General features: G+C 32.1%; 92 protein-coding genes, 8 tRNA genes and 1 pseudogene (1 of these 101 running past the window's edge). 42 read left to right on the top strand and 59 right to left on the bottom strand.

Annotated features, from left to right (window positions below):
* The 3 genes in view from ACJ6WR_RS18065 to ACJ6WR_RS18055 are tightly spaced (at most 18 nt apart) and all read left to right on the top strand, a layout consistent with a single transcriptional unit that may run on beyond the window.
* Positions 1–54, top strand: the 3' portion of a protein-coding gene (locus ACJ6WR_RS18065; protein WP_409416032.1) for a reverse transcriptase family protein. It extends 1,461 nt beyond the left edge of the window; only the last 54 of its 1,515 coding nucleotides appear in the window; its start codon lies beyond the left edge, outside the window; the stop codon is at positions 52–54.
* Between the two features lie 18 nt (positions 55–72).
* A complete protein-coding gene (locus ACJ6WR_RS18060; RefSeq protein WP_409416031.1) occupies positions 73–3,411 on the top strand; it encodes a WGR domain-containing protein in 3,339 nt (1,112 codons plus the stop codon).
* Between the two features lie 3 nt (positions 3,412–3,414).
* On the top strand, positions 3,415–5,061 hold the full coding sequence (locus tag ACJ6WR_RS18055; protein WP_409416030.1) for an SWIM zinc finger family protein: 1,647 nt from the start codon (positions 3,415–3,417) through the stop codon (positions 5,059–5,061).
* Between the two features lie 38 nt (positions 5,062–5,099).
* On the opposite strand, the gene ACJ6WR_RS18050 is transcribed toward ACJ6WR_RS18055, so the two are convergent.
* The gene (locus ACJ6WR_RS18050) at positions 5,100–7,340 is read right to left on the bottom strand and encodes a hypothetical protein (protein ID WP_409416029.1); all 2,241 of its coding nucleotides are present in this window, start codon (positions 7,338–7,340) and stop codon (positions 5,100–5,102) included.
* A gap of 246 nt (positions 7,341–7,586) precedes the next feature.
* Positions 7,587–7,703, bottom strand: a tRNA-OTHER gene (locus ACJ6WR_RS18045).
* A 613-nt stretch (positions 7,704–8,316) separates the two neighbouring features.
* Here ACJ6WR_RS18045 and ACJ6WR_RS18040 point away from each other — a divergent pair.
* On the top strand, positions 8,317–11,229 hold the full coding sequence (locus ACJ6WR_RS18040) for a S8 family serine peptidase (RefSeq protein WP_409416028.1): 2,913 nt from the start codon (positions 8,317–8,319) through the stop codon (positions 11,227–11,229).
* Between the two features lie 101 nt (positions 11,230–11,330).
* Here ACJ6WR_RS18040 and ACJ6WR_RS18035 read toward each other — a convergent pair whose 3' ends face one another.
* The 12 genes from ACJ6WR_RS18035 to ACJ6WR_RS17980 form a co-directional block, all read right to left on the bottom strand.
* A complete protein-coding gene (locus tag ACJ6WR_RS18035; RefSeq protein WP_409416027.1) occupies positions 11,331–11,876 on the bottom strand; it encodes an exonuclease domain-containing protein in 546 nt (181 codons plus the stop codon).
* Positions 11,877–12,106: 230 nt separating this feature from the next.
* A complete protein-coding gene (locus tag ACJ6WR_RS18030; protein WP_409416026.1) occupies positions 12,107–13,204 on the bottom strand; it encodes a slipin family protein in 1,098 nt (365 codons plus the stop codon).
* A gap of 835 nt (positions 13,205–14,039) precedes the next feature.
* The gene (locus ACJ6WR_RS18025) at positions 14,040–14,825 is read right to left on the bottom strand and encodes a hypothetical protein (protein ID WP_409416025.1); all 786 of its coding nucleotides are present in this window, start codon (positions 14,823–14,825) and stop codon (positions 14,040–14,042) included.
* A 219-nt stretch (positions 14,826–15,044) separates the two neighbouring features.
* Positions 15,045–15,116 (bottom strand) — tRNA-Pro (locus tag ACJ6WR_RS18020).
* An 8-nt stretch (positions 15,117–15,124) separates the two neighbouring features.
* Positions 15,125–15,195, bottom strand: a tRNA-His gene (locus tag ACJ6WR_RS18015).
* 188 nt (positions 15,196–15,383) lie between these two features.
* Positions 15,384–15,953, bottom strand: coding sequence for a DUF5565 family protein (locus tag ACJ6WR_RS18010; RefSeq protein ID WP_409416024.1), 570 nt, complete (start codon positions 15,951–15,953; stop codon positions 15,384–15,386).
* Positions 15,954–16,015: 62 nt separating this feature from the next.
* Positions 16,016–16,088 (bottom strand) — tRNA-Leu (locus ACJ6WR_RS18005).
* A 203-nt stretch (positions 16,089–16,291) separates the two neighbouring features.
* Positions 16,292–16,363 (bottom strand) — tRNA-Pro (locus tag ACJ6WR_RS18000).
* Positions 16,364–16,371: 8 nt separating this feature from the next.
* Positions 16,372–16,442, bottom strand: a tRNA-His gene (locus ACJ6WR_RS17995).
* A gap of 203 nt (positions 16,443–16,645) precedes the next feature.
* Positions 16,646–16,718: transfer RNA gene (locus ACJ6WR_RS17990), tRNA-Asp, on the bottom strand.
* A 22-nt stretch (positions 16,719–16,740) separates the two neighbouring features.
* Positions 16,741–16,811, bottom strand: a tRNA-OTHER gene (locus tag ACJ6WR_RS17985).
* 71 nt (positions 16,812–16,882) lie between these two features.
* A complete protein-coding gene (locus tag ACJ6WR_RS17980; protein ID WP_409416023.1) occupies positions 16,883–17,083 on the bottom strand; it encodes a hypothetical protein in 201 nt (66 codons plus the stop codon).
* Between the two features lie 839 nt (positions 17,084–17,922).
* Here ACJ6WR_RS17980 and ACJ6WR_RS17975 point away from each other — a divergent pair.
* Positions 17,923–21,027, top strand: coding sequence for a DUF6493 family protein (locus ACJ6WR_RS17975; protein ID WP_409416022.1), 3,105 nt, complete (start codon positions 17,923–17,925; stop codon positions 21,025–21,027).
* 6 nt (positions 21,028–21,033) lie between these two features.
* Positions 21,034–22,362 (top strand): SWIM zinc finger family protein, encoded by a 1,329-nt coding sequence (locus ACJ6WR_RS17970; RefSeq protein WP_409416021.1) that lies wholly within the window; start codon positions 21,034–21,036, stop codon positions 22,360–22,362.
* Positions 22,363–22,566: 204 nt separating this feature from the next.
* Here ACJ6WR_RS17970 and ACJ6WR_RS17965 read toward each other — a convergent pair whose 3' ends face one another.
* From ACJ6WR_RS17965 to ACJ6WR_RS17945, 5 genes are all read right to left on the bottom strand, one after another.
* Positions 22,567–24,036: a tyrosinase family protein gene (locus ACJ6WR_RS17965; protein WP_409416020.1), complete on the bottom strand. Its 1,470-nt coding sequence runs from the start codon at positions 24,034–24,036 to the stop codon at positions 22,567–22,569.
* 41 nt (positions 24,037–24,077) lie between these two features.
* Complete coding sequence (locus tag ACJ6WR_RS17960) at positions 24,078–24,503, bottom strand: hypothetical protein (RefSeq protein ID WP_039113998.1); 426 nt, start codon at positions 24,501–24,503, stop codon at positions 24,078–24,080.
* A gap of 17 nt (positions 24,504–24,520) precedes the next feature.
* Positions 24,521–25,462, bottom strand: coding sequence for a multicopper oxidase domain-containing protein (locus ACJ6WR_RS17955; protein WP_409416019.1), 942 nt, complete (start codon positions 25,460–25,462; stop codon positions 24,521–24,523).
* A gap of 256 nt (positions 25,463–25,718) precedes the next feature.
* Complete coding sequence (locus ACJ6WR_RS17950) at positions 25,719–26,114, bottom strand: hypothetical protein (protein WP_409416018.1); 396 nt, start codon at positions 26,112–26,114, stop codon at positions 25,719–25,721.
* Between the two features lie 66 nt (positions 26,115–26,180).
* Positions 26,181–28,154 carry a hypothetical protein gene (locus tag ACJ6WR_RS17945; protein WP_409416017.1) on the bottom strand — a complete coding sequence of 658 codons (1,974 nt, stop codon included), beginning with the start codon at positions 28,152–28,154 and terminating at the stop codon, positions 26,181–26,183.
* A 227-nt stretch (positions 28,155–28,381) separates the two neighbouring features.
* On the opposite strand from ACJ6WR_RS17945, the gene ACJ6WR_RS17940 reads away from it, so the two are divergent.
* From ACJ6WR_RS17940 to ACJ6WR_RS17925, 4 genes are all read left to right on the top strand, one after another.
* Positions 28,382–29,011 (top strand): response regulator, encoded by a 630-nt coding sequence (locus tag ACJ6WR_RS17940; RefSeq protein ID WP_409416016.1) that lies wholly within the window; start codon positions 28,382–28,384, stop codon positions 29,009–29,011.
* A gap of 5 nt (positions 29,012–29,016) precedes the next feature.
* Positions 29,017–29,691 (top strand): hypothetical protein, encoded by a 675-nt coding sequence (locus tag ACJ6WR_RS17935; RefSeq protein WP_409416015.1) that lies wholly within the window; start codon positions 29,017–29,019, stop codon positions 29,689–29,691.
* Positions 29,692–29,853: 162 nt separating this feature from the next.
* Positions 29,854–30,342 carry a hypothetical protein gene (locus ACJ6WR_RS17930; RefSeq protein ID WP_409416014.1) on the top strand — a complete coding sequence of 163 codons (489 nt, stop codon included), beginning with the start codon at positions 29,854–29,856 and terminating at the stop codon, positions 30,340–30,342.
* Positions 30,339–31,127, top strand: coding sequence for a sensor histidine kinase (locus ACJ6WR_RS17925; protein ID WP_409416013.1), 789 nt, complete (start codon positions 30,339–30,341; stop codon positions 31,125–31,127). Before ACJ6WR_RS17930 ends, ACJ6WR_RS17925 begins: the two co-directional genes overlap by 4 nt.
* A gap of 57 nt (positions 31,128–31,184) precedes the next feature.
* Here ACJ6WR_RS17925 and ACJ6WR_RS17920 read toward each other — a convergent pair whose 3' ends face one another.
* The 12 genes from ACJ6WR_RS17920 to ACJ6WR_RS17865 form a co-directional block, all read right to left on the bottom strand.
* Positions 31,185–32,243: a DNA polymerase beta superfamily protein gene (locus ACJ6WR_RS17920; protein ID WP_409416012.1), complete on the bottom strand. Its 1,059-nt coding sequence runs from the start codon at positions 32,241–32,243 to the stop codon at positions 31,185–31,187.
* Positions 32,243–34,267: a UvrD-helicase domain-containing protein gene (locus ACJ6WR_RS17915; RefSeq protein WP_409416011.1), complete on the bottom strand. Its 2,025-nt coding sequence runs from the start codon at positions 34,265–34,267 to the stop codon at positions 32,243–32,245. The genes ACJ6WR_RS17920 and ACJ6WR_RS17915 overlap by 1 nt, the downstream gene beginning before the upstream one ends.
* On the bottom strand, positions 34,264–36,264 hold the full coding sequence (locus ACJ6WR_RS17910) for an ATP-dependent nuclease (RefSeq protein ID WP_409416010.1): 2,001 nt from the start codon (positions 36,262–36,264) through the stop codon (positions 34,264–34,266). The genes ACJ6WR_RS17915 and ACJ6WR_RS17910 overlap by 4 nt, the downstream gene beginning before the upstream one ends.
* Before the next feature lie 6 nt (positions 36,265–36,270).
* The gene (locus ACJ6WR_RS17905; protein WP_409416009.1) at positions 36,271–37,017 is read right to left on the bottom strand and encodes a DNA polymerase beta superfamily protein; all 747 of its coding nucleotides are present in this window, start codon (positions 37,015–37,017) and stop codon (positions 36,271–36,273) included.
* Positions 37,018–37,196: 179 nt separating this feature from the next.
* A complete protein-coding gene (locus ACJ6WR_RS17900; RefSeq protein ID WP_409416008.1) occupies positions 37,197–38,348 on the bottom strand; it encodes a hypothetical protein in 1,152 nt (383 codons plus the stop codon).
* Positions 38,349–38,502: 154 nt separating this feature from the next.
* A complete protein-coding gene (locus tag ACJ6WR_RS17895) occupies positions 38,503–39,303 on the bottom strand; it encodes a TatD family hydrolase (RefSeq protein ID WP_409416007.1) in 801 nt (266 codons plus the stop codon).
* A 408-nt stretch (positions 39,304–39,711) separates the two neighbouring features.
* Entirely contained in the window at positions 39,712–40,584 is an 873-nt protein-coding gene (locus ACJ6WR_RS17890) for an AAA family ATPase (protein ID WP_409416006.1), read from the bottom strand.
* Between the two features lies 1 nt (position 40,585).
* Positions 40,586–41,602, bottom strand: coding sequence for a T4 RnlA family RNA ligase (locus tag ACJ6WR_RS17885; protein WP_409416005.1), 1,017 nt, complete (start codon positions 41,600–41,602; stop codon positions 40,586–40,588).
* Positions 41,603–41,965: 363 nt separating this feature from the next.
* The gene (locus ACJ6WR_RS17880; RefSeq protein WP_323490673.1) at positions 41,966–42,487 is read right to left on the bottom strand and encodes a hypothetical protein; all 522 of its coding nucleotides are present in this window, start codon (positions 42,485–42,487) and stop codon (positions 41,966–41,968) included.
* 218 nt (positions 42,488–42,705) lie between these two features.
* Positions 42,706–43,209 carry a hypothetical protein gene (locus tag ACJ6WR_RS17875; protein WP_323490671.1) on the bottom strand — a complete coding sequence of 168 codons (504 nt, stop codon included), beginning with the start codon at positions 43,207–43,209 and terminating at the stop codon, positions 42,706–42,708.
* Positions 43,210–43,763: 554 nt separating this feature from the next.
* Positions 43,764–44,249 (bottom strand): hypothetical protein, encoded by a 486-nt coding sequence (locus tag ACJ6WR_RS17870; protein ID WP_131474478.1) that lies wholly within the window; start codon positions 44,247–44,249, stop codon positions 43,764–43,766.
* A gap of 7 nt (positions 44,250–44,256) precedes the next feature.
* Positions 44,257–45,531: an RHS repeat domain-containing protein gene (locus tag ACJ6WR_RS17865; RefSeq protein WP_409416004.1), complete on the bottom strand. Its 1,275-nt coding sequence runs from the start codon at positions 45,529–45,531 to the stop codon at positions 44,257–44,259.
* 439 nt (positions 45,532–45,970) lie between these two features.
* Between ACJ6WR_RS17865 and ACJ6WR_RS17860 the strand changes: the two genes are divergently transcribed.
* Positions 45,971–46,585, top strand: a complete 615-nt coding sequence (locus ACJ6WR_RS17860; RefSeq protein WP_409416003.1) for a hypothetical protein — start codon at positions 45,971–45,973, stop codon at positions 46,583–46,585.
* A gap of 134 nt (positions 46,586–46,719) precedes the next feature.
* On the opposite strand, the gene ACJ6WR_RS17855 is transcribed toward ACJ6WR_RS17860, so the two are convergent.
* Complete coding sequence (locus ACJ6WR_RS17855; protein ID WP_409416002.1) at positions 46,720–47,724, bottom strand: PorP/SprF family type IX secretion system membrane protein; 1,005 nt, start codon at positions 47,722–47,724, stop codon at positions 46,720–46,722.
* A 15-nt stretch (positions 47,725–47,739) separates the two neighbouring features.
* Positions 47,740–52,134: a PKD domain-containing protein gene (locus ACJ6WR_RS17850; protein ID WP_409416001.1), complete on the bottom strand. Its 4,395-nt coding sequence runs from the start codon at positions 52,132–52,134 to the stop codon at positions 47,740–47,742.
* 524 nt (positions 52,135–52,658) lie between these two features.
* Between ACJ6WR_RS17850 and ACJ6WR_RS17845 the strand changes: the two genes are divergently transcribed.
* The 5 genes from ACJ6WR_RS17845 to ACJ6WR_RS17825 all read left to right on the top strand — a co-directional run bounded on the left by ACJ6WR_RS17845 (position 52,659) and on the right by ACJ6WR_RS17825 (position 60,067).
* On the top strand, positions 52,659–53,672 hold the full coding sequence (locus tag ACJ6WR_RS17845; RefSeq protein ID WP_409416000.1) for a helix-turn-helix transcriptional regulator: 1,014 nt from the start codon (positions 52,659–52,661) through the stop codon (positions 53,670–53,672).
* Between the two features lie 334 nt (positions 53,673–54,006).
* Positions 54,007–54,474, top strand: a complete 468-nt coding sequence (locus ACJ6WR_RS17840; RefSeq protein ID WP_039113946.1) for a MarR family winged helix-turn-helix transcriptional regulator — start codon at positions 54,007–54,009, stop codon at positions 54,472–54,474.
* Positions 54,458–56,848, top strand: coding sequence for a 3-hydroxyacyl-CoA dehydrogenase NAD-binding domain-containing protein (locus tag ACJ6WR_RS17835; protein ID WP_409415999.1), 2,391 nt, complete (start codon positions 54,458–54,460; stop codon positions 56,846–56,848). Before ACJ6WR_RS17840 ends, ACJ6WR_RS17835 begins: the two co-directional genes overlap by 17 nt.
* A 128-nt stretch (positions 56,849–56,976) precedes the next feature.
* A complete protein-coding gene (locus tag ACJ6WR_RS17830; RefSeq protein ID WP_039118976.1) occupies positions 56,977–58,158 on the top strand; it encodes an acetyl-CoA C-acyltransferase in 1,182 nt (393 codons plus the stop codon).
* Positions 58,159–58,276: 118 nt separating this feature from the next.
* A complete protein-coding gene (locus ACJ6WR_RS17825) occupies positions 58,277–60,067 on the top strand; it encodes an acyl-CoA dehydrogenase family protein (RefSeq protein ID WP_409415998.1) in 1,791 nt (596 codons plus the stop codon).
* A 262-nt stretch (positions 60,068–60,329) separates the two neighbouring features.
* Here the strand turns inward: ACJ6WR_RS17825 and ACJ6WR_RS17820 are convergent.
* Positions 60,330–62,340, bottom strand: a pseudogene (locus ACJ6WR_RS17820) (BCCT family transporter).
* A gap of 281 nt (positions 62,341–62,621) precedes the next feature.
* Here ACJ6WR_RS17820 and ACJ6WR_RS17815 point away from each other — a divergent pair.
* On the top strand, positions 62,622–63,716 hold the full coding sequence (locus ACJ6WR_RS17815; protein WP_039113938.1) for a glycoside hydrolase family 18 protein: 1,095 nt from the start codon (positions 62,622–62,624) through the stop codon (positions 63,714–63,716).
* Between the two features lie 76 nt (positions 63,717–63,792).
* Here the strand turns inward: ACJ6WR_RS17815 and ACJ6WR_RS17810 are convergent, their stop codons facing one another.
* A complete protein-coding gene (locus tag ACJ6WR_RS17810; protein WP_039113937.1) occupies positions 63,793–64,275 on the bottom strand; it encodes a hypothetical protein in 483 nt (160 codons plus the stop codon).
* 115 nt (positions 64,276–64,390) lie between these two features.
* Positions 64,391–64,831: an META domain-containing protein gene (locus tag ACJ6WR_RS17805; RefSeq protein WP_039113936.1), complete on the bottom strand. Its 441-nt coding sequence runs from the start codon at positions 64,829–64,831 to the stop codon at positions 64,391–64,393.
* A 218-nt stretch (positions 64,832–65,049) separates the two neighbouring features.
* Here ACJ6WR_RS17805 and ACJ6WR_RS17800 point away from each other — a divergent pair, with 218 nt between their 5' ends.
* Entirely contained in the window at positions 65,050–65,577 is a 528-nt protein-coding gene (locus ACJ6WR_RS17800; protein WP_086894821.1) for a superoxide dismutase family protein, read from the top strand.
* A 110-nt stretch (positions 65,578–65,687) separates the two neighbouring features.
* On the top strand, positions 65,688–66,890 hold the full coding sequence (locus ACJ6WR_RS17795) for an LETM1-related biofilm-associated protein (protein WP_409415997.1): 1,203 nt from the start codon (positions 65,688–65,690) through the stop codon (positions 66,888–66,890).
* Positions 66,891–66,923: 33 nt separating this feature from the next.
* On the opposite strand, the gene can is transcribed toward ACJ6WR_RS17795, so the two are convergent.
* The 4 genes from can to ACJ6WR_RS17775 all read right to left on the bottom strand — a co-directional run bounded on the left by can (position 66,924) and on the right by ACJ6WR_RS17775 (position 70,306).
* Positions 66,924–67,562 carry a carbonate dehydratase gene (can, locus tag ACJ6WR_RS17790; protein WP_039113994.1) on the bottom strand — a complete coding sequence of 213 codons (639 nt, stop codon included), beginning with the start codon at positions 67,560–67,562 and terminating at the stop codon, positions 66,924–66,926.
* A 121-nt stretch (positions 67,563–67,683) separates the two neighbouring features.
* A complete protein-coding gene (locus ACJ6WR_RS17785) occupies positions 67,684–69,330 on the bottom strand; it encodes a SulP family inorganic anion transporter (protein WP_039113932.1) in 1,647 nt (548 codons plus the stop codon).
* 80 nt (positions 69,331–69,410) lie between these two features.
* Positions 69,411–69,695, bottom strand: a complete 285-nt coding sequence (locus tag ACJ6WR_RS17780) for a hypothetical protein (RefSeq protein WP_039113931.1) — start codon at positions 69,693–69,695, stop codon at positions 69,411–69,413.
* 125 nt (positions 69,696–69,820) lie between these two features.
* Complete coding sequence (locus ACJ6WR_RS17775) at positions 69,821–70,306, bottom strand: Dps family protein (RefSeq protein WP_039113930.1); 486 nt, start codon at positions 70,304–70,306, stop codon at positions 69,821–69,823.
* A gap of 111 nt (positions 70,307–70,417) precedes the next feature.
* Here ACJ6WR_RS17775 and ACJ6WR_RS17770 point away from each other — a divergent pair, with 111 nt between their 5' ends.
* Positions 70,418–71,359, top strand: coding sequence for a LysR substrate-binding domain-containing protein (locus ACJ6WR_RS17770; RefSeq protein WP_039113929.1), 942 nt, complete (start codon positions 70,418–70,420; stop codon positions 71,357–71,359).
* Between the two features lie 33 nt (positions 71,360–71,392).
* On the opposite strand, the gene ACJ6WR_RS17765 is transcribed toward ACJ6WR_RS17770, so the two are convergent.
* Complete coding sequence (locus ACJ6WR_RS17765) at positions 71,393–71,590, bottom strand: hypothetical protein (protein ID WP_039113928.1); 198 nt, start codon at positions 71,588–71,590, stop codon at positions 71,393–71,395.
* Between the two features lie 167 nt (positions 71,591–71,757).
* Entirely contained in the window at positions 71,758–72,423 is a 666-nt protein-coding gene (gene mnmD, locus ACJ6WR_RS17760) for a tRNA (5-methylaminomethyl-2-thiouridine)(34)-methyltransferase MnmD (protein ID WP_039118971.1), read from the bottom strand.
* 305 nt (positions 72,424–72,728) lie between these two features.
* On the opposite strand from mnmD, the gene ACJ6WR_RS17755 reads away from it, so the two are divergent.
* The gene (locus tag ACJ6WR_RS17755; protein WP_039113926.1) at positions 72,729–73,799 is read left to right on the top strand and encodes a branched-chain amino acid aminotransferase; all 1,071 of its coding nucleotides are present in this window, start codon (positions 72,729–72,731) and stop codon (positions 73,797–73,799) included.
* A gap of 100 nt (positions 73,800–73,899) precedes the next feature.
* On the opposite strand, the gene ACJ6WR_RS17750 is transcribed toward ACJ6WR_RS17755, so the two are convergent.
* Complete coding sequence (locus tag ACJ6WR_RS17750) at positions 73,900–74,283, bottom strand: nucleoside triphosphate pyrophosphohydrolase family protein (RefSeq protein WP_323490658.1); 384 nt, start codon at positions 74,281–74,283, stop codon at positions 73,900–73,902.
* Positions 74,284–74,365: 82 nt separating this feature from the next.
* Here ACJ6WR_RS17750 and ACJ6WR_RS17745 point away from each other — a divergent pair, with 82 nt between their 5' ends.
* On the top strand, positions 74,366–74,554 hold the full coding sequence (locus tag ACJ6WR_RS17745; RefSeq protein WP_229987789.1) for a hypothetical protein: 189 nt from the start codon (positions 74,366–74,368) through the stop codon (positions 74,552–74,554).
* 63 nt (positions 74,555–74,617) lie between these two features.
* Here the strand turns inward: ACJ6WR_RS17745 and ACJ6WR_RS17740 are convergent, their stop codons facing one another.
* Complete coding sequence (locus ACJ6WR_RS17740; protein WP_409415996.1) at positions 74,618–76,654, bottom strand: dipeptidyl-peptidase 3 family protein; 2,037 nt, start codon at positions 76,652–76,654, stop codon at positions 74,618–74,620.
* A gap of 276 nt (positions 76,655–76,930) precedes the next feature.
* On the opposite strand from ACJ6WR_RS17740, the gene ACJ6WR_RS17735 reads away from it, so the two are divergent.
* The 4 genes from ACJ6WR_RS17735 to ACJ6WR_RS17720 all read left to right on the top strand — a co-directional run bounded on the left by ACJ6WR_RS17735 (position 76,931) and on the right by ACJ6WR_RS17720 (position 79,598).
* Complete coding sequence (locus tag ACJ6WR_RS17735; RefSeq protein WP_409415995.1) at positions 76,931–78,058, top strand: SRPBCC family protein; 1,128 nt, start codon at positions 76,931–76,933, stop codon at positions 78,056–78,058.
* Between the two features lie 64 nt (positions 78,059–78,122).
* A complete protein-coding gene (locus ACJ6WR_RS17730) occupies positions 78,123–78,665 on the top strand; it encodes an RNA polymerase sigma factor (RefSeq protein WP_039118962.1) in 543 nt (180 codons plus the stop codon).
* 33 nt (positions 78,666–78,698) lie between these two features.
* Positions 78,699–79,112: a hypothetical protein gene (locus ACJ6WR_RS17725; protein ID WP_039113920.1), complete on the top strand. Its 414-nt coding sequence runs from the start codon at positions 78,699–78,701 to the stop codon at positions 79,110–79,112.
* A 27-nt stretch (positions 79,113–79,139) separates the two neighbouring features.
* The gene (locus ACJ6WR_RS17720) at positions 79,140–79,598 is read left to right on the top strand and encodes a hypothetical protein (protein WP_039113993.1); all 459 of its coding nucleotides are present in this window, start codon (positions 79,140–79,142) and stop codon (positions 79,596–79,598) included.
* Between the two features lie 65 nt (positions 79,599–79,663).
* Here the strand turns inward: ACJ6WR_RS17720 and ACJ6WR_RS17715 are convergent, their stop codons facing one another.
* Positions 79,664–80,719, bottom strand: a complete 1,056-nt coding sequence (locus ACJ6WR_RS17715) for an oxidoreductase (protein ID WP_409415994.1) — start codon at positions 80,717–80,719, stop codon at positions 79,664–79,666.
* Positions 80,720–80,836: 117 nt separating this feature from the next.
* On the opposite strand from ACJ6WR_RS17715, the gene ACJ6WR_RS17710 reads away from it, so the two are divergent.
* The 3 genes from ACJ6WR_RS17710 (at position 80,837) to ACJ6WR_RS17700 (ending at position 85,644) form a co-directional block, all read left to right on the top strand.
* Positions 80,837–82,174 carry a hypothetical protein gene (locus tag ACJ6WR_RS17710; RefSeq protein ID WP_409415993.1) on the top strand — a complete coding sequence of 446 codons (1,338 nt, stop codon included), beginning with the start codon at positions 80,837–80,839 and terminating at the stop codon, positions 82,172–82,174.
* Positions 82,175–82,311: 137 nt separating this feature from the next.
* Positions 82,312–84,270 carry a KUP/HAK/KT family potassium transporter gene (locus ACJ6WR_RS17705; RefSeq protein ID WP_086894828.1) on the top strand — a complete coding sequence of 653 codons (1,959 nt, stop codon included), beginning with the start codon at positions 82,312–82,314 and terminating at the stop codon, positions 84,268–84,270.
* A gap of 141 nt (positions 84,271–84,411) precedes the next feature.
* On the top strand, positions 84,412–85,644 hold the full coding sequence (locus ACJ6WR_RS17700) for an RsmB/NOP family class I SAM-dependent RNA methyltransferase (RefSeq protein WP_409415992.1): 1,233 nt from the start codon (positions 84,412–84,414) through the stop codon (positions 85,642–85,644).
* A 218-nt stretch (positions 85,645–85,862) separates the two neighbouring features.
* On the opposite strand, the gene ACJ6WR_RS17695 is transcribed toward ACJ6WR_RS17700, so the two are convergent.
* Both ACJ6WR_RS17695 and ACJ6WR_RS17690 read right to left on the bottom strand, forming a co-directional pair.
* Entirely contained in the window at positions 85,863–87,398 is a 1,536-nt protein-coding gene (locus ACJ6WR_RS17695; RefSeq protein ID WP_039118941.1) for a YifB family Mg chelatase-like AAA ATPase, read from the bottom strand.
* A gap of 168 nt (positions 87,399–87,566) precedes the next feature.
* Entirely contained in the window at positions 87,567–87,770 is a 204-nt protein-coding gene (locus ACJ6WR_RS17690) for a hypothetical protein (protein ID WP_323490650.1), read from the bottom strand.
* Between the two features lie 194 nt (positions 87,771–87,964).
* Here ACJ6WR_RS17690 and ACJ6WR_RS17685 point away from each other — a divergent pair, with 194 nt between their 5' ends.
* From ACJ6WR_RS17685 to ACJ6WR_RS17660, 6 genes are all read left to right on the top strand, one after another.
* Positions 87,965–89,413 carry a S41 family peptidase gene (locus ACJ6WR_RS17685; protein WP_409415991.1) on the top strand — a complete coding sequence of 483 codons (1,449 nt, stop codon included), beginning with the start codon at positions 87,965–87,967 and terminating at the stop codon, positions 89,411–89,413.
* 27 nt (positions 89,414–89,440) lie between these two features.
* On the top strand, positions 89,441–89,953 hold the full coding sequence (locus tag ACJ6WR_RS17680; RefSeq protein ID WP_409415990.1) for a nuclear transport factor 2 family protein: 513 nt from the start codon (positions 89,441–89,443) through the stop codon (positions 89,951–89,953).
* Positions 89,954–90,029: 76 nt separating this feature from the next.
* Positions 90,030–90,629: an HD domain-containing protein gene (locus ACJ6WR_RS17675; RefSeq protein ID WP_409415989.1), complete on the top strand. Its 600-nt coding sequence runs from the start codon at positions 90,030–90,032 to the stop codon at positions 90,627–90,629.
* An 851-nt stretch (positions 90,630–91,480) separates the two neighbouring features.
* Complete coding sequence (locus tag ACJ6WR_RS17670) at positions 91,481–91,915, top strand: GNAT family N-acetyltransferase (RefSeq protein ID WP_039113909.1); 435 nt, start codon at positions 91,481–91,483, stop codon at positions 91,913–91,915.
* Positions 91,916–91,956: 41 nt separating this feature from the next.
* Positions 91,957–93,030: an alanine/ornithine racemase family PLP-dependent enzyme gene (locus tag ACJ6WR_RS17665; protein WP_409415988.1), complete on the top strand. Its 1,074-nt coding sequence runs from the start codon at positions 91,957–91,959 to the stop codon at positions 93,028–93,030.
* Between the two features lie 169 nt (positions 93,031–93,199).
* Positions 93,200–93,574 carry a DUF2255 family protein gene (locus tag ACJ6WR_RS17660; protein WP_409415987.1) on the top strand — a complete coding sequence of 125 codons (375 nt, stop codon included), beginning with the start codon at positions 93,200–93,202 and terminating at the stop codon, positions 93,572–93,574.
* 98 nt (positions 93,575–93,672) lie between these two features.
* On the opposite strand, the gene ACJ6WR_RS17655 is transcribed toward ACJ6WR_RS17660, so the two are convergent.
* Positions 93,673–94,080, bottom strand: coding sequence for a RidA family protein (locus ACJ6WR_RS17655; protein WP_409415986.1), 408 nt, complete (start codon positions 94,078–94,080; stop codon positions 93,673–93,675).
* A gap of 327 nt (positions 94,081–94,407) precedes the next feature.
* Here ACJ6WR_RS17655 and ACJ6WR_RS17650 point away from each other — a divergent pair, with 327 nt between their 5' ends.
* Positions 94,408–95,844 (top strand): S41 family peptidase, encoded by a 1,437-nt coding sequence (locus ACJ6WR_RS17650; RefSeq protein WP_409415985.1) that lies wholly within the window; start codon positions 94,408–94,410, stop codon positions 95,842–95,844.
* Between the two features lie 336 nt (positions 95,845–96,180).
* Positions 96,181–97,497, top strand: coding sequence for an ammonium transporter (locus tag ACJ6WR_RS17645; protein WP_039118927.1), 1,317 nt, complete (start codon positions 96,181–96,183; stop codon positions 97,495–97,497).
* 92 nt (positions 97,498–97,589) lie between these two features.
* On the opposite strand, the gene ACJ6WR_RS17640 is transcribed toward ACJ6WR_RS17645, so the two are convergent.
* The 3 genes from ACJ6WR_RS17640 to ACJ6WR_RS17630 form a co-directional block, all read right to left on the bottom strand.
* The gene (locus ACJ6WR_RS17640; protein WP_409415984.1) at positions 97,590–99,695 is read right to left on the bottom strand and encodes a cytochrome c biogenesis protein CcdA; all 2,106 of its coding nucleotides are present in this window, start codon (positions 99,693–99,695) and stop codon (positions 97,590–97,592) included.
* Complete coding sequence (gene tilS / locus ACJ6WR_RS17635; RefSeq protein ID WP_409415983.1) at positions 99,695–101,002, bottom strand: tRNA lysidine(34) synthetase TilS; 1,308 nt, start codon at positions 101,000–101,002, stop codon at positions 99,695–99,697. The genes ACJ6WR_RS17640 and tilS overlap by 1 nt, the downstream gene beginning before the upstream one ends.
* Before the next feature lie 76 nt (positions 101,003–101,078).
* Positions 101,079–102,365 carry an anthranilate synthase component I family protein gene (locus ACJ6WR_RS17630; protein ID WP_409415982.1) on the bottom strand — a complete coding sequence of 429 codons (1,287 nt, stop codon included), beginning with the start codon at positions 102,363–102,365 and terminating at the stop codon, positions 101,079–101,081.
* Positions 102,366–102,575: 210 nt separating this feature from the next.
* On the opposite strand from ACJ6WR_RS17630, the gene ACJ6WR_RS17625 reads away from it, so the two are divergent.
* Positions 102,576–103,481: a DUF4349 domain-containing protein gene (locus ACJ6WR_RS17625; protein WP_409415981.1), complete on the top strand. Its 906-nt coding sequence runs from the start codon at positions 102,576–102,578 to the stop codon at positions 103,479–103,481.
* Positions 103,482–103,670: 189 nt separating this feature from the next.
* The gene (locus ACJ6WR_RS17620; RefSeq protein ID WP_039113901.1) at positions 103,671–104,048 is read left to right on the top strand and encodes a DoxX family membrane protein; all 378 of its coding nucleotides are present in this window, start codon (positions 103,671–103,673) and stop codon (positions 104,046–104,048) included.
* 176 nt (positions 104,049–104,224) lie between these two features.
* Here ACJ6WR_RS17620 and lpdA read toward each other — a convergent pair whose 3' ends face one another.
* Together lpdA and ACJ6WR_RS17610 are read right to left on the bottom strand one after the other, a co-directional pair.
* Entirely contained in the window at positions 104,225–105,628 is a 1,404-nt protein-coding gene (gene lpdA, locus ACJ6WR_RS17615) for a dihydrolipoyl dehydrogenase (protein WP_039113900.1), read from the bottom strand.
* A 649-nt stretch (positions 105,629–106,277) separates the two neighbouring features.
* Positions 106,278–106,736 (bottom strand): Lrp/AsnC family transcriptional regulator, encoded by a 459-nt coding sequence (locus tag ACJ6WR_RS17610; RefSeq protein WP_039113898.1) that lies wholly within the window; start codon positions 106,734–106,736, stop codon positions 106,278–106,280.
* 482 nt (positions 106,737–107,218) lie between these two features.
* Between ACJ6WR_RS17610 and ACJ6WR_RS17605 the strand changes: the two genes are divergently transcribed.
* Entirely contained in the window at positions 107,219–108,442 is a 1,224-nt protein-coding gene (locus ACJ6WR_RS17605) for an aminotransferase class I/II-fold pyridoxal phosphate-dependent enzyme (protein ID WP_039118922.1), read from the top strand.
* A 315-nt stretch (positions 108,443–108,757) separates the two neighbouring features.
* Here ACJ6WR_RS17605 and ACJ6WR_RS17600 read toward each other — a convergent pair whose 3' ends face one another.
* The 5 genes from ACJ6WR_RS17600 to ACJ6WR_RS17580 all read right to left on the bottom strand — a co-directional run bounded on the left by ACJ6WR_RS17600 (position 108,758) and on the right by ACJ6WR_RS17580 (position 113,462).
* Entirely contained in the window at positions 108,758–110,692 is a 1,935-nt protein-coding gene (locus ACJ6WR_RS17600; protein WP_409415980.1) for an amino acid permease, read from the bottom strand.
* Positions 110,693–110,899: 207 nt separating this feature from the next.
* Positions 110,900–111,853, bottom strand: coding sequence for a YARHG domain-containing protein (locus ACJ6WR_RS17595; protein WP_409415979.1), 954 nt, complete (start codon positions 111,851–111,853; stop codon positions 110,900–110,902).
* Between the two features lie 205 nt (positions 111,854–112,058).
* On the bottom strand, positions 112,059–112,385 hold the full coding sequence (locus ACJ6WR_RS17590) for a hypothetical protein (protein WP_409415978.1): 327 nt from the start codon (positions 112,383–112,385) through the stop codon (positions 112,059–112,061).
* Between the two features lie 333 nt (positions 112,386–112,718).
* Positions 112,719–113,132: a DUF6896 domain-containing protein gene (locus ACJ6WR_RS17585; protein ID WP_409415977.1), complete on the bottom strand. Its 414-nt coding sequence runs from the start codon at positions 113,130–113,132 to the stop codon at positions 112,719–112,721.
* Positions 113,133–113,213: 81 nt separating this feature from the next.
* Complete coding sequence (locus ACJ6WR_RS17580) at positions 113,214–113,462, bottom strand: hypothetical protein (RefSeq protein ID WP_409415976.1); 249 nt, start codon at positions 113,460–113,462, stop codon at positions 113,214–113,216.
* Between the two features lie 381 nt (positions 113,463–113,843).
* Between ACJ6WR_RS17580 and ACJ6WR_RS17575 the strand changes: the two genes are divergently transcribed.
* On the top strand, positions 113,844–114,731 hold the full coding sequence (locus tag ACJ6WR_RS17575) for a hypothetical protein (protein ID WP_409415975.1): 888 nt from the start codon (positions 113,844–113,846) through the stop codon (positions 114,729–114,731).
* A gap of 80 nt (positions 114,732–114,811) precedes the next feature.
* On the opposite strand, the gene ACJ6WR_RS17570 is transcribed toward ACJ6WR_RS17575, so the two are convergent.
* Positions 114,812–115,114 (bottom strand): hypothetical protein, encoded by a 303-nt coding sequence (locus ACJ6WR_RS17570; protein ID WP_409417946.1) that lies wholly within the window; start codon positions 115,112–115,114, stop codon positions 114,812–114,814.
* Between ACJ6WR_RS17570 and ACJ6WR_RS17565 the strand changes: the two genes are divergently transcribed.
* Entirely contained in the window at positions 115,026–115,340 is a 315-nt protein-coding gene (locus ACJ6WR_RS17565; protein ID WP_409417936.1) for a T9SS type A sorting domain-containing protein, read from the top strand. The genes ACJ6WR_RS17570 and ACJ6WR_RS17565 overlap by 89 nt on opposite strands.
* Positions 115,341–115,343 lie beyond the last annotated feature (3 nt).

Here is a 115,343-nt window from a genome sequence, read left to right as displayed (position 1 = left end):
GTGGAAGAAATAGTAACGGATCAAAAGCCAGAAAACTGGTGGAATATTTTTTAATTAATACCCTTTTCAATTATGAAATTAATTAAACAGATTAAACTTTTCTATAAAGAAGGGAATTCAGACAAAGTATACGAAATAGACTTGTGTAGTATTGATGATGCTAATTATGTAGTCAATTTTAGATATGGAAAAAGAGGAAGCGTTTTAAAAGATGGAACCAAAACCCCTGAATACGTTTCGGCCGATAAAGCACAAATCATTTTTGACAAGCTTGAAAATGAGAAAAAAGCTAAAGGTTATGCTTCAGAAATAGAAACATTAATAGATCTTCCTTCGTTAGAAAGTGTAGAACCTGATTCTATAAGCGGTGTTATTCTTCAGCGTTTAGAAGATGCTGTAATGGGAAAACAAACTTTTAGTACAACTTGGAAAACCAGTCGCGTAATTTGGAAAGCGGGTTTATTAGATACTAAAGAAGCGATTCCTTATATCATTAAATTAGCCTCAAAAGGGGATGATTTACAAACCTATTCGGCTATTTGGGCTTTAATAAAGCTTAAATCAGATACTGCAGAAGAAGTTTTTAAATCGTATGCTTTACAAAACAAACAAAAAGAATATATAAGAAATCTGGCTCATGAGGGATTACTAGGAATCTTAAAAGAGGAGGAATTACAAAAACATATCTCAACAATTCTAGAGGCAATACCTCAAGAAGCTCGATATCATATTGATAAAAAAGATTTCGATTCGTTAATAATTTTTCTAAAAGAGGAACTAGAGAATAATTCTATCAATTATCTAACAGCTTTATACTTAGTTGCAAAATTTGATAGCAAATTACATGAAATTGTTATTTTCTTACTAGAAGCAGTTCCATTTAGACCTCCTTATTTTAAGCACATTAGAGCTATTTATAAACTAGCTCATATAAGAAACGATGCAGATGCAATTGCAGTTCTTGCTTATCGTTTTGAGAATGAAAATCCTATGTTCACAAGAACCGTTTCGCTAGAAAGTGAATATGACAACTCCCAATTTATTACTGCTATAAATGAAAGGGTTAACATTGGGAAAGAACTCCGCGGAAAAGATAGTAAAATTGCATTCTCTAATTTTACCAAATTCTATTTCCAGAAAAATAGTCTTCGATTTTTAACCGAAATGGATTCTGAAATGGATTCTAAAAAATACCTGAAGTTTGCGGTATCGATTTTATTGAAGTATTCAGAAGAAGATTATAGCAAAGCCGAAAGAGCGCCTATAAACATTTACGGACAATACAATTACAACGATAAAAAATATTATTACACAGTAGTAGATTACCCTGAGTGTTCTAATTTACTTTTGTTATCAACCATTTTATTTGGAAATGACAAAAAGCGAATTTTAACTCCAAAGATGAAATTCATTTTAAATCAGGAAGTATTCTCAAGCAAAAACTATTATTACGATTCAAATCAAGTAACTAAAGTAAGTAGTAAAATAACTACTGAAAATAAAAATACTGCTGCAGACCAAAGTTCTAGCTCAGTATTAGATGTTGCCAAAAAAGCATTTTCAACTTTTTTTGGTAAAAAAGAAACAGAGAAAAAAACTCAAAGTCTTATCGTTCCTGAAGAACAAAAAACTATTGTAGAAAGTTCTACAAGCCGTTTAGAATTATTTCCGGAACATTGGGATGCTTTTCCCGAAGCTTACATTCAGCTAATCATGGAAGCGCAAATGAATATCATTCATGAGTTTGCTTATCAAAATTTAAAGACTAGAAATGACTTTAATATAATCATCGATCGTTTTGATGAAAAAAGCATATTGGTTTTACTAAATAGTGATTTTAAAATTCCAAATAATTTAGGTTTTGAAACTATAGTACTGAAAAACAATACACTTTCTAATCAGATTGGTTTTATTGGCGATGTCTTGAATTCTAAAACTGAAGTTGCCAGAAATTGGGCCAAAAATCATATTTTATCAAACAAAAATCTTTTTCTAAATGACATTGAATGTGTTGTAAAGCTAATTTTTAATGAAGTTCCTGATTTAAGAAATTGGATAACAAGCACATTAGAAAGTTTTATATTTAGTGAAGATAAAGCCAAAGCAATAACAGGAAAAGTAATCGTTGAACTTCTTACGTTTGAAGAGTCTGATGTAAACAATGCATTAGCAACTCTTGCAATCGACAGACTTAAAAAAATAGCCACGCCACAACTTGAGCAACTAAGCTGGGATATTGTGGCACGTTTAATTTCTTCTGATTTAAAAACGAATAATCTGTTAGCGAGTTCTATTTTAATTCTAAAATCTAAAACGGTAGATTCAAAAGAAATTCCGTTTTCGTTAATCAGTCTCTTTTTAGAGGATGAAAATACTGAAATTAGAAAAAATGGTATTAAGTTATTAAATAACTATCAGGAAGATTATTTATTAGCAAATAGTGAATCCTTATTAGATTTATTAAACAATGAATATTCAGATGTTATTGAATCTGTTCTGGAGCGCATTACACAATTAGGCAAATCCCATTCTGATATAATCGAGATTGCTCTTCCTAATACAGTTTATGCAATGATTCGAAAAGAAAAATTTGAAGGAGCACATTTTATCTTCAAAAAATTCATTCTTGAAGAAACAACCAATCATTGGGATACTGCATTACAACCAAGAGATGTTATAAAATTGATTCACGCTAATTATAGAGAAAGTCAATTAACAGGTTACGAGATTTTGAAAAAATATACTCGTAAAGACGATTTTACAATTCGCCAGATTATCTCTTTAGGAAACCATGAAATCCTTGCCATAAGACAATGGTGTTGGAATTATTTTGTGGATAGAAAAGAACGAATTAGAGCCGAAAGAAATAATGCTTTGGCAATATTAGATACAACTTGGGATGATACCAGAGCATTTGCATTTAATTTTTTCAAAACCGAATTTGATGAAACCGATTGGGATTTAGAATGCCTCATAAGTATTGTCGATTCAGTATTACCAGCTGTTGAACAATTTGGAAAAGAAATCATTACCCGATATTTTAATCCTGATGATGGTGTAACCTATTTGACTAAGTTAAGCCAGCATCCTAGTGTAAACATTCAGATTTTTGTCACTAATTATCTAAATACCTACGCAACAGATAATCTAGCGAAACTAAAAGAACTTGATTTTTATTTCCGTTCCGTATTAACCCGAGTGCATAAAGCCAGAATTGCTAAACAGCGTATTTATCAATTCTTACATCAGGAAGGAAAGAAAAACGAAGAAGCAGCAATTTTTGTAACCCAAATTATCGACGAAGTTTCGGCTACTGTAGCAATACAAGATAAAGCAAATTGTATCTCTATTTTGACCGATTTAAAAACGCTTTACCCGCAATTGCATACCCATTTAATCCTTAAAAACTAAGTTATGTTATTTGATTATAAATACAGCGGAAGCACCATTGTAAATAACACCTCTAATAGTACTGGCATGAGTTTTTCGCCAGATACTTTACGAGAACCTACTTTTTTTGTTGGAAAACTAAACCAAAAAATCGCTTTTAGAGAAGCAATTTCTGCGTTGCATGATGTAGTAATTTCTGATTTACGTTTTTTTCCAAAGGATAAAGAAGAATACAAATTATGGGCAGCAGAACAAGAAAAGTTATGGCTTAGCGAATATATGGCCGAATTTCAGATTGAAAATGTTCGTGCCCGCATTCAGGAATTAAAAGAGGAACTAAGTGTTGTTCAAAAAGAAAAAAGAACAATTCTAGGGCCTTTTAACAAAGCTAAAACTGCCTATTTTGATTATTTATATAAAAATGATAAAGATGCTTGGTTTGTCTTAGATCCAGTAATTACTGTACATCCTGATGAAGTGTTTTTTGAATGTTTTAGTAAAGATGAATCATCTTATGGAAAATTAAGCTGTAATTATAATATATTCACAGAGATTAGTGACTTTAAATGTGGTACAACAAATATTGATTATTCAGAAGGATTATATAATGAATTCCAAAAAATAAGAAATTATAAAGAAACCGAATTTAAGATTGATCCTTCAGGTTTTGAAGCTAAAACCACAAATGAACAAGTCTATAAAGAGGTAAAAATAGATTTGCCAGATTCTTGGGTTAGAGGATTTCTGCAAGTAAGTTCTGCAATGACTTTACCTGCAACTGTACTCGATTTACATCCTATGGACATTTTTAGCTTGTGTCAATATTTACGACGCTTCAAAGAAAAGAAAGGACCTAGAGCTTTACGATTTGTACTAGAACCAGACAAACCTATTAAAGCCATATTTGAACCTTTGCATGACGAAATTATATTTCATCGCTCTATTTATCAAGGAAACGAATCTAAAACAATCCGTATATGGGGAAGACGTCGATTATTAATTTTAGAAAGACTAATTCCTGTAGCACGTAATTTTAAAGTAGTTTTATTAGGTTCAGGTTTACCGTCCTTTTTTATTGCCGACTTAGGTGATATGTCCTATACTTTAGGCTTATCTGGATGGACTAAAAATGATTGGAGCACTGCAGGTAATTTTGATTTAATGGCTCCAAGAAGCAATGTAGATTTATTTACACAAGAAAAAGTCTTCAATGCATTAAAAGAAAACTGGCTTGATACGTCTGATAATTTAGCTAAAAAACTAAATCTTGATCCTTCTGTAGTTTCGGCATCATTAACTGCATATACTCAAGCTGGACGAGTAATTTATGACTTAAATTTAGGTGTATATCGCGTGAGGGAATTAACTCAAGAACCTCTAAACATGAAGTCATTACGTTTTGCGAGTCCACAAGAAGAGATTGCTAATAATTACATAACCGAAAATAGAGTAAAAATAACTTTGACTGCAAATGCTGATCAATTGCAAATTAAAGGAAAAGTAAATGATAAAAACCTCACTTACAGCACTCTTGCAGTATTAGACAAGGACAACCGTCTTATTGAAGGTTATTGCGAATGTTCTTTTTACAAATCAAATCAATTACGAAAAGGACCTTGTGAGCATATTCTAGCAACCCGAATGGCATTACAAACTAAAAAAGCTATATAATGTAAAAACCACGAATGTAATGTTCGTGGTTTTCTGTTTTAATCTATTAATAATTGGGTAACTGCAGCCGAATTAATTGCCCAATTTGCATCGTAAACCTCATCGGCAGCTGTTGTTTCTACAATTTCCAAACCTTGTGCTTCGGCTTTAAGAACTAACAAACTTCCTATGTTTAATTTACTGTTCAGCTTAGATAATAATGCTTTTACACCTTTATAATCTAATCTTTGTACAACCTGACCTGCAAAAGTCATTTCTAACCAAATGATTTCTCTTTTGGCTACATCCAAAACTCCAAAAACAAGTCCTTTAGCAACATTTTGTGTTACTCTAACCTGATGATCTACACATGATGGATCATAAGCAACTCCTGTTTTCTCGGATATTTTCATCGGATGTTTACTATTCATCCAACCAACAATTAAATTCGGAGTAATGCTTCCGTTACTATACGCATTACAAGTAAAAGTTACAAACTTGGCTCTTGCTTTAGCTAATTCGTCGATATTAATGTTGATATATTCAGCCGTACCTATTTTATTCGGAATCCTTTGTATATCTCCACTATGCTTACAACCTGTAGTTTCTAATCGGCTAAAAGAACAAATATCTGCACTATCCTCATAAGCAATATGGCAGCTTAAATCCATATCCAGATGTTGCGCTGGTAAATCATTACCCCATTGCATAAACAATCTCACTTCGTTACCTTCAATCGGGAAACGTGTCCCCATTAAAGCAACTGGTAAATCCTGAACATTTTCACTTCTATCTCCTATTGAAACAGGAATATTAAACAATTGTGGATCTATATAAATTGTCTTATTTTCATTTGCAACAGCAGCAAATCTCTTCTTCATCGCCAAGATACATACATCCTCGATTTGATTTTTCATCGCATCCAATTGTTCATCGGTATACAATGTCAACAAACGATTTGGCTCAATTCTTTTAGTAGTTCCTCCCAATGGTTTCACACTTCTTTGAATTGTTTTATCAAAATAATTTTGAGCGTACATATTCAGAGTAAAAACCAAACGTGCTGGTACTTTATCTATAATTTCATTAAAATGCGCTATCGTTTCATCGGCTCCAAACCAAAGCATATTCGAAAATAACGAACGAGCAAATAATCCTGGTCGTTGTTTTAGCAAAGCAAAAGTTTTATCTGCATCTAATTTCAAACGAAAGTGATTCAGATTCCCTTGCCAAACTTCGTAAGTCTGGTTATAGAACGTATCTAACAAAACAGCTAATTTTTCAAAGCCTTTTCTTTTGCTATATTCTGGTAAACGTAATGCTCGTATAAAACGAACCCACATTCCTCTTTTTGGATGCATGATTTCGCAAGCAGCATCGGCACTCATTTCTAGATTATTTAACCAATTGGCAACCATCAAACATTCTTTTCTAGAGTATTTAAGTTTTAAATTCTCTTTGGCAGTTAGCTTAGACTGGGCACTATTATCCAAAAAATGAACCAAATGTTGGTTGTTTTTCTCCACTCTTTGTACAATAGTTTTTGGATCAATAATTTGCAATAAATTAGTTTTCTTGTACCATAAATATCTCAAAATATCTGTCGGCGTTTTAAAATATTGTGTTGCTTTTTCGGCTTGGCCTTGTTCAATTAATGCGTCTATAACAAGCATCAAAGTTTCTTTCATTGCAATAGCAACTTCTGGCAATGGCAAATACGTAATCGAAGTTTTTAAGCTTTCAACCTGAGTAGCGTCCAAAGCTGTTTTTGATGTTAATAACGAAGTAAAGAAATCATTCAGTTCTTTTTCCGACCATAATTCTAAAACTTTTAGTTTACTCCCTTGTCCGTAATTTTCAATTTTTCCAAATTCAAAAGGAGTTCCACAAAATGGACAACCATTATATCTCTCTAAAGGAAAAGTACCATTAGGAATAATATGTCCGCATTGCAAAGTGATTCCGTTACTAGATTTAAAAAGATTAGCAAACAAAGTCGCAACATGATCCATAACTGATTCTCCGGTAGGAACATTCCATTCTTTAACCAAAGGAGTCCAGTTTTTATTGGTTCCTAAAACTTCTTTTAAAATATCTAAAACATCAATTTTATAATTTGGATTTACATTATTTAAAGCATGTAATAACGATTCAGAAAAAGTGAATCCGAGTTTTGAAACATTAGCTACTAAAGCCAATGTAGTTCCTGATATTTTTTTAACATCATTCGCAATTAATTCTGTTGGAATAAAAATTGCGTTTTGACGTAAACTGATTTTTAATAATTCTTGTGTTTTCATTTTTTTCATTTTTAAAAATTTAGATAATTGTGTTTCTGGTTCTACCTAAAAGATTTTTGAAGTAAGAAACACTTGACCTTAAATTCGAGGATAATGGATTAACTAGTTCAAAGTGACAATTTGGTGGGTTTCCCCAGAAGTAAGTTAATCTTGACCCTCAGTTTTATTAATGATAATTTTAAAACTTGTTCGGATTCGAGCCGAAATCGGCTGTCTTCTGAAGTAAGTTTTTATTAACCATAATTGTGGAGCAGGTGGGATTCGAACCCACGACACGGGCGTTAACAATGCGAGAAGTAAGTTATGATTGACCTTTTAAGGATAATTTCAAAACTACCTGCTCTACCGCTGAGCTACTGCCCCATATTTTTATAAATGTATTAATCGATAATTGTCAAAGTATATCTTAAATGGTTATTGAAGTAACTTTAGACTTGACCTGATTAATGTATTTGTTTTATTTAAAAGAACGTGTTTTTTATTTCTTGAGCAAATATTCAAATTATAGTGCGCAGTTATTCTGCGTAGCTAAAATATTTTTTTTCAAATATGTATTAATTTCTTATTCCTGATAAGATATTTTATCTCATAAATCTGATTTTTATTTGCGGAAGCATCTTTTTATTTATTGAAAAACTAGTAAAATTCCCCATTTAATTACTTTATTATATTTCTTATTAAAAATTCATACTCAGTTAAAAATCAAGTATTTATACCTGATTATTTTTTAATTAAATTAACTATTTTTATTCGCTTTAAAAAAAAACTTCTGTAAATAAATGGTATACTCAAAAAAACAGAAAGCTGAATTATTAAAGTAAGTCTATTTAATAACCTTTTAAAACTAGAAAATTATGAAAATGAAACCAACGTTATTTTACGAGTTTACAGGAGTAATTAATGACAAAAGTCCGCCCTATTCTGTTCATGAATACAATAGAATATAAAAAAGTGATTAACCCCCAAATCAAACTATATGAAAAATTTATACAAAATTGCTCTATTTTGTGTATGCGGAATTACCTACTCGCAAACTCAAAAAGACATAGAAGTAATTCGAGCGAACTCGAATGTAACTGAATTAGAATCGTTAAGTCAAAAATTTAGATCTGAAGCTGAGCAAAAAAAACAAAGAATCTTAAGCACAGCAAGAACCAATGGTTGGAGCACATCTTTTACCAACAAAGACGGAACTACCAGCGAATTGATGGATATTAGTCCGGATGGAAAATCTCCAATTTATTATACTCCCGACAACGTAAATGCTGCCAAATCTACCCGAGCCAACTTTTTGAACACGGGAGGTGGTTTAGGACTCAATCTTAACGGACAAACCATGACTGTTTATGTTTGGGATGGTGGAGCTACGCTTCCTACACACAATGAGTTTGGAGGAAGAGTTACTATTGCCGATGGCGTTACAGTGATTGGCGCAGGCAACAATAGCCAACATGCAAATCATGTTACAGGTACTATTGTCGCTGCTGGATCTGTCGCTGCTGCAAAAGGGATGGCAAATCAGGCAAATGCAAGAACCAATGAATGGAATAGTGATTTACCCGAAGCAACTACAGCTTCAACAAACGGAATGTTATTATCCAATCATTCTTATGGATGGGGCACAAGAAATCCATCAACAGGAGCCGTTTTAATAGCTCCATGGCAATTTGGATCTTACCAAACTGTTGCAAGAGATTGGGATAATGTTATGTTTAATGCTCCATATTACTTACAGGTAAAATCTGCCGGTAATGACGGGACAGATAATACTGCAAATCCAAGCCCTTTGGGAGGTGCAGGTTATGATAAACTTACTGGGTTCTCGACCGCTAAAAATAATCTGGTTATTGCCAATGCAAATGATGCCGTTATAAGCACAACAGGAGTATTAACGAGTGTAACTATTAATACTTCGAGTAGTCAAGGTCCTACAGATGATTTAAGAATAAAGCCTGACATAACAGGAAACGGAACTTCCGTATATTCTACAGCTACACTTACTTCGACACCTACACCATTAACAAACAGTAGTTATGGTAATGCTACAGGAACTTCTATGGCGGCTCCAAACGTTACAGGAACTTTACTCTTGTTACAGCAACATTATAAAAACATTACAAATAATTTTATGCGTGCAGCAACGTTAAAAGGTTTGGCTTTACATACAGCAGACGATGCTGGAACTACAGGTCCTGATGCCATTTTTGGCTGGGGTTTACTAAACGCAAAGTTTGCTGCCGAGACAATTACCAAAAACGGAACTAACTCTATTATTCAAGAGCATACTTTACCTTCTGGATCTAGTTATAGTTTTAAAGTAGTTTCTGATGGTATAAATCCTCTTGTAGCTTCTATATCATGGACAGATCCTGCAGGTATAGCCTACTCTGGTAGCACGCCAAATATTGCTACAGCAAGATTAGTTAATGACTTAGATATACGAGTTACTAATGGATCTGGTACTTTTTTTCCTTACAGACTTACATCGGCTACAACAAATGGATTAGGTGATAATACCAAAGATCCTTTTGAGCGCATTAGTATTAATGGAGCGGCTGGTATTTATACTGTTACTATTACGCATAAAGGAACATTGGTAAACGCGCTGCAAAAATATTCGGTAATCGTAACCGGAATTGCATTGCCTACTACCGATTTATACATAAAAGACAGACCTTACGATACTGGTGTACAACCTAACCCTGATTTAGGTCCTATGTGGATAAGCGATGATATCTGGGTAAGACAAAACATCGATGCCGGACTTGTACATCAAAATCCGGAATTTAAATTATCTTCTCCAAACGGAGTTTATATAAGAGTCTATAATAGAAGTACAAATACAAGTGCATCTGCAAAAGTAAGATTGTATTTTGCGAAAGCTTCTTCAGGATTAACCTGGCCTACTAATTTCGTAAACTTTAATATTGGCCCTATTAAATATGGAGATGAAATAGGAGAAGTAAGTATTCCGTCTATTCCTGCCGGAGGTAATACTATTGTAATGATTCCTTGGTATCCGCCAAATCCAGCAATATATCCTACAGACCAACATCATTTTTGTCTGGCTGCAAGAATAGAATCTCCTAATGATCCTATGGTTGGTGAATTAACTGGTGTAGGTATAGGTGTAAATACTAAAAGTAACAATAATATTGCCTGGAAAAACTTAAGTGTTTACAACTTAAATACAACCGATATTGTTCCTCCAACAACCGTATTTGTTAGAGGTATAAGATCTAAAACTGTAAATCTGAGATTTGTAGATAAAGGCTATAATGAGCAATTAAAAAATAACTTCTTTGATTTAGGCGGAGTAATAGAAGCTACTCTAGATGATAAGCTATTTGAAAGAGCTCAGGCAAATAATTCTTTTAAAGGTGTTGAGATTATTGGCAAAAATAAAATTCTGATAAAATCCAGAGAAGGAGCAATTGCAAATTTACCTATCGATTTAGAAGAAACGTTTGCAATATCATTCGATTTTAGAGTTGCAACAGTTTTACCTGCCGAGGAACAAATCACAGTCGATTTTATTCAGGAAGATGCAATAAAAAGAGAACTTGAAGGTGGAGAACGTTTTGCACTTGTAAGAGAAGGCAAACCGAACACTAAAGCAAATACCGCTCTAGCAACTGAAACTGCCGAATCCCGACTAATTACAATTTATCCTAATCCTACTAACGGAATATTTAAAATAAGTATTACTAGTGAAGAACAAGGAACTTTAAGAATAACTAACATTCATAACGTTACTGTTTTTCAAGAAAAAACTAGCAAGAAAAAAGAATTTAGTGTGAATATAGCCAATCAGATTCCTGGAATATATGTTGTTCAGTTTATATCGAATAACGGAACAGTTACTACCAAGAAAATAATTAAAAACTAATTTCATATTAATTCATAAACCTAGATTAACTCAATTAAACGGGAAAACCACGAATGTACTATTCGTGGTTTTTCTTATTTAATGCATAGCATAGTGTCTTTTTAATTACGTAAACACCAATGTAGAATTTTGGCGATATTCTTTGCATCATCAACACCTCGGTGATGTGTTCCTTCTAACGGAATATTCAATAACTGCAAAGCACCATTCATTCCGGTTGGCTTTTGTAAACCAAATTTCTCCGCAAAGTGAACTTTTACATTAATATGCTCCTCTCCCATAGGATATGAAATACCAAAGGATTTACATTGTTTCATAAGCATATTAAGATCGTACTGACCGTAACTTGCCCAAGTATATAAATCGGGTTGATATTCGTCTGCTAATTTTTCAATAGCTTCTTCAAAACTTACTCCATTTTTATCTAGTAAATCCTGAGTAATAGTGGTTAATTCTGTACAAAACGGACTCACGCTGGAGCGTTGTGGTTTTATTAAAATACCCTGATTTTTAGTAATAGTTCCCGTTTGAGAATCCAAGACTGCTAATCCAATTTCAATAATCTCATTTTGCTGCCCTTTCGGGACATCGCCTTGCCAACATGTGGCTTCTAAATCTATGATAATAATTTTATCTGTAGTTTTCATTTTTTCTTTTTTTAATTGTTGCGTGCAATTTTTCTAACACATAGAAACATAGCTTTGGTTTGCCCACAAAATAGACGTTTCACTTATTTTAAACACACATAGTTACTATGCCAAAGAAATGTATTTATCTTAGACTCTCTTCTTTTAGAATAAAAATCCATGTTTCTATGTGATAGAAAAATTATCTGCTTTTTATCTTAATTAAATTTCTCTTTCATTTAAAAGAGTCTTTATTTCACGAAGATTTCCTTCAATTGACCAATGACGTTTCCGCTACCAGAAATGGTAATTTCTCCAATCTTATCAGCGATTTTTTCAACATATTCCATTTCTTTCAATTTCCACAACATCTCGTTTTCCTCCATCAACTTTGCTGTGTTTAACAAACTTCTTGTTGCGGCAGTTTCTTCTCTTCGCATAATACTATTAGCTTGCGCTTTTTTCTCGGCAACCAAAACCTGATTCATGATTTCTTTCATATCTCCTGGTAAGATTACATCTCGGATTCCAGCATCAGAAATTACCAATCCCAACTCATTGATTTTAGTTGTTACTTCATCCAAAATTGCATCGGCAATCGTATCTTTTTTGGCTAACAATTCGTCTAAGGTTAAACCTCCTACGAATGCTCTCAAAGCAAGTTGCATGGCAACATACAATTGTTTTTCAAAGTCTTTATTATCTACCAAAGCTTTCATGATATCAACAACCTGGTATCTCACAAAGAAATTAATCCTCAATCCTGCTTTGTCTTTTGTCAATAATTCCTGCCCAGAAATCTCAACATGTTGTTGTCTTGCGTCAACCGTTTTTACTTCGATAGTAATTGCATTATTCCAAAAATAATGAGTTCCTGCTCTTAATTCAGTTGTAAAAGTTCCGTTTACAAACAACAATGCTTTATCATTGCTGGCAACAATAAATTTTCTTGCATACAACCTCAATTTAGCATTCTCCAATAAATTCATTGGAATATTTTCGGTGATATAAATTTTAGATAAATCTACTTTAGTAAATTCATTTTTTACAACACCTTTCCAGAAAGCATATCTACCAGCGGTTAAAACTTCTTTAAAGTTACCGTTTACAAATTGCAATACAATTTCATTATCGGCAACCTCAACTATTTCTAACATTGAAGCTAATGCTTCATTTTGCAACAATATATTCAACTCGTATGGCGCTTGAAATGACAAGCCCATATCAAAAATCATAACATTTTTATTACCCAAAATCCAGTGAGAACCATCTTCTAATACTGCTCTCAATTTTCTATTTTCGAATACCAAACCTACTTGGTACGCATTAATTTTAATTCTATTTATCATTTTTATTTTTATTTAAAGTTTTTTTGGTTTCATGTTTTCTAACCGGTAAAAAACTTAGTTATATTTTCTATTTTCTTGCTTCTAAAATCTTGCTTCTATATTCTAATCTCAGCTATCTTACTTCTATTCTCTTGCATCTATTTTCTCTAATCTTTAAATAAAAAAACTTCATTGTCTCTCTCCTCCGAGAAAAACGGACGAATAGTTTGTTATTTGCTAACTCCAATTGTTTTGCGATTCTATTTTGTGAAAGCGATTCTAAATTCTAAAAAAATCACTCAAACAATCAAATCGAAAAGAATATGAGTCTTTCAAAACACATTACTATTCGCGCTGGTTTTATCATGAGTGTGAAATTTTGGACTTTACAATCCTAGTTTCACAGACAAAGACAAATCAGTTTTCTTTGGCTATGCATCTTTTTAAGAGTGATGCCCTCTAAATACAGATTTAAAGTCTGTTGACTACCAATTGTCTATCCGAGTCAGAATTCGGAGCAGGATTCGAACCTGCAACTTTCTATTGTTCTAACCAACTGAACTATCACATTGCTGTGAGTGGGAATCGAACCCACGACCGATAGAGTGAGATAGTTTTTTGGAAAACCATCAAAACCTCCAAATCAAGTTGCATAGAAAAACATAATACGCTTTCGCGAAAAGTTCCCTACAATGGTGCTATACAGAAACACGCAACAAGACCCGTTTGATATTTTTAAAACCATAAACAATCTAGTCTATGGTTTTCTATATTTATTTTATTTAAAAGAACGTGTTTTATTTCCTGAGCAAATATTCAAATTGTACTACGCAATTATTCTGCGTAATACAAAATCTTATTTTATCCATTCAATTATAGTCGATAAATAGACTTGTCTTACTTCCTCAAATCGTGTTATATTAGGAATATGATTTACTTCTAATAAATATTTAGAACCATCTTTTGCAACGATATAATCATTCCCAATCATATCCATTTGCAAAGTGTTTTTAATATGCAAAGTATCTGCAAGCAAATCTGGATCTACAGTCATAAAACCAGCATGATCAGGATGAATAGATTTTAACCAAGTATCACCTTCTAATTTAATTTGCCAATACCTATCACCTATCATCATTATACGAACAGCTTCTCCATCATAATAAGGTTCAGTAGTTGCTGTAAACTCACTTTCCCATTCTCCAGTAAAACGATGTTTGTTTTCGCCACAATGCCAATTTCCCCATTTAGCAACAGTATCTTCTGTAACATTTATAGAAGTTCCTGCACTTATAAATCCTCGAGGTGCGCTAAATCTTGAAAGAGATAAAGCTTTAACCAAACAAGGAATTTTAAATCGACAGTCGAGCATGGCAGCAGCATTAGGATAACAAGCACCTTTCCAGATGGCTAAACCGGAAATAAAATCAAAATCATTATCATAAATACCATAATAGACTACTTTATCTACTGGCAACATACCTATACCATTTGCCTTTTCCATATAAAGGACTTCCTCTTTTACTATAATTTTTGGTATAGACTGATGCCAGATAATGTGTCCTGAGTAACTTGCTTTTATAGTATCATATTCTTCTTGTTCAATACCTACTAAAGCAATTCTATTGTAATCTTGTTTCATGATTTTAATAATTTAATGTTGTTTATAATTTAAGCTTTTAATCTGTCACGAGCCCACTAAGCCACTAAGCTTTGATTCATTTTCTTTGCGACTTCGCGTCTTTGCGTGAAAATAATTTTGCGCATTATACTTTGTCAATCTCTCGCAAAGTCGCAGAGCCGCAAAGCTTTAAACTCTTTGAACCTTTGAACCTCTGCGTCTTTGAACCTTAACAAATTGTCTGAGAAGTAGGATTCGAACCTACGACCTCCCACGTCCAAGGCGGGTAAACAACCACCGTTATCTTCTCAGTTATTTTGGGTGTTTTCGGGAATCGAACCCTGTTCTTCGGATTCACAGTCCGATATTTTACCAAATAAACTAAAAACACCATTTTTATATTCTGCCTCTAAGCCACTAAGCTTTGATTCCTTTTCTTTGCGACTTCGCGTCTTTGCGTGAAAATAATTTTGCGCATTATACTTTGTCAATCTCTCGCAAAGGCGCAAAGTTTTAAAACCTCTGCCCCTTTGTACCTCTGCTCCTTTGAGAACCTTTGTGCCTTCGTGACAAAACTCTTTAAGCTTCTTCTAATTTTAATCGTTTAATTCCAAAATCAGATTTTCTTAATTTGCACATTCTACCATCTGAAATATGGTGAAAAACAATACCTTCAATATCATTCTCTGATAAGAACTCTCTTAAATCATCAAATGCTAAACTTGAAAAGTCAATCACTTCACTACCATGTTTAATTAAAGTATGTCTCTCTAAATTTTCAGGGTTACCTTGAACTTTGGGACCACATAATTCGTAAGTACCATCAGTTTTAGTTTCCAAATTATCAAAACCTTCAAAGAAAAATTTATCTTCAGATTTTGAGCGGTTACATTTTAACCAATGCGGATGATGTCCCGAAATTAAATCTGCATTTTGACAAGGAATAGCATCTACAGGAATTGCTCTACCTTTTTTCGCATCAAATCTTTTAAACAATTCTCCATTTATAATGGCGACTGCTGTACCATCAAATTTTCTGGTTGCAATGGCATCACCGTTTATAACCCATTTATTTTCTGCATTAATTTTATCAATTACCCGTCCTAAATCATTTGGGTCTTTCGTAAATAGTGTACTTATCTTTTTCATCTTATATTATTTTAATTTGCCCTAAAGGCATTTAGTTTAAACAGTATCAATTCTTTTATTTGTACAGGAAGAGAGATTCGAACTCTCAGAATACTGATTCTAAGTCAGCCGCGTATACCATTCCGCCATTCCTGCATAATTGTTTTTATCTTAATGTAACCAAGGTTAAAAACTTAATTTTATTCTTTTCACTTTGCGTCTCTGCGTCTTTTCGAGAAAATAATTTTATACTTTGTCAATCTCTCTCAAAGACGCCAAGTAGCTAAGTTTTAAAATCTTTGAAGCTCAATTCCTTTGAACCTCTGCTCCTTTGTTCCTTTGAACCTTAAAAAAAACTGTCTGAGAAGTAGGGTTCGAACCTACGACCTCCCGCGTCCAAGGCGGGTAAACAACCACCGTTATCTTCTCAGTTATTTTGGGTGTTTTCGGGAATCGAACCCTGTTCTTCGGATTCACAGTCCGATATTTTACCAAATAAACTAAAAACACCATTTTTATATTCTGCCTCGAAGCCACTAAGCTTTGGTTCTTTTCTTTGCGACTTCGCGTCTTTGCGTGAAAATAATTTTGCGCATTATACTTTGTCAATCTCTCGCAAAGTCGCAAAGCCGCAAAGTTTTAAAACCTCTGCCCCTTTGAACCTCTGCTCCTTTGAGCCTTCGAGAACCTTCGAAAACCTTTAAAAAAAATAGCGGCTCATACGGGAGTCGAACCCGTTTCTCCCGAGAGACAGTCGGGAAGGTTAGCCAGTAACCCCAATGAGCCAGTTCCTTCTAGAGAACACTTGTGATTTTGGAAGGGCTCGAACCTTCATTCAAGGTTAATTAACCTCCCTTCTACCAATTGAAATACAAAATCATTTAATTTTTGAGCATAAAAAAAGCACCCGATTAAAGGTGCTTCATAAGATTCAATAAGATATACCTATCCTAATGCCAGTATCTATGCACCTGTATTGAAATAAAACCAAGATCGAAACTCGGGTTTAGCAGTTGTACGTTATATGTGTGATGTTTGAAATCCATTTTATGTATTGTATTATATATTGAAATCATTGTTCTGGTTTGAAATTCGTTTTCCAGATTTTCTTCGGCAAAGATAAAGTCTAAAAAATCAATTATCCAAATCATTTTTTAATTTATTTTACTGACAATCAAATAATTAAGCTTAAATAAAATCCATAAAAATCCCTGTCCGCATACTTAGGCAGATTCTTAATTGTATCAAATGACTGTCTCTCATTAGATTACTTTTCAAGATTATATTTCGCTATTAGGTTTAATCATTAAACATTTGATCCTTTATTTTTTTAATTATTTTATTTAAAAGTCTATTTTCAATCCAATTATTAGCAAATTGAGCTGCATTTTTATCACATTAAGCGACCCTAATTGTCACATTGAGCGAAGTCGAAATGCTTTAAAACAAAAAAAGCGTCCCGATATCAGGACGCTTTTATATTTTTATGTTGAATTTGAAACTACAATTTACACTTCAATTCTATAAAATACATACCACATCCATAGCCTTTAGTAGGGTAAAATCCCTCTAAACGGTCGCTATTTTGTCTTAAAGACAGATTAATATGTAGATTTTTTATTTTCATTTCGAGGGCAAATGTAGGTCTTTTATTAATATAATTATATTTTAACACATAGAAACATAGTTTTCAAAGTGTAAAAAAGACCTTTCACTCAAAATAAAGCGCAAAGAACTATGCGGAAAAACCATGATTTTCTAAAAAATATCTTAAGTTTTAAATTTAAATCTATGTTTCTATGTGTTAAATATTACGCTAGGAATTACATTAAACGAATCATATCTATATAATTAGTCCTGAAATAATTATCATTCAGCTAACAATTTTAACCAAAATTTTCATTTAAAAACACCCTTTATGCTTTATTAATTTTATATTTTTGAGAGTATACAAATACAAGAATCTATAAATACAAGTCAATAAAATAGCATGAAAAAACACCTAAAATACATAGATGGAAATTCCGATAAGTTTTGGCAAATAGAAGTTACAGGATTTGAATTTGCAGTAACTTATGGTAAAAACGGAACTTCTGGAACATCCCAAACAAAGAGCTTCGCTACTGATGAAGAATGCCTGAGAGTTGCAAAAAAATTATTGGAAGAAAAAATAAAAAAAGGATATTCAGAAAATGGTGACGTTACTGTAGCTCCAAAACCAAAAACGGCTAAAAGTTCCAATTCTGATGAAGTTTTACAGGAATACGACAATATTATAAAATCTAAAAATATTGATTTAGTATTGCCTTTTTTAAAGGAAAAATCAAAAGGTTATATTGAAGCTCTAAAAAAACATATCAAGAAAAATAGAAGGTTTTGGACACAATATGTAGATTTATCTAAAGAACCAGAATATCTCAAGAAAAACAAAACCAATAACAGTTGGGGATCTTCTTGGGGAACTCGCGGAGATCAAAACCAAAAAGAAATCATTACACTTAGTGCCATCGCAATATTCGATAAAACAGATATTAATTCCTGGGATGAAGCTTTAAATTTACTTGATCAAATAGACGAAAAGAAACAAGTTTTGGATGTTTTGTTGTGGGCAAAACCAAATTGGTTGGGAGCTTTTATTTTGGATAAAATAAAAAAACAAGACTGGGTTGGTTTCAATTATCATACGCTACGTAAACTTGAGGAACACGATTTATTATCATTTAATCCTGAATTATACGCTTTAACTCTGGCGGCGACTAATGAATGGCGCGCAAAGATGAAGTCTCGAAAATTCATCGAAAATTCATTAAATGACAAATTAACCTATCAAAGGGATATTCCAGAGTTGTTTAATTATGAAACAACTCTTCATAATAATTTCTTTAGAGATAATGATACTCAAAAACATGATGAATTCCAGACATGGGCAGTTATTTATAAATCTTTATTAGACGATAAAAAGATGGACCGCGCGTTTTTTATCGAAAATGCTATCCTGATTCAAACCAAAGAATGGAACAATAACCTAAAATCTTTTTTCAGAAAAAGAATAGAAGAATTTGATGTAACCGCAGATGAACTTATTATCCATCAGGAGAATATATTCTCTTATTTGCATAATGCCTATCCACCTATAACAAGTTACGGAATTGAGCTTGTTAAGAAAATATATGAGCATCCGAAATTTAAAACAAAATCTTTTTTTGAATGGCTTGAACCTTTAATGATGCGTAGTGATTGCAAAGCTGCCATAAAAAGCGTGTTGCCTATTTTGGAAAAATTAAATAAATCGAATCCTAAATTAAACAAAAACATAACTTCGATTATTGCCGATGTTTTTGTAATCTCAGATTTGGCTTTACAAGAACGAGCGAGCAAGATAATTGTAAAAATTGCAACCGAAAAAGATGCAGTTCTTAAAGAAAAATTATCTTCTTACACTACCTTGATGCAAGGCAATATTAAATCGGGATTGAGTAAATTTATTGATGATAATGCTTTAGTTATTGATGATTCAGCACTTGAAGAATACACATTTAATCCTAAAAAAGAAGATGTCCTTATCGACGAAGTTCAGCTTCCTAATGATTGGAATGATATCGTATTTCAGTTTGGGAACTTCATCGGATCTGAAGAAGTTCTGGACACCGAAATTCTATTGAACGTATATATCACGCAAAGGGATTTATTCCCATCTGATTATTCGACACAATTGCAACCATATTTTAAACAACTACAAAAAAGCTATTTTGAAAGTGTAAACAAAGATTTTGTGAAAACCTTTTTGATGGAAAAAATTTTAAACATCGAAAGCAAATTCAATGGTAAGCATAAACATTATTCCAAAATAAATACGCTGTTATTAATGCAATCCTTGCTGATTAAAGTACAGCAAAAAATAAACGAGAACTCTGCTTTACCTCTAATTTCTTTTCCTAGTCATAAACCGTATTGGGTTGCACCAAAGGTTTTATTAGAAAGAGTTATTGCATACCAAAATACAAACGAAGAAATTGATTTATTGGATTTAAGTATTGCAATCTCTAGAATGCCAAGAGAAAATGTCGAAAGCGCCATTCCTTTATTAGATAAAGTAGAAGGAGAACTGAAACAGTTATTATCCTTTTGTTTGGGAGTAAGCGAAAAATTAAACTTAGGTTCTGAATCTCTTTTTTCAAAAGTATTGGCAACAATGGGAAAAACGACCAAAGAAACGGGATTTTTATCTCTTTGGGCTGTAGCAGCAAGAACTTTTTATCCTAATGAATCTTTTACCGAATTTGAAAATACCTATCTAAAAGATGTTCCGTTTGTAGCTGCTCCATTTGTACCTGAAGTTAGATTTAAAGAAAAATGGAACGAATGGACTAATTATCAAACCAAAGAAAAAGAAAGAACGCCATCTTGGTACGAACTACGTTTCGATTTACCTAATTACTCAAAAATTCCGAATTATTTACTGTACAGTCTAGATATATATCAGCGACCAAATAGTTGGGATTATTTACTCAATTCGGCTGGGAATACTTATTATTGGCATAGCCTAATGCCACAAAATGGGGATGCTCTCGCTATAACATTATTGCATAATTGTGGAACAGGAGATGGTGCAAAACCAGATTTAAAAGGTTTTCTGGATATTATAAATCGTCCTGAGTTTCAATTTTCCGATACTACATTGCTTTTATATGCTTGTAGTTTCTTTCAGGAAAAGAAAGATATCCGATTAATGGCTTCTGAAGTTTTGATTAATTTGGTCGAAAAACAAGCTATAGATATGGAATTATTTGCTCAGAAACTGGCGTTCCTCGCATCTGGAAAATATGGTGTATTCTTGCGATTGGTAGATGGATTAATTGCTATAAAAGATGTTTCGCCATTGCATAACGATGCTTTATTGAAGTTGTTTAATTCCTTTTTTGAGAATCTCGATCTAAAAGATAAGTTACCTACAAACTTCAAGAAAATAATTGAGAATTATCTTGATGTTTTAACCAAAACAAACCAAAAGCCATCATCTAAAGCAATTGTTTTCTTTGAGCAATGGAAAGATAATGCTTCGCTTAAATCATTGATTAAGCAAATTTTAAAATAAAGAAAAATGACAGATTTAGAATATAATTATAAAGGAATTTCGACTTACAGTAAAACCAAAGGAATCAATAATTTGATTTTGGCACATCAAACCGAAATTGAAGAAGTTAATAATATACCGTGTTTCTTTTGGGGAAGTTTGACTGATCCTTATGTTACCGCAAAATGCTGGAGTACAATTGCCAAAGTAGTTCGTTCTAGTTTTGGTCCAGTTCCGCCAAGTCTTCGTGATCCTATTGTATCGGCAGGAGCTGAACGATTGCGTTTTGAAGGTTTCTCGTCCTGCAATGGTGTTTATGTAAGACTGGATATGAAACCCGAAGCTATAGATGGAGAGTTTATTGCCAACGGAACTACCAATGTCGACTTTAATGATCCGATGCTGAATGCGCTGAACGCCATCCAAAAAAATGAAAAAGTGGCCCTTGCCGTTGGTCAGCAAGAAGTACAGGTTATTACTACCAAAGCAAAAGTTACCGAAAAGAAAGTAACCTTACCTATGCGATGGATAAAAGGCTTAACAAGTGTACAGCTTTATCTTGCCGATATGGATGTAAAATATGAATTGAATAAAATCCAGACGATTCAGTTATTCCAAAGTTTACCAAAAGGAAGTGTAAAAGGAGATTTTTTTATTACCAAAAGAGCAGGGAAATTTATGTTCTCGACTCTGGCTACAAATGATAGTGTACGAATTGGCGGAGTGCAACGACTACGATTATTAGAAGGTATTCTGGCTATTGTAGATAAAATATACATCTATGAATCCTCAGATAAACAAACTTGTGCGATAGTTTCAGAATTTGGAAAAATGCAGTTATTAATGGCATTCTCTCCTGATTCTTACCGCGGATTTTCGGGTGAAGGAAATGTATTAGAAACCATGACCGAAAACTTACCTATAGAATGGGTTTATGGTTTAAATAGTTTGCTAAAATCGAATGAAACTTTTGACCCAACTATGCTTTCTATCGAAAATGATATCGATTTTGGTACTATGGACAATCTTACTTCAAATTTATCGTCGATGGGATTATTGGGTTATGATTTAAGCGAAAAAGCGCATTTTTACCGACGTCTTCCTTTTAAAACCGAGCGTATTTTATCTTTAAATCCAAGGCTAAAAAATGCCAAAAAATTAATTGATAATGAGGATATCGAAATTGTAGAACGCAGAGCCGATTATATCGAAGCCAAAGTAAAAGGTTCGGGCGTAATACACAAAGTAATTATCGAAGGAGCTAACCAAAGATGTACCTGCGATTGGTTTACTGCCTACCAAGGAAAAAGAGGAATTTGCAAACACATTTTGGGTGTAAAAATGACTATTTCTTAAGAAATTAGATTTTACTTTTATAAAAAAATCGCCCTTATAAAACTACTGTTTGGACACAAATATTAGTAAACAATTTTGAACACGAATTTCACGAATTTGCACAAATCTTAATAGATTGATTTAGTTTTTGAAATTCCTGTTTGTTTTGTACTTGTGTCCATACGATAGCTGATGCGGGCGATTTTTTATTTTTTAGCTTCTGTCTTAGTTTGCTTTTACTACACTAATTTTTTCTAGTGTTACTTTAGCATCTCCGCCTCCACTCTTTTTTATAATAACTTCAAAATCTTTATCAGAATCTAATAAATTGTCTGAAATATAATAGGCGAAATTAAGTTTTATCCCGCTTTCTGCTGTCGCATGATTCTTATTCATTCCGTGATCATGAGCAACTCCAAAGAAAGTCATTGTCCCAACATATATATCCGGCTTTCCGGCATAACGAAGATAAACGGTGTAATAATCTTTAGGTTCTTTGTAAACTACTACATCCAGATTTAATAGTATCTTAGAATTAATACTTTTAAAAGCTTTATTTGTGCTTTTTGCTAATGTACTGGTTACTTTCTGAGTAAAACCAGTTGCTCCAAGTACCTTCCCTACTTTCTGTTCCCAAATAACTTCTTCTTTAGCATCCTGAAATGCAATTTTATTTTTTCCTTTTGTCTCATTTGCTGCTACAACCGGAGTTTTAGATCCGTAAAGTAAATTATCATATTTATAATCCAGATTAAAAACGATATCGTAAACTTCCTTCATCGTATAGGTAATACGATCTCCATTGGGAGCTATAAACTCATAAGGCCAAGAATTAGCTTCTAACTGTTCTAATGTCGGGCGCTGACCATATTCTGAAACATCCCAAGATTCCCAAACGCGATCGACCATACTATGATGTAGCCAAAAAACTGGATCAAACCCTGCTGATTCTACATTTGCCATTAAACCTGAAGTATTTGTCTGGAATATTTCATTATAATAGGTTTCACTATTAGGTATTGCATATACCCCTCCTATAAGATTGTGCATATAACCATGCGGAGCACGTTCCATATTTTTACTAAATCCGCCCGTTCCGCTAAAAGAAGGATTTTTTTGTAATTCCGCAAGTGCCAATTGAATATCCTTAAGCTGATTAGGAAGTATTGGTTTACCATTGTTAAGAATAGTATACCTTGCTTTTGCATACAAAGAAGTTGATGGATCTCTTACTTCTTCCGCCAGAATGTTATCTACCGTTTGTGTACTTCCGTAATTCCAATATGGGAGCGCAAAATCAGCTTTTCCGGATAATTCGCGAACAATTTTTTCTAAATACCAAATGTACATTCTATGCCATAACAGAAAATTTAAAGCAGCACTTTCAGATCCATTATGTGTGCAATCGGCCCATGCCCATAATTTATTTTCAATAGTTTGATACTCTGGGCAAAGTTTATTTTTTCCATTAATTGTATCTGGAACATTATGTATCGCTCCCTGATAATACCAGGAAATACCTTTCTCACAACCCATTTCCCTCATTTTTTTGAAGGCTACATTCATTGCTTCAAGATTTGCTTTTCCATTGGGCGTATTAACATTCCAACGCGTATATTTCGCATTGGCTTTGCTCTGACCATAGGATAAACCTGTAATCAGGATAATTAAAAATAAGTTAGTAATTTTTTTCATTTTATTAGATTTAGGGTTAATTATTCAATTGTTTATTTACATTAAAGTACTTCGACTTCAAAAGTTAAAATCTTAGAATAAGCAGGATTTGCTTTGTCATAAATTTTAAATTTCACAGTCCCATTACCTATTTTGTTCACTGGAATTACATGAATAGCAATAAATCCTTGCTGATCTGGATTTAGCTTACTAAAAACCGATCCTTTTGGAATTCCTATCTGGCAAGCTCCATGCTGACACATCGAGCAATCCCATTCTTTAGGAAATGTATTAGAGACAGTTTCCCAAACAAGGAAAATGGGTTTATTAGAAATATTTTCGACTTTAATTTTTGAAACATCAAGTCGCTTATTTTTCAATAAACTTTCCTTATTTATTGCATTACCAACCACAGAAAAAGTGGGTTTGTTTTGCGCAAACGTGAAGGAAAAAGAAAGAAGAATAAGATAGCAGCATATTTTTTTCATAACTAGCTTTTTAAATTTTAATAGAAAACTGGAACAGTAGCCTTGTAATATTCCTTATTAGAAATCGGATCTATAAAATGATACATAATAGATTCCTTCTCCCCTACGTTTTCCAATGAAATGAGCAATTCAAGACATTCACCCGGCTGAAGCTGTACTTTATATCCATCAGAAAACACCTTTACATTAGTCTCATTTCCATATACTAACTGAAGTTTTGTATTGGCTGGAAACACTATTTCATGAAGGTATAATCCAGCATTAACCAAACGAAGGAGTACTAGTTCTTTTTTATTTATAACCAATTGTAATCCTTTATTTTTAAGAACTGTTTCACCATTAATAAAAAAGTAATTGGGCTTATAAATGGGAAGAATTATTGGCTTATTTGTATAATCGTATTCTGTTCCCATAATAGCATCAGTATGCCATTTTGTATCTATTTCGTAACTGCACCAGAGTACTTCGCTCGATGGTTTAACCGCTGCGACATCATTCTCATTTGGGCGTATAACTACAACTCCAAACATTCCTGCCTGAAGATTAAAAGGGTAATTCTCGGGACTATAATAAAGATAGGTTCCTGCTTTTTGGGCCTGAAAAGAATAAAAACCATGTTCCATATGATGAACAGGTTCTTTCTTCATCATTATTTCCTTTTCCTTATTCCGTTGCAAGAATTCGATTTCCTTACAATACAAAGAGACAGGATTACCTTGAGAAATATTCCAAAAATCGATATTTACACTATCACCTACCTTTACATCAATATAAGATCCTGGTAAAGTAACTTGCCCCGAAAGCGAGTTTGCAAAGCCAAAGGTTCTTATTTTTAAATTGCTGTTAATAGTCAATTTCCCCGTTGTTCTCCCAATAATTAATCTTTCATCTTGAGAAAACAAAAATGTACTAACGAACAAAAAAGAAAATACTAATATGATTTTATTCCGTCTTTCCATTTCTAAACTCAAATTAGTACCTAACATCAATTATTTGATATTATAATCAAATTTAGAGCTATTTGAAAGTAAAAAACAGCGTATAAACACCTGATTTTGTAGTTAAAATAAAGTTAATTCAAACTACATTTAGGAAAGAAAAAGAGGGATTTAGATTCTTTATTATAAAACAAAATCGCCCTGATATTGGGCGATTTTTGTTTTTATTTATACAATTGTTGTCGAATCATAATTAAAAATATTATTTCAATTTTAATTATGTTATTGCGCAAACTAGAATACAACACATCGGGTTTTGATTCCTTGGAAAACTAAAAACCTCTCTTGTTTCTCCTGGATATAATCTACACTGTACAGTTTCACGTTGCCAAGAACCTTGATATATCCATCTTCTTTCAATGGTAACAGTAGTGTCCCTATTCGAAACATTGTCTAAATAGTACCATGCGTATTCTGCATTTCCTCGATCTGTAATTTTAACTTGATTATTGCATCCAGTATTATTACAAATAAATGAACTTAAATCATCATCAGCTTTTTCAATTCCCAGCTCTAAAAAATCTCGTGGAGGTATAGAGAATTCAGTTTCTTCAATGTTAGTTTCATAATATTTTCCTCTTAGTCTAGGGTCATTTAAATCAATTTTTTTCATAGTAGTTTTTTATTAGTTATATATTCGTCGAGTTTGTATAAAAGAATTGTTAAGTTTATTTATTCTTCAAGGTTTAAAATATGCAAACTGGAATGATTTGTTATTCCAAAATATTAAAGATTTTTTCTTCTCTCCATTTATTTTGAAAGTAATTGGTTTAAATGGTATTTCAATAGCATCAATACCATAACTGCCACTTACTTTTCCAAGTAGTAATAGCTCATGCTCGGGTGCCAATTTAACCATGTCTAAAAAATTGCCAGCACCAACACCTACTGTAACCAAGTTTAATAAATTACTTATAGGGCATTTTAATTGGAATTCTGGGTCTAAAAGCAAACTATGTAATGGACTAGGATTTATTGATGCATTATATCGAACTTTGTCTACTTTAATATTTAAAAACAAATCTTCTCCTTCTTGTCTTGGAGTAATCGATATTTTTGAGGTAACTTCTGGAATATCTACATTTATATTACTGGACGTCTTTTTATCGTAGTTGGTAAAACAAAAAAAGATATTCCCTAAATCAATTGGTTTTAATTCCAAATTAGCTCTTAATTTTGCATCAACTCCTCCGGAATATTTTAGCATGATTTCTGAAAGGTCAGAATTAAAATTAAAAGATGTAAAATTAATAGTTGCTTTTCCACTTCCTGATACATCCCCTTTAAATCTCCCTAAAGCTAAAATACCTGTCGTTTCTCTCCAAATATTACATGCACCTACTTTTGCTTCATTTTCTACCTGATGAGCAATGCGGGCAGTTTCACGAGCGATTTGCCATGCGACTCTTTCCGCTTCTACTCTAATTCTACAAGCTTTCCTTGTTGCAGCGCAAATGGGGTCTTCAACTCTTACTCTTTTGCAAACTGGACAAATTCCAATTTTTATCGTATGCATACAATTCCAATCACAGTTATCTCCATTAAAATTAGGATAATTAAAATCTGTTCTTACTTTTTGACAATCAATATCTGCTTTTTTTACTTCTAATTTTTCATTAAATGTCGCCTCAGGAATAATGAAATTTTGTTTCAAGACTATTTGCTTAGACAAAGTCTCATTTAAAATATTTGAAATTTCTAATTTGCTAATATTTGTAACTGCTAAATGTTTTATATTAATCGGTTCAAAAATACTTATCCACGTACTATCATACTTTTCATTGAATGTATTAAATATCTTTGTCAATTCTGGGTCAGTTTTATGAGTAATTGCTGGAGTAGTTAATCTATCCATTATTGGTTTATCTTTCATCAATTCAATCATTACTGAAATGCCATCAGATTTTATACGAATGCAAGATTTTTTAATAAATCGAGTTGCTGTTAATGAGTCTGCTGTAACTTCTGTGTTTGGGTCTTTAAATATTTTTTTGAGACTCACTTTGTAAGTCTCCCCCCAACCAGTATAGATTACTGTTGGTTTTTTAAAAAAAGCCCCATTTAAATTTTCTATGTAGTTTTTAAGAATTGGAGAAATTAATTTTGCTAAAGTTTCTTTTGGTAATTTTGTTTTTTTTGTAAACTTTATACTCTTTACTTTTAATGAATTTACTGCGCTTCTTAAATATAAGGAATCTGATTTAGTTGAAACTGCAGTCAAACCGTTTAAATATCCTTTGATTTCTATGCTCTCTTTCGGAATTTTTATTTTTGCACTTTCATTTAAAATTTTAATTTCTACATCATTTTTTGGAACAAGAATTGAAAAATCAGCTTCAATAAGAATACCTTGCCTGTCCAAAGATACTTTTGGTTCAATATTTTGAATTATAATGTTTTCATCATCGATTGATTCTGCTTCATTTTTGATTTCTGTAGGTAAATATTTTAAGACAATGTCTTTATCAATATTTATTCCTACGTGTGGTTCAAAGTCCGATATTTCTACAAGATTTCTTTCAATAGATGCATATTGTTGATCAATTGTAGAAAGTGGAGGAAATTGATTGTTTATTGCTGTTTTTAGAGGTTTACAACTGCAAAAAAACATTACAACTATAAGTATTGGATAGGGGGCAAATAATTTTCTCATGATTTCTATGTTTTAAAATTAATACTCCAAATATATTTAGACAGCAGTATACCAATCAATTACCCTTTCGGGTGATATTTTATTTTATTAATTTCTTATATTTTTTTTGTAAGTTTATTAATTGTTAAAATTTCACATTTGGTTTAGTTTAATTTCAAATATCACCCAAAAGGGTAATTGCGCTCAATGGGCTTATATCCCAACTTTGTAAAAGAAAATGTAACGCCATGAAAATAAGAGTAGCCATAGTAGAAGATGATAAAAATTACAATCAGGCATTGAAAAACATCATCGATTTTCAAGAAGACATGGAATGTGTCGCTCAATTTTTTAATGGTAAAAATGCTTTGCAAAAATTAGAAGCCTCAGAGCCAGACGTGGTTTTAATGGACATTCAACTGCAGGATTTATCAGGTATCGATATTGTTTTTAAACTAACAGAATTAATGCCAGGTACCACTTTCGTAATGTGTACAAGTTTTGAAAATGACGAAAAAATATTTTCAGCCTTGCGTGCAGGTGCAAGTGGTTATCTTGTAAAAGGAGACCCGTTGGATAAAATTATCCAAGCAATTCTCGAAGCCCATAAAGGAGGTGCCCCAATGAGTTTTACCATTGCAAAGCGTGTTTTACAACATTTTCAGGAATCGAAAGTACAAGTACAAAGTTTATCATTACTTACCCTAACCGAAAAAGAAGTTCTTGAATTACTAGCACAAGGACTACTCTATAAAGAAATTGCTGACAAGAAAAATGTCACAATTGATACCATCAAAAAACACATTGGTAATATCTATAGAAAATTACAGGTAAGTAATAAAATTGAAGCAATTAATAAATTTAACCACAAAAACTAGAAATTATGGACAAAGAAGAATTACAAAAATTATTTGAATTTTTAGAGCTTGAACCTTTTATAGTACAAATTGATCTAGATACGCAAATAAAATATGATTTAGCATTTAAAGACCTTCAAAAAAAAATAAAAATTCAAAATAGAGTTTTTATAGATAATAATAGTTTTATAGATGTAATCAATCAAGCTTTTGATAAGGGCGCTAAGTATTTAAAAATTCATTTAATAAAAGAAGGTAAAGATTTAGATGTAAATATTGGTTTTTCATTTTCAAATTCAGAAATTACTGAAGACCTCACAGTTGATAATGATTTTGATTTCTTTTGGACTTTAAATGATAAAGGTTTACTTATAGAAAGTAAAAAAAAACCATTTCAACACTATAAAAAAAATTTCCAAGAGACAACTTCAAAATTAATAAGCGACTCTACAAACAAGAAATGTACTGAATTTATAAAATATGAAATTGAATATGTAATCAGATATATGATCAGAAATTTACTTTCTAACACTTTTGACAGCAAAAAATTTATGCTTAATTTTTTCGTTTTTAAAGACCATACCGCTGATACTAATGATCGTATCGGTATAAGTGTTCATAACACATTAACACTTATGGAAGGTATAAATAAAAAAGAATTAAATAGCATTGGCTACGACTTCGGAACGGTTTATCCTTAAAATATGGAGATACTTCTACTCTTGTACATAAGTTGTTTAATTATCACAACAACCAAAGCTATAGTTTTGGGTTCTAAGCATTCACTTAGAACTCAAAACTATTTAGCATTTTATTTAATTGTTACTCTTAGTTTAGAAATTTTTGGAATAATCAAAACACATTTGAAACAATTTGACTTTGCTGTTTATTTCAATATATATGCAATATTTTGTATTCTCTTTTTTGGAATCTACTTTTCAAGAATTTATGTCGGAAATTTTAAACGAATTGGATTATTCGTTTCATTTCTTCTTTTATCTTACTGTTTAATTTTTATTGATATTTTAAGTAAGAAGTTTTTACCTCAATTAGGAATCTTGGTAGCTCTATTCTATATTTTCAGTGCTATTTTATGGTTTTTTCAAAAATTAAAACTTCCTGTCCAAGGTAAAATTACAAATGATCCTAATTTCTGGATTGCAACCGCTTTACTTTTTTGGAGTACTTATATCATTTTTAGATTTACGCCAATGTATCTATTCGAAAAAGAAGACCAGTTTTTCTTAAGCATTTTAAGAAAAATAGGCTCTGTAGTAAATTTAATTATGTACGCTTTATTTTATTATGCGCTTTTGAAATATGAAGCAATAGCAAAAGATCTAAATAAATGAACGAACTACCACACGAAATAAAACTTACCTACATTATTGCCATTATCATAATGCTGTTATTTGTGTGCTTTATAATTATGATGGTGTTCATTTACAATAAAAAACAATTGATTCAGCAGCAAGAAGATCAAATAAAAGAAAGTGAATTCAAAAATCAATTATTGCAGAAAGAATTAGAACGCCAAAAAGCTATTCAATTAGAAAGAGAACGCATTTCACAAGATATGCATGATGATTTAGGTGCCGGAATTTCGGCTATAAAACTTCAAGCTGAGTTTTTAAAATATAAAATGCCTAAGGAAAGTTATTCAGAAGATTTAGAAGCAATTATAACTACTTCCGAAGATATGAATTTAGCCATGCGAGAAATCCTTTGGAGTTTGAATTCTCAAAATGATACTATCGACAATTTTATAGAATACACCAGTATATATGTCAAACGCTTTTTGGATAAAACCTCAATTTCTTTACAATTGGATTTGAAGATTCTTGAAAAAGAAACAGATTTATCTGTAAAAGCAAGACGAAACCTCTTTTTAGTAGTTAAAGAAGCAGTTCATAATGTATACAAACATAGTCAGGCAAAGAACATCCATATACAATTTGAGCAAACCGATTCTTCTTTTAAAATTACCGTCATTGATGATGGTATTGGATTATCAGACACTATCCAAAAAGGAAATGGTTTGACCAATATGTCTTTGCGAATGGAAGCTATAAATGGAACTTTTCAGATCGTTCCTGTACAAAAAGGTTCCCATTTATTGTTTGTGTATTTTTTTTAGGATTATTATTTTTCGCAAAATAAAAATGCGCAAAGTGATTTGCGCATTTTTTTGTACTTATTTATACAGTTCTTCTCGAATCTTGATTAAAGTTTTTATTACTTTTTCTTCATTTGGTTTTTCAGGAAAAGTTGAGGTTTTATAATGATTTTCGATAGAAACAATTAAATTATCTGCCATTTCTAGTAAAGCATCATATTCTTTATTTCCTGCTTTTATATCGAGTAATTCTTCCCGATTGGGAACTCTGATATTTAATTTTCCTGTTGCCAGAATTTGTTCGGCAGTTTGCAAAAGTCGGATGGTATGCATCATATTCTTGCTATCGTAATTTTTCCCATGTTGTTGGTTAGTATTGTAACGGTCTTCGTTTCGTTTATCAATCCAACTCCAATATTCGGTGTATTCTTTACAATATTTAGAATATCCGTCTTGATTGCAAGATAAATACCCTATTAGCTTTTCACCTTTAGGAATAGAAGAAAGTGAAACTTCATTCGACATTTCTTTCTGAATAATTCCTTTATAACCTAAAGTTTTATCCTGATCATAAAACAACGCAAACATACCTCTCGAATTAGGCAAATTAACCAAACCGCATTGTTCTTGCTTTAAATTATTCTCTGATAAAAAACTAGACAAAGTAACCGTTTCATATCCTTTTAGGACATAACAAAAATCCAAAAGACTTTTCTTTTCCTTTGGCATTGGGTTTACAATTTTCTTGTTTAAACCTCTTGCCTTCTTGATTTGCGTAACGGCATAACCCGCAAAAGAATCTTTGCATAATTTAGATAGAAAATCTTCAATCTTCAAATTATCCATAAGCGGATGTTTGTACAAAATACAATCTTCCGGCGAAGCCAGAATTTCTAATATATTAGGATTATTTTTCAGCAACAACTCTACAAAACGCCCAATTTCATAATAAACCTCATCATTGGTTTCATTACTTATTTGCGGAATATAATCTAGTCCAAAGAACTTTTCTTTTGGCAGATAATAAACACCTTTTATATCGGTATCAGATGTTGGTGTATTTAACCCAAAAGATTTACTTCCCGAGATAACTTCGAAAAGGATTAGATTTTGGGATTTTAGTGTTTGGATGGTCATTATAAATTTACTTTTTCAATTTCAAATCCTTTAAAAAAAGCTAATAATTGATTTTCCTCTTCTTCATCAGAAACTAATCTAACACAAATCAAATTCTTAATTGTTCTGGAACAAGCAACGTAAAAAAGTTTTTGGTTTCTTGATTTTTTAATTAAATCTTGCTCATTAACATCATAAATTGATTTGAAATTATACTTATTCCAAAAATATTCATCCATTACAACCATAACATTTTCAATTCCAGAGCCTTTGGTTTTATGCATCGTAATGTAATTCGACACACTATTTTCATCTATATAATTATAATAATTTAAGACTTCGGAAAATTTTAATCGCTCTGAAAACAATTCAGTGTAAAACGTTTTCTTTTTTCGATTCTTATCAAACTCTACAAACTCTTCATCTGAAACTGACGTATCTTTGGCAATCATTCTTACCGCTGTATTTCCACCATCAATATGTAAAGATTCTAAGTGTTGAAATCTTTCATCTTGTTTCAAATTTTCAAGGAAAGAATCCTTATTAGCAATATACCGTTTGTATGAATCGGATTTATTAATCAAGTTCTTTTCAAATGCAATATTTAAAACATTATTTACAGATTCTTTGGAATTTAACAATTCATTAAAAATATTATTAATCTTAATCTTATCCTCTAAAGTCTTCAGCTTAAAACCACCTTTTTTTAATTTGGTAAGAACAAAATTATAGTCTTTATTTTTATAAGCTGAACAGAGTTCATATAAATCAATTAATTGAATTCTTCCTAATGTTTTTTCAATTTCCTCTTTAACTTCTTGATATCTGTCATTAAAAATTTGATAAAGTACACTAAAACCTAATTCGTTTGAAATTGATTTATTAGTTAGCATTAATTTTTTAATTTCAGGATTGTCGACTGAGCTCTCCGCAATTAATTTATTAAGAGTATCAAAATATCTATTTTTATTATCAATACTACTAAAAACATTTGGTTTATTTTCATAAATAGAATAATACAACTTAACCTTTCCTTGTCTATTGTCCGCTGTTTCTTCATTTTTTAGAGCTAATTCTTGTTCTAAACCATCATTTCTAATTGTGTTGATAAAATCAATTACTCGATCAGAGCATCTAAAATTGTCTTCTTTTTCAATTTTAATTAATTTCTCCTCTGCTATTTCTTCTTCAATATCTCCAATTCCATCATCATAAATCCCTTGCATAGAATCACCAAAAAATCCAATTGTTGTTTTGTTACCTATGGATAATGTGTTTAAAAAAACATCAACTACTTTTTTATTTGTATCTTGATATTCATCAATCAATATAAAATCAAATTTATCACTAACAATTTTTCCTAATAATTCATGTTTTTTAAACAATAAAGAAGCTATATGTAATAATTCATCATGTCCAAAAGACAATTCTTTAAAATTATTATAACGAGTTTCATTATATCGAACTTTCTTGTAATCAATTAAATTAATTTGTTTTAATATTTCTAGATTTAGTTCTTCTATTTTTTGATTTAAATCTTCATTATTTTTAATTGGATCTTCTTCATATTTCTTTTTAATATCAACTTTAGATGTTTTCTCTCCCGTTATAGTAAATAACATTCCTGAATATTTTCCATATAATTTCTTAAATTTTTCATGTTCATTTATATTATACTCTTTTTCATCATCACCTTCAATCAATACTTCTCTGGTCATTTCTTCAACTTTAAAAATTTCAAAAATTACCTCATGAATATTTTTTTTGTAGTCTTTTATTAAATCATTTAAAAATGAATGTATTGTAGATACGATAAAGTTCTTTTTTTCTCCAACTCTAGCCTTTATTTCTTCAACCGCTGCGTTAGTAAGCGTGATACAAACCCCTTTTTTATCAGGATAATTTTCAGTAATGTATTCAAGAATTTGTTTTAATGATTCTGTTTTCCCACTACCTGCACCACCTTGCAAAACAAAATTCTCAAATTTTAGTTTAGGATTTTGATTATTATCAATAACCTCTTTTATTTTTTCAATTGGTTTCATTTAGCTATCCATTTTAATCCTTCGACAATATATGATGGAGTTTTCCATTCCACTTTACCCGTTAATGCCAAAAATAAAATTGATGACGCAAAATCTGATTTTCCATTCGCCTTTAAAATCCTTTGAGTTGAAGCATAAAAATCTGTTATTGAATCAATAAGTTCAGTTTTATTCTCTATTCCACGAATACCATCATCTTTATACTTTACTATATCTTTCAAATTTAAGCTAATGAATGAATCTTCAAAACTCCTAGCATGATATCCTAATTCTTCAATTTGATAAGCAATTTTAATGTAATGAGAGTCGTCTTGTAGTGAATTAGATTTAAGTTTCTTAAACCATTCGGCAATATCAGCTGTTTTAGTTTTATCAGGTATATTTAAAAATTCTTTAATGGAATAGTTACTACTATTGTCCCCCTCTATTACTGGACAAGCATTATTACTTGAACTTGATTTAGTTGTTGGCGTAGCAGGAATAGTTTGTAATTTAGTTGTGTCTATATCAGTAATAATTAAAGTTTTAATTTCTAAAAATTCTAAAAAATGTTTAAATACTTTTGAATTAGCCCCGACTTCAATTATAGAAATATTCTGTGATGATATTTTGTTTTCTGGATGTACGACCAATTTATCATATTGACTAATGAAGTAAGGTAATAACATTTTTTCTGTAGTTCCTTCAATAAAAATAATTTTTTCAGCAAAGAAAAGCTCAGAAGAATATAGAGTTAAATATTGTTTCAAAAATTTAAAATATTCTTCTTCACCTTTATATTTAATTTCTAAATCTGTATAAAAATTTTTAATGTTAATATTTGAGTCCTTGAGTTTAAAATAACGTAAATCTGAAAAATTACATTGAGAAACTATATGTGAAGAATGTGTAGAAATAAAAGTTTGTAAATTAACTTTTTGATTAATCTCTCTTATTATATCTTGAATTTTTTGACTGAAGACATATTGCATTTGTGGATGAGTATGCGCTTCTGGCTCTTCAATAAATAATAAATTAATATCTTTTTTGTCATCTAAAAAGTACTTTCTTTTGACTTCAATTTGAAGCAATAAATAAAGAATATTTAAATATCCTAAACCGTTTAGATTTTCAGGGAGATTATTAGAGCCGTCACCATAAACAATTTTAGAATGATTAGTAAAAAGTTGTTTAGACTCTAAATCTGAAACAACTTTTAAATCCTTTATATCAAGAAATTTTTTAGCATTTTCTAAAAATGGCTCAAAATGTGTCTTATACTTTTCATCTAAAGTAGAATCCATCGTAGATATTGCTTCATTAATTTCAAAAAAGTCAAGAGATGATTCCTTATGTTCTTTATTAAAATACTGGGTAGTCATTTCTGATAAAGCTCTTTTACCATTCCCAGTTGTTTCAGAACTTGAAACATTTCTTTTTGCATGAATAACTTGAAAATTAATTAAGTTTCTAATTGACGAAATATCTTTCTTAACTAAATTTCCTCTATTTGCTGGTTCTAAATCTGCTTCATTTTCAAAAACATATATATTCTTATTAATTAGATAATCTGACAAATTCTTTTCAATAAACTTATTCTTATCACCTTTAACTTGCGATAAATCTTTAACTAATTTATCTTTATCAATTGAGCATTCAAATAGAATTTTAACAACATTTAAAGTAGGGTCTAAATCTAAAATGAAATCAGATATGTTTTCTAAAGAATCTTTAGCATCATATTTTATTTCAAGAATCATCTGAATAGATAAATCTTCAATAACTGTAGTGTCATCTATCTTAAAAATTTGATCTCGCAATGATGTTGAAAAATCATAGAAATTAAATTTAAAACTATCATTTCTATAAAACTTATCAAAAAGCATTATGAATGAAGTTTTCCCACTATTATTTCTTCCAATCAAAAGAGATAATTCTTGTTTTTTATCTTCATTTAGTAAAAGAGTAGTATCATTTAATAATCTGAAATTTTTAATTTTTATTTTACTTATATACATATATTTTTATTTAATCATTTTCCTAAAAAACAAATCTAACTCCTCATTCATCTTATTTCCACTTCCCAAGGCACTTGCATTTTCCTGATTAAATTGTACTGTTTCCAACAAAAAATTAGTTATTAAAACTTCTTTTGGGTGTAAATACTTTTCGTCTTGGTTGGCTTTTATATGTTGCAATTCTATTATTTTATCTTGTATGTTTTGTGGTGCAATTGGCAATAAATCGGCAAAAGCAACTGGCGGAAAAGTATTGTTTTCTATAATCCATTTCCCAGCTAAAGCAGTTCGTAAAGCATAGAAGTAACTTTTTAGTTTTACTTCTTCCATTACGCAAACATCCATGAAATTTTTAGTTGTTCCTAAATAATGATGTAAAGTCGCTATTGGCGAAAAACATTCTCTGGCAAACATTTGCATTTCTTGTAAAAAAGCATCGTTTTTATAATACACCACAGGCGAAAACAACCATTCTATCAAAGGTGCGTTAGATTTAGATAATAACTTTACGGCTTTCCGCAAATCCCAACCTGAACCGTCAAGATCATCTTCGGTCATAAACTCAATAACATCTGGTTTTTCCCAAAGCGATAAATAATATTCTGGTTTGTGTTTGTATATAAAACGGATATCGTAATCGCTATCAGGAGAAGCAAATCCCCAAGCGCGACTACCCGATTCGCAAGCAAAAAGTATTTCGACTTGTTTATCGTTTTCTATTTCTTTTAATTTTTTAAGTATTTTTTCTTTCATGGTTGGTTTTCAAATGTAATTAAAACAAATAGCCTATAACCCCAGTACAAATACCTGATTTTTTTGTCACTAAGGCGCAAAGTTTTTTTTTTGCTTTTGGGTTCGTTTGTAATCTCGCAAAGGCGCTAAGTTTTATCCTCTGGCCCTTTGCAACTCTGCCTCTTTGTTCCTAACAAAAACTAATATTCATCATCAACTTTTATTGGTTTTTTATTGCGTGTTGCAATTTCCCAATTCTCTTTTTGATAGGGGTTATCAATTTTATCAATTTGAACTAAAAACCTTAATTCTCCTTTGCGGTCGTCGTCTTTATCAATTAAAACTCTAAATCCGTATCCTTTTATTTTTTCGATATATTCGTTGTCTAAAGGATTGTTTTGATAATAGTTTATTGCAACATTAATTTCTTTTGAAAACTGCGTATTCTTAGCTAAAAATTCTAATAATTGTAAGGCAGCTTCTTTTTTAAATTCAGTATTATCTATTTTATCTGGTTCTACTTTATAAAACGTATTAAACTCTAATATTAAATTATCACAACCTCCTACACTTGCATTAATAAGAGTATCATTCTTTTTATATATTTCTTCAATAGTTTCGGTATAATTATGCATTTCGATACTTCTGGTACGTTTTTCTACTCCCGTAATATCATTAAAAATAGTTTTCGATTTTAATTTTGCCAATTTGCAACTTGACAAATACGATTCTTCATATAGATTACCATTCTTGTATATAAATGATAATGAAGTAGATTTTAAATCTTCTACCGCACTAGAATACGTTCTGAAATTTTGTGTAACCTTAATTTTAAATTTATTTCCAACAAAATTTGCTTCGTCAATTATATTATAAGAAAAAGGTGCGTATCCCAGAATACTATGCGATTCTTTCTCCTTAATTTCATCTTTCATAATATAGAAAACAAAATCTCGATTTGTGTTTGCATTTCCTCCCAACATTCCTTCAGATGATCTGTTAACTACATAATCAATGATTCCGTCATTATTAAAATCACGTTTTTCAAAAATTGAAAATGAAACCGTATACGGATCGCCATCATTTGCAAAGTCAACATAATAAGGCGATTCGGATATTTGCATTTCCTTATATTTTTGGGTGCCAATCTCTTCCTTAATAAGTCTTTTTAGAAAATTACTTTCTATTTCGGTCGGAATTACTTTTTCTTCCTCAGGTTCTACAGCAGAAACTGTGTCTTTAATACTCTTTTTATGTACTGCTTTTACTTCTTTTTTACATGAAAATGCTAGGACAATAAATACTAGAAGAATTATTTTATTACTTTGAAAGTATACTGATTTACAAGTCATTAATGAATCTGTTTTTTATCTGTTAAAATTTTTAAATTTAATTGATTTTTTGGCAATTATTATTCGCAACACAGTTTCAAATTAACAAATAAAAAACCACAAACTCACATCATAAATTTGCAAATTTGTGGTTAAAACAAATTAAATTTCAATTCTAAATTCCAAAAAAACTTTTTGCATTCCTAGTAGTTTCTTCTGCAACTATAATCCCCGAAATTCTTTTAAACTGTGCAACTGTTACTGCAACAAAAGGCAGAAAAGCAGGTTCGCAACGGCGTTCGTGGTATTTTTTCAAGAGAGAAACAGGCGTCTTTTTTGGCAGCATAAATGGCGCATCGGTTTCTATCATCATTCTATCCAGCGGAACGTATTGTATCACTTCTTTTAAATGATTAAAACGTTTACTGTCTGATATTGCTCCTGTAAAACCAAGATACAATCCGTTATCGAGATAGGTTTTGGCTTCTTGCAAACTTCCTGTAAAACAATGTACCACTGCTTTTGGCAATTGTGGTAAATACTCATTTGTAATGCTCATAAATCGAGCAAAAGCAGCTCTCTCATGTAAAAACAATGGTTTCTGAACTTCGATTGCCAATTCTAATTGGGCTTTATAGCATAATTCCTGTACATTTCTTGGCGAAAAATCACGGTCAAAATCGAGTCCGCACTCGCCTACCGAAACTACATGTTTCTGCTTTAATAAATTTCTTAGCCTTGAAATGCTTTGTGCATCAAAACTCTTCGCATCATGCGGGTGAATTCCTGCTGTTGCGTATAATATTCCTGGATATTCTTTTGCTATTTCAGCCGAAGCTTCACTATTTTTTACGCTTGTACCCGTAAGTATCATTTGCGATACATCGGCATCTAATGCATTTTGTACGACATCGTCTATGTCGTTATGGAATTGTTTATTGGTTAAATTAATTCCGATATCTATATATGTATTCATTTTTATTTAAGTTGTAAAGACTCAAAGGTTCAGAGGTACAAAGGTTTTCTCTCTTTGAGTCTTTATATTTTTTTATTCTTTTTTATTTTTTGCCACGAAGGCGCAAAATTTTTAACCTTTGAACCCTGGTAACTCTGAACCTTTGACCCTTAAAAAAACCAACTATTTTCCCATACTAAACTACCGCGACTTATTAGCTGCGCAGGAAGGATTTGAACCTCCGTCTGTTGATTGTTTTTTATTTATTTTGCTACAAAATTTATTTGTTTCGCTTTGTATCTCATGTTGCGTTAGACACACTGCTGTGCGTCTCTACACAGCTACACAGGAAGAACTTGAACCTTTTGGATTATCATTTATCGACAAAACTAAACCTCTGAACCTTTGCATCTTTGAACCTTTGCACCTTTAGAAGTCCCCATAATATACCTGGAAGCATGGTAATTTCAGGTCGTTTCTCCAGGTATCTACTACTTGGTTTCTATCATCGAGAGCAAACTCTACAAAGTATTTATCTTTGATAAAATCATTATAGATTTCGGTTTTTATGATAGAATCTTTTCGGCTATCCAGACTTTTTCGCATGATTAAATCATCGAATTCTATTGTGTGTTTTTCAAGGAAACGCAACGTCGGTTCTTTGTATCTATCTTCTCTTCCTGAAACCAAAAGTATTTTATAACCCAGTTTCTTATAATTCCTTAAAACGTTTGCAACTGGTTCATTTAATAAATCCTGATCACACTTACTTGCATCAAAAGGATTTCTCCCGTTCATCAATGCCAATGTTCCATCTAGATCACAAATAATTGCTTTTGGTAATTCTGGATTTTGGATTGCGTATTCGGGTGAGTCTTTAAAAAATTGTCGATGCATTTTTTTAATTACTTTTTCACCAACTGGTTTTTCTCTTAAAGCATCTCTCTCAATACAAACCGCAACATCTGTATTTACTTCGAGAACCTCAACAACTACCTTTTCGCTAAATTTTGCATTGTATTCCTGAACCAATTGTGTAACTCGTCTCAAATTGGTCTCTGATAAATTAGTATCATCTACCACAACACTTTTTCCTTCTTCCAAGCATTTTACGATTAATAAATCACGAACTTTTTTTACAAACTTTTCGTTATTTTGGCTCGTTGTTCCGTTATCGAACATTGCTCGTAAATCGTCTCTATTAATTCTTTTATATGTTTCTGGATTTTCTGAGATTATCTTTTTTGCCAAAGTCGATTTTCCACTTCCTGGCAATCCTTTCATTAAAATTACTTTTCTCATTTTATTTTTCTCCTTTATTAAATGGTTTTTCGAATGTTGGCTTAATCATTCTCCAAATTATTTCTGAATAATCTCTGTTTTTAAGCATTGCAAATAATACTCCCTGATGTTTACATGTCTGGAAATACAAGGCTGTTTCCTTTACCGTTTCGAATACTTTAAAATCTTTCTTACATTGATTTTCGATTACTGCATATTGATTCTCTAAATCGGCTTTAGTTTCTTTCACCCAATCAAAGAATTCATCAGGAACTCGTTCTAAAACTTCTTCTATAGATTGGTTAGTTTTTAAATATTCCCAAATGTTCAAATTAGAAACCTGCGTAAGGATTCGGTGCAAACGAAGGTATTCTTCAAATTTAATTTTTAATCTAAAGTTATTCGAATATTTAATAATAAAACCTTCTTTATTCACAATATCCATTTCTTTTAAAGTCTGAATATCTTTGATTCCGTTATATCTTTCAACTATAGGAAATCCAATATCTTCCAGCGGAAATTCGTCTCCCGATTGTGTATCAATAATTGCCAGTAAAACCAATTCTTCCGCAGCGCCATAATCTAAAACAATTCGGTTTTCGGGATAAATAATCTCGAATAAATAGGTTTTGCTTTTATCCAGAAGCGACCACGAATCTTTATATTTCCCATGCAACATTTCGTTCGCCTTATCGGATTGATCGCTTGCAAATGAACCTCTGCTTGCTATAAAAGGCACCTCATCAATCCAATATAAAATCCCCATCGAACCATCCGCTTTATCATACACTTCAAAAGTTGTATTAGGGATTATTTGATTTTCCATTTCTCCTAAATTAAAAAACTTTGGAAATGGTCTTGCAACAACTTCAAAGTTTTCATCTAGAATTAATCCTCTACAACTTAATGTAATCTCATTCCATATTCTTTCAAATTGAGCACTTTGTGTATAATTATAAATATATAAATCATAATCAGGGTGTTTATTCACTCTAATATATTTTTTGGATATCATCTCTTTTAAAAGTACTGTATTCATTTCTTCTTTTATTTAAACAAAGATTCAAAAGTTAGTGCGCAGTTATTTTGCGCAATAAAAAAATCTTATTTTGAGTAATATAAATTGTTCCTAAACATTGATTTATATTTTAAGTTGATGAGTGCAATTTATGAAAGCATTAATTAACATCTAAAAACATAAAGTTTTTCTAAGATGAGTTGTCTTTTTTATTATTTGTTTTTTCACTTACCTTTCTGTAACAACAAAAGCAACCTATTTACAGGTTGCTTTTGTTGTTAAACTATGTTTGTAGCTAATTGTAATAAGTACTAAATCAGGGGAAGTTTGCTAGTGCGTAACAAGATGGATCAATTTATTTATAAGAACTCTCTAAAAGTGTGTTCAAAAATCAAGATTCAAATTTATTACAAAATGATTATTACTTTTTTTTAAATAATTAGCATTTACTAGTTTAAGAAATTCAACTAAAAAACTTGCATCATCATCGCTTTTTACTTCTATATCATAAATTTCAGGCGGCTTTTTACTATAAATATCAAAAGTATCAATAGATAAATTATTATGTTCTAATAATAAAATAAAGTCATCAACATTTATATGTTTTCGATTTTTAATATTAGATAACACTTTATCCCAATCAACAACTGTTTTGTTTTCTTTTGGACAAATTAGTTCATTATCTCCATATTCAGAATAAAATTCATACACATTTGTGAATTCATATTCTTTTGTTTTTTTATTAATTTTTAATGGTCCTCGACCTGAAATTAAATTTAATCTTTCATCATTATAAGGATTTGAATATCCTCTTTCCTGAAAAAAAATAAATATTAAATCATTAAAATCAACTCTTCTTAATATCTCAAAGTCTTCACCTAAAATTTTTTCTATTAAATCGTCCATAGTTATTTTACTTCGATATTTTTATATGTTGAAAATATTTTACTCGTTCCAGCTTTAGTATGTTCAACACCATTTTGAATGTCTACAAACTTACAATTACTATCATAGTGAGAAGTTAAGAGATATTCGTCAGTGCGTACATACGACAATATTTTCATTCATAAGAACAAATTGAAGAGCTCCTTTACTAAAACTAAACTTCGAACTGTAACTATAAATTACCATACAACATTTGTATTAGTACTTATCCCTAATGGAAAATAAAGGTCAAGAAATTTTTCATTTAAAAAAATTCCGAGTTTATTGCTATAAGTCATAGATTTTTCAAAATTAATTTTACTAAGTAAAGAACCTCCTTTTTCTAAATTATTTATATTAACACATTCGATAATTTGTTTTTTATAAGAATCTTCAATATCAAATATAAAATCATCCAAAAATTGCTTTTTCTCTTGATCGCTGATTGCTTTTAATTTAAAAATTGATGAATCATTTTGAGTGAATCTAGAATAAACATGGTCAAAATTTTCAACTACATTATTTCTATAAACACTGTTAATTTGTTTAAGTTCCTCATTTTTATAATATGGAATTGCGTTATTATTTTTAAATAAATAACTTAGTATCAAATCATTTGGCCTATCATATAGATAAATCATATCTTCATTCTTGTTGAGTATTGCTTTCGTTAAAATATACCAAAATTCGTCTATTTTATTCATAATTATTAAAATTGAAATTAAGGATTAACCAATGTTAGATGCAGAATTAGTTTAATTTTCTTACTATATAACTGTTTCACTCCTACTTGCCTATCTAAATCTACTGTAGAATGTAGTGCTTTATTTTTTTTAGTTAATGTAAATTCTTCAAATTGTCAATCTGATGCTCTTGGAAATAAAGAACTTTGAAGACCTGCTTCAGATTAAAATAATATTAAACTGCTTTTTAATGTTTATGCCATCCTAAATGGAAAGATTTAAAAATAGAGCTATCTTAGAATTGCTTATTGTAGTGGCTACGAAGTCAGCAGACATTCGCTATCAACCATACGGCAATTTTTTTATTCATTAGAACTCTTCTAAGAGCAGAGAAAAAAAACCTCACCATTTTACTGATGAGGTTTGATTTTCTATTCTTTATCGATTCTCTTTGCGTTCACGAGCGAGAGAAAAACCTCGTCAGTAATGACGAGGCTTAATTTTCTATTTTATATTCATTCCTTTGCGTTCACGAGCGAGACGCTCGCGCCAACAGGGGGACAAATTAGTAAATTTTATTCTAAATAATAAACTGCATCATAACTTCCATATTTTTTTTTATTTAACATATATGATTTAGTAACAAAATAAATTGTTTTGCCATTTCGAATTGAATCGTAATCAATATTCTCGAAAAAATAAGTGTTTTTTTTATCTTTAATATTAATAATTAGTTTATAATCGTGTTTTTGTACAAAATTTTTTTTAAGTTGAAAATAATACTTTGCTTCCTTATATAAAGTATATGCTGTATCTACTTTATTTTTATATCGAAAACTAACCCATTTTGATGATATTTTTTTATTCTTATAAAAATCTTCCAATATAATACTGTCAGTATTAATCAAATCCAATTTAGTAATTAAATGGGGATTAAATTCTAATAATATTTTATCTTTTTTTACGTCATTATAGTTTTTTTTTTCTAAGTTTCCATCTCTTTTTCTGCAACTTATCAAAATAAAAAAAATTGCTAATAATATAACACTATGTATTTTCATATATTTCTTATTTTGTAGATTTACCTTGTACATAATTCATAATTGCACCATTTTCTATTTGACCTTCTGTTACCGTGATTGTGTATTCACTTCTTCCCCATGTTTGAACATTAAATCTATATAATTGTTGATCAAATATATTTTTTCCCGCTTGTTCTAGACCTCCTAAATAATTTACAGCATGACGGCCATCTTGAATGCCTGGGATACCAGAAGCTACTGCTGGATCGTACATAATTGCTGCTCTAACATTTAAAATTATAGAATAACCTGCACGAAATTTTGTGTCAATATTTTTCAAAGTTTGCGAACCTGAATTTTTTTCATTAGGACTAATAGCTTTTACATCCTTAAAATTTAATAATTTTTTCATTAAAAACATTTCTTCGGTTGCTGAATTTTCAGTTGGTCCAATATCCGCACCTTTGCTATTAACTTTACCTGAGTAGTCAGGTTTATTCCTTTGAGTATTCAAAGTTTGTTGAAGACTAGCTAATATAAGCCAATCAGCACTGTAATTTTTTTCGTGAGTAATTTTTGTGCTTTTAGGGTCAATGTTTTGAAGATCCTCTCCTGGATGAAAAACAAACTGATTATACCTAGCTTCACCAGTATCATTTAATTTCATTATCGTTTGACTGAAACCTTGACAATCTTCTTTAATCCACAAATAAGTAATAGCAGCTAGGACGCATGTATCAGAATCTTGTTGATTAATAGCCATTGGTTTATCCTCTAAATAGTTTAATCGGGCAGCAACTAATGACTTGTTGAGTTTTGTAAATTCAAGTCCTTCAAGTTCAACCCCATCGATGACTCTATTTTCGGAGAAAGCATATGGGCTATTCCATGAGTACTTTTGTGCCAGCGGGTCAACAGCAAAGAATCTACCAATCCTCGGATCATGCATTCTAAAAGTATAGTTAATAGAATTTCCTTCGCCTTTTAACTCATCATCCATTTCCTGCCCTTGGAAACCATAACGATACTCTCCACGATCTGCGTTAGATTTAGGCACAAGCATCCCAAATGGGTAATAATCAGAATAACTAAGAACGTCTGGACTGAATGTTCCGTTTGTGTCAAAAATAGAACGGTCGGTAATTACCGAAAGTACGTTACCTAAATGGTTGGATAACGCATATTCTTTATCTCCAACAAAGCGATATGCCTTTTTGGGAGCGCCTGCAGTAACCTCTTTTCCTATTCCTTGGTCCTCACCTTCACAAACATCACCAATTCCATTTTTATTTACATCTTCTTGCAGTGGGTTAGGAGTCATTCTGCAATTGTCGCAAACATCTCCAATACCATCTCCATCACTGTCTATCTGGTCAAAGTTAGGTGTTTCTATACAATTATCACAACCTAAATCTCCTGGTTTATCTCCATCGCCTCTGCCATCCTCGTTTTGGGTTAAAATGTATCTGATTCAAATTTTGTGACCTTGATGAGATTCGAACTCATATTCCCTCTCGGGCATTGCGGCTCTAAATACGCTTCCCTACTTTCCCTAACGATTTCGGTGCTTCTGTAAATTCTACCCATTAGTCCGCGCGGGTCTAACCGGAATATCCGCAAACTCTACAGCTAGTAATTTTTCTGTAGGCTTTTCCTTTTAAGCTACAAGGCCTTTCATTTTGACATTACAAAGATTTGTAGTTGGTGCGCAGTTATTTTGCGTACTAACAAAGATTTCTATTTTTATGTAAATTAGCCCTATGAATCTAAAAGAAAAATATACTGAACTGCTTACAACTATTGGTTTTGAAGAAAAACAGATTCAGCGTAATTGGTTGGATTTAGAAAAGGCATATTCCAATAAATCAAGACATTACCATAATCTTACTCATATTGCTGATATGGTTAAATGTTATGATACTTACTTGCAAAAACTAGAATTCCCTAATGAAGTTTTGTACGCTATCTTTTATCATGATTATATCTATAAAAGCTCTAAAAAAGATAATGAACTCAAAAGTGCCGAATACGCGTTGTCTATTTTACCTGAAAATATCGTTTTTGATAGTCAATTAGTTTTTGATGCTATTTGTGCAACTCAACAACATAAGCACCATATAATTGAGGATATTAATTGGCTAATAGATTTTGATTTAAAAATTCTCTCCCGAGATTGGGATGAATATCAAATATACTTTGAGCAAATAAGAAAGGAATATAGTATTTATCCTGATTTTCTATATAAACCCGGACGTGCAAAAGCGTTGAAACATTTTCTGGAGAATGAATTTATCTACCAGACAGAGGAATTCAGAAATTTATATGAGGAGAAAGCGAGAATTAATATTGAAAAAGAAATTGCATTATTATTGTAATGCGTAAGGGATGGGAGCGGCATCCTTTTTTGGGCTTTTCGCCCAAAAAAGATACAGCGTACAGCCCGACCCGCCTTTTTCGGCGGGACACGCCCATATTAGGCTAAAACTGTTGATTAGATAATAACTTCTGTTTATCTTCCTGTATAATTAGGACAACCGAAACATTTTACGCTTAGGTTAAATTGGTAGGTTAGCAAGATTTCGTAAACGCCTCCTGTTCTCCCCATGTTTGATGTATTTACATCGTAAGAAAGCCCTAATTTTAGGTTCTGATATTGTAATCCTGTAAAAAGGTTTATTGAGGTAAGTAATTCTCTGTTTATTCCGTTTTTTGATGGATTGGTAACTGCTGTTGCTCCAAAAAATATTTTTTCGAACTGGATTGATGTTCCTAAATCAAATCGATTGTAGTGTCCTTGTTGCATATAATTTGAGGTTATAAGCAATTTGGTTTCATACGGTAGGAATAACACATCGACATAATCTGCCAGAAGGAATTCGTAACCTGAACTTAGTGAGAAAAAGGTATCCAAAGGTACATTTCCGTTTGCTGCAAAGGAAATATTAGGTCTGTTAAGGTGTTTCATCGATAAACCAATCCAAAGGCTTTCGGTATTAAAAACCATTCCTGCCGAGAAATCAAAAAAACTGACTTTGTCATTTTTTAACATCGGATCTATCGAACTTGAATTTATAACTCCTGTTCTTATATTAATTTGATCCTCGAGCAATAAGTTTTGAAATGCAAATGACTTTAATCCGAAACCAGCTTCGATGGCTGGTCTAAAATACCAAGTATCATTTAGCTTTACTCTATAAGCATAATTGGCATTTATTTGCGTGTAATTATACTTGGTTAGATTCTCTCTTTGGTTTAAAACACTTATACCATAACCGCTATTAATATTTTCATTCCAAGTATTTACAAACGCATAATCGGTATCTATTTTTAAATCCAGATCTGGCCATTGTTCGCGGTGAACGATTCCTGCATATGTTGTTTCCATAAATCCAGAAAAACCTGGATTTAATGTTTCTGGAATTAAAAAGTATTGTGTAAAAATTGGGTCTTGTGCTCTCGTTTCAGAAAAAAAGCAACAGGTAATAATTATTGTAATATATAGTTTTAATCTCATTGTAATCTGTTGCTTTTATTTAAGTAATGTGAATGCTCCTTTTTCGGTTACGGTATGATTGTAAAAGGTTTTTGCCGTGATTTTAAAATAATAGTTCCCGTTTTCGGCTGGATGATTTTTAATTTGTCCGTTCCATCCACTAATATTTTTTCCTGTTTCGGAATATACAATTCCTCCCCAGGTATCATAAACATCGAGTGTGATGTTTTCAAGACCTAAAAATACGGGTGCAAACGTGTCGTTATAACCGTCATTATTTGGTGTAAAAGCATTTGGCATTACTAAACTATATCCTTTTTCGACTACTATTGTAGATGTGTAACTATATTGGCAACCAAACGGATATGTTACAGTTTGTTTTATGGTATAAGTTCCTTCTCTGGTATAGATATGTTTAGGATTTTCTTCGTTTGAAAAATTTCCATCACCAAAATCCCAAGATATGTTTGTAAAATCGCCTGTTGCTAAGTTTGTAAATAAAATTGGGTCGTAAATAGAATATAAATCATAAACATCTTTAGCATATGAACCTGTAGAATAATTGGCTATTCCTAAAACTGGTTTATTAACATTATATGGGAAATTTGCTGTACAACCAAAACTATCGGTGACACTAAATATAATTAAACCATTGTTTTCGGTATTCATAATCTCGTTATTAGGACCTGAAACAACTCCATCGGACCAGCTTAAAGTATAAGGCGGAATCCCTCCTTTTACGTGTCCTACATAAGTTTGATGTACATATTTAGTATTACAATCAAAATCCGTTAGGACTTCTATTGTTGGCGTAAGTTGGTCGAATCGCGTAATTTTCCATTCTTCTGATTTTTTACAACCATTAGCATCTGTAACAGTAACTGCATAAGTACCTGGTGGAAGTTTTGTCAAATCTTCGGTTTTTGCTCCATTAGACCAAGTGTAGGTAAATGGTGGTAGTCCTCCGGTAACAACTAAGTTGATTTCTCCCGTGTTTGCATCAACACAATCTAATGGATTTAAAACATCAGCTCTTATTTCTAACAACAAAGGTTCTATTATAATAAAGGTTTCTTTTATTACACAGGCTTTACCATCGGTAATTGTTACGCTATATTTTCCTGGGCCTATATTATTACGTTCAATTCCTGCTGTAGAGTTATCATCCCAAACTAAAGAAACTGGCGCTTTTCCTCCTACAAGGTTTAGTCGGATATGACCATCATTTGCTCCAAAACAAGAAACGTTCTTTACATCTGGGTTTATAGTAAATACTGGTGCATTATCTATAACTATTGGAAACACTTTTGGACAACCTAATGCATCTGTAATTGTAATGATATAGGTTCCTGCAGATAAGTTATTTTGTACTAAACCTGTTCCTAAATTGCTCCATTTTATGATATATGGATCTCCTGTTGTAAACGGAACTCCTCCTGTAATACTATTAATGGTAATAGATGCATTGGCATAATTATAACATGCTATTTCTGTTTTACTGTAATTTAAACGTATTTCGTCGTTCTGAAGTAATACAACTTGCAATTTATCGGTACAATTAGAATTATCTGTAACGGTCAAATCATAAGTACCTGCTGCAAGATTTTTTAAATTTTGAAGATTACTTCTAAATCCGTTTGGTCCTGTCCAGCTATATCGGTAATTAAAAACTCCTGGAGATGTTTCGGTAAATCGACCTCCTGTTGTACTTACATTAATTTCACCTGTATAATATCCGTAACATAAAATATCAACTTGACTCTCCAATTTTACCTTTAATAATGGCGGTTCGATGATTTCATAACTCCCTGTAAGTATATTACAATTATTAACTTCAGTTATTGTAACTCCATAAACTCCAGGTCCTAGATTATTAGGGCTTCCTGTAGTTGCTGTGTAAGGATTTCCGTCTTTTGTCCATACATATGTATATGGCTGTGTTCCTCCTGATGTTGATAAATAAATACTTCCGTTATTAGATCCGAAACAAGTTATGTCGTTTTTACTTCCTGAAAATTGAAATAATCCTGGCTCACTAACATAATACGTCTTTGTAAATGGGCAATTACCATTATCAATAACTCTTAAAGTATACCCTCCGGGTTTTAAATTAGCAATATCTTTATCGGTACTTGTAAATCCGTTAGGACCTGTCCATGAAAAAGTATAAGGTGTTGCTGTTGCAAAAGGAATTCCTCCTGTTACATTTATTGTAATAGAAGCATCGTTTACTCCAAAACAAGTACTGTTTTTTGTTGTTTCGATTACCTTTATTAATGGATCTACTGTTACTGTAATCGTAAAATTAGGTCCAGGACACACCTTGGATATTGGCGATACAGTGTAGGTTACTGTAGCAGGATTGGCAGTATTATTTATTAAATACTGACTAATATTTGTTCTTGGAGAAAATTCTGCACTTGCTCCTGTTACTGCTCCTGCAGGAGAAACTACTGGCGTTGACCATACATAAGTTGTTCCTGCTGGCACATTATCTATTCCGTTAGTAACTGGCGTAACCTGAAAATTATTACCGCTACATATTTTTACTGTTTTATCTTTTATAACTGGTGAAAGAACCAGATCTACAGAAAAAGGGGCTGTTTTTGTTGTAGTTCCACAACTATTACTAACACTAAAGATAGCTTCATACTTACCACTAACAGTATAATTTATCGGTCCTGGATTAAGTAATGTAGATGATGAAGGTGTTCCTCCTACAAAAGTCCACAGATAAGTAATTTCAGAACTTGGCGAACAAGTTTCTTCTACTGTTCCAACAGGGTTAATTGTTGCTGAATTACAAAAATCTGAAATTGGTTTTAGGGTCGTAACTGGCGGCTTTTTTACTGGAATTGCTTTTATAATCTCTCGCACTATTCCGCAAGAATTTCTAGTTGTTAACCTTACGTAATAAGTTCCAGGCATTGTAAAGTTAAAAACAGGATCCTTTGATGAGGAATAAGTTCCATTCGCAAAATTCCATTGTCCTCTTCCTAATCCTGGTACTGATTCTTTACCACAATATCCTTCGTAATAATTAGTAACATCCCAATAATAACTTTCGGTTCCACAGCTAAAACTTGTGTCTGTGGTATTCGTTATCTGAATATTGGTTGAAGCACACGCATTACCAAAAGTAAAGTCTGGCTGCAATACAGGCTCAACACATATTGTTCTTGTTGTCTCCATGCCAACTCCGCAAGGCGTTGTTGCATTCAGCTTGATTGTGTAGGTTCCTGGTGCTGAATATACATGATAAGGATTAACATCCCTAGAAGTACTTCCATCTCCAAAATCCCATGTGTAAACATTAACTGTGCTACAATTATTGGTATATCCCGCATAAGTATAATTGCTAAAACTAACAGCTGAATTAACACATGCTATGCTTTGTACGCTAAAATTTGGTTGGGGTACGTCTAATATTTTTATTGGCCCTGCCTTAAGATCTGTGGTTCCACAAGATGTCATTATTGTTAAGCTAACTGTGCTTCCGTTAGTATCACAATTTGCTCTTGTATATTTATGTGGTATTGGAAAATTACGCGAAGCCTCTGGATTTGCTGCATTATAATATGGAGAACTTTCTAATTGTCCTTGCGAATAAGTATCGTTTGTTCCGTCGCCATAGTTAACATAATATTGAGTATCTGAAGGATTGAGTCCCCATGAACCAATAGCAAATGGCATTGGATCAACAGGAATACATAAATTGATTGTATTACCCGGAGCTATAAGTGCTCCGATTGGGTTATTGGAATTTTTAACTACGTAGGTAATAGAATTGCTACAACTATTATTACCTATTGCAGTTATTACCATATTAAAAGAACCTAATTTCTGGTACTCATGTGTTTTAGGAAAAACAACGTTAGTTTCGGAGTTACCATCACCCCAATCTACGTTATAAGATGTAATACATCCTATAGAAGCTGAATTATTTGCAACGCTAATACTATATTTAGGATTTGAGTTATTGTCTCCACATCGTTCAAAAGGTTTTAGTGAACCTGGTGCATTTGCATTCCCAAATTTTAAATCTGGTTTTTGCTTTACCGAAATAACTTTTGTTACTGTATTAGAGTCTCCATTAGCATCTGTAACGGTTAAGCTTACGCTAAAGTTCTGAAATCCGCAACCAACTGCATTAAATAAGTGACTTGGATTACTATTGGTAGAAGTGCTTCCGTCTCCAAAATCCCATTTATAGGTATAAGGAGCATTACCGCTTACAACTGGATTAAATGTTACTGGAGTTCCAGAACAAGTTCCGTCATTGGTAAAATTAAAATCGACATTGGGTGGTAAAACTAGACTTTTGTAATCTTTATTGGTGGAAAAATTACTTTTATCGGTTGTACTAAAACCATAAACTGAACTTGTGATTATAAAAAAAAAATGTAGGTGTAATAAGTAAAGTTTCCCCATATGGTGTAAATCAATTTTTTAAGGTCGCAAAAGTAGGTGCGTTTTTCTTGGAATCAAAATTAACACTAGTAATAATCTCTTCTTTTTTTAATTTTTAAAATGAAAAATATTCAAAATATTAGCATTATTTCTTATAATTCTGAACATCAATAGGATTTCTTTTTTTAAAGTATAATTTCATTTTATTATAAAAACTATCTTTTTTGTACGCAAACTACTTGCGCAGTAAAATCATTAAGCTTATTTTTATCACAAAAGTTGATTTGCGTGAGGGATAGAGGCGATATCCTTTTGTGAAGTGGAACGGAACAAAAGATAAAGCCGAAAGCCCGACCCGCTTTTTCAGCGGGACACGCCCAAATAAATATTGACCAAATTAATCGCGCAATATCAGGAACGAAGTCGCAAAGTTTTTTAAGCTACAGATTAAAGGATTAAAATGATTCAAAAAAAATCTGCTTTATCTGCAAAATCTGCGAGAAAAAAACTTAGTGCTTTCGGGTCTTTGCAGCAAAACACATAGTATGTCACAAAACAAAAATGCATTAATTCGCTATAAAACAATCGATAAGTGTCTGCAGAATCAATACAGAACTTGGACTCTTGATGATTTAATCGAGGCTTGTTCGGATGCTTTATTTGAATATGAAGGCCGCGAAAACCGTATAAGTAAGCGTACGATACAAATGGATATTCAGCTTATGCGAAGTGAGAAATTGGGATACAATGCTCCTATTGTCGTTTATGATAAGAAGTTTTATAAGTATGATGAGGAAGATTTCTCGATTACTGATATTCCGCTAACGGAAACGGATATGAATGTTTTGACTGAAACGGTATCGATGCTAAAACAGTTTAAAGATTTTTCTTTGTTTAGCGATGTCTCGGATATTTTGCAGCGTTTGGAAGATAAAATCTATTCGGAGAAATCGCATACTAATTCGGTTATTTATCTGGATAAAAACGAGAACTTAAAAGGTTTGCATTATCTGGACGAAATTTATCAGGCTATTGTCAAGAAGATTGTTCTGGTTATTACTTATAAATCTTTTAAATCGAGAGAGGAACAAAAATTCAATTTCCATCCTTTTATTTTAAAGGAGTTTAATAATCGTTGGTTTTTGATTGGGAAGAAAAAAGGTTCTCAGCCTATTACCAATTTGGCTCTTGACAGAATCACCAATATCGATTTTGATTTTAACCTACCTTATATAGAGGAAAATTTTGATGCCGAAGAATTTTATAAAGATGTTGTTGGTGTTACTGTAAACCAAGGCATGAATGCAAGAAAAATAGAACTGTGGATCGATAAAGAAAATGCTCCTTATGTTTTGACAAAGCCTTTTCATGCTTCACAAAAACTAGAAAAAGAAAATGAGGACGGAAGTATAATTATTACGCTAAAACTTAAAACTAATTATGAATTTGAGCGTTTGCTTTTGGGTTTTGGTGACGGATTGGAAGTTATTAGCCCCAATGGATTGCGATTGAGAATAAAAGATAAACTTAGGAAGGCTTTACTTAAATATGAGGATTGATTATTCTTGTTTTTAAATCGAAGAATTATCTTTCAATAACAATAATCTAAATTCCTAATTTACTGGCCTGATGTTGTTTTTAGAATATTGGAATAATAAAAATTTCAAAAAAAACATTATATTTCATTCAAAAAAGAACTTAACAGACTCTATTTCAGAGCAAATTTTTAATTAACAAAAAAATATTTTTAGAAATACTATGCATGCATAATATTTTTTTATTATATTTGAAATCGATATAGTTGCCAACAAGACGAATTCGATTTTAATTAATGTATAAGATATTATCTAAGTATTTCACATTAAAATTAAATAATCAAATACAATCTACCAAATGAAAGAAAAAACTATAGATTATATTTTACGAGCAACATGGCAAGCTGTATCAAGGATGTACAATGAGGAGGCTGCAAAATATGATGCGACAATGGCAACTGGTTTTGCGTTATTGAGTATCGATAAAGAGGAAGGTACTCCATCGACGGCATTGGGTCCCAGAATGGGAATGGAAGCTACTAGCTTAACCAGAACGCTTAAATCTATGGAAGACAAAGGATTGATTGTTCGCAAGAAAAATCCAACCGATGGACGAGGGGTTTTGATTTATCTAACTGATTTTGGAAAAGAAAAAAGAGACTTATCTAAAAATACTGTCTTGAAGTTTAATGAAACAGTTAGAAATCACGTTTCTGAAGAAAAATTAAAACATTTTATTGAGGTGGCAGAAATCATAAATGAATTAATACAAGATAAAAATATATTTAATCAAACAGAAAAAATAGAAAATGAAACGCACAATTAAAAAAGTTGCCGTAATTGGATCCGGAATTATGGGTTCAGGAATAGCTTGTCATTTTGCTAACATTGGTGTGGAAGTTTTACTCCTAGACATCATTCCCCGTGAGTTAACAGAGGCCGAAACTAAAAAAGGCTTAACTCTGGAAAGCAAAGTAGTAAGAAACAGAGTTGTAAACGAACATCTTGCTAACTCATTAAAATCTAAACCCTCTCCTATTTACAGTCAGAAATTCGCAAACAGAATTACGACTGGAAATACGACTGATGATATGGCAAAAATTGCCAATGTTGATTGGATTATAGAAGTTGTTGTAGAACGTCTTGATATTAAAAAACTAGTTTTTGAACAAATCGAGAAATTCCGTAAACCAGGAACTTTAGTAACATCTAACACTTCTGGTATTCCGATTCATTTTATGAGCGAAGGAAGAAGCGAAGATTTCCAACAACACTTCTGCGGAACTCACTTTTTTAACCCTGCGCGTTACTTAAAATTATTTGAAATTATTCCTGGTCCAAAAACTTCTACTGAAGTATTGGATTTCTTAAACGAATACGGATCTAAATTTTTAGGAAAAACTTCGGTTGTTGCTAAAGATACTCCGGCGTTTATAGGAAACAGAATTGGTATTTACGGTATCCAAAGTTTATTCCACTTGGTTAAAGAAATGGGATTAACTATCGAAGAAGTTGATAAATTGACTGGTCCAGTAATTGGTCGTCCAAAATCGGCTACTTTCCGTACTGTTGATGTAGTTGGTTTGGATACTTTGGTGCACGTTGCCAACGGTATTTATGAAAACTGCCCAACAGATGAGCAACACGAATTGTTTAAACTTCCTGATTTCATCACAAAAATGATGGAGAATAATTGGTTAGGAAGCAAAACAGGACAAGGTTTCTACAAAAAAGAAGGTAGAGATATCCTTACTCTTGACTTAGATACTCTGGAATATCGTGCTGCTAAAAAAGCAAATTTTGCTACGCTTGAGCTAACTAAAACTATCGATAAACCTATCAATCGTTTTAAAGTTCTTGTAAAAGGAAAAGATAAAGCTGGAGAATTTTACCGTAAGAGTTTCGCAGGAATGTTTGCTTATGTATCAAACAGAATTCCTGAAATCTCAGACGAATTATATAAAATTGACGATGCAATGAAAGCTGGTTTCGGATGGGAAAATGGTCCTTTCGAAATTTGGGATGCTATTGGTGTCGAAAACGGAATCGAAATCATGAAAGCAGAAGGTTTAGCTCCTGCTGCATGGGTAAACGATATGTTGGCATCTGGAAGCAAAAGCTTCTACTCTGTAAAAGAAGGTGCTACTTATTTTTACAACATTCCAACAAAATCACAAACTAAAGTTCCTGGTCAAGATTCATTTATTATCCTGAACAACATTCGCGAAAGCAAAAAAGTTTGGAGCAATAGTGGAGCAATTATCCAAGACCTTGGAGATGGAATTTTGAACTTAGAATTCCAATCTAAAATGAATACTATTGGTGGCGATGTACTTCAGGCTATCAATAAAGCAATCGACTTATCTGAAAAAGAATATCAAGGTTTAGTTATTGGTAACCAAGCAGCAAATTTCTCTGTTGGAGCTAATATCGGAATGATTTTCATGATGGCTGTTGAGCAAGAATATGATGAGTTAAACATGGCTATCAAAATGTTCCAGGACACTATGATGCGCGTACGTTACTCAGGAATTCCTGTTGTTGTTGCTCCTCACGGAATGACTTTTGGTGGTGGATGCGAAATGAGCTTACATGCTGATAAAGTTGTAGCTGCTGCAGAAACGTATATGGGATTGGTTGAATTTGGTGTTGGTGTACTTCCTGGTGGTGGTGGATCTAAAGAAATGGCTTTAAGAGCTTCTGATTTATTCCGCAAAAATGATGTGGAATTAAACGTTCTTCAAGAGTATTTCTTAACTATTGCTATGGCAAAAGTGTCTACTTCTGGTTACGAAGCTTTTGACACTGGTCTTTTACAACATGGTAAAGATATTATTGTAGTAAACAAAGACCGTCAGATTGCAGAAGCTAAAAAACATACATTGTTAATGGCGGAAGCTGGTTATACACAACCTATCAGAAGAACTGATGTTAAGGTTCTTGGTAAACAAGCATTAGGAATGTTCTTAGTAGGAACAGATCAAATGGAAGCTGGAAAATACATCTCTGAGCATGATAAGAAAATTGCTAACAAACTTGCTTACGTTATGGCTGGTGGTGATTTATCTGAAGCTACTTTAGTATCTGAGCAATATTTATTAGATATCGAACGTGAAGCTTTCTTATCTCTTTGTACTGAGAGAAAAACATTAGAAAGAATTCAATATATGTTAACTAAAGGAAAACCACTTCGTAATTAGAAAATAGAATAAAGAAGCTAGAAAAAGAATAAAGAACCAAGAAGCAAGATTTCAAAATTAAAATTTTGTCTTGTTTCTTGCCTCTTGCCTCTCCTTGATCTTCTATACTCTTAAAAAAACAAAAACAAATGAAAACAGCATATATAGTAAAAGCATACCGTACTGCGGTAGGAAAAGCACCAAAAGGGGTTTTTAGATTTAAAAGACCTGATGAATTAGCAGCAGAAACCATTCAGTATATGATGGCTGAACTACCTGATTTTGACAAAAAACGTATTGATGATGTTATGGTAGGTAATGCCATGCCAGAAGCTGAACAAGGTTTGAACGTTGGTCGTTTAATCTCTCTTATGGGATTAAAAGTAGAAGATGTTCCTGGTGTAACCGTAAACCGTTACTGTGCATCTGGACTTGAAACTATCGGAATGGCAACTGCTAAAATCCAATCGGGAATGGCAGATTGTATCATCGCTGGTGGTGCCGAAAGTATGAGTTTTATTCCGATGGGAGGTTACAAACCAACTCCGGATTATAAACTTGCTGCCGAAGGTCATGAAGATTATTACTGGGGAATGGGTTTAACTGCTGAAGCGGTTGCTAACCAATACAAAATCTCTAGAGAAGATCAAGATGAGTTTGCTTATAACTCTCACATTAAAGCATTGAAAGCGCAAGCTGAAGGTAAATTTGACAAACAAATCGTTCCGATTACTGTTGAGCAAACTTTTATCAATGAAAATGGTAAAAAAGAAACTAAATCATACGTTGTAAATAAAGATGAAGGTCCACGTGCTGGAACGTCTAAAGAAGCTTTAGCTGGTTTAAGACCTGTTTTTGCTGCTGACGGAAGTGTAACTGCAGGTAACTCATCTCAAATGAGTGATGGTGCTGCTTTTGTTTTAATCATGAGCGAGGATATGGTTAAAGAATTAAACCTTGAGCCTATCGCAAGATTAGTAAACTTTGCTTCATCTGGTGTTGAGCCAAGAATCATGGGTATCGGACCTGTAAAAGCAATTCCGAAAGCCTTAAAGCAAGCAGGATTACAATTAAAAGATATTGATTTAGTAGAGTTAAACGAGGCTTTTGCTTCTCAATCATTAGCAGTTGTTCGTGAATTAGGTTTAAACCCTGATATCGTAAACGTAAACGGTGGTGCAATTGCTTTAGGTCACCCTCTGGGTTGTACCGGTGCAAAACTTTCTGTTCAATTATTCGACGAAATGAAACGCAGAGGTAGTAAATACGGAATCGTTTCTATGTGTGTAGGAACTGGACAAGGTAGCGCTGGGATTTACGAGGTATTGTAAGCCCCCTACCCCCCGAAGGGGGAATTAATAAATACATAAAAAAGATAAAAAATAGTTTAACAATTTACACCCTACTCACCCCTAGTAGGATTCCCCCTTCGGGGGTTAGGGGGCTGATATGAGCGACAAAACAAGAGGAGGTCAATTCCTAGTAAAAGAAACAAAGTGCGAAGATATCTTTACACCAGAAGATTTTTCGGAAGAGCAATTAATGATGCGTGACTCTGTAAAAGAGTTTGTAGACAAAGAAATTTGGCCTAACAAAAATCGTTTCGAGAAAAAAGATTACGCATTTACAGAAGAAAGTATGCGTAAAGCTGGAGAACTTGGACTTTTAGGAGTTGCAGTTCCAGAAGAATACGGTGGATTAGGAATGGGATTTGTATCGACTATGTTAGTTTGTGATTACATCTCGGGAGCTACAGGTTCGTTCTCGACTGCTTTTGGTGCTCATACAGGTATCGGAACTATGCCAATTACTTTATATGGTACTGAAGAACAAAAGAAAAAATACGTTCCTAAATTAGCGTCAGGCGAATGGTTTGGAGCTTATTGCTTAACTGAGCCAGGAGCTGGTTCTGATGCAAACTCAGGAAAAACTAAAGCCGTTTTATCTGAAGACGGAACGCATTACAAAATTACAGGACAAAAAATGTGGATTTCGAATGCAGGTTTCTGTAGCGTTTTCATCGTTTTTGCTCGTATTGGTGATGATAAAAATATTACAGGTTTCATCGTAGAAAATGATCCATCTAATGGAATTTCTATGAATGAAGAAGAGCATAAATTAGGAATCCGTGCTTCATCTACTCGTCAGGTTTTCTTTAATGATACTAAAGTTCCTGTTGAAAACATGCTATCTGAAAGAGGAAATGGTTTCAAGATTGCAATGAATGCATTAAACGTTGGTCGTATTAAACTTGCTGCTGCTTGTCTTGATGCTCAAAGAAGAGTAACTACTGGAGCTGTAAAATATGCTAACGAAAGAATCCAATTTAACACAGCGATTTCAAGTTTTGGTGCTATTCGTTATAAATTAGCTGAAATGGCAACTAGCGCTTACGCTGGTGAAAGTGCTTCTTACCGTGCAGCAAAAGATATCGAAGATAGAATTATTGCTCGTGAAGCAGAAGGTTCTACACATCAAGAAGCTGAATTAAAAGGTGTTGAAGAATACGCTATTGAGTGTTCTATCCTTAAAGTTGCAGTTTCTGAGGATGTTCAGAATTGTGCTGACGAGGGAATTCAGATTTTTGGTGGAATGGGATTCTCTGAAGATACACCAATGGAAAGTGCTTGGAGAGATGCTCGTATCGCTCGTATTTACGAAGGAACAAACGAAATCAACAGAATGCTTTCTGTAGGTATGTTAATCAAAAAAGCGATGAAAGGTCATGTTGATTTATTAGGACCTGCAATGAAGGTATCTGAAGAATTAATGGGTATTCCATCTTTTGACACTCCTGATTTCTCTGAATTATTTGCTGAAGAAAAAGGAATCGTTGCAAACCTGAAAAAAGTTTTCTTAATGGTTGCTGGAAGTGCTGTACAAAAGTATGGTCCAGACTTAGATGCTCACCAACAATTATTAATGGCTGCATCTGATATCTTAATCGAAATCTATATGGCAGAAAGTACTATTCTTAGAACTGAGAAATTAGCCAAAAAAGAAGGTGAAGCTAAAGTACAAGAGCAAATTGCTATGGCAAAATTATACTTGTATAAAGCTGTAGATATTGTAACTCAAAAAGGAAAAGAAGGAATTATTTCTTTTGCTGAAGGAGATGAACAACGTATGATGTTAATGGGATTACGTCGTTTTACAAAATACACTAATATGCCAAATGTAGTGGCACTTAGAGAAACGATTACTTCAAAATTAGTTGCAGAAAACGAATACTGCTTCTAAAATCAAAATAGTTTTTAGTCAATTTTAATTTGTTTAAACCGCACCTGTCCCGAAAACAGTGCGGTTTTTTTTATTATCACAAACAGTAGAAGCTCACAGTAGTGTCTACGCAAAAAAAGAGACGCACTGCTGTACGTCTCTACATTATCAACCTAATTCCTTAATTATTTTTTGCTACACATTACAGGATTAAAATGATTAAAAAATCAAGTACAGATTTTTCACAATCAGCAATCAATCATTCACAATTTACAATCAATAATTAACTATTTGGTTTCATAATCAAATCATGGTCTCCTTCTGAACTTAGATTTAAAAAACGTTCATATTCCCTCAAAACATCGGAGATAATTCCATCTTTACTCAAATATTGAATATCATATCCTTTACGATGATCTCCAAAATAAGTAATTGGTTGAAAAATAATTTCCAAATCCATATCCGGAGTATTTTTTTCTTTTAATAAAGTTTCAGAAACAGTTTGTCCCTGAGCCATAACACCATATTTAAAGTTTCGCAACTCATCATATTCTATTTCTAACTCGATGGCTTGTTGGGGCGAAGAAAAATAATTTATATGTGCTTCAATATTGTTTTTAGCCAATTCAACCACTAATTCTTCAAAAGCTTTTTTTACAGTTTCATTCAAAAACTTATGAATATCCTTCTTTTTAGAGACTGTCACAATCTTTTCTAGATGTTCCTTCCAATTAGTATTGTTCCAATTTAAACTTCCATGTGAGTATTTTTTGGCACTGTATTCACTATCTACAACTAATGCTTTCCACAAATTATAACATAATAGCAACATAATAATTCCGAAGGGTAAAGCGGTAATTAATGTCATTGTCTGAAGAGAAGCCAAACCACCAGAATGTAATAAACTCAAGGACAGTAGTGATAATAAAACACCCCAAAAGATACTTTGCCATTTTGGTGAACTTACAGCTCCTTTTGATGCTATACCATTCATTATAAAAATCCCCGAATCTGCAGACGTGATAAAAAACACGCAAATAATCAGAATTGATAAAATATTCAAAAAGGTAGTGAACGGGAAATAAGTAAAGAAACTAAACAAAAGCGTGTCTGGATTTTTAGCAAATTCACTTAAAGCGCCATGTGCAATATGCTCATCGATCCATACGGCACTGCTCCCGAAAACAGTCATCCACAAAAAATTAAAAAAGGCAGGAATAAATAATACCGCCAAAATAAATTCTCGTATAGTTCTTCCTTTAGAGATTTTGGCAATAAACAATCCTACATAAGGCGCCCAGGAAATCCACCATGCCCAATACAAAATTGTCCACTTTGAAAACCATTCCTGACTTCCTTTCTCGTAAGCATAAGTATTAAAAGTTAGCGATATAAAATGACTGATATAATGTCCTAAACCTTCAGTAAACGTACTTAGAATATAAATAGTTGGCCCGAAAACAAGTATAAACAACATTAATAAAACAGCCATAAGAATATTTAGCTCACTAAGTTTTTTAACCCCTTTTCCTAAACCTGAAATAGCCGAAGAAACAGCAATTATCATCACAACCAAAACAATAATAATCTGATAATTAAAACTAGATTCTGGAATTATATGAAGACTTACTAATCCAGCACTTAACTGCACTACACCGAAACCTAGAGTTGTCGCAATTCCGAAAAAAGTACTGCACAGACCAAAAACATCTACAATGTTTCCAAACTTTCCGTGAATTCTACTTTTTAAAATCGGATAAAATCCACTTCGGATTGCAAGTGGTAAATTGTGTCTATAAGCAAAATAGGCTAATGAGAGTCCTACAACTCCATATATAGACCATGCGTGAAAACCCCAATGGAAAAAAGTATATAATTGTGCTTCTTTCGCTCGTAAATTTTCCGCCAAATTAGCATTGGCTGGTGTTGCGTAATGCGCCATAGTTTCACCTACTCCAAAATATTAACCCAATTCCCATTCCAGCGGCAAAAAGCATTGCTATCCAGGAAAAGAAAGAATATTCAGGCTCAGAATCATCTGCTCCTAATTTGATTTTACCAAATTTACTAATTGCTAATGTCACTAAAAACAAAACAAAAATGGTTACCAACAATACATAAAGCCAACTTAGATTTTTAAATATTATGTCTTTTGCAAAATTAAGTGCCTGCTCCGCATCTTTTGAAAAGAAAATGCAAAACAATGAAATTGCAATAATTATGGTTAAACTTGGTAATGCAACTGATTTTGTAAAATTGGTTTTAAAGACACTTGAGCTTGTAGATTTATTCATGGTAATTTTTTTTTCACTGTTATTATCTAAAGTAAATCCAAATTTTAAATTCGGATTGAGGAAGTTTTTATAAGTATAACTTTGATAATTTGTATACAGAAGAATTGTAAATTTAAGGAAAAAGAAATAATTTCTCCCTTAAAACACTATAAAACTTCCTTTGCAAAGCAAAAACTGTAACAAATAAGCCTAATACTGTGTATCTATTTGATTAATATTTTGTTTGAAATGTTCTATATTTAGCATTCAAAAACCTATTAAAAACTAAAAATTCTTAAAAAATGAAAAGATTAAAACCGATTATTTTCTTTTTCTTGTGCTGTTTTACCACAAACTCTTTTGCACAATCAGGAAAAAAAATTGACGTTATTGCTTATTATACTGGTGATGACAAACTTATTGATCAATATGATGTAAGCAAACTAACTCACATTATCTTTAGCTTCTGTCACCTAAAAGATGGAAAACTAAGCGTAGATACTCCCAAAGATTCTCTTTCAATAAAACACTTAGTTGGATTAAAAAAAACTCATCCTAAGCTTAAAATAATGCTTTCATTAGGAGGTTGGGCAGGATGCGAGCCTTGTTCTGAAGTTTTCTCGACTGCACAAGGAAGAAATGTTTTTGCTAAATCGGTAAAAGAAATAAATGATTATTTTAAAACTGATGGTTTAGATTTAGATTGGGAATACCCAGCGATTGAAGGTCTTCCTGGACATTTGTATCAAGCTGCAGACAAACCAAACTTTACTGAACTTGTAAAAGCATTACGTACAAGTTTAGGCAAAAAACATGAACTTAGTTTTGCTGCCGGAGGTTTTCAAAAATTCTTAGACGAGTCTATAGAATGGAAAATTGTTATGCCATTAGTAGATCGCGTAAACATAATGAGTTATGATTTAGTAAACGGATATGCAACTGTAACTGGTCATCATGCTCCTTTATATGGTGGAACTCCAGACGCTCAATCTACAGACAGAGCCGTGTCTTATTTATTAAAACTAGGAATTCCAGCTAATAAATTAGTAATTGGGGGTGCTTTTTATACTAGAATATGGAAAGATGTTGCTAATGTAAATAATGGTTTATACCAACCAGGAGTACATATCGAAGGCGTACCTTTTAGAAACTATGCAACTACTTTTACAGAAGCTAATGGATGGAAATATTTCTGGGACAATAAAGCAAAAGCAGGTTATTGGTATAATGAAAAAGAACAAAAATTTGCAACTGGAGATGATATTCCTTCAATAAAAGAAAAAACAGAATATGCTGTATCTAAGAAATTAGGCGGGATCATGTTTTGGGAATTACCTTTAGATACTTTCAAAGACGGAATGGTTGATGCCATTTATGAAGTAAAAACTAAAAAGTAAGAATACTATAAAATAAAAATACGTTAACAGTTTCTTCAATTGTTAACGCATTTTTTTTGGACTAAAATTACCCTTTTTAGTTCACTTTAGATTTTTCAATTTCTCCAATGAAAGGAATAGAATCCAAAATTTGGCTACGAATCGCAGTTTGTAAATAAACCTCTAATTGTATAAATTTAGCTGCATTAATAGCTCCTATTGCCTTTTTGGCCTTAGTATATGTTTTATCATATAATTTTTCATACCCAAGATTACTTTTTAATGTTCCTTTTGCTAATTCATCCGCTTTTGCATCAGTAAGAGTAGCATAATTTGTAGCATAATCATCAACTACCTTAATTATATTTTGCCCCAAAACTTTACGTTCTACTTCATAATCATCATATATTTTTTGAAAGGCTGCAGTTTGTTCATCCGACAAATTCATATATTGCTTTACAAGATCTGATTTTGATTTTCCGTAAATACTCTGAATAACATCTACATCTTCTTTTGCCAAAGACTGAGCAAAAGAATTTGCTGAAACTACCAATAACAATGCGATAAGGAACTTTTTCATAATTTAAGATTTAAAATTTATAATAATTATTTGATTTATTGCAAATTAGCTTTCTTACATCACAAGGTTTTAGGTCCAATAAAATATTGAATGCAAAAATAAAAGCATGATTAATTTATTTTTTCACGAAACGCATCATTGCAATATCACCTGAAATAAAATTCAACGTTTTACCATCATCGGTAACATCGTAAGAAGTTATTTTTTGCAAAGTGGTCATAAAAACCTGCTCTCCTTGATTATCCTGACACATCATTTTGGTAGTAGCTAATCCATCTCTAAAATTAATGCTATAACCATCTACATTTAATTTTCCTGTAAAAGAGTTGCAGCTATTATTTCCAGATACTCTATTTTCTTTCGTATCAAAAGTTATCGTTGGTTTTTTATTAGGGTATAAACCATCAAAGGCAATTCTAGGTCCTGTTACGTAATTTAACTCCCAAGTACCATTAAGTTTTGATGTAGAATCTGTTGTTGTAGTTTTATTTTGAGCAGAATTACATGAAAATAAAACAATCCCAAATGCAGCGAACATTGCTATTTTTTTTATCATAATTTAAAGTTTTAAGTTTTATAAACAATTATCAATGAATAAGTTTAGCATTATTTACTATTAAATACACATACACGAATTTAAGCAATATTTCATCTCCTTTTGTAAATTTAAACTTATTTTTCATTTAATACAGAAACGTATTTTAACTTTCAGATCATTTTCATTCAATAATTTTAAACTAACTTTACTTTAGATTTAAACAAAAACACATAATTATGAAAAAAATAATTCTATCTCTTGTAGTAATTGCTGCAGTTATTATTGGATGTAAAACCAAAAATAATACTGATGATTCTAAGAAATTAACCATCGCACTAGAACCTAAAAGTAACAGTTCGGTATCTGGTACAGCAACTTTCGTAGAGAAAAAAGGAGAAGTAACTTTCGTAGCAAAAATCAGTGGTTTAAAACCAGGAGTTCATGCAATACACATTCATGAAAAATCAGATTGTTCGGCTGCCGATGGAACTTCTGCTGGAGGACACTGGAACCCAACATTTAAAAAACATGGAAAATGGGGTGTTGGAGAATATCACAAAGGAGATATCGGAAACTTTACTGCAGATGATAAAGGAAACGGTACAATTACACTAACAACAAACGAATGGTGTATTGGTTGTGGAGATCCAAGTAAAGATATTTTAGGAAAAGGATTAATCGTACACCAAGATCCAGACGATTTTACAACTCAACCTACAGGAAATGCAGGGGCGAGAGTAGCTTGCTCAGCAATTATAAAATAATTATATAGATTTTAAAAAACCATTTTATTCACAAAGTAAAATGGTTTTTTTATTTTAATCAATCACCAAATCATAAAAAAAAGATAGCTTTGTAGCTTCAAATTAAAGTAATGATTAACCCTTCGGCAACAGGTTGGATAGATAAATTTTTTAGTGAACAAAAGTTCCCAGAACAAGTAGTAACTGAAACTAGCAATTCCTTTTATCAAAAAGTCAGAGCGACAGGATTTATTTATGGACACATAATAACAATAGAAACTCCTGTTCCTATTAAAATAAAAGGCTGGTTTAAAACCGAAATTTCTAAAGTAGCTTTATTAAATACTTTATACGGGATTTATTCTCTTACCAAAAACGACAATAATTCGGAACGTTTTATTAAAGAAGCATTAGCTTTTTATAATCAGATGAATCCTGAAGGTTTTAACCTCTTCAAGATATTACTCCCAAAAAGTAGTGATTCTCTAACATTAGAGAATATAATTGATGAACGAGTTCAGACTAACGATAGTATTATTAGCAAAAACTTCTCTCATTTAGTTACAAATGCGCTCTTGTTTATAGATGTTTTGGCATTTCGCCAATATTTAATTCATGGATCAATTCCAGAAAAATATCTCAAGAAAATAGAAGAAACTGTAATGAGTATTGTAGCATTGGCTTTAAAAACCAAAACCAATAAATCTCAATACGATGATTTATTGATTAAACTTTTTGAGGCATCAATACGCTACAGCAAATTTTCGAAGGTTACGGTTGGAACTTTAGAAACATTACAATTATATCATTTTTCCAACGAATTAGAAAGATATTATTTAATAGATATGGCCGGAATGGCTCTGTGGAGCGATGGCGTTGTAGAAAATGAAGAAGCTTATTTTTTACATACATTAGCCCATATTTTAAATGTATCTGATGATTTTGTATCTGAAAGTATCAAAAGCACCGATGCTTTTATCAACGAACATAAAAAAGAGATTCCATATTTTAATTACTCTAATCCTGTCAAACATTTTTATGATCAAATGACTATGGGAGTTATTACACTTATAAAGCGTAATAAAAACAGATTAATTAAGGAAATTATCCAAAGTAAAGAATTAATGCTTCTTCTGGCCTATTCTACCCGTAGAGATTTAGATGCTAGCGAAAAGAAGAAAGTAAAGAAACAATTATTGGATATTTGTAAAACGATTCCATCATTAACAATATTCTTACTCCCGGGCGGAAGTTTGTTATTACCAATATTAATTAAGTTCATCCCTACTCTATTGCCATCGGCATTTAATGAGAACTTAGATGAAAACGAATAAAAAAAATCGCCCTTTTGAGGCGATTTTTTTATTTTATAGATTACTCAGTTGATAAACTTCATCAAGTTCATCATTTGAACTAATATTCACATTTAGATCTGTTACAAATCCTGAGTTTAAACCATAAACCCAACCGTGTAACATTAAGTCTTGTCCATTTTTCCAAGCTCCTTGTACAATCGAAGTTTTTGCTAAATTATAAACTTGCTCTTTAGCATTTACCTCAACAAAAGCATTAAAACGCTCCGTTTCATTTTCAATTGAGTTTAAGTATTTGTCATGTAAACGGTACTCATCTTTAATATGACGAATCCAGTTATCAATAATCCCTACAGATTGGTTACCCATTGCAGCTTTTACACCACCACAACCATAATGTCCACAAACAATTACGTGCTTAACTTTTAAAACATTTACTGCATAATCTAAAACACTTAACATGTTCATATCTGAGTGAACAACCATGTTAGCAATGTTTCTGTGTACAAAAACTTCTCCTGGTTTTGCACCAATAATTTCGTTTGCTGGAACACGACTATCAGAACAACCTATCCACAATAATGGTGGAGTTTGCCCTTTCGCTAAATCTGCGAAAAAATTAGGATCTTTAGCTAACGAATCTTCAACCCACTTTTTATTATTATCTAATATTTGTTTATAAAACTCTTTCATTTTTTTTAATTTTTGTTGCTGAGTAATTAAGCGTTTAGAGGACTCCAAAAAGACTCTCGTAAAGTTACTTATTTTTAATCCTCAATAAACACTTCACTACAGCTTTATTTAACCAACTTATTTAAAACTTTTCTTTTTCTGTTCTTTTAACCATAGCTCTTTTTGCAACATCATAATAATGTTCTATAGATACATGGTTCGGTAAATCTGGAGTATTTTCTAGCTCGTAAGCTTTCTTAAATCCTTTAAGTTTTACCTTAATGTTTTGATCAACTGCTCTGGTTTCTTTAAACTCTTTTATCAGATCTAGAATATCATGTGCAATATACACCGTGTCATGTGCATTGATAATTACTTTTGAATTTTCTGGAACAGAGTTTAAAGTAAGTTTGATAGCCGCTTTATTCAAGAAAGAAACTTCCTGAGCAAGATCGATATGGATTACATCTCCATCTTCATATTCTTCTTTTTTGAAACTGTAAGCTCTTTTTAAGTTTCCTCTTAAAACGAAAATTACACTAATTACAATTCCAATTGCAACACCTTTAAGTAAATCTGTCGCTACAACAAATACTAAAGTTGCAACAAATGGTACGAATTGATATTTTCCTTTTTCCCAGAAATGAATAAAAGTTGCAGGCTTAGCTAGTTTATAACCTACTAATATTAATATAGTAGCCAAAGTAGCCAATGGAATTTTATTTAATATTACCGGAATTGCCAATACACTTATCAATAATAAAACACCATGGATAATTGCAGACATTTTTGATTTTGCTCCAGCATTATTATTTGCCGAAGATCTTACAACAACTGATGTCATTGGTAAACCTCCCAAAAGTGAACTTACAATGTTTCCAATTCCTTGTGCTTTAAGCTCAACATTGGTATTTGTATATCTTTTTTGTGCATCCATTCTGTCTGCAGCTTCGATACACAATAATGTCTCGATAGAAGCTACGATTGCAATTGTTAAACCTACAACCCAAACCTGAGGATTTGTTATTCCTGCAAAATTAGGAGTTACAATAATTGCTTTAAATTCATCAAATGAAGTTGGGATTGGCAATGACACTAAGTGTTCGCTACCAATAGCCAATGAACTTCCTGTAGAAACAAAAATTTCATTTATAATTATTCCCGAAATTACAGCTATAAGCGCACCAGGAATTAATTTAAGTTTTTTCAAGAAAGGAACTTTATCCCAAGCAATTAATATAACAAAAGAGATTAGAGTAATAATAACTGCACCCATATGAATATGGTTGAAGATTTCAAACAAAGATGAAATTGAGTTATTTCCATCACTTTGAACAAACGCCTGATCTCCTTCAAAATCAGCATCATATCCAAATGCATGCGGCAATTGTTTCAGAATAATAATAATTCCGATACCTGCTAGCATACCTTCAATAACATTGGTAGGGAAGTAATTAGATATACTTCCGGCTTTTAAGAAACCTAACCCCAACTGGATTAATCCAGCAATAAAAACTGCGGTTAAGAAGACATCAAAAGCTCCCAAATCGGTAATTGCTGTAAGGATAATTGCTGTTAAACCAGCTGCTGGTCCAGATACACTAATGTGTGACTGACTCAAATATCCTACAACTATTCCTCCAATAATTCCAGAAATAATTCCAGAAAACAATGGTGCTCCTGAAGCCATTGCAATACCTAAACACAACGGGAGAGCCACCAAAAAAACTACTAACCCTGAAGCAAAATCTGACTTAAGGTTAGCAAAAAGATTTACTTTTCTTTTCATAATACAATAGTAAAAAGTTCATAAAAGGCCTACTGCATTACTTAAAACACAGCAAACGTTTAAAAAATTAACCGGATGTACTATACGAAGTTAGGTGGAGGGGCAAAAATGCTTGCAGAAATCTTATCATGTTTAGATAATTTTTCTGACAATATAGGATTTGACTTATCAAACATTGGTAAAACAAACTCACCTTGAAATACAGGATGATATACATAAACCTTAATTTCTTTATGCGAATGCTCTTCTTCTGATAAGCTATAAAATGCAGACACATCGCTCTTTTTCTCGATCATCGTCACGATAGGTGGCGTCGATAAGAAAGCGATAAATACAATTAATAATATGTATGCAATTTTTTTCATTAGTGCAAAAATAGAGCTAAACTGATAAAATCAAAACTGTAAGTCCAAAATTTTAAACAAATTTAACATTAACCAAAAAAAAACCAGACTAGCTATTTAATGCTACTCTGGTTTTTATAGTTATACTATTTTTCTAAATCCTCTTCTAACCACGCTTTCATCATCCAAATCGTTTTTTCTTGTTCTGAGATAAAATCACTCATCATAGAATTTGTTCCTTCATCACTGATTTCATCCGATTGTTTTAAAATTTCTCTTTCAATCTTCAGTAAATCAGTTAATGAACTTACAATTAAATGAACCGCTTTCTCATCATTCGAGATATTTTTTCCAACTACAATTTTATTATTTTTAATATAATCTTCGAAAGTGTGTAGTGGTGTACCTCCTATTGTGAGAACTCTTTCGGCGATTAAATCTATTTTTAATTGAGCGTCTGTATATAATTCTTCAAATTTTACATGCAAATCAAAAAAACGTTTTCCACGAATGTTCCAGTGAATTCCTCGCAAGTTTTGGTAATAAACCTGAAAATTTGATAGTAAGACATTCAATTCTTTTACAATTAATTCTGACTCTTTTACTGGTAATCCTAAAATATTAGTTTTCATACTTATTAATTTTTAATTCTATTAATTGTAAATTTAAAATAAGTTTTTCGAAAAAGCCATAAAAAAAAATTATATTTTATTATTTTTGTATCAGAAAATACTATTAAAAAAATGACGATAACTCAACTCCAATATGTTCTTGCTGTAGCTGAACACAAAAACTTTACCCTTGCTGCCGAAAAATGTTTTGTAACGCAGCCTACTCTTAGTATGCAAATACAAAAGATAGAAGAAGAACTTAGCATCTTGATATTCGACAGAAGCAAGAAACCAATACAACTAACAGAAATTGGTCAGAAAATTGTAAATCAGGCAAAGAATATTGTAAACGAAGCAGATAGAATAAAAGACATTGTAGAACAACAAAAAGGTTTTATTGGTGGCGAATTCAAACTAGGAATCATCCCAACGGTTATGCCTACTCTTTTGCCTATGTTCTTAAATAACTTCATCAAGAAATACCCAAAGGTTAAACTATTAATCGAGGAGCTTAATACAGATGAAATTATTACCAAATTAAAAAACGGACATCTTGATGCTGCAATTGCCGTAACACCATTAGAAGACGAAAAAATAAAAGAAATCGTTTTATATTTTGAGCCTTTTGTAGCTTATATACCAGAACAACATTCTATTTTCCAGAAAGAAGAAATCGAAGTATCAGATTTAAACATTAATGAAATTTTGCTTTTGCAAGACGGACATTGTTTTAGAGATGGTATTTTAAACCTTTGTAAAAATGGTAGTGATATAGAAAATAATGCTTTCCAGATACAAAGCGGAAGTTTTGAAACACTTATAAAATTAGCCGACGAAGGCTTGGGCACAACTTTGTTGCCTTATTTACATACATTAGATTTAAAAGAAACAGACAAATTAAAGCTTCGTCACTTTAAGGAACCTAAACCTGCCAGAGAGGTAAGTTTAATTTACCCAAAAAGCGAATTAAAAATTCAAATCATCGATGCCTTACGAAACACAATTGCTGGTGTTGTAAAAGGAGCTATTGTTTTTCAAAACGTTCAGATAATAAGTCCAATTCAAAAGAAATAAAAAAAGGAACCAATTGGTTCCTTTTTTGTTTATCTATACTTTAGCTATTAGTAGACATTCTTTTAATTCGGGTTTTCCGATTGTAAAATTCAATAACCACTCTTGCAATTGTTCCATTTCGTATGGTAATAGTGTTTTGATAGCTTTCTCTAATTCTTTTAAGAAAAGTACCGGGTCGAAACTTACTCTTTCAAGTATTGATTTCGTGTAATCAAACATCATTTTTGACATAATAAATTAAGATTATGGGGTTATCTCATTATTTTTTAACTCGATGTAAAAATAGGCATTTTACATACAACTACTCAGCTTTTAACTTATTTTTTTGTTTTATTTAGCACGAAAACGTTTTTTTAAATACAGATATAGCAATTTAAAATTAATCTAAATAGCGTGATTTACATCACTTTACGCGCTCTAAACATCTCTCTTTTTCCTGGAGGTCCAGCAAGTTTTTCAACCTTAAATCCTACCTCAATCATACTCCTTTTAACGACTCCTCTAGCGGCATAAGTTACAAGAACTCCATTAGGTTTTAAAGAATCATACATTCTTTTGAATATTTCGGTGCTCCAAAGCTCTGGTTGCACCCGATATCCAAAAGCATCAAAATAAATCAAATCAAAAGTTTCGACATCATCAATTTCCTGAAAGAACTGTTTTCTCTTAGTTAATGTAAACGCATCACTAAGTTCGATCATTTCATCCCAATTGCTTTCATGCATTTTTTTGAATATCTCTTTATAATTATCTGCTCCCAATTCAACAACATAATTCATCATAAGCACTTCATTTGCAGCAACAGGATAAGCTTCTACTCCAACATAATTTATGTTTTGCTTTTTTTCATTGGATTCCAAAAAAGTAATAAAAGCATTCAGCCCTGTTCCAAAACCAATTTCTAATATCGAAATAGGTTTATCTTCAAATAAAGAAAACCCATTTTGTATAAATACATGTTTAGCTTCCTGGATTGCTCCATGTTTAGAATGATAACACTCATCCCATTCTTCCAAATGAATTGTAGTTGAGCCATCTAGGGTTTGAATTATTTCTCTTTTCACAATTTATAAATCAGATTAATGCTGTTTTTGTCTTATTTAGAAGTCAAATTTAATCAAAACAAATGCGTAAAGCCTTAAAAAACCATAGTTTTTTCATAAATTCTATATAAAAAGAAGCTCTTTATTTAACTTTTTTATAAAATAAATAAATCACAGCAAAACCCTATAATTAATATCTTTTTAGCATCCAAATTATATATTTTTACTTAATTTTGCAATTGTTAAAATTTATTTCACATCTATTCAGGGTTTTAGATTACAGTTTTAAAACAATGAATTTTAGTTCATAAAAACCATACTTTATCATGAGTACAACTCAAACAAACAAAATTGAAATCATCAAAGCAACTTCGTCAAAAATAAACGATGTAGACTTTGATAACTTAAGCTTTGGTGCTGTATTTACAGACCATTTATTCGAATGTGATTTTAAAAATGGAGAATGGCAAACACCGGTCATTAAGCCTTACGCTCCAATTTTAATGGATCCATCTTCAAAAGTCTTCCATTACGGACAAGCTATTTTTGAAGGAATGAAAGCTTACAAAGATGATAAAGACGCTATTTGGCTTTTTAGACCTGAAGAAAACCACAAACGTTTTAATGCTTCTGCAGTAAGAATGGCAATGCCAGAAATACCTGAAGCTATTTTTCTAGATGGATTAAATGAATTATTAAAATTAGACGCAGAATGGGTTAAAAGAGGAAACGGAAGCAGTATGTATATCCGTCCTTTTATGATTGCAACTGGCGCTGGAGTTGTTGCAAATCCTTCTGATGAATATAAATTCATGATTTTACTTTCACCTGCAAAATCATACTATGCTGGAGAAGTAAAAGTTATTATTGCTGAGCACTATAGTAGAGCTGCAAATGGTGGTATCGGAGCTGCAAAAGCTGCTGGTAACTACGGAGCACAGTTTTACCCTACAAATTTGGCAAATAAAGACGGATTCCAACAAGTAATCTGGACTGATGATGCAACACATACCAAACTTGAAGAAGCAGGTACAATGAACGTATTTTTCAGAATAAACGATACTTTATTAACTGCACCAACAAGTGAAAGAATCCTAGACGGAATTACTCGTAAAAGTTTATTAGCAATTGCAGAAAAAGAAGGCTTAAAAATTGAAGTTCGTTCTGTATTAGCTTCTGAATTAGTTGAAGCTGCTAAAGACGGATCATTAAAAGAAATTTTCGGTGCTGGTACTGCTGCAGTAATAAGTGTTATTAAAGGATTCTCATATAAAGATGAATATTTCGAATTACCTAAAGCAGATGATTCTTACGCTTCTCTTTTAAAAGAAAAATTAACTGGTATACAAAACAAACTAGCTGAAGATACTTTTGGCTGGACTGTTCAAGTAAAATAATTCCTTACATTATATAATTAAAGGCGATTTTCTTAACGAAAATCGCCTTTTTTATATCTTTTTTTGTTAAACACCTGTAAACTGAGACTGAGACTAAAAACTATTTTAAAATCTTAGAGAAATCTGGTTTAAAATAATTTGGACCTTTCATTACTTTTCCATCTTCACGATAAATCGGTTGTCCATCTTCCCCAAGTTTACTCATATTACTTTGCTGGATTTCATCAAAAACTGCTTCAATTTTATCCTGTAAACCGTGCTCGATAATTGTACCGCACAAAATATACATCATATCTCCCAGCGCATCAGCAATCTCTACTAAATCATTATTTTTTACTGCTTCAAGATATTCTTCATTTTCTTCTTTCATCAAGTTGTAACGAAGTATATTTTTTATTTCTCCCAAATCGGCAATTGGCGATTCGCTATGTCCAATTTTAAAAGCAGTATGAAATTCTTTCACTGCATCAATTTGTTTTTGCATAATTATATTTGATTAAATGATATACCAAATTAACAACTATTCTTAAACTATTGTCTAAATTTGCTACAAAAAATTTAAACATATGTTTAGTCAGGGTCAATTAATATTTGCATTGTGTTTTTTTATCGCTTTTGTTATCGCAATGATATTTGCCTACAGAAAAGATGTGGGACTTCACAAAATATTCTACAAAGGAAATTATAAGGTTTTATTAGTTTTTATAGCTTTTATAGTCATTTTATTTCTGATAAAAATATTCTTCAAACGATAATTTATTTCATAAAAAATGCCCGCTAAACTAGCGGGCATTTTCATTATTAGTATCTATTACTTATTAGTTTTCTAAAGGTAAAAAACCAAAGTTTTTAGAATAATCCAGCATTTGTTCTGCAAATGTTTTAGGTTGTTTTACTTCTATCGAAATAATTTTTCCTTTAGCATCTACTTTTGGCTCAAGAATAGGATTTACAAATCCGCTGTAAGGCGCAGATGGAAATTGCTTGTTACGCTCTAAAACCTCAGCATGTAATTTCTGATCTACTTTTACACCATAATTTTCTACCAAAGCTTTTCCAGCATTGTAATCTCCTTCAGATTTTATACGTTGTACTTCACGTAATAACTGTCCGAATAAATCATGTAATTTATCATAATCAGTAATATTAAAATACGTTTTACCGTTACGAGTAATTTTCTCGATTACATTATCTTTCTTTCCTTTTTCAAAAACCCAAGCACTCACCCACTGACGGTTTCTCATGTGCGCTTCTTCGATATTAGCTCCTAAGTCTAAACGAACCAATTGTGTCATTAATCCGTTACGGATATAACTATCGTATGATTCCATTCCCACTTTTTTCCAATCATCAACCAATCCAAGTTCTTGTAATTTAGGATTGTATAAATAGTATAAACCAACTAAATCAGCTCTACCTTCTTCCAAAGTCGAAGCATAGCTTTTTAGCGTTTCTTTTGGAGTACCAACACCTTCATTAATTTGTCCTGAAGCGTGACCTACAACTTCATGTAAAGCAGTATGTAATTTATCTCCTATTTCAGCATATTGTTTTGCCAAAGCAATTTCTTCTTCGTCATTAGCAAATTCTTTTAATTTACCACTTCCAGACGATTTAGAATAAGCATCGATAATATTACCTAATGAAACCGATTTAGAACCGTGTTCTGCACGAATCCAGTCCGCATTAGGAAGATTCACTCCAATTGGTGTGCTTGGTGAAGCATCTCCAGACTCTCCTGCTACGATAACTGTTTTGTATGAAACCCCAACAACATTTTTCTTTTTATGTTCTGGCATTAACGGAGAATTATCCTCAAACCATTGTGCGCTTTTTGATACTACTTCCATTTTGGCCGACATATCAAAATCTTTAATTTGCACAACACCTTCATAAGAACCTCTGTATCCTAATGGATCATTATATACTTCGATAAAACCACTTATGTAGTCAATATTTCCTTCGGTAGCATGCAACCAGGCAATATTATAATCATCCCAGGTTTTTAAACTTCCTGTTCTATAATACTCAATCAATAATCCTATTGCATCACCTTGTTTTTTATTTTCGGCAACCGTTTTGGCTTTTTCTAACCAAAAGATAATTTTGTCAATCGCAGCTCCATACATTCCACCGCTTTTCCAAACTTTTTCTTCTAATTGTCCTTTGGCATTTTTAACCAACTTAGAATTTAAACCATAAGAAACAGGTTTCTTAGGATCTGGGCTTGTTTGTTTTTTATAGAAATCTTCTGCTTCTTGTAATGTAATCCCTTTGTCATAAAAATTGATTGCAGAACCTGCTAACAATCCTTTAGACTCATCAAGGTTTACTTTTTTACTATCTTCATTATTAAATAAAATAGCAGTAACCTCAGGAGATAATTTAGTTTTTGTAGCTTTTAGCAAACCTGCAAAATATTCTTTTGAGAAATCAGGTTTAATTTTTTCGTTAGAATAATGATGATGAATACCATTAGAAAACCAAACACGTTTAAGGTAAATTTCGAAATTTTTCCAATCTGTGCTTTTTTTATCTCCTTTATAACTTACATAAATCTGCTCAAGAGCTTTTCTGATTTTTAAATTATTCTTGTAGTTCTGGTCCCACATTATATCACGACCAGCAGTTCCTGCCTGTGTAAGATAATATACTAATTCTTGTTCTTTGAGCGTTAAATTCTCCCAACCAGGTATTTGATAGCGCAATACTTTAATGTCGGCAAATTGCTCTACTGTAAAATCAAAAGTTTTCTCATTATTTGTTTTCGATGCAGTTGTGTTAGCAACCTGAGCGTTGCAAAGAACTGAAACTCCAACAGTCATAAAAAATCCTGCAGCTTTGAGTAATTTCATTATTAATGATATTTAGTTTATAAAAAAATTATTATCTACCAAAGATACGTTTTCTTTAAAAAAAACATAAAAAACAACGTTAATATTACCTCAGGGCTATTTTTAAAAGCCAAATTTCTTTATCTTGCTCTTACCTTTTTTCTTGCAAAACTTTTTTTATAAAACTACACGAAAAGTGGAAAAATTAACAAAAAAGGCCTAGTTTTGACTTTTTATTATCTCCTGTCGGATATTAATAAAATTTATAACTTTACATCAGAAAACAACCGAGATACTATGAGAATTTTAAAATATATATTCCTTTTATTACTATTAAGTTTTGTCTCATTAACTGTATTTGTTGCCACTCAAAAAGGTAATTTTACGGTAGAGAGAAGCAAGGTTATAAAGACACAACGTGTTTCTTTGTTCAACTTTGTAAACGATTATAGAAACTGGGAAGATTTTAGTTCTTGGGTTACTGAAGATCCTAGTATTCATGTTGTTTTCCCTGCAAAAACATCTGGTATAAACGCTTCTTTTTCCTGGACAGGAAATGATGGCAATGGAGATGTGAGAACTACTGCTGTAACTGATGCACAAAATATTACTCAGAAAATGAATTTTGACGGGACCCTAACTGATGTTTCATGGGTTTTTAAAGATACTCTTGGAGGAACAAAAGTTACTTGGAAATCTAAAGGAACAATGAGTTTTCTTTTCAAAATATATTCGGCGCTTAATGGCGGAGCCGACAAAGTTATCGGTACTATGTACGAGAAAAGTTTGGCTAACTTAGATAAGATATTAGTTTATGAAACTAACACATTTGACGTAAAAGTAGATGGTGTTGTAAAAAAATTAGAGACATTTTATATCAACCAATCATTTACAAGCGAAATTGGAAAAATCGCCAAAAATGTTCGAGTTGTTGTCCCTCAGTTAACTTCTTTTTGTGAAGCCAACGGCATAGAGACCAACGGAAAACCTTTTGTAATATACCATACTTATGACACCACAAGCGGATTAGCAAAAATATCTATTTGTGTTCCTATCAAAAAAGAAATCTTTACAAGCTCAGGAAGTGACATCTTAACTGGTAAACTAGAACCATTTGAAGCTGTAAAAACAACTTTAAAAGGAGACTACTCACATACTAAACAAGCGATAGAAAAATCGACAGCTTATATTAATAGTCAAAAAATATTCCCTGATCTTACTTGGTCACATCTTGAAATTTATACGACAAGTAAAGCTGAAATTGCAAATCCATCTAAGTGGGTAACGGAGCTTTATTATCCTATAAAACCAAAGGTAGTTCCTGTAGAAAGAACTGTTATTCGTACTCCGAAAGCAGAAGTAACTCCAACACATACTCCTGTACATACCCCTCCTCCTGCAAAAGAAGAGGAATCAGAATTTTAAAAAATCTGAAATGCAGATTAAACCTTTTCGGATAATGCTATTCTAACTTATATAAAAAGTAAAGTTGACAGACGAAAAGGTATTTATACAAGAGTTATTAAACCCGAAGACGCAAAATATTGCGTTTCAAAAACTTGTATCTACTTACCAAAAACCGTTGTACAATCACATTCGGAACATTGTTTTGAATCATGATGATGCACACGATGTTTTGCAAAATACATTTGTGAAAGTATTTCGATATCTCAATAAATTTAAAGGAGATAGCAAACTATTTTCATGGGTATATCGCATTGCAACCAATGAAGCTTTGACTTTTTTAAGTCAGAAAGCAAAACTAAGCGGAATAACCTCTGAAGCTTTACAAAATAAAACCATTGAGAATCTTGAAGCCGATGCTTTTTTTGACGGAAACGAAATTCAGTTAAAACTACAAAAAGCTATTGTTACGCTCCCGGAGAAACAACAACTGGTTTTTAAAATGAAATATTTTGAAGAATTAAAATATGAAGAAATAGCCGAGATATTAGGCACTTCAGTTGGTGCATTAAAAGCATCGTATCATCATGCCGTAAAAAAAATCGAAGCTCATGTTACATCCAATTAAACCTTTTACAACTAATAAAGTCTTACATACATCATGAAAGCATTTAAATTAGATAACGAACCGAAAATTGAAACTGGATTTAAAACTCCAGAAGATTATTTTGAAAATTTCTCTGCAAGTTTACAGGAGAAGTTGCCACAAAATGAACCTAAAACAATTTCTTTATTTGCAAGAAATAGAAAAACATTCATGGCTGTAGCTGCCGTACTTGTAATTGCATTAACGGTTCCTATAGTATATAAGTACACAACAAAATCTAAGGAACTTGATGAAGCTACTCTAGAAACGTACTTATCTTATCAATCAAATTTAAATCAGTACGATTTAATTCATGAGTTAGATACAAACGACATTAACAATTTAGATAAAAATATTGCTTTAGGTGATGATGCTATAGAAGATGTTCTGGCTTCGAATCCTAATATCGAACATCTTATTTTAGAATAAAAGAACAATTACATAAAAATGATGCAGATGAAAATCAAAAACATACTTCCAATATTACTATTTCTGATTACATTTCCTTTTTACGCTCAAAGCGAGAAAATGGACGAAAAAAGGGAGAAAATAAAAGCATATAAAGTTTCTTTCCTAACAACCGAATTAGAATTAACTTCGGCTGAATCAGAAAAATTCTGGCCTATCTATAACACTTATGATGATAAACAATATGAATTAAGACATCAGAAGATGAAATCATATACCAGAAAATTAAGCGAAGAAACGTTAAAGAATATGTCTGAAAAGGAAGCTGCAGCTCTTCTTTCTCAAATGGAAAGTACCGATGAAGAATTATACCTTTTGCGCAAAAAATATATTGCAAGTTTAAAGAAAATACTGCCTGCGAAAAAAATCATAATCCTTCGAAAATCCGAAGATGATTTTAATCGCAAACTATTACACCAATATCGAGACAAAGCAGGTAAAAACTAAATCCTGTTTAAAAATAACAACAGCCGAGAGCCCTTATAATAATTACTTTATTATCTAGGGCTCTTTTATTTTTTAAAGCGAATCTGAACCATTTTATTATGACCTGCAGCAATTGCAGTTGTTGAATTCATGAAACGAATCGTAAAAAAGCTTGAATCTGTCGATAATTGCTTCCATGTAGCGCCACCATCAGCTGAATAATGCAATCCTAAAGTCCCAACTACAACTATTTCTTTCCCTCCGCTTTTAGGTACATATTGCACACAAGATGCATAACCAAAACCTGAATTCTGAGCTATTAAATTCCAAGTTTTCCCACCATCTGTAGTAATTGCTTTATTATCTGAATTTTGTTCTGGAAATTCGTAATCACCACCAGCAATAATTCCGTTTTTAGAATCATAAAAGTCAGCCGTAAAAATTCCAGTCATTGTTTTTCCTTGTACAATAGGCGTATCATAAACTTTCCATGTTTTCCCTTTATCAGATGAATGAAAAACCCTTGCCCTTTTCCCGCCAGAAACCAACCAGGCATCTTTACCTTTTATAACAATATTAGTATTGCTTGCTGCAAATGCTGCCTCTCCTTTGCCCATTGTAGGCAATTGATCCGAAAGTAATTTTACCCACGTATTACCTCCATCACGAGTTATTAATATCGAAAAACTATCTTCGGTAGGATCACCTACCGCAATTCCCTCGCTATCATTCCAGAATTGCATACTATCATAAAATACTTTATCATTAATTTCTTTATAAACCAATTTTGTTTTTTTGGTTGCTTTAGAAACCTGATAAAGCAAAGCTGGATTTGCTACACTTAATAAATAAATATTTTTTGAAGTTTCAGCAATACTTCTAAACTCTAACTTTAAGGTATCCTTATAAATATGCTCTACATATTTTTCTTTATCCTTTAAATCGTAATATCCAAATCGCGAATTATCAGCTCCAAACCATATCTTATTTTTATCAATTACCAGCGCTCTAATACTTATTTTATCTTTAAACAGTGTATCGATTTCAATAGACTGAAAACCTTTGCTATTTATTTTGTAATCTACTGTTTGACAATACATAGCGAAACTAAAAAAACTTAAAAAGAGTGCTAATTTTTTCATGGTATTTTAAATTATTTTATGCTAAAATACAATTATTTACATAAAATCAAAACGCAATATATTTTTTATGGCACAGTAATTGGATAATTCAAAATAACAATCTTAATACGATACGTCATGAAAACGAAAATACTTTTAATAAGCCTACTATCTTTAGGGTTTGCTACAATGCAAGCTCAAGCTGGAGCTACTGTATATGCTAAAAACTCTGATATTAGTGATAATTTAGATTTAAGAGCCGTAGCTTCTATTTTTGGGGAATCTGCAAATCTTCAGGATTTTGAAAGAAGATTAAATGAACCAAAATATCAAATATCAAATCTCGATTTAAACGATGATAATCAAGTTGATTATTTACGTGTAATCGAAAGCGTAGAAAACAGAACTCACGTAGTTATCATACAAGCTGTACTAGATCGTGATGTTTACCAAGATGTTGCAACAATTGATTTAGAGAGAGATTCTTTTAACAAAGTTCACATACAAGTTGTTGGAAACGATTTTATTTACGGTCCAAATTATATCTATGAGCCAGTTTATACTATTGCTCCTGTAATATATACATCATTTTGGGTAACTAACTATCGTCCTTATTATTCAAGCTGGACATGGAACTACTATCCAACTTATTATACTGCATGGAGACCTTACCCAGTTTATAGATATAGAAATAATGTTAATATTTGCATTAATGTAAACAATCATTACAACTATGTAAGTTCTAGAAGAAGTAATACAGCTGTTGTAATATATAACTCTAATCGTACTTACGGATACGAAAGACGTAATCCTAACAATGGGTTTGCTCAACGTAATAGTAATGTAAGCAACAGATACGAGCTAGATCAAAGACGTGTTGCTAGTAGAGAAACAAATAGAAGAGGAAACTCGTATTCTAATACTAACAGAACTACTGATAGGACTGCAACAACTAATAGAGATTATTCTCAAAACAGAACAAGTACATCTAGAGATAACAGCTCTACAGCAAGACCAAGTCGTGATTATTCTCAAAACAGAACAAACTCAACAGGAACAACTGTAGATAGAACAAATACTACTAGAGATTACAATAGAGGAAATACCACTACTCAAAGAACAGAAACTACAAGAGATTATTCTCAAAACAGAACGAGTTCTACTGCAGTAACGCCAACCCCAAGAACACAAACTACTAGAGATTATACTCAAAACAGACCAAGTTCTACTACGGTAACGCCTACGCAAAGAACAGAAACTGCAAGAGATTATACTCAAAATAGAGGAAGTGCTACAAGAGATTACTCCTCTCAAAGAACGGAATCATCAAGAGGAAATTCTGAAAGCAGAACTAGTTCAGCTAGGCAATCAAGTCCTCAAAGTTCTGGAAACGAAAGATCAAGTTCCGTTTCCAGAGGTGATTCAAGCCCAAGACAAAGTGGCTCTTCTGAAAGAAGTAGCAATCGAAGAGGCTAATTTTAATACACTTATCAGACGAAAATAAAAACACGATTTAACGATCGTGTTTTTTTTATCTTTATTCTTCATAATTTGATGTTAATTTGTTTTAAAACAGTAAATTTGACGCGACTTTTATAAAATTAAAAAATTAAATGAGCGCATCACACAAGAACTTACATAGTAAGTTAACGTTAGGAGGTTTGTTAATCACATTAGGTATTATTTATGGTGATATAGGAACCTCTCCTTTATATGTAATGAAAGCCATTCTTGGCAAACATATAATTGAGGCTGATATTGTTTTGGGTGGTATTTCATGTGTATTCTGGACATTAACGCTCCAAACAACCATCAAATATGTGCTTATTACACTCAGTGCCGATAATCATGGCGAAGGAGGAATTTTTGCCTTATACGCACTGGTTAAAAAAACAAAGATTAAATGGTTGATTGTTCCCGCCATTATAGGGGGAAGTGCCTTACTCGCAGATGGTATTATTACACCGCCAATATCCGTTTCTTCGGCAATTGAAGGTATTAAAACCTATTATCCTAGTATCAATACTGTTCCTATTGTTATTGCAATCTTATTCGTTTTATTTACGATTCAGCAATTTGGTACAAAACTAGTAGGTAAGTTTTTTGCTCCAATGATGCTTATCTGGTTTACCATGCTAGGTACTTTGGGTGTTATACAAATTGTACACCATCCAGAAGTTTTTAAAGCGATAAACCCTTATTATGCTTATCATTTGTTATCCATACATCCTGATGGTTTCTTCGTATTAGGTTTTGTATTTTTATGTACAACCGGAGCCGAAGCTTTGTACTCGGACATGGGACACTGCGGAAGAAAAAACATTCGTATAAGCTGGATATTTGTTAAATCTGCATTGGTTTTAAACTATTTTGGGCAAGCAGCATTTCTTATTCATCATGAAGGAAAAACGTTGCAAGAATTAGGAGGTAACGGAAATCCTTTTTATTTAATCATGGCAAGTTGGTTCCAACCAATTGGTATTGTTATCGCAACACTTGCAGCAGTAATTGCATCGCAAGCACTTATTAGTGGTTCATTTACATTGATAAATGAAGCCATGCGATTAAATTTCTGGCCAAAAGTAAAAATAAAATATCCTACTGAAGTAAAAGGTCAATTATACATCCCATCTATAAACTGGTTATTGTTTTTTGGTTGTGTAGGTATCGTATTGCACTTTGAAGAATCAGGAAAAATGGAACATGCTTATGGTCTTGCAATTATTTTGTGTATGATTATGACCACTATTTTACTTAATTTCTACTTGATTATGAAACGAGTAAAATTATATTTCATGGTTCCATTAATAACTATCTATCTAGCAATCGAGATTAGTTTCCTGATTGCCAATGTAACTAAGTTTGCCGAAGGTGGTTATGTAACATTAATCATTGCAGCAGCTCTTATCTCTATTATGACGATTTGGTTCCTGGCTAAGAAAATCAATAAAAACTACACCAAGGTTATCAAGATTGAAGATTATAAAAAGGTGTTGATGGAATTGAGCGAAGATTTATCTATTCCTAAATATGCAACACATTTGGTTTATATGACCAATGCTAGCCGTGTAGATGAATTGGAGGAAAAAGTAATTTATTCCATTTTGCAAAAGCGTCCGAAAAGAGCCGATATCTATTGGTTTGTACACGTAAATATTTTAACTGAGCCTTATAAAACTCAATATAAAGTAACCGAAATTGCAAAAGACGATATTTATAGAGTCGATTTTAATTTAGGATTTAGAGAACCTACCAAGATCAACTTAATGTTTAGAGAAGTTATTCGTGATATGGTAAAAAAAGGAGAAGTTGATATTACGAGCCGATACGAATCATTGAATAAAAATAATATTATTGGAGATTTCAAATTTGTGTTATCTGAGAAATTCCTTTCTAACGATAATGACTTAAGATGGCATGAAAATATTATCATGAATTCTTATTTCTTTATCAAGAAACTAAGTTTATCCGAAGAACGCGCTTTTGGTTTAGACAGCAGTTCTGTAAAAATAGAAAAATTCCCAATGGTGCTTCATGCTCCAGAAAACATAGGTTTAACAAGAGTTCATTAAGCCTTGATAAACATTTACAAACCACTCTTTTAATTCTTAAAAGAGTGGTTTTTTTTGGTCGAAAAATATAAAAAGAACATTCAAAATTAAAAATTTAACTTTCAACCAATTAATAGTACCTTTGCAGCTCAATTATTTAAAATGAGATTACACAGAAATTTAGTTTATACGACCATCGATTCTTTAAATGCCATATTCAATGAAGGTGAATATGCTGATAAAGTGGTTGCAAGAGCATTAAAAAAAGACAAACGTTGGGGAAGTTCTGACAGGAAATTTGTCGCAGAAACGATATACGAAATAGTTCGTTGGAAAAGATTATACAGTGAAATTGCTGAAGTTAAAGAACCGTTTGACAGAGATAACCTTTGGAGAATGTTCTCAGTATGGGCAGTTTTAAGAGGTTACCCAATCCCTGATTGGCGCCAGCTGGAAGGAGTTCCTGAAAGAAAAATAAAAGGTCGTTTTGACGAGCTTTCTAAAATTAGAGCTATTAAAGAATCTATTCCTGATTGGATGGATGAATTAGGAGTTAAAGAATTAGGTGAAAAACTTTGGGCTACAGAAATTGCTGCTCAAAACCAACCGGCTAAAGTAATACTTAGAGTAAATACGCTAAAAACTACCAAAGAACAATTAAGAGCAATCTTAATGGACTTGAATATTGAAACTGAATTCTTAAAAAACCAGCCAGATGCTTTGGTCTTAAAAGAAAGAGCAAATGTATTCTTAACAGATGCATTTAAGCAAGGTTTCTTTGAGGTTCAGGATGCTAACTCGCAACTTGTTGCTGCGTTTCTTGATGTAAAACCAGGAATGCGTGTAGTTGACACTTGTGCTGGTGCTGGAGGAAAAACATTGCATATTGCTTCTTTGATGGAAAACAAAGGACAATTAATTGCAATGGATTTATACGAAAGTAAATTAAAGCAATTAAAATTAAGAGCGAAACGTAATGGTGCTTTTAATATCGAATACCGTATTATCGACACGACTAAGGTAATTAAGAAATTACACGAAAAAGCCGATAGAGTTTTAATCGATGCTCCATGTAGTGGTTTAGGTGTTTTAAAGAGAAACCCTGATGCTAAATGGAAATTAAAGCCTGAGTTTATCGATAACATTCGTAAAGTTCAAGCAGAAGTTTTAGAGAACTACTCTAAGATTGTAAAACCAGGAGGAAAACTAGTTTACGCTACGTGTTCTATATTACCTTCTGAAAATCAAGAGCAAGTAGAGAAATTCTTAAAAACAGAAATTGGTAAACAGTTTACTTTTGTAAAAGATCACAAAATATTGGCTTCTGAGTCTGGTTTTGATGGTTTTTATATGGCATTATTAGAGCGTAAAGATGCTCCAGTTGTAGCTTCGTAAAACAAATTATACTTATATATTTAAAGAGCAACTCGATGAGTTGCTCTTTTTTTGTTTAACACATAGAAACATAGATTTTATGTTTGAGAAAGAATACAAAAAGAAATACATTTCTTTCACATAGCTACCTTTGTGCTTTTTAAATAAGTGAAACGCCTTTTTCACAATACCAAATCTATGTTTCTATGTGTTAAAATTAATTATGGCTTATACTTATTTTACCCTAACCAACCATCACGATCCAAACTACGATATTGAATTGCTTCGGCAATATGCGAAGAAATAATGTCTGGAGCAGCTTCTAAGTCGGCTATAGTTCTGGCAACTTTTAAAATCCTATCGTAGGCTCTAGCCGAAAGATTAAGTCGTTCCATTGCCGTTTTTAATAATAACTTAGATTGCTCATCAAGTGCACAAAACTCCCTGATTTGTTTTGTATTCATTTGAGCATTGTAATTTATATTCTCGAAAGTTTCAAATCTTTTAGCTTGGATTTCACGCCCAGCCGTAACGCGTTCCCGAATATGCACACTACTTTCGGCTTTATTATCATCCGCTAATTTTTCAAAAGGAACTGGAGTAACTTCTATATGAATATCTATTCTGTCTAATAAAGGTCCCGAAATCTTGCTTAAATAACGTTGCATCTCGTGTGGAGATGATTTTTGTGGCGCATCAGGATCATTAAAAAATCCGCTTGGACTTGGGTTCATACTCGCCACAAGCATAAAAGAAGACGGATAGGTAACGGTAAACTTTGCTCTCGAAATTGTTACTTCTCTATCTTCCAGAGGTTGGCGCATTACTTCGAGAACATCTCTTTTAAACTCAGGTAATTCATCTAGAAATAAAACCCCATTATGTGCCATAGAAATTTCACCTGGCTGAGGATAACTCCCTCCTCCTACTAATGCTACATTCGAAATTGTGTGATGCGGACTTCTAAAAGGCCTTTGATTCATTAACCCTACTTCTTTTAATTTTCCTGCAACACTATGAATTTTGGTCGTTTCTAATGCTTCTTTTAATGTCATTGGTGGCAAAATACTTGGTAATCGTTTGGCAAGCATTGTTTTTCCAGCTCCCGGAGGTCCAACCAAAATTATATTGTGTCCACCAGCAGCAGCAATTTCCATACAACGCTTGATGCTCTCCTGCCCTCTTACATCCGAGAAATCAAATTCAGGAAAATCTAATGTTTTATAAAACTCAGCTCTGGTATCTATAACCGTAGTTTCTAAAGTTCCTTTTCCTTCCAGAAAATCAATTACTTCCTGTACATTCTCAACTCCATAAACATCCAATCCAGCTACAATAGCTGCTTCTTTTACATTTTGCTTTGGCAGAAAAAAACCTTTATATCCTTCCTCCTTTGCTTTTATAGCAATAGGCAAAGCGCCACGAATGGGTTGTAAGCTTCCGTCAAGCGAAAGTTCTCCCATAATAATATACTTATCTAGTTCGGGTGCTTTTATTTGATCTGAAGCCACTAAAATACCAATTGCCAAAGTTAAGTCGTAAGCCGAACCTTCCTTACGCAAATCGGCTGGCGCCATATTTATAGTTATTTTTTTTCCAGGCATTTTATACCCGTTATTTTTTAATGCTGCTGCAATCCTGAAACAACTTTCTTTGATGGCACTATCGGGCAAACCTACCAAATGATACCCAATTCCTGTATCCATATTTACCTCAACAGTAATAGTTGTAGCTTCTACACCAAAAACTGCACTTCCGTATACTTTAACTAACATAATCCCTTTTATTTATGAAAGTAAAAGTATTTAATTATAAATTGAAAAAGTAGTGTTTTGTAGTAAAAAATTTACTTTTTATTTAATCGCATAAATAGATGAATTAATTCAAAATAATTTGAACTTTTTGAAAAAGCTATTTAGATTTTAATTCTATGAATTCTAATTCTACCATATCATCTCAATACAATTAATCCTATTTTCTAATGCATCATAAAGGTTTTCTTGAATTACCATTAACTCTTGGTAACCTGCATTACTATTATAATCTACCGTACGGCTACTAGCTTTAAGTAATTTCCTCAAAGCTTTTCTTTCCATCGCATTAAAATCATAAGCAGCTTTTAAATCTGCGATGCTTAAATCTTCCATTTTTACTATATTCATCTTGATTTTTTATTTATGGTTACGTAAATGTAAAATGAAATTATTCTTGTAGCATTCAACTTATTTTTTTTAACAGTATAATTTGTTGAATAATCCGTTCATAAAAAACTTTAACTTGTGAAAATTAAACCCATCAAAAATTATAATAGCGACTTCTTTGTAACATAAACAACTTTAGTATGACTACTATAAAAAGACAAAAGATGAATCGGTTATATAAAATACTTTTACTACTACTTGTTTCCATAAATATATGTTCTGCTCAAACAATTGAAAAAGCTTCTGATAATACTCCAAAAGTTATTGAATGTCCGCTTTTAAAACAAGATTTTGTGATTTTCAGGACTCAACTACAAAAATCATATCCTTCATTATATCGCTTTAACAGCAAAAAAAATATAGATCGATTATTTGATAATTATTTTTTATCTATAAATAAAAACACCACTCAAATTGATTTTTTGGCAGAGATAAAACTCGTATTGAGTTATTTACAAGACGGTCACTTTTATGCAGGAGCATCGCCAGAGTTAAAACAATATTTTGATGAAAACGCAAAAGTCTTTCCGCTACAAATCAGGTTTATAAACGATAATGCTTATGTTGTTTGTAGCAAAAAAGGAAGTCTATTACCCGAAACTGAAATTCTAAGCATAAACGGTATTCAAATAAACGAAATCAAAGAAAAACTTTTTCAATATATTGTATCTGATGGTAAAATCGAAACCAAAAAATATGTGATACTAAATAATAATTTCTGGTTTTACTACCGATTAGTTTATGGCGAACAATCCGATTTTAAAATTGAATATAAATCTAAGGATAACAAAATCAAAACGATTAATCTCAGTTCTGAACTATATAAAAATACCGAATGCAAAAATCAGAAACCTGATCCAGATAAATATTTATCAATCGATTATAAAAAAGATGGTATTGCTCTTCTCACTATCAAAACTTTTAATGGAGAAATTTTCGACCAGACAAAAGAAAATTATATTCCGTTTTTAGAGCAAACATTCAAAGAAATAAAAGATAAAAAAATAGATAAACTAATAATCGATTTAAGAGGAAACGGTGGAGGAAGAGATACTTATGGTTCTTTATTATATTCTTACCTTACAAATACTCCATTTGAATATTATACTTCTCTAGAAAGCACTTCGCAAAAATTAACCAAAAATGATCTAAGTAGTTATAAACCACCAGCAAATTCATCAGAAGATAATTTTAGAGGCAGGAGTAATTTGGCTACACAAAAACCAAGTGAAAACAATTACGCAGGTAAAGTTTATATCTTGATAGATGGCATGAGTTTTTCGACTACAGCTGAATTTTGTGCTATTGCAAAAAGTAACAATCGAGCTGTATTTATTGGGGAAGAAACTGGCGGAGGATATTTTGGGAATACTTCTGGCAATGCTGTAGAATTGGTTTTGCCAAACACTCAAATTTATGTTTCGATACCTACAACCAAATATGTTTTATCAGTCAAAAAAGACAAATATAGTAACCGAGGCATTTTACCCGATTATAAAATAACTCCAACTATAAACGAGTACATTCAGGACAAAGATGTTCAGCTAGAATTTGCATTAAAACTTGCAGACCAAAAAACAAAAAAATAACTCAATATAATTCCAAAACAAAAAAAGATGTCGAATAAAATCCTTGTTCTTTTACTACTTTCCATTCTTTCTGTAAGTTCAACTTTTGCTCAGAAAGTCAAAAAATTAAAAAAGAATACTCCAGAATTGAAAGGTGAGTTATATTACGAAATTAAAAAAGCGGATAGCACTTTATTTGCAGCCTTTAATAGATGTGACACTGTAGCTTACAAAAAGTTTTTTGTTGATGATTTAGAATTCTACCATGACCTTGGAGGCTTAACAACTTCTTTTAAAAGCGAATTAGCCTCATTTAAGGAAATGTGTGCAAGAGGAAGTAACATTAGAAGAGAACTTGTAGAAAGTAGCTTAGAAGTTTATCCAATTAAAAATTATGGTGCAGTTGAAATAGCCGTTCATAATTTTTATCATACCAATAAGGGTGAAAAAGAAAAACCAAGCGGAACTTATAAATTTATTCATGTTTGGCAGCATAAAGATGGGGAATGGAGAATCTCGAGAATAATTAGTTACGGACATGATAGCATGAAAAATGACTAGAACTAAATAGTTAACACGGTCCTATCGCTGATTTTAATAACTTTGTTATCATTACATAACTTAAAAAAAAACCGAGATGCAAACTGATAATTTATTAAAACAAATAGATTTCATTAAAGAGATTGATAAGGTAAAATATATTCAGCGCAAAACTAAATTATTCAATAGCGACAGAAATGAAAATGATGCTGAGCATAGCTGGCATTTGGCTATGATGACAATTGTATTAGCAGAACATTCGAACGTACCTATAAATGTACTTAAAGTCCTTAAAATGGTTTTAATACACGACATTGTAGAGATTGATGCTGGTGATACTTTTATTTATGACACCGCAAAAAGTCACGATAATACCGATGAGGAACGTATTGCTGCTGAACGAATTTTTGGGCTTTTGCCAAAAGAACAAGCTCAGGAGTTTATTGCAGTTTGGGAAGAATTTGAAGCTGGTTTAACCAATGAAGCCAAATTTGCAAAATCTATGGACAGGCTTGAACCTCTTTTGCAAAACACATCTAATAATGGAGGAACCTGGAGAGAATTTAATGTAGATTATGAGAAAGTTCACGAAAAGAAAAAAGTGATTCAAGAAGGCTCTGATACAATCTGGAATTATGCCGAAAATTTAATTAACGAAAGTGTCCAAAAAGGAATTCTCACGAAGAAAAATAACTAAATAAACTTTATTTTTTTCCACGTATTTAAAAAAATTAAAAGTTTTTCTTACCATTAAGAGATTAAGAAAAATTAAGTATTGTTTTGATAAAGTTTAATGTTTTTTTTTTAGCCACATATTAAAAGGATTCAAACTTTGCGAACTTTGCGGTTAATTTACTGCTACAGATTAAAAGGATTAAATCTTTGCGAACTCTGCGGTTAATATACTGCCACAGATTAAAAGGATTAAGTCTTTGCGAACTCTGCGGTTAATATACTGCCACAGATTAAAAGATTAAAAAGATTCCAAAAGTTTTGCGGTTATTTTACCACAACCCGAGCGAGATCGAACTGGCGAAGCAATTGCACAAATTTACACAAATAAAAAATCTGCTGAATCTGCTAAATCTGCGAGCTACTTTTTTTTGCAACAGATAAAAAGGGTTCTTAAACTTTGCGGTCTTTGCGCAATCCTTTGCCAACTCTGCGGTTAATTTAATGCCACAGATTAAAAGGATTAAACGGATTTAAAACTTTGCTGTTTTTGCGTAGCCCTTTGCGAACTCTGCTGTTAATTCCCTCTCTCAGATTACATTTTTTTCTCTTAAAAATCAACAAAATCGACCCGCTTACTATTTGTCTAAAACAAAATAAGCGGGTTCTTTTTGCCAATTTTCGGTTATTTTTCCTTAAATTGCGAAAATATCTATCACGTTTTCAGTCAAAAAATGTATTTGCACATTTTATCAAATGCGATTTTACCAATCAGGAATCTGACTAAAAAACATACCAATTTGCAATTCATATTGCATCTTTTGCCTATCGAAAAAATTTCATAATCGGGCACAATAATCTAAAAAGAATAACAAAATGGAATTCAAAATAATTACTCCTGAACAAGGAGAGGATAAAACATTTACTAATGAATTAATCGCTAAATTTCTTCATACTCATCTGGAACAATATGGCGATACAATCGAAGATATATTAAAAGCTATCGCATATGTAATGAACCCTGCAAAAGGCGGAAAAATTGTTCTTGCAATAGAAGAAGAAAACATTGTGGGAGCTTGTGTCCTAAACCATACAGGAATGAAAGATTATATTCCCGAAAATATATTGGTATATATAGCAGTCGACAAAAGCCAAAGAGGAAAAGGCTACGGAAAGAAATTAATGCAAAAAGTAATTGATACTGCCGAAGGAAATATTGCATTGCATGTTGAGCCAGATAATCCAGCTAAAATTCTATACGAGAAACTAGGCTTTACAAATAAATACCTAGAAATGCGTTTAATTAAATAAACCTCAACTAGTATTTCAATTTAAAAAAAGAAAAGAACGTAATGGCATTCATCAAATTATACCGCAAAAAACTAGAAGAGAATTATACTTTTCTGAACAACATTTTTATTTCCAAAAATATTAAGTGGGGTGTTGTATCTAAGCTTTTATGTGGTAATAAAATATATCTTAAAGAAATAATTGCTTTGGGTGTTACCGAAATTCATGATTCGCGGGTTAGTAATCTAAGAAAAATTAAATCATTAGACCCAAATATTCAAACCGTATATATTAAACCACCTGCAAAGCGAAGTATTGCAAGCATTGTAAAATATGCCGATGTTAGTTTTAACACTGAAATTTACACGATCCAAATGCTTTCTAGCGAAGCGCAGAAACAAAATAAAATCCATAAAATCATTATTATGATTGAAATGGGTGATTTACGTGAGGGCGTAATGGGCGAAGATTTAGTTGAATTTTATGGGCAAGTTTTTAGTCTGCCTAATATTGAAGTTCTTGGTATCGGTACAAACCTTAATTGCTTGAGTGGCGTAATGCCTACTCAGGACAAACTGATTCAACTAAGTTTATACAAACAACTTATCGAAGCTAAATTTGATATTAGCATCCCGTGGGTTTCTGGCGGAACTTCAGTCGCATTGCCTTTGATCATAAAGAATGCAAGACCTATGGAGGTTAACCATTTTAGAATTGGTGAAGCATTATTCTTTGGGAAAGATTTGTTTACTGGAGAAACTATCGAGGGAATGCATAATGATGTTTTCAAGCTTTATACGGAAATTATCGAAATAACCGAAAAACCAGATATTCCAACAGGTGAATTAGGCGAAAATGTAGCAGGAAATACTTTTTCTATGAATGATACCGAAGATTTTGGCGGTACTTCTTTACGTGCAATTCTGGATATTGGTTTACTCGATATGCAACCTCAATATTTAGAATCTGATGATGTCGAAATAAGTATTGTCGATGCCAGCTCGGATATGTTAGTAATTGATATTTCTAAGTCTAAAAAGAAATATAAAGTAGGCGACTTAGTATCGTTTAACATTAGATACATGGGCGCACTGTATCTTTTAAACTCCGATTATATCGAGAAAACTATAGAGTAGATAATTCTTTGTAAAATAATTATCTATAAAATTATATAATAGTAATCGCAATTTAATAATATTATAATGCTATCTGTAAATAACTCGATTCTATCAAATGGTGCGAAATATTCGTTAGTAAATACTTTTATTTACAATCTTATATAAAATATAATTTTAGCACAACAATATGAAAAACTTTGATACTGAAACAATTGATTTTATTGAGAACAACAATCTTATTGGGATAAAAGCGGGAAATGAAAGACCAGACTTTCTTAATATTTGGATGGTTACCTTTGATAATAGAATATTTGCAAGATCATGGGGTTTTGCTGAAAGAAGTTGGTACAATACATTCCTAAAAGATGCTGATGGAGAAATAAAATGCGGAGAAAGAGTTATTAAAATATCTGCTGTTATACCAAAAGATATCGCCTTACTCAACAAAAAAATAAACGAAGCCTACTTAAAAAAGTACGATTCAGGTGATAATTCTTTTTACGCTCACGGAATAATTAAAGAGGAACATATTGCAAAAACTATGGAATTTATAGTTTTGTAAAGATCAATTATGAGTATAATAATGAATACTATCTAATTAAAATAAAAAACGAGATGATTGTGTCATCTCGTTTTTTATTTATTTCTGCCCCAGTATCTCTATTTTGCAGCCCAGATTTCGATTTCTAATTTAATCTCTGGTAATCCCAAAGCTGTAATATATCCAATGGTCATTGACGGATATACTTCTCCAAAAAATGCATTCCATACAGCATAAAAAGCATCCCAATCTATTTCTTGAGTTGCCCAGATATTTACCTTGATAACATCATCGGCTACCAATTCCTGACTTTCCAAGACAGCTTTTATATTCTGAAAAGTATTAACTACTTGTTCGTTAAAATTATTAGGCAAATCTCCTTCTTTACTTGTACCTATCTGACCAGAAAAAGTATAAATATCTGCATTACCTGATATCTTCGTAACATGAGAATAATTACCAACTGGAGCGGATAATGTACTTGGATTTGACCTTGTTACAGCTTTTATTTTATTGTTTTCACTCATTTTTGTTTCTAATAATGATTAAATTTTGACAACTTTTGTTTCTCAAATAATTTCGAGCTTAACAAATTTAAAAGATGCAATTATAAATCTACTTCCCATTTTGAAATATTTAACTTGTGACATTGCCATAAAAATCAATACTTCGCATTGATTCATCACTAATAAAAAAGTCCTATTCTTTATTATAACTTCAATTATATTTAAAAAAACAGAGTAACTTATTATTTATAAATGATTTACAATAAAATTATATATTAGCATGTATATTTCCATAACCACTTATTATTTAAGCATCAAAGTATTTCAATCAATCAAACCTAACTAATCATGAAAAACAAATTCCCCCCTTCAAAAAGCAAGATTTCTTATTTTAATCACAGACATATTTTTCTTCTAATACTGTTCTTTGTTTTCACAATAAATGCAAGTGCTCAACAAAAAACAATTACGGAGAAATTCAAGAAAGAAACTGTTTTAAAAATCGATTCTTTATTACAAGTAAATTATATATTTCCTGATAAAGCCAAATTAATTGGGAATCATTTAAAAGCCGCATATAAAGAAGGTAAATTTAAAAAATATGACTTATTAGACTCTTTTGCAGTAGCATTAACAAAAGAAGTACGATTTATTAATAATGATAAGCATCTTGGGATTTGGCCTAAATTTATTCCTCCTGTTGAGGAGAAAAAAGACTTAAATAAAGATTCTTATGAAATTTACCTGCACAATTACACCGACAATCGCAAACTAGCAAATGGTTTTAGAGAAGCCAAACTAATTGATAGCAATGTAGGATATATTAAATATAATAATTTCATACACGAAACCGATCAAACAATCGATTCTTATATGCGCTTACTAGAAAATGCCGATGCTATTATTATTGATTTAAGAAATAATGGAGGTGGTAGTCCAAAAACTGTTCAGTATTTATGTAGTTATTTTTTCAAAGATCCTATATTACTAAACACCTTATATTTTAGAAAAGATAATTTTACTGAGGAATTTTGGGTAAAAGAAGTAAACGGAAAAAAATTGATTGATGTTCCTTTGTTCATTATTACTAGTCCAAAAACTTTTTCGGGAGCCGAAGAATTCAGCTATAATATGCAAACCCAAAAAAGAGCAACACTAGTTGGGGAAACAACTGGTGGAGGAGCTAATCCTGGCGAACCCTATGAAATTAACAGTCGATTAGAAATATTCGTTCCTACTGGAACTGGAATAAACCCAATTACAAAAACAAACTGGGAAGGTATTGGTGTAATTCCAGAATACAAAACTACTCCAGATATGGCTTATGATAAAGCTGTAGAACTGGCGCAAAAAACTGCTTTTGATTACAGAAATAAAAAGGCTGTTGAATCTAAAAATCTTTATCTGGAACTACAAAAAACTGTTGATCAACAAACGAAACCACTTAACGAAGGTGATTATGCTAAAATGGATCAGCAAATATTTAATGCTGTAAAAAAATTAACTGAATCGAACTTATACAAAGAAGATGATATTGATGCATTAGCTTCACAATACACAAAGACAAAGCCTTTTATTACCGAATCCATCTTAAAAAGCAATACCGAGTTGTATCCAAAATCACCTATTGCCTTTTTAAAATACGGTGATCTTCTGGAACAAAATGGAAAGAAAAGTAACGCCATAATAGCTTTAAAAAAATCTGTAGAAATTGCTACAGAAATTAAAGCTCCTTATCTGGAAGGATTAACAAAACGCTATGAAAGTGTTTTAAAAGGAAAATAGTTTTTATACCGTAATACAAAGGGACTAAATGTACACTGCATTTAGTCCCTTTTTTATTTAGAATACTATACATAAAATAATAAACTCTTAGAATCAGATAATGTTTTTTGATGTCATAAAACAAAACTGACAATTTTATTTAAAACTTAATCTTCAAACTCAGCATTGATAAAATTCGCCATTCATAAAATTCAATTTTAGCATGTTTTTTAATTACTACCATCAAAATTAAGGGGGTCAAAATGAAAATTTAACAAAAATCAAACAGTAAATACTATTTTTTAATGGGGTGTTAAATCATTTTATACTTTTATCGAAATTTAAAACTAACCAACTATGCGAAAAATTATTTTAACTGTGATTCTAATCACGATTTTGGTATTAACCTTTCTCTCTAATTTTATCCTGTCCGATAGCCCTACCCCAACCGAAGCTGTAAAGTTTGATACTGGCGATACTGCCTGGATGATTGTTGCAACTGCATTTGTATTATTAATGACTCCAGGATTAGGTTTCTTTTACGGAGGTATGGTTGGCAAGAAAAACGTAATTAGTACCATGCTGCAAAGTTTTATGGCAATGGTAATTGTAACCATTTTATGGGTTGTTGTTGCCTTCGGGTTAGCCTTTGGTCCAACAATAGGAGGAATTATAGGCGATCCAACTTCTAATTTATTTTTTCAAGGTGTAGGCACCAATACTGCATGGAGTCTTGCCCCTACTATTCCGTTTATGCTATTTGCATTATTTCAGGCAAAATTTGCCATTATAACTCCTGCATTAATAACAGGTGCATTTGCAGAACGTGTTCGTTTTTGGGCATATTTATTATTCATGGTTTTATTTATACTAGTTATATACTCTCCTTTGGCACATATGACATGGCATCCTGAAGGTATTTTCTTTAAGATGGGTGTACTTGACTTTGCAGGAGGAACAGTTGTACATATGAGTGCAGGTTGGGCCGCATTAGCCGGAGCTATATTTTTAGGAAAAAGAAAAGTACAAAAAGTAAATCCAGCTCGTATTACATATGTGTTACTAGGAACTGCATTATTATGGTTTGGATGGTTTGGCTTTAATGCAGGTTCAGCCTTAGGAGCAAATGGTTTAGCTGTTCAGGCATTAGGCACAACTACAGTTGCAGCCGCAGCCGCAGCAATGGCTTGGGTATTTCTTGATAAAATTTTAGGACATAAACTATCAGCACTTGGAGCTTGTATCGGGGCAGTTGTAGGTCTTGTAGCTATTACGCCTGCTGCTGGTTTCGTAAGTATTCCTCACGCAATCTTTATCGGAGCATTTGCTGCCATTGTAAGTAATCTTGTAGTAGCTAAATTCCCTAAAGGAGAAATTGATGATGCGCTAGATGTTTTTGCTTGTCACGGTGTGGGTGGTATGGTAGGAATGTTATTAACTGGCGTTTTTGCTTCTAAAGCCATAAACCCACTTGTTGGAGATAATCAAGGTCTTATTTTTGGAACCTCAACATTATTCACAAACCAATTAATAGCAATGGTAATTGTATCCATTTTTGCTTTTGTAGGTTCTTATATCCTTTTCTTTATTGTAAATAAAATCACGCCTCTAAGAGTTACTGAAGAAAAAGAAGAACTAGGATTAGACATTTCTCAACACGGAGAATTTTTATAAAAAAAATGCCTTAAAAATTATTTTAAAGCATCTTTATATACCGAGTAACATAAAAACAAAAAGACCAATCTTAGATTGGTCTTTTTTATTATTTACTTAAATTTTGAAATTCCTTCTTTTAGCCATTTCAAGTATTCATCTGCTCCAACATAACTAATTGTTGGTTTAGAAGTATTTAAATTCTTACCCTCTAAATCGGTTATGATATATAAAGGTTGTGTATTGGTTTTATATTTAGAAATCATAAAATCAGTCCATTTATCACCAACTGTAATAATCTTATCTCCTGTAGCTGTTACGTATTGCTCATCTGCTGGCAATTCGCGTTTATCATCAACATATAAAGAAATAAGTACAACATCATTTTTTAAAATTGGTAATATTCTTTCGTCAGACCAAACATTGTTTTCCATTTTTCTACAATTCACACAAGCATAACCTGTAAAATCGAGCATAATTGGTTTATTGATTGATTTAGCAAAAGCTACTCCATCTTCATAATCATGAAAAACCATGATTCCGTGTGGGCCTAATTCTGCTCCATCAGGTAATCCTTTATCCGAACCAAGACCTGAATTACTTGACCCTCCTACTCCAAACGGACTTTCGCTATATTGTGGTGGTGGTGGGAAAGCACTAATTAATTTTAATGGCGCTCCCCAAAGTCCAGGAATTAAATACACCGTAAATACAAGTGTAAGTAATCCTAAATATAAACGCCCAACTGATATATGTGCCAAAGGGCTATCGTGTGGCAATGTAATTTTGCCGAATAAGTATAATGTTAAAGCTCCAAAAATCGCAATCCATATTGCTATAAAAACTTCTCTTTCAAGAAAATGCAATTGTAAAACTAAATCGGCATTTGATAAAAATTTGAATGCCAAAGCTAATTCCAGGAATCCTAAAACAACTTTTACAGTGTTTAACCATCCACCCGATTTTGGCAATGAATTTAACCATCCCGGGAACATTGCAAATAACATAAATGGTAAGGCTAAAGCCAATGAGAAACCAAACATTCCAATAACCGGAGCAATTCCACCGTTTGAAGCAGCTTCAACTAATAAAGTTCCAACGATTGGTCCTGTACAAGAAAATGATACAATTGCCAAAGCCAAAGCCATGAATAATATTCCGATTAATCCACCTCTATCTGCTTGTTGATCTGCTTTATTTGCCCATGAATTTGGCAACATAATTTCAAAAGCTCCCAAAAATGAAGTTGCAAAAACAACTAATATAACAAAGAAGATTAAATTAAACCAAACATCTGTAGACAAAGCATTGAGCGCATCTGCTCCAAAAATCCAAGTTACTAACCAACCTAGTGCAACATAAATTACAATAATAGAAATTCCATAAATAATAGCATTTCTAATTCCTTTTGCTCTACTCTTGCTTTGTTTTGTAAAGAAACTAACCGTCATAGGAATCATTGGGAATACACATGGCGTAAGCAATGCTGCAAAACCAGATAGAAATGCAATAAAGAATATAGACCACAAACTTCTTTGTGGAGCTGGTGCAGATGTGTCTGAAGTAGATGAATCTACATCAATATTATCTTTTGTTGTTTCTAAAGCCTTAGTTCCTACACTATTTTTTGTAGTATCAACTGCCAAAGCATCTACAGGATCTACTACAACCTCATCTGCTTTTACAATAGCAGTTCCTGCAGCATCAGCATTCATTTTAAAACTAGCTGGAATTGCAATAGAAAACTTCTTATTTAAATTGATACAAACTTCTTTACAAACCTGAAAATCGAATTCAATTTCGATTGTTTTTACGCTAGGATTTGTAATTGTTATCTCTTGCTCGATATGCGCTTTTCCTTCAAAGAAAGTTTCATTAACACCAAAAACATCATTAAATGCTGTTCTGGTTTTTCCTTCTTTGGCTTTACCAACTAAGTTATAGTTTCCTTTTTGGTTTTTAAATGAAATCTCTAATGGAAGCGGCCCTCCATCTGGAGTAAATTGCGAATACAAATGCCAGTCTTTTTCAATAACTCCATCAAAAATCAATACAAAATTGTTTCCAGATTTCTTTTCAATTTTAGATGTCCACTTTACTGGTTCTAAGATTTGTGCATTTCCTTTTGCAAAAGCAAAAAAGAAAAGCAACAAAAACACAATCGAATTATTCCAGATTTTTTTTGATAGTAAAGCTTGCGGGTAATAGTTTGATTTCATTATTGTAATTCTATTTTAAGTATCCTATTTGTAGTATTTTCTATTTTAAAACGTTCATCTTGTCTGATTCCTACAACCCAAACAATTTGATTATCCGAACACAAAATCCATGTGTTTTCTTTTTCAATCAGGGATAATTTTTCATCTTTAAAAAGTTTACTCACTTTTTTAGATTTTCCATTCATTCCAAATGGATGAAAAACATCACCTTCATTCCACTTTCGCAAAAGCAAAGGAAACTTTATTTTATCGGCGTCCACAAATATAGCTTTATTTGAATCTATAGTTATGTGACCTACGTTACAAAGCCTCAATTTTAAGGGAAAATTAACTTCTTTATCGTTGATTTCTATGTAAAATTCCTCTTGTTGAATTTCAGGAATTGGGCTTAAAATTAATGTTGTTCTGTCTTTCAGTAATCGATATTCTGAAGAAAAAATTTGCTTTCCCGACTGGCTTTCAACTAATTCATAAATATCTTCCCAAGCCGAAAATTCATATTCTTTAAGCCATTGGTATAAATACGATTTATAATTTGCTAATCGTTTTAATTGTTCTAAATCAAAATGAATTTCATCGCCAATTTCTTTTGCAACTTGCTGATAAATCATAATCGAAGCATCTTCGACCATAATTTGTGCTTCTTGCAAGAACTCTTGTGTTTTCTGGAAAGCTGCTAAGAAATTAGGATTTATTTCTTTTAAAACGGGAACTAAATCGTGACGAATTTTATTTCGTAAATATTTATTAGATGCATTACTACTATCCTCTCGCCATTCGATAGCATTATCCTCGGCATATTGTTTTATTTCTTCTCTCGAGAATGGTAAAAGCGGACGAATAAGGGACTCATTTTGCTCTGGAATTCCAATTAATCCATCTAATCCTGTTCCTCTACTTAAATTAATTATAAAGGTTTCTAGATTATCATCAGCATGATGTGCCGTTAAAATATAATCATAACCTTCGGTATCTAAAAGTTCATAAAACCAATTATACCGTAGTTCACGCGCTGCAACCTGAGTCGAAAGTTTGTAATCTTTGGCAAAAGCTTCGGTATCAAACTGCGTGATGAAAAATTGGCATTTTAAATTATCAGCAGCATTGCTCACAAATTCCTGATCGCCAAAACTTTCTAATCCTCGTAACTGAAAGTTACAATGCGCAATTGCAAAATCATAATCTAGCTGAGCAAATAAATGTGCCATAACCATACTATCCAAACCTCCGCTTGTAGCTAGTAGTAATTTCTTTTTCTCCAGAAAAGGAAATGTTTGTGTAATATGATTTTTAAATTTTTGAAGCATATTTTAATTTACGTCTTTTATTATGATTTGGTTTTGCAAATCAACTGGTTAAAAATACAAAAAATAGATTTGTTTATTATTGTAATACTTGCTGCATGGCTTTTGCCTTGAGCAAACATTCTTCGTATTCTTTTTCGGGAACTGATTGTGATGTAATTGCACTACCTACTGAAAAGGAAACATATTCTTTTTCCTGATTGTATAAAATGCTTCGGATAACGACATTAAAATCAAAATCTCCCTCTGGCGTAAAATAACCTACTGCCCCACTATACAATCCTCGTTTGGTTTCTTCTAGTTTATCGATGATATTCATTACCGAAATCTTTGGTGCTCCAGTCATACTTCCCATGGGGAAAGTTGTTTTTAAAACATCGATTGGAGAATATTGAGAATCTAGTTTTGAAGTAATCGTCGAAATCATTTGATGCACTTGCAAAAAAGAATAAATCTTGCACAACTCTACCACTTCTACCGAGCCTTTTTGAGCGGTATGCGATAAATCATTTCGAACCAAATCGGTAATCATGATATTTTCGGCACGTTCTTTTGGATCAGCTTCTAACTGCTTTTTAGAATTTTCGTCTTCTATCTTATCTTCAAAACGTTTTGAAGTTCCTTTTATAGGTTGCGAAATTATCGTATCTCCTATTTTACGAATATATCTTTCTGGCGAAGCCGATAGTAAAAACTGTTTATTATTTTTAAAAAAAACAGTTAATGGTGCTTGTGATATTTCATTAAGTTTTTCGAACTTTTCTAATGGATTTATCGTTGCTTTTTCTGCGTAAAACTCCATGCAAAAATTAGCTTCATAAATATCTCCGCGATGAATATGCTCTAGAACCGAATTGACTTTAGCAATATAATCTTGTTTAGAAATTCGTTGATTGATCAGAAGATTCGTTTGGCTTTTTATATCCAACCTTTCACTTTTTACAATTTCATCATAATCTTCTTCGACCTCATCATCACACATCGATAAATATTGAATTTCGAGTTGATCTCCTTTCAATAAAAATATTTTTTTAGGTTGAAAGAAAAATAAATCAGGAAATTCTAATCCATCAAAATTTGTCGATTGTAATTCTTCTATATCGTTTTTTAGGTCGTAGGTAAGATAACCAAAAAGCCAATCTCTGGTCGTTTGTTGGTATTGTTTTAAATCTTCGAATGCGTTATGAAAATCGGTTTTTATAGATGTAAAAGCATCGACAGCCAGCAAACAATCGAAACTTGAATATTCTTGTGGATACAAATTACTATCCATAAAAACAACTTCTCGGTGTTGTTGTGCCCAAACTAAAAGTTGCTGTTTAAAGGCCGCAGGATTCGAAATATGCTTGTGAATTGAAACTCTCAAAAAATTATTTTTTTTATCCGTCAAAATTACGACAAAAAAATTCCTTCGATAAAGTAATCTCAAAAAATATTGGCACGCTTTTTATTACACCACTTTATATTCATTTTATAAAATTGATACGAATATTGAGACAAAACTATTTTTATCCTTTTATAAAAAACACTCTATTAAGTAACCTAATTTATTAATCTATAATTATATCATTTACCCATGAAAACAATTGCAAAATTTGGCATGACTACAGTAGTAATCATCGCACTATTATTTTCCTGCAAAAAAGCAGATACATCTCTCGAAGACTCTGCTGCAGAATCAGCTGATAGTACAGCTGATACAATTTCGTCATCCGCAGCTGTCGAAAAAAAAGATAGCGATCGTAAATTTATTCGAACCGCCGACATAAAATTTAAGGTCAAAAATGTAGCAAAATCAACTTATGCAATTGAAAACGCAACAACAAAATTTGGAGGTTTTGTTACTTATACTAATTTACAAAGTACAGTACAAGACGAAATACAAACCAAAATAAGTCAAGATAGTACTTTGCAAACCACTAAATATTCGGTAGTAAACGATATTACTATTCGTGTTCCCAACACTCAACTCGATACGGTTATAAAAATCATTGCCAAGCAAATAGATTTTCTGGATTACCGCGTTATCAAAGCCGATGATGTTTCTTTAAAATTGCTTTCGAACCAGCTTGCTCAAAACAGAAGTGCTGAAAACAGCAAAAGAATCGAGAATGCTATTAATACTAAAGGCAAGAAAATAAACGATGTTATGGAAGCAGAGAATACGCTTGCTGCACAAAAAGAACAAAATGATTCTAGCAAAATCGAAAAACTATCTTTAAAAGATCAGATAAATTTTAGCACCATTACTTTGCAATTGTACCAAAATCAATCTTTAAAACAAGAAGTAGTTGCTAGCATCAAAGACAATAACTCTTATAAACCAAATATTGGTATCGAAATTATTGATGCTTTAAAAAGTGGTTGGTACTTACTACAAGGTATAATTGTCTTTTTTATAAATATTTGGCCATTTATTTTAATTGGTACTGGTGGGTTTTTCGTTTATAGAAAATATGTTAAAAAACAGTCTAAAATATAAGAATTCATGTGTTTATTTATAGCGTAAAAATCATTATATTTGATATAACATTAAACAAATCCTAAAACATCATTAAATAGTTTATACAATTCATAATAATTTAATAATTAAACCCGTTTTTTAATTATTAAAATGAGATTATTTTATATCAAAAATTTTATTTTTTAACCTATAAAAATCATCTATATCATGAAAATCGCCACTATTATTATCCGAACTTTAATTGGTCTTTTATTGCTTTTTGCATCAATCAGCTTTTTCTTCCACCTTATGCCGGCAGAACCTGCAGCAAACGATAATTTTAAAGCTTTTAATTCGGGACTGGTTGCATCAACGTATTTAATGCCATTAGCAAAATCAATAGAATTAATTTGTGGGATTGCTTTTGTAACTGGTCGTTTTGTAACGCTTGCTAACATTTTAATCCTGCCTATTACCATAAACATCTTATTTATTAATTATTTTATGTCTCCAGAAAACTTACCTATTGCAGCTTTGTTATTTCTAGGTAATATATTTTTGATTTATAGATATTGGGATAATTATAAAACTGTTTTTACAGCGTAATAAAGACGCACTTTATTAGACGCATGCGGTGCGTCTCTACAGAACGGTGCATCTCTACAGAACGACCGTGCGTTACCGAAAATTCATAAAAAAACCCGACAATTAATTGTCGGGTTTTTTTATTTGGTATAATTTGTTATGCTAAAAACGCATTGTAGTGCATCTCTACAACGTTTTTATACGTGTAATGCTCTATTATCTGTTGCTGCTAATGCTGCTTCTTTTATTGCTTCTGCAAATGTTGGATGTGCATGACTCATTCTTGAAATATCTTCAGCAGATGCTTTAAATTCCATTGCTGTTACAGCTTCTGCGATTAAATCGGCAGTACGTGCTCCAATCATGTGTACTCCAAGAACCTCATCAGTTTTAGCATCGGCAAGAATTTTTACGAATCCATCTAAATCTCCACTTGCTCTTGCACGTCCTAATGCTTTAAAAGGAAAACTTCCTACTTTGTACTCTACTCCCGAAGCTTTTAATTGCTCTTCTGTTTGTCCAACAGCTGCAACTTCTGGCCAAGTATAAACTACTCCCGGAATTAGGTTATAATCGATATGTGGTTTTTGTCCTGCTAAGATTTCAGCAACCATTGTTCCTTCTTCTTCCGCTTTGTGAGCTAACATTGCTCCACGAACTACATCTCCAATTGCATAAATATTAGGAACGTTTGTTTGTAAATGATCATTTACTTCAACTTGTCCTCTGTCTGAAATTTTCACTCCAGCTTTATCAGCATTCAATCCGTCTGTGTATGGACGACGCCCTACAGAAACTAATGAATAATCTCCTTCAAGAGTGATTGTTTCTCCTTTTGCATTTTCAGCCTGAACTACAACAGCATCGCCGTTTCTTTCTACTGATTTTACTTTGTGAGAAACGTAGAATTTCATTCCTTGTTTTTTCAATACTTTAGTTAACTCTTTTGACAATGAACCATCCATTCCTGGAATAATTCTGTCCATGAATTCTACTACTGAAACTTGTGCTCCTAAACGTAGGTAAACTTGCCCAAGCTCGATTCCGATAACTCCTCCTCCAATAATAACAAGGTGTTTTGGAACTTCTTTTAAAGCTAATGCTTCTGTAGAAGTAATAATTCTTTCTTTATCAATTTTGATAAAAGGTAAAGACGAAGGTTTTGAACCTGTTGCAATAACAGTATATTTAGCTTCGATTGTTTCTGATGTTCCATCTTCTTTTGCAACTGCAATATGTGTAGCATCTACAAATGAACCTAAACCATTAAAAACGGTAATTTTATTTTTATCCATTAAATAATTAATCCCACCAACAGTTTGGTCTACAACCGCTTGTTTGCGAGCAATCATTTTCTCTAAATTGATTTTTACATCACCAGAAACTTCAATTCCGTGATCTGCAAAATGTTTAATTTCAGCATAATGATGTGAAGATGACAATAATGCCTTTGAAGGGATACATCCTACATTTAAGCATGTTCCTCCAAGCGAATTGTACTTTTCGATTATAGCTGTTTTGAAACCTAATTGTGCGCAACGAATTGCCGAAACATATCCGCCGGGACCTGAACCTATAATGACTACGTCAAATGAACTCATAGTATTTTGATTTTTTATTTTTTAGCGATACAAAATTAAGGAATTAAGTTTTGTTTGAAGTTTAAAGTTTGAGTTTTTTCTCAGGATTTCTTGGACTATGGAAAACTTATTGTAATAAATACATAAAAATGTTAAATTTTCTCTCGGTTTTAGCAGAAAATGCAGTTTGTTGGTTTAGGATTTTTGATTTGAAAAATCTCTCGCAAAGACGTGAAGACGCAAAGTGTAGAGTAAATACTCTTAATCATCTTTTTTTCTCAAAACCTTTTCTCTCAATCTTGTCACCCTGAGGAACGAAGGGTCTCCGCGAGTAGCTCTCCAATTTATGACAAGTTTGTGTTAGTCTTTTGTGGAGACCCTTCGTTCCTCAGGGTGACAAGATTGGTGTTATATTATGGATAAACCCATATTGCGGAGACGCACAGCGGTGCGCCTCTACAGTGCGTGTCGACAATGCATCTACCATGAACCTGTCCTTTTTTGCGGGGTTTCGACTCCGCTCAACCTGACAGTTTTTTGGTGTTTCTCGCGAAGACGCTAAGTCGCAAAGCTAAACCTTTGATTCTTTGTACCTCTGAATCTATGTAACTTCAAAAAACCTTTGAACCTTTATTGCTCTGAACCTTTGAACCTAAAAAAACTTAGAGCCTCAAAAAGAAATCACTGTTGTGTTTTTTACTTCGCTAATCATAAAGGTGCTTTGTGTACTGCCTATATGTTGTAGGTTTGTGAGTTTGGTTACTAGAAATTCCCGGTAGGCTTCCATGTCTTTTACGAGTACTTTTAGAATGTAATCATAATCTCCACTTACGTGATGGCATTCGAGTACTTCTTTTAGCTGTATTACTTCGTTTTCAAATTTGGTTAAGAATTCTTTGGTATGCTGAATGAGTTTGAGGTGACAGAAAACTACAAATCCTTTTTCTATTTTGGATTTATCGACTAATGCTACATATTTATGAATGATTCCTTCTCGCTCTAGTTTCTTGATTCGCTCATAAACTGCTGTTACAGATAGATCTAGTTTTAAGGATAACTCTTTGGTTGTTTTTTTACTATCGGTTTGGAGTAATAATAGTAGTTTTTTATCGGTGGAATCTAATATCATAGTTGGTTGGTTTTTTAGTCTGAAAAATAATCTGTTTTGATCTTATTTCAAAAGTAAATTTAGACAATAAATCTAACCAAACATCTATTTATAGTTTAATAATCTAAATATAACAACTATGATTGATTATTATTCTGATATACTTTTATTTTGAATAAGATTTATGGTGTACTCGGGTTTCATAGCCCCGATAGTAGCGACATCCTTTTTCTTGATATCCTGACGGAGGAAGGGTTTCAAGAAAAAGATATAGCGGATAACGGGAATAGCTTCTTAAATACAGGTAAAAACTAAAGCTCTTGTTTTTTTTTAATTTATTGATTTTTAATTAATTATATGTTTTTAAACAGATTAAATGTATCTTTATATATGTTTAAACCTACACAAAACATACTAATTATCAATTACAAAGAAAAACTGCTCACAAGTTTTTATTATTTCAATTCCCTAAATCTATTATTTAAAACTTAAAACAAAAACCTATGGAAAATTTCAGCCCAGCAAACTGTATTCAGGATTTACAATACTTCGGAGAATTCGGAGGTGTAAACCCGTCTATTTCGGATTCTTCTACCTATACTTTTCTTTCGGCAAAAACAATGTCTGATACTTTTGAAGGAAATATAGAGGGATGTTATTTATATTCCCGCCATTCATCGCCTAGTAATTTATACTTAGACCAAGCTCTTGCTGCTATGGAGGGGACTGAAACTGCAAATGTTTCGGCTTCGGGAATGGGTGCAATTACACCTACATTAATGCAATTGTGCAGCGCGGGAGATCATATTGTTTCGAGTCGTACTATATACGGTGGAACGTATGCTTTCTTAAAAAATTTAATTCCAAGATTTGGAGTAAAAACGACTTTTGTAGATATAACAAAGTTAGACGTTGTAGAAGCTGCAATTACTCCTGAAACTAAGGTTATTTACTGCGAAACGGTAAGTAATCCTTTATTAGAAGTAGCGGATATTAGAGGTTTGTCTCGCCTTGCAAAAAAATACAACCTGAAATTAGTTGTCGATAATACGTTTTCGCCTTTGTCGGTTTCGCCTGCCAAACTAGGTGCCGATATTGTGATTCATAGTTTGACAAAATATATAAATGGTAGCAGTGATACTGTTGGTGGGGTAACTTGTGCCTCTAAAGAATTCATTAACAGTTTGAAAAATGTAAATAGTGGTGCAAGCATGCTTTTAGGCCCTACGATGGACAGTTTGCGTTCGGCTAGTGTGATGAAAAACCTGAGAACTTTGCACATTCGAATCAAACAACACAGTCATAACGCGCATGTTCTAGCCGATAAATTTGAACAAGACGGTCTTAAAACGGTTTACCCTGGTTTAAGAAGTCACCCTAGTCATGAATTATACAAAACGATGATTAATCCTGAATATGGTTACGGTGGTATGCTTACAATAGATGTTGGTTCTCTGGCTAAAGCCAATGAATTAATGGAGTTGATGCAGCAACGTAATCTGGGATATTTGGCGGTAAGTTTAGGTTTTTACAAAACTTTATTTAGCGCTCCAGGAACCTCAACTTCTAGTGAAATTCCGCTAGATGAACAAGCTACGATGGGTTTAACAGATGGTTTAATTCGATTCTCGATTGGATTGGATAACGACATCGAGAGAACTTACCAAATGATGAAAGCCTGTATGATAGAGCTTGAGGTTTTAGAAACACAAAACATTTCTTTATAAATAAATTTGCTTAATTTTTAAATTTTGTTTGGATCCGCTGGAGAAATTCTCTTAGCGGATTTTTTTATTTATTAGATTTCTTAGATTATTAGACTTGCTTAGATTATTAGACTTGCTTAGATTGTTAGACTGCTTAGATTATTAGACTTACTTAGACTTCTTGGATTATTGAATTGTTGTTACTTTTTACTGGTACTGAAAACTGGTACTGAAAATAAAAATCCGTTCTGAATTATACTCAGAACGGATTTTTATTTTAGACTTCTTAGATTGAATTGACTTTATTTACATTTAACTTTTTACTAAAAGTAGAACTTACTGTTTCTCAACAAAATTCAGTTTACTATTTTTTCGGCTAAAGCCAAAGTATATACAAAGCCCTATTAGCAACCAAACTGTAAAATAAATCCAGTTCCAAACGCTTAATTCGGCCATCATGTATAAGCAGCAAATTAATCCTAATAACGGAATTAAAGATAAATTTTGTTTAAAAGCCCAAACGGTTAATCCAACCAAAACAATTAAGAAAATCCACATTGGAATTTTATGTTTGAATAAACTTAAACCACTTTCGTATTTTATAGAATCTGCAACTGGTAATCCTGCAATTACACTTGCATACTTAGCTTCATCTTTTTGATATTGATTTAATATTTGCTCTAAATCTGGTTTTCCAGTTGTAGCATTTTTAGCATCAACGGTCACTAAATAATCATATACTTGTTTTGTATGACTTTTATCTAATGATGTGATAATATCTGCCGATTCATTAATTTGAGTTTCATTGGTAATAAAACTCATTGTTGCTTTTTTGTTGTATCCAAAAGAAAAAACCAATCCGATTATCAATAAAACTGGCATTATGAATTTTGAATTTACATAAGGCGTCTTGAATTTTCCTCTTGGAATATTTGGCTTGTTTTGTAACACCAAAACTCCTGCACAAACTAATACAAAAGCAAATAATGTTCCGATACTACATAAATCGGTTACCATAGTAAGGTTTAGGAATAAAGCTGGAACCGCTACAACAAAACCGGTTACTATAGTTGCGTAAGATGGTGTTTTAAATTTAGGATGCACTTTAGAGAATCGTTTTGGTAATAATCCGTCACGGCTCATGCTCATCCAGATACGAGGTTGTCCCATCTGAAAAACCAATAAAACACTTGCCATAGCTACTACTGCACTTACTGCAATAATTCCTGACATCCATTTTAAATCTAATTTATCGAATACAAAAGCAAGTGGATCTCCTACATTAAGTTGGTTATAACTTACCATTCCGGTAAGTACCAATGCAATTGCTATATACAAAATGGTACATATTATAATTGCCCACATCATTCCTCGTGGTAAATCACGTTGTGGATCTTTACATTCTTCGGCAGTTGTTGAGATGGCATCAAAACCAATATAAGCAAAGAATACTGCTGAAACTCCTTTAAGAACTCCTGTTACTCCATTTGGTGCAAACGGATCCCAATTGGCAGTATCTACGTAAAAAACTCCTACTGCAATTACTAAAAGTACAACGCATAATTTTACAACAACCATGATATTACTCGCATTACGAGATTCTTTCATTCCGCGATAAATTAAAGCGGTAATCAAGATAATAATCAATAAGGCTGGAAGATCGGCAACAAAATGGAATGAACCTATTAAAGGTGATGTTGTCCATGCTGTATATGCTGATTGTAAGGCTGGTTCTAGATTCTCGAATGATTTCCCACCGTGCATTAATGCTGTGGCATCTTTAAATCCGTTAGAAGCTGTTAGATAATCCATCTGAACCCATTGGGGCAAATGTATTCCTCCGCTGGCGAGTAATCCTGTAAAATAATCACTCCACGATATGGCGACGGTTATGTTCCCGACCGAATATTCCATTATCAATGCCCAACCAATAACCCAGGCTATAATCTCGCCAAAGGCAACGTATGAATAGGTATAAGCACTTCCTGAAACTGGAACCATCGAAGCAAATTCGGCATACGCAAAAGCCGCAAAACTACAAGCAATGGCTGTAAAAAGAAACAGAAAAATAACGGCAGGACCTCCATCGGCACTGGCTTTACCTATTGTACTAAAAATACCTGCTCCTACAATTGCAGCAATTCCAAAAGCAGTTAAATCACGTGCCGTCAAATGCTTGCCCAATGTATTATGACCATCGGCATTATTTTTTTCGACTTGACTTAAAATATCTTGTACAGTTTTTTTTCGAAATAGACTTGAAAACGACATAGGTGTATTTGCTATTAATAATTAATTTCTTTCTGACTTTTTGCTTTTATTTTACAAATAATGCAAAAATTATCGTGATTTCAAATATATAAAACGATTTTGTTTTGCAACACTTTTGATTGACTTTTATTATTAACTATATAGTTAAAAAAATACATTGTAGTAAAAATCAACTTTTTAAATTTTATAGATTAAGATATGCTTTTTTTATTCCTGAATAAAAGTCATTTTTTTTGCCATCTTTTTTTGCCATCCATAAGGCAAAATCGAATGTCCATTTTCGACCATAGAATTCATCTGTCCTATGATTTTATCTTGTATTTTCTTTGGAATCGTATAAAATTCAGCATCTAAACTAAAATTCCTTTCATCATCCAAAATCCCATTCTGGATTCGAATCCCAATCTTTTTACCTTTATAATACAATAAGATTTTTATTCTCCCATCATCATATCCATTATATCCGTTTGTGCCATAAATTAGTATTGGTTCGATAATTCCATCATTATCAAAATCTTCTACATAGACATACTTTGTCCAAAACCAAATACTCTCTTCTTCTTTCTGTTTGAAATCGTTGGTCTCGAAAGTTTTTATCCAACGGTTATTTTCAATTTTAAAATTGAATGCTTTAACAGCATTATTAAAATTATCTCCATCAACTGGTTCTTTAAATTTATCTTCTGTCAGGACTAAATAATATTCACCAGTTTTATCTTTATAGTTGTAAACTTTCCAAATATTGAAGTTTATTCCTAATTCTTTTCTTTTTTCTTTTGTGAAAATTTCATTTATTTTTTCTTTCGAAAGAGTTTTGTATTTACTGTTTTGCTCATTCATAAGAAATTCTGAAATCTCCCCAATTCGTTGTGTCAGAATTGCGATATTTTTTATTTCGATATCCGAATAAACGATACTCTTATTATCACTCACTGGTTTATACCAACTATACTTTTTGAAAACATTGGCATATTCTGGACTCGAAAACACATATCCTTTTCTTGCGTAAATTTCGTTCTTTAATAATTTTAGAGAATAAATATCTTCGTTTTTTAGCTTACTTTCATCAATAAGCTCTAATGAACATTTAGAACAATCTATCTTATTTTGTGCTTTTACAGTAATAGTAATTAGTAAAATTATAAAGAGGTAAAACTTCATTTATATATGGTTTGGTTGGTTATTGCTTTTTGCCAGCAATTACACAAACTTACACGAATTATTATAAGGTTACAAATTTCATGAATTCAGATGATTTTTTTGCCAAGTGTTTAAGCATTTCTTTTATAGAGTCTGGCATAAAAGGATGTTACTTCCATCAGGGCTAGGCGTTTTGACTTTCATAATAAAATTTTAACGTATTAATTCATTTCAAGTACCAAGACTTCTCCTTTAAATCATTCAAGGTTCTTGCAGGTACTCCATTTAGCTCAATCATTTTGTTACATATTTGATTAAAATCCGCATGATTATAATAAGCCAAATCGACAACTTCATCCATTTCCCTAGTACCTTTACATCCAATTAGAAGTCTATTTGATGAACTAAATTCTTCAGACAGCTCAGTCATAATTTTGATTAATTGTTCAGAAATATTTTTTTCTTCAAAATGTAAACTACCAAATCGCTCGATACATCCAATTAAAACAACATTTTTATAAATAAAAATATCAAAACTCCCTCCTTCCCCCATTATATATTCAGGTTCGTTTAATTCTGCCTGAATTAGAATTAGAAACCAGCTCTCGTCTACATTTTCTGGAAAATCTGAATATTTTTTTTAAATGTAAAAGTTCTAATTTTAGTCTACTAAAAACATTATTTAATTTCTGTTTAATTTTCTCAATACTATAATTTTCTTCTTTTGGAATTATACAGTTTATACTTGACCCCATGTTTGTTACTTAATTAAATACCTATTAATAATAAAATCAAGACTTAGTATTGTAATTTCAACGAGCTATCCCGATGCGATTCCTTCAAAGCTAGGACGCTCAGCTTTTAAGAATTTTTATTAGAAATTATTTTAAAGAACTCTATAACTTTTAAAAACACATCCAAAGACAATCCCCTCTATTTTCTCTATAATTACCCAAGCCAATATCCCTTTCTCTATAAGCTGATATAACTCATAGTCAATATAATCAGCACTATAATTTAATTTCTGATAATTAGAATGAGTCCTTATAAACTCAGAAAATTTCCATTGTGAAAACTGGATTTCATTTATCGAAATGTCATATTCATAAATAACCCCGTCTTTTTCAACCGTACATCCACTTCCATGAAACCAATATTCTATTCCATCAATAGTTCCTTTTCTCTCAAATCCTAATCCTGAAAAAGAGCATGGATTTACATCCATTTTATATTTATTTTTCAGTAAAGCTTCAAAGGTTCTTATAAAATTGATATACTCAATTAAAATTTCTTCAATCATAATTTAATTTGAATCTAATATATGGCTTTTCCCACAACGATAGCGGAAATTCTTTCCGTGTCCATTAACCAATGTCTCCCCCTATTCTAATTCTTCATAATCTATAAACTCTTGAGGAATTACTTTTTTGAATAATTCTATTGTCTTTTCTACAAATTCTAACGGCAAATCCTTTTTATAAAATGAAACAGTATAACTTTTCTGCGTATCATCTCTAAAAATTTCAATCAACATCTTTTCATCTTTATATATCTTAATACCAATTCCGTCACGTTCATTAACATCACTTGCAATTTCTATTTCGTAATCTTTAAAATAAATATCTTCCATATTATTATCTTTTTTTAGGATACTCAAATATATAAATAATCAAAACCAATACATTTTAACCGCTCATATATAACCTCTCCTTATAACTGTTCATTATTAACACCGATTAAAATTTCCACCTACCTCTTCTTCTCTAACGCTAAAGAAAAAACAGGCAAAAACAACCTAGAAATCAAAACAAAACCACGCCTAATAACATTTTCATATTTTTTACTGAAATTAACTACAAAAAAACTAATTTTACTAATACGCACTGATAAACAATTAAATACAACATAAAACACAATATTAATTTGATTTTTTTCCTAATAAATAACCATTTTTATTATTTATAAATATCCCCACATCTAGAAAATAATAATTCAACAGAACTTAATTACTATGAAAAAAATTACTCTAATTCTCGTTCTAGCAATTTATTTTACTCCAACCTACTCCCAATCTAATCCTTCTATTGACATCCTTTTTAGGAATAGTTATAAGGTTTTTGAACTTCAGAGACTTCCTAACGGAATGTATAGAGATTCGAAACTATTTAGCGGAAATGATTATCATCCGATATCAGCTGCTAATACAGGCATGGGATTAGTCGCAATATGTATTGCCGACGCGATGGGCTGGATTACTAACGGACAGGACTTGGCTTTGGCAACGCTTAAAACTGCAACGGGACATACTCAGGGTTTTACACCTGATAGAACATCTAATGGATATTACAGACATTTTATGGATATAGATACGGGGCAACAAGCTTGGGGTTCTGAATACAGTACTATCGATACCGATATTTTAATGTCGGGAGCATTATTTGCAATGAAGTATTTTAAAAATGATGAAATCACAAAGTACACATTAGAAATGTGGAATTCAATTGATTTTGAAGCTGCTATTTCTGATGCTTCAGGAGGAGCTATTTATTTATCAATGAACGCAAACGGAACGGGCATCACTGGTTCTGCCGGGCCTTATAATGAGTACATGATACCCGCTTGGCTAGCTAAAAATGCCTCACAAACCCCTACTGGACCAGGGAATGTATTGTGGAATAATCATTACAGCTCTCCAACTCAATTACCAAAAGTAAATTATAATTCTATTCCAGTTTTATCGGATAATGCTACACGTTTTATGCCTTCATTTACACATCAGTTCAATTATTATCTCTGTAATTACTTTACGACTTCTAATGACTATATGCTGTATTTTAAAAATGCGCAACAAGCCGATTTAGAATGGTGGAATAATCAGGGAGGAAATACCTATCAATAGGGATGCGGTGCTGGTTCAGCTATTTCGTCCTCCTATCATGCAGATGCAATAAATGATAATCCTGATCAGATTGCATCACCTCATATTATTGCTGGATTTATTCCTGTAAACCCTAATAGTAAAAATGATTTAATTGCATTATGGGATAACAATAAAGGCAAGTATCTTTTACCAAATTCTACTGACCCAATTTTATGGAGACATAGTGTAAGCAATACAGCCTGGATACCTAATGAAATCATTGGTGTCGATTTTTCTACCATGCTCTTTGGGATTGCTACTTTACCCGAATATTTGGGAACTAGTTTCTTCTCAACCAATAATGCATTTTTTCCTTTACCAACACCATCTCTAAGCGTATCAAGCTTCAATTCTAATACCATAAAACTTTATCCAAATCCGTTTGTAAATACCTTTAAATTAGAATTAGAGGAAATGAACGAGAATGTTTCAATAAACATAAATGATTTAACAGGGAAATCGGTTTACAATAAAACTTTTTCGGAATTAAAAGATCTTGATATTCAGCTAAACATGAGTAGTGGTTTATACGTTATCGATGTAAAACAAAATGGAGAATCGAGAAAGTTTAAAGTAGTAAAAAAATAATAT

The organism is Flavobacterium sp. PS2 (genome assembly GCF_046250155.1).
Taxonomy (GTDB): Bacteria; Bacteroidota; Bacteroidia; order Flavobacteriales; family Flavobacteriaceae; genus Flavobacterium.
Note: the sequence above shows the minus strand (reverse complement) of the source record. Positions and strands in the feature narration are given on the sequence as shown.

Bases quoted from the DNA above. Each gene is read 5' to 3' on its own strand.
- ACJ6WR_RS18060 (WP_409416031.1), top strand. From the start codon at position 73: ATGAAATTAATTAAACAGATTAAACTTTTCTATAAAGAAGGGAATTCA.
- ACJ6WR_RS18055 (WP_409416030.1), top strand. From the start codon at position 3,415: ATGTTATTTGATTATAAATACAGCGGAAGCACCATTGTAAATAACACC.
- ACJ6WR_RS18050 (WP_409416029.1), bottom strand. From the start codon at position 7,340: ATGAAAACACAAGAATTATTAAAAATCAGTTTACGTCAAAACGCAATT.
- ACJ6WR_RS18040 (WP_409416028.1), top strand. From the start codon at position 8,317: ATGAAAAATTTATACAAAATTGCTCTATTTTGTGTATGCGGAATTACC.
- ACJ6WR_RS18035 (WP_409416027.1), bottom strand. From the start codon at position 11,876: ATGAAAACTACAGATAAAATTATTATCATAGATTTAGAAGCCACATGT.
- ACJ6WR_RS18030 (WP_409416026.1), bottom strand. From the start codon at position 13,204: ATGATAAATAGAATTAAAATTAATGCGTACCAAGTAGGTTTGGTATTC.
- ACJ6WR_RS18025 (WP_409416025.1), bottom strand. From the start codon at position 14,825: ATGAAACAAGATTACAATAGAATTGCTTTAGTAGGTATTGAACAAGAA.
- ACJ6WR_RS18010 (WP_409416024.1), bottom strand. From the start codon at position 15,953: ATGAAAAAGATAAGTACACTATTTACGAAAGACCCAAATGATTTAGGA.
- ACJ6WR_RS17980 (WP_409416023.1), bottom strand. From the start codon at position 17,083: ATGATTTGGATAATTGATTTTTTAGACTTTATCTTTGCCGAAGAAAAT.
- ACJ6WR_RS17975 (WP_409416022.1), top strand. From the start codon at position 17,923: ATGAAAAAACACCTAAAATACATAGATGGAAATTCCGATAAGTTTTGG.
- ACJ6WR_RS17970 (WP_409416021.1), top strand. From the start codon at position 21,034: ATGACAGATTTAGAATATAATTATAAAGGAATTTCGACTTACAGTAAA.
- ACJ6WR_RS17965 (WP_409416020.1), bottom strand. From the start codon at position 24,036: ATGAAAAAAATTACTAACTTATTTTTAATTATCCTGATTACAGGTTTA.
- ACJ6WR_RS17960 (WP_039113998.1), bottom strand. From the start codon at position 24,503: ATGAAAAAAATATGCTGCTATCTTATTCTTCTTTCTTTTTCCTTCACG.
- ACJ6WR_RS17955 (WP_409416019.1), bottom strand. From the start codon at position 25,462: ATGGAAAGACGGAATAAAATCATATTAGTATTTTCTTTTTTGTTCGTT.
- ACJ6WR_RS17950 (WP_409416018.1), bottom strand. From the start codon at position 26,114: ATGAAAAAAATTGATTTAAATGACCCTAGACTAAGAGGAAAATATTAT.
- ACJ6WR_RS17945 (WP_409416017.1), bottom strand. From the start codon at position 28,154: ATGAGAAAATTATTTGCCCCCTATCCAATACTTATAGTTGTAATGTTT.
- ACJ6WR_RS17940 (WP_409416016.1), top strand. From the start codon at position 28,382: ATGAAAATAAGAGTAGCCATAGTAGAAGATGATAAAAATTACAATCAG.
- ACJ6WR_RS17935 (WP_409416015.1), top strand. From the start codon at position 29,017: ATGGACAAAGAAGAATTACAAAAATTATTTGAATTTTTAGAGCTTGAA.
- ACJ6WR_RS17925 (WP_409416013.1), top strand. From the start codon at position 30,339: ATGAACGAACTACCACACGAAATAAAACTTACCTACATTATTGCCATT.
- ACJ6WR_RS17920 (WP_409416012.1), bottom strand. From the start codon at position 32,243: ATGACCATCCAAACACTAAAATCCCAAAATCTAATCCTTTTCGAAGTT.
- ACJ6WR_RS17915 (WP_409416011.1), bottom strand. From the start codon at position 34,267: ATGAAACCAATTGAAAAAATAAAAGAGGTTATTGATAATAATCAAAAT.
- ACJ6WR_RS17910 (WP_409416010.1), bottom strand. From the start codon at position 36,264: ATGTATATAAGTAAAATAAAAATTAAAAATTTCAGATTATTAAATGAT.
- ACJ6WR_RS17905 (WP_409416009.1), bottom strand. From the start codon at position 37,017: ATGAAAGAAAAAATACTTAAAAAATTAAAAGAAATAGAAAACGATAAA.
- ACJ6WR_RS17900 (WP_409416008.1), bottom strand. From the start codon at position 38,348: ATGACTTGTAAATCAGTATACTTTCAAAGTAATAAAATAATTCTTCTA.
- ACJ6WR_RS17895 (WP_409416007.1), bottom strand. From the start codon at position 39,303: ATGAATACATATATAGATATCGGAATTAATTTAACCAATAAACAATTC.
- ACJ6WR_RS17890 (WP_409416006.1), bottom strand. From the start codon at position 40,584: ATGAGAAAAGTAATTTTAATGAAAGGATTGCCAGGAAGTGGAAAATCG.
- ACJ6WR_RS17885 (WP_409416005.1), bottom strand. From the start codon at position 41,602: ATGAATACAGTACTTTTAAAAGAGATGATATCCAAAAAATATATTAGA.
- ACJ6WR_RS17880 (WP_323490673.1), bottom strand. From the start codon at position 42,487: ATGGACGATTTAATAGAAAAAATTTTAGGTGAAGACTTTGAGATATTA.
- ACJ6WR_RS17875 (WP_323490671.1), bottom strand. From the start codon at position 43,209: ATGAATAAAATAGACGAATTTTGGTATATTTTAACGAAAGCAATACTC.
- ACJ6WR_RS17870 (WP_131474478.1), bottom strand. From the start codon at position 44,249: ATGAAAATACATAGTGTTATATTATTAGCAATTTTTTTTATTTTGATA.
- ACJ6WR_RS17865 (WP_409416004.1), bottom strand. From the start codon at position 45,531: ATGACTCCTAACCCACTGCAAGAAGATGTAAATAAAAATGGAATTGGT.
- ACJ6WR_RS17860 (WP_409416003.1), top strand. From the start codon at position 45,971: ATGAATCTAAAAGAAAAATATACTGAACTGCTTACAACTATTGGTTTT.
- ACJ6WR_RS17855 (WP_409416002.1), bottom strand. From the start codon at position 47,724: ATGAGATTAAAACTATATATTACAATAATTATTACCTGTTGCTTTTTT.
- ACJ6WR_RS17850 (WP_409416001.1), bottom strand. From the start codon at position 52,134: ATGGGGAAACTTTACTTATTACACCTACATTTTTTTTTTATAATCACA.
- ACJ6WR_RS17845 (WP_409416000.1), top strand. From the start codon at position 52,659: ATGTCACAAAACAAAAATGCATTAATTCGCTATAAAACAATCGATAAG.
- ACJ6WR_RS17840 (WP_039113946.1), top strand. From the start codon at position 54,007: ATGAAAGAAAAAACTATAGATTATATTTTACGAGCAACATGGCAAGCT.
- ACJ6WR_RS17835 (WP_409415999.1), top strand. From the start codon at position 54,458: ATGAAACGCACAATTAAAAAAGTTGCCGTAATTGGATCCGGAATTATG.
- ACJ6WR_RS17830 (WP_039118976.1), top strand. From the start codon at position 56,977: ATGAAAACAGCATATATAGTAAAAGCATACCGTACTGCGGTAGGAAAA.
- ACJ6WR_RS17825 (WP_409415998.1), top strand. From the start codon at position 58,277: ATGAGCGACAAAACAAGAGGAGGTCAATTCCTAGTAAAAGAAACAAAG.
- ACJ6WR_RS17815 (WP_039113938.1), top strand. From the start codon at position 62,622: ATGAAAAGATTAAAACCGATTATTTTCTTTTTCTTGTGCTGTTTTACC.
- ACJ6WR_RS17810 (WP_039113937.1), bottom strand. From the start codon at position 64,275: ATGAAAAAGTTCCTTATCGCATTGTTATTGGTAGTTTCAGCAAATTCT.
- ACJ6WR_RS17805 (WP_039113936.1), bottom strand. From the start codon at position 64,831: ATGATAAAAAAAATAGCAATGTTCGCTGCATTTGGGATTGTTTTATTT.
- ACJ6WR_RS17800 (WP_086894821.1), top strand. From the start codon at position 65,050: ATGAAAAAAATAATTCTATCTCTTGTAGTAATTGCTGCAGTTATTATT.
- ACJ6WR_RS17795 (WP_409415997.1), top strand. From the start codon at position 65,688: ATGATTAACCCTTCGGCAACAGGTTGGATAGATAAATTTTTTAGTGAA.
- can (WP_039113994.1), bottom strand. From the start codon at position 67,562: ATGAAAGAGTTTTATAAACAAATATTAGATAATAATAAAAAGTGGGTT.
- ACJ6WR_RS17785 (WP_039113932.1), bottom strand. From the start codon at position 69,330: ATGAAAAGAAAAGTAAATCTTTTTGCTAACCTTAAGTCAGATTTTGCT.
- ACJ6WR_RS17780 (WP_039113931.1), bottom strand. From the start codon at position 69,695: ATGAAAAAAATTGCATACATATTATTAATTGTATTTATCGCTTTCTTA.
- ACJ6WR_RS17775 (WP_039113930.1), bottom strand. From the start codon at position 70,306: ATGAAAACTAATATTTTAGGATTACCAGTAAAAGAGTCAGAATTAATT.
- ACJ6WR_RS17770 (WP_039113929.1), top strand. From the start codon at position 70,418: ATGACGATAACTCAACTCCAATATGTTCTTGCTGTAGCTGAACACAAA.
- ACJ6WR_RS17765 (WP_039113928.1), bottom strand. From the start codon at position 71,590: ATGTCAAAAATGATGTTTGATTACACGAAATCAATACTTGAAAGAGTA.
- ACJ6WR_RS17755 (WP_039113926.1), top strand. From the start codon at position 72,729: ATGAGTACAACTCAAACAAACAAAATTGAAATCATCAAAGCAACTTCG.
- ACJ6WR_RS17750 (WP_323490658.1), bottom strand. From the start codon at position 74,283: ATGCAAAAACAAATTGATGCAGTGAAAGAATTTCATACTGCTTTTAAA.
- ACJ6WR_RS17745 (WP_229987789.1), top strand. From the start codon at position 74,366: ATGTTTAGTCAGGGTCAATTAATATTTGCATTGTGTTTTTTTATCGCT.
- ACJ6WR_RS17740 (WP_409415996.1), bottom strand. From the start codon at position 76,654: ATGAAATTACTCAAAGCTGCAGGATTTTTTATGACTGTTGGAGTTTCA.
- ACJ6WR_RS17735 (WP_409415995.1), top strand. From the start codon at position 76,931: ATGAGAATTTTAAAATATATATTCCTTTTATTACTATTAAGTTTTGTC.
- ACJ6WR_RS17725 (WP_039113920.1), top strand. From the start codon at position 78,699: ATGAAAGCATTTAAATTAGATAACGAACCGAAAATTGAAACTGGATTT.
- ACJ6WR_RS17720 (WP_039113993.1), top strand. From the start codon at position 79,140: ATGAAAATCAAAAACATACTTCCAATATTACTATTTCTGATTACATTT.
- ACJ6WR_RS17715 (WP_409415994.1), bottom strand. From the start codon at position 80,719: ATGAAAAAATTAGCACTCTTTTTAAGTTTTTTTAGTTTCGCTATGTAT.
- ACJ6WR_RS17710 (WP_409415993.1), top strand. From the start codon at position 80,837: ATGAAAACGAAAATACTTTTAATAAGCCTACTATCTTTAGGGTTTGCT.
- ACJ6WR_RS17705 (WP_086894828.1), top strand. From the start codon at position 82,312: ATGAGCGCATCACACAAGAACTTACATAGTAAGTTAACGTTAGGAGGT.
- ACJ6WR_RS17700 (WP_409415992.1), top strand. From the start codon at position 84,412: ATGAGATTACACAGAAATTTAGTTTATACGACCATCGATTCTTTAAAT.
- ACJ6WR_RS17695 (WP_039118941.1), bottom strand. From the start codon at position 87,398: ATGTTAGTTAAAGTATACGGAAGTGCAGTTTTTGGTGTAGAAGCTACA.
- ACJ6WR_RS17690 (WP_323490650.1), bottom strand. From the start codon at position 87,770: ATGGAAGATTTAAGCATCGCAGATTTAAAAGCTGCTTATGATTTTAAT.
- ACJ6WR_RS17685 (WP_409415991.1), top strand. From the start codon at position 87,965: ATGACTACTATAAAAAGACAAAAGATGAATCGGTTATATAAAATACTT.
- ACJ6WR_RS17680 (WP_409415990.1), top strand. From the start codon at position 89,441: ATGTCGAATAAAATCCTTGTTCTTTTACTACTTTCCATTCTTTCTGTA.
- ACJ6WR_RS17675 (WP_409415989.1), top strand. From the start codon at position 90,030: ATGCAAACTGATAATTTATTAAAACAAATAGATTTCATTAAAGAGATT.
- ACJ6WR_RS17670 (WP_039113909.1), top strand. From the start codon at position 91,481: ATGGAATTCAAAATAATTACTCCTGAACAAGGAGAGGATAAAACATTT.
- ACJ6WR_RS17665 (WP_409415988.1), top strand. From the start codon at position 91,957: ATGGCATTCATCAAATTATACCGCAAAAAACTAGAAGAGAATTATACT.
- ACJ6WR_RS17660 (WP_409415987.1), top strand. From the start codon at position 93,200: ATGAAAAACTTTGATACTGAAACAATTGATTTTATTGAGAACAACAAT.
- ACJ6WR_RS17655 (WP_409415986.1), bottom strand. From the start codon at position 94,080: ATGAGTGAAAACAATAAAATAAAAGCTGTAACAAGGTCAAATCCAAGT.
- ACJ6WR_RS17650 (WP_409415985.1), top strand. From the start codon at position 94,408: ATGAAAAACAAATTCCCCCCTTCAAAAAGCAAGATTTCTTATTTTAAT.
- ACJ6WR_RS17645 (WP_039118927.1), top strand. From the start codon at position 96,181: ATGCGAAAAATTATTTTAACTGTGATTCTAATCACGATTTTGGTATTA.
- ACJ6WR_RS17640 (WP_409415984.1), bottom strand. From the start codon at position 99,695: ATGAAATCAAACTATTACCCGCAAGCTTTACTATCAAAAAAAATCTGG.
- tilS (WP_409415983.1), bottom strand. From the start codon at position 101,002: ATGCTTCAAAAATTTAAAAATCATATTACACAAACATTTCCTTTTCTG.
- ACJ6WR_RS17625 (WP_409415981.1), top strand. From the start codon at position 102,576: ATGAAAACAATTGCAAAATTTGGCATGACTACAGTAGTAATCATCGCA.
- ACJ6WR_RS17620 (WP_039113901.1), top strand. From the start codon at position 103,671: ATGAAAATCGCCACTATTATTATCCGAACTTTAATTGGTCTTTTATTG.
- lpdA (WP_039113900.1), bottom strand. From the start codon at position 105,628: ATGAGTTCATTTGACGTAGTCATTATAGGTTCAGGTCCCGGCGGATAT.
- ACJ6WR_RS17610 (WP_039113898.1), bottom strand. From the start codon at position 106,736: ATGATATTAGATTCCACCGATAAAAAACTACTATTATTACTCCAAACC.
- ACJ6WR_RS17605 (WP_039118922.1), top strand. From the start codon at position 107,219: ATGGAAAATTTCAGCCCAGCAAACTGTATTCAGGATTTACAATACTTC.
- ACJ6WR_RS17600 (WP_409415980.1), bottom strand. From the start codon at position 110,692: ATGTCGTTTTCAAGTCTATTTCGAAAAAAAACTGTACAAGATATTTTA.
- ACJ6WR_RS17595 (WP_409415979.1), bottom strand. From the start codon at position 111,853: ATGAAGTTTTACCTCTTTATAATTTTACTAATTACTATTACTGTAAAA.
- ACJ6WR_RS17590 (WP_409415978.1), bottom strand. From the start codon at position 112,385: ATGGGGGAAGGAGGGAGTTTTGATATTTTTATTTATAAAAATGTTGTT.
- ACJ6WR_RS17585 (WP_409415977.1), bottom strand. From the start codon at position 113,132: ATGATTGAAGAAATTTTAATTGAGTATATCAATTTTATAAGAACCTTT.
- ACJ6WR_RS17580 (WP_409415976.1), bottom strand. From the start codon at position 113,462: ATGGAAGATATTTATTTTAAAGATTACGAAATAGAAATTGCAAGTGAT.
- ACJ6WR_RS17575 (WP_409415975.1), top strand. From the start codon at position 113,844: ATGAAAAAAATTACTCTAATTCTCGTTCTAGCAATTTATTTTACTCCA.
- ACJ6WR_RS17570 (WP_409417946.1), bottom strand. From the start codon at position 115,114: ATGGTATTAGAATTGAAGCTTGATACGCTTAGAGATGGTGTTGGTAAA.